The following is a 113,599-nucleotide window of genomic DNA, read 5'->3' on the forward strand; positions in this document are numbered from 1 at the left end:
GCGAGCAGGATCCCCAGCGCGGGGTGGGGCGCGTTCTCCCCCGCCCCTCCGGCGAAGGTGACCAGCAGCAGGCCTGCGACCGCGACCACCACGGACACGGCCCGGCCCCCGCTGGGCGGGCGACGGTCACGGACGCCGTCGACGGCCAGCAGCAGCACCGGCGCGAAGCCGAGGCACACCACCGTGACGACGCTGACGCCGGCGAGCACCACCGAGACGAAGAACAGCGCCTGGAAGGCAGCCGTGAGCACCCCGACCGCGACCACGCGGCGCCACTCCGCCCGCGCCGCCCGCCCCACCGCCGCCAGTCGCCCGGTCAGCCCGACGACCAGGGCGAGCACCGCGACGGCGGCGATCGCCCGGTAGGCGGTGACCGTCAGCGAGCCGAGCCCGGAGCGGTCGTGGAGCACCTGGGCGCCGGGCCCGATGGTGCCCCAGACGATCCCCGCCAGGGAGACGAGCAGGAGACCGCGCCAGAGGGACCCCGACCCCGCGGCGGGTGTCAGTTCATCATCTCCTGGTCGACCTCGGCGTCGAAGTTGACCTGGCCGTCGTCGTCGACCGACGTGGTCGTCACCGTCACACCGAGCTTGTCGGACCCGGCCGTGAGCACGCAGCGCACCTCCGCGCCCTTCTCGGCCGGCAGGTCGTCGGGGCAGGACACGTCGTCAGGGGTCTGGCCGGCCTGCTCGGCCAGGAGGGCGGAGACCTTCTTCGCCAGGGCGTCACCGCTGATCGCCTCGGGCTTGGTCCCGGCCGAGCAACCGGACCCGAGCAACAGGGCCGTGCCGACCAGGGCGGCGAGCGCGTGACGCATGGTTCCTCCACGAGATGTCGGGCCTGGGCGTTTGCCCGCGGCACACGGAGGGGAGACCTTAACCTGACGGAGCGGCTCGGGGCCGCGGAACCGTGCCACACCTGGGGGGTGTCCATGTCAGGGCAGTTCGACGTCGTCACCGCTGAGCTGACAGCGGCCGCCGACAGGATCCGGAGCGCGGTCGCGCCGGTCGCCTGCTACACCCTGCCGAGCACCGGAGCCAGCGCCACCGCCGTCGGTCACGACCAGCTCGGCGAGGTGGTCACGGCGTTCTGCGAGAAGGTCGGCCAGGTGGTGTCCGCGACCGCCCTCGGTGACGAGGCGGCCGCGGGCGAGCTCGACGCCAGCGCGGCGGCGTACGACGCCACCGACGCTGCCAACCAGGCCGTGTACACCGCCATGAACCCCTTCGGCCTCCCGGTCGCGAGCCCGCGGTGAGCCTCCCCGCCGGCGCCGCGCTCGGGAGCACGTCGGACCCCAAGGCCCTCGTCATCGGCACCGCGTCGACGCTGGACCACCAGGCGCGCGCCCTGCGCACGGCCGCCTCCACCATGGAGACGGTGGGCGACGACCTCCGCGCGGTGAGGACACCGTCGTGGGAGGGGCCGGCGAGCAGCGCCTTCTGGGTGGGTTTCGCGACCGAGCCGCGCACCTGGTTCCGACTGCAGACCGTGCTGACCGACGCGGCCGCGGCGTTGTCCGACCAGGCCGCGGCGTTGCGCACGGCGCAGGACAGGGCCCAGGACGCCATCGACAGGTGGGAGAAGGGCGAGCAGGCGACCAAGAGCGCCGTCGCCGCCTACAACACCGAGGCCCGACGCCGCGCCGAGAACGCCCCCGTCCCCGGTCTGTCCCTCCCGATGGCGCCGTTCCGCGACCCGGGGGAAGCGCTGCGCGAGGAGGCCGAGGAGATCCTCAAGGACGCGCGCGACGCCCTCGACAAGGCCGGGCTGGAGGCCGCCGGCACGCTGTGCGAGCTCGGCGGCATCAGCTGGAGCGATGCGAGCGGTGAGGTCAGCGGCCCCGGGGCCGATGCCTCCGCGAAGGGCCCGAAGTTCAAGTACGGCAGGGACAACCTGTTCGGCGGCGGCAATCCGCCCTGGCAGCGACCCAACGACGGGAAGTCCAAGGCCGAGGTGACGCTGGCGAAGGTGGCCGCGGACGCCTACGTCGCCAAGCTCGAGGGCAAGGTCGAGGGCAACTACCACGGCGTCGACTACAAGGCCGGGGGCAACGTCAAGGTCCTCGACGTCGGCGCCCAGGCCAGCGCGGGCCTGACCGACGACGGCGCGAAGGCGTCCGCAGGGGTGCACGCCGACCTCGTCAACGCCCACGGGGAGACCAGCGCCGAGTACGGCATCGCGAGCGTCCAGGCGGAGGTCGATGCGTCGGTCGGAGCGAGCGCCAAGGTCGACGCCGAGGTCACGAAGACCAGCGTCCACGCCGGTGGCGAGGCGTTCGTCGGCGGCAAGATCTCCGGCTCGGCCGGAGGTGACGTCGGCGGTGTCGGCGGCCAGTTCACCGCCGAGGGGTGGGCAGGCGCCGGGATCGGAGGCGACATCGACGTCGGCTACCACGACGGCGAGTTCACCTTCGGCGGCTACGGCGGGGTGGGCCTGGGGTTCGGCGGCAAGCTGGGCGGCGAGTTCACCGTCGACCCCGGTGAGGTGCTGGAGACCGGCCAGGACCTCGTCAGCGGCATCGGCGGGCTCCTCGACTAGCCGTCGCGGTCCCGACCTCCCCTCTGAACCCAGGAGCAACCATGTCCGAGACCCTGCCGGTCCCCATCAGCTTCCGGCTTCCCAACGAGCACTGGCGCCCGGCAGATCCCGAGGCCCTCGGGGTGACCAACGCCTTCTTCCTCGCCGTGCGGCAGGAGCACGAGGGCGACGACTACGCCCCGACGCTCACCGTCAGCGGTGGCCTGCGCGAGGACGCGGCGACCATGGACGAGATCGGCGACGAGGCCGTCGACGTCTTCGCCTCGCAGGCCACCGACGTGGAGCTGGTCAAGCGCCGTGAGTACGGCTCCGTCGCGGCACCCGGCCTGCTCCAGGTGGTCGGGGGGACCCTCACGGACCGGGAGCGCCGCTACGACCTGCGGCAGGCGCACGTGCTGCTCGGCATGGCCGACGTCGCGGACCCGCGACGACGCGTCGTGGTCAAGGTGGTCCTGAGCACGACCTATCGGCAGTTCGAGACCTACCTGCCGGAGCTCCAGGACTTCGTGGCCTCGATCCACCCCGGGCAGCCGACGCCGGACGGCGGTCCGGCCGCGGAGGCGTGAGCGCCGCCAGGCTCCTCAGAAGCCCCCGGCCAAGGCCACGACCGCGACGATGATGCCGGCGAGGACCAGGAGCGCGACCGTGCCGACGGCCACGGCCAGACCGATGCGCTCGGCACCACCGCGCTTCTCGGTCCAGCCGAGCTCGCGGGCCGGTCCTCGGATGAGGTCGCGACCCTCGGAGCTCGAGAACGAGTAGTCCACGACCTTGCCCGGCTGACCCGAGCTGTCGATGCCGAAGGTCTTCTGGAAGCTCTTCTGCTCGATCCGCCCGAGGTCCCGCGAGAGCGACGCCCCGAGGACGGGCACCGGGATCCCGTCGCGCATCTCCGCCCCACGCCGCCACGTGACCTCTCGGAGGTCGTCGGTGATGGCGATCGTGTGGTTCGCCTCGTCCACGACCACGTGGTAGGTGAACGACTTGGACAGGTGCTTCTGGTGCATCAGCGCGAACCAGGTGGCATCCGCGACGTCGATCGTCACGTCGAAGCCCTTCGCCGTCTCGGTGACGGCGTAGGGCGTGTCCTCGGTGTTCGCCCGCACGGCGGCCAGGAGCTTCTCGGCATCGGTCATGGGACTCAACCTAGACGCGGACGGGCACCGGGTCGCGCTGCACCGGGCACGACATGCAGCGCGGACCACCCCGTCCCGATCCCAGCTCGGAGCCGGAGATCGCGATGACCTCGATGCCGGCCTCCTCGAGGCGGGCGTTGGTCTCGACGTTGCGCTCGTAGGCCACGGCCACCCGGGGTGCGACGGCGAGGGTGTTGTTGCCGTCGTCCCACTGCTCGCGCTCGGCGGTGACGGCGTCGAGACCGGTGTCGATCTGGTGCAGCGTGTCGATCTGCATCGCCTTGGCCGCGGCCACCAGGAACGGCTCGGACTCGCTGACCTCGAGGGGTCCCTCCTGACCGGCGGTGACGGTGTGGGCGGTGAGGTGGTCGGCGACGTTGGGGTACATCACGATCTTGTCGACGTCGACCATCGTGCAGACGGTGTCGAGGTGCATCGTGGCCCGCTCCTGGGCGATCGGGACCGCCAGCACGGTGTGGGCGCCCCCGTCGGCGAACAGCTGGCGGGCCAGGCGCTCGACCCCGGCCGGGGTGGTGCGCTCGCCCACGCCGACGGCGACCACGCCCGGCGAGAGCAGCAGCACGTCGCCGCCCTCGACGTGCTCGCGGTGCCAGCCGTGGATGGTCTCGATGCCCTCGAAGCGCGGGTGCAGCGTGTAGATGAGCTCGGTCAGCTGGGTCTCGCGGTCACGCGCCGGCATCGCCAGGGAGGTCACCGCCACCTTGTCGCGGATCCAGACGCTGGAGTCACGGGTGAACAGCAGGTTGGGCAGGGGGTCGATGAGGAAGTCGTCGTGGGCGAGCAGGCTGGTCACCAGCCCGAACCCACCCCGCACCTCGTCGTTGCGCAGCCCGGCGGTCAGCACGTCCTTGAGCTCCTCGGGCGCGAGCCCGGCCAGCCAGCCCCGGAGGTGGTCCCGAAGGGTGTCGCCGAGCCGCAGCGACCGGGTCACGCCCTCGACGGCGCGTGCCCGCGCCTCCTCGCTGGCGAGCGTCTCGACCAGCAGCTCGGTGAGGTAGAGCACCTCGACGTCGCGCGCGCGCAGGGCGTCGGCGAACGCGTCGTGCTCCTCCTGCGCCCGGCTGACCCACGGGATGCCGTCGAAGAGCAGCTGGTCGTTGTTGCGCGGCGTCAGCCGCTGCAGCTCGGGCCCGGGGCGGTGCAGCATCACCGTGCGGAGCCGTCCGACCTCGGTGGAGACGCCCGGGGTCCGGGTCGCGGTCGAGGTCGGCGTGGAGGAGTCGCTCATGGCGGCAGCCTAGGACGTGACGGGGCCACCCGGCTCGGTCGCGAGCGCGACGGCCGCGGCCATCACCTGCGTGGCGGGCCGGCCCAGCGCGCGGGCGGCCGCGGCGACGTCCTCGAACTCGGGCTGGGCGTTGAGCACCTCGCCGTCGAGGCGGGCCGTCTTGACCGCGATCCGCTGGCCGTCGACGACGACCTCGCCCATCGACCGGTCCAGCGCGTGCTTGCCGACCCGCTGCTGGCGCAGCCCGATCGTCGAGGTGTGGCGGTAGACCTCGCGCCGCACGCCCTCCAGCAGCGGCGCCGGCACCAGCACCGCGAGCGTGTGGGCGGGGCGGCCCTTCTTCATCAGGATCGGGGTCAGCCATGCGTCGCTCGCCCCGGCGTCGAGCAGCGCGCTGATCACGCCCGGCCACAGCCGGGGATCGAGGTCGTCGACGTTGGTCTCGAGGAGGTACGGCGCGGCGGCCTCGGCGCCCGTGGTCCCGACGGGCTCGACCGACGGGGACTGCTCGACCCCGTGGCCGGTCAGCACCCGCAGCACGTTGGCGTGGCCGTCAGGGTCGCGACCGCCGGCCCCGACGCCGACCCGGTCGACGGCCATCGCGGGCTGCGGGCCCCAGGCGTCGGCCAGCGTGGTGAGCAGGGCGGCGCCGGTCGGGGTGCACAGCTCGAGGTCGACCGGCCCGCCGTACGACGGGACGCCGCGGAGCAGCTCGATGACCGCCGGCGGCGGGACGCCGAGCGTGCCGTGGGCGCTGCGGACCGTGCCGCCGCCGAGCGCGACCGCCGAGACGACCACTCGCGGCAGGCCGTCGTGGCCGCCGAGGTGGACGACGCCGGCGCACACCCCGACGACGTCGGCGATGGCGTCGAGCGCCCCGACCTCGTGGAAGTGGACGTCGGCGGGGTCGCAGCCGTGGACGGCACCCTCGGCCTCGGCGAGCCGGGAGAACACGTCGTGGGCGAGCGCCCGGACGTCCTCGTGCAGGCCCGCCCCGGCGAGCAGGAGCTCGACGTCGCGCCAGGTCCGGTGCGGCTGGTCGTCGGCGACCCCGACGTGGCATCGGGTGGCGGCGAAGCCGGCGCGGCGCACGTCCTCGGCGTGCAGCTCGACCTGCCCCGGCGCGACCTTGTCGACGGCCTCGGCCATCACCCCGACGGGGACGCCGAGCCCGGCCAGGGCGCCGAGCAGCATGTCGCCGCTCGCGCCCGAGGAGGCGTCGACCCAGAGCACCGGTGCCCGGCTCATCGGTCGCGCCCGCGGGCCACGCGGGCGGCGAAGACGCCGGCGCCGTACCCGTTGTCGATGTTGACCACCGTCACCCCCGGCGCGCAGGAGTTGAGCATGCCGAGCAGCGCGGCCAGGCCGCCGAACGAGGCGCCGTAGCCGACGCTGGTCGGCACCGCCACGAGAGGCACTCCGGTCAGACCGCCGACGACGCTCGGCAGGGCGCCCTCCATGCCGGCCACCACGACCAGGCAGTCGGCCTCCTCGAGCCGGTCACGGACCGCCAGCAGCCGGTGCAATCCGGCGACGCCGACGTCCTCGACCCGCTCGACGCCGGCACCGTGGACCCGCGCGGTGGTGACGACCTCGGCGGCGACGGGGGCGTCGGAGGTGCCCGCGCTGAGCACCAGCACCCGGCCGCGGGGCTCGGGGAGCGGCCCCAGCACGGCGGTGCGGGCGACGGGGTCGAGCACGGCGTCGGGCAGCTCGCGCCCGAGCAGCGCCGTGGCCGCCTCGGTGAGCCGGGTCGCGAGCACGGCCCGGTCGGGGTGCCGCTCGTGCAGCGTCCGCAGGATGCCGAGCACCTGCTCGGGCGTCTTGCCGGCGCCGTAGACGACCTCGGGGTCACCGGTGCGCGCCGCCCGGTCGAGGTCGACCCGGGCGTAGCCGAGGTCGGCCACGCTCGCGGGACGCTCGGGCTCCGGGCGCTCGGGGTCGGTCACGCGGGCCACGCTATCGCCGCCGGCCGCGCCGGAGCCGTCGCGCCTACTCGGGCACGTTGCCGCTGTCCTCGCCCAGCCGGAACGGGGTGCTGACGCCGTCGTACATCAGGTGGGTGACCAGGCCCTCGCGGGCGTGCTGCAGGTTGTGGCAGTGGTCCATCCACAGGCCCGGGTTGTCGGCGACGAAGCCGACCTCGAACCGCTCGCCGTCGGCCACGTCGAGGGAGTCGAACCACCACGGGCTCCCGGTCGCCCGCACGCCGTCGCGCGACAGCACCACGGCGTGGTGGCCGTGCAGGTGCATCGGGTGCACCTGGCCGCTGTGGTTCTCCACGGTGAGCCGGACGACGTCGCCCTCGGTGACCATGAACATCGGCAGGTCGGGCACCAGCTCGCCGTTGACGCTCCACCACAGGCCCGGCCGGCCGTCGAGGAAGCCGGGTCGCCGGCCGATGGAGTACTCGAACCGCCGGTCGGGGCGGCCCGCGGCCGGGCCGGGGTCGGTCGGCGCGCCGTAGGACAGCAGGTCGACGCGCGCCTCGGGCTGCGGCGGGTCCGGCGCCCGCGCCCCCGGCGGGCCGAGCTCGATCCCCACGCCGCCGATGAGGCTGACGCGCAGCGCGGTCCCGTCGGTGGGCACCTGCAGCTCGAGGTCGGCGCGCCCGCCCGCGGGCAGGCCGACGGCACGGTCCTCGACGAGCCCGGGCTCGTGGACGTCGACGCCGTCCACCGCGACGAGCCGGTACGCCGCGCTCGCCCAGACCGCGCTCGGCCCGTTGTCGGTGTTGACGACCCGCACCCGGACCCGCTCCCCCGGCCGTGCCTCGACCCGGTCGGTGCCGGCGACCCCGTTGACGGTCGGCGTCCCGGCGTACAGGTGGGCCAGCGCGAGCACGTCGCGCGCCCCGCCGCGCTCCCGCGGGTGGACCACCAGCGGGCCGAGCAGCCCGCCGGTGACCTGGGCGTGGGAGAGCTGGTGGGAGTGGTACCAGTAGGTGCCGGCGTCCGGCGCCACCCAGCGGTAGGTGTGCGACCGCCCGGGCATCACGGCGTCCTGGGTGACGCCGGCGACGCCGTCCTGGGCGTTGGGCACGTCGACGCCGTGCCAGTGCAGCGCGATGCCGCCCGCGACGTCGGCGTTGCGCACCCGCACCTCGACGAGCTGCCCGACCGTCGCCTCGACCAGCGGCCCCGGCGAGCGGCCGTTCAGCGTGTAGCCGTCGGCCTCCTCCCCCGAGGCGAGCCTGACCCGGCCCTGCCGGGCGACGAGGTCGACCCGGACGTCGGCGCGGCCGCCGGGGGTGGGGTCGAGGTCGAGCAGGCTCGTCGCCGCGGCCCCGTGTCCGGCCCCGTGTCCGGCCACGTGTCCGGTCCCGTGTCCGGCCGCGTGCGCGCGACCGTGCGGCCCGCCGCCCCAGTCGGGCTCGCCCATCTCCGTCGCGGAGTACGACGAGGGCAGCAGGCTCGACCACCACAGCCACCCGACCGGACCCACCAGGGCGAGGGTCAGCGCGACCGCCAGCACCAGCCGCAGCCGCCCCCTCACCAGGCCGTCACCGGGACCTCACCGGGACCTCACCGGGCCGCGACGGCCTCGGCGGCGACCGCGTCCGGGGTGGTCGTGTCGGCCTGGCGGGCGGCCCGAAACGCCACGGCGAAGATCAGCAGCGCCCAGAAGCCGTGCACGAAGCCGAGGAACGGCAGCCCGTGGGCGAAGATCCCCAGGGCCACCTGCACGACCACGCCGCCGAAGACCATGCCGGCGTACGCCACGCCCTTGGGCACGTGGGCGAGGAACGACACGACGAGCAGCACCAGCGCGACGAGCGGGACCACCAGCGTGCCGCTGATGCCGTGGACGATGAAGCCGGCGACCTCCGGGAACGGCGTCTCGTCGCTCTCCATGGTCGAGGTCGACAGGCTGTTGCCGTCCTCGATCCAGGCGGTCAGGCCGAACACCGCCCAGGCGATCGCGGCCGCCTGCAGCAGGATCAGCGCGTCGACGGCGTACGCGAGGAACTTGTAGGCAGAGCGCATCTCGGGTCCTCCCCAGGACTACGGGCCCGCCGCCCCCGGCGTGCCGGACTCCCAGGTCACTCCCGTGGCCGCCCGGTGGGCAAGTGACTTTCCGAGGAGGACCCGCCCAGGACTAGTCCAGCCCGGGGGGCGAACCGGGACGGATCAGCCCGATCGGAACGCGTCGGCGGGGTAGACGCCGAGCACCTTCACCTCGGTGGTGAAGAACGCCAGCTCCTCGAGCGCGCGGGCCACGGGCAGGTCGAGCGGGTGGCCGTCGACCTCGGCGAGGAACTGGGTGGCGGTGAAGTGGCCGCCCACCATGTAGCTCTCGAGCTTGGTCATGTTCACGCCGTTGGTCGCGAAGCCGCCCAGTGCCTTGTAGAGCGCGGCGGGCAGGTTGCGGACGTTGAAGATGAAGCTCGTCACGACCGGCCCCGACCCGCGCTCGGCCTCGACGTAGTCACGGGACAGCACCACGAAGCGGGTCGTGTTGTGGTCCTCGTCCTCGACGTCGGCCGCCAGCACCTCCAGGCCGTAGGTCTCCGCCGCCAGCGGCGGTGAGATCGCGGCCATCGTCAGGTCGCCCGACTCCGCCACCTCGCGGGCCGCCCCCGCCGTGTCGCCGGAGATGACCGGGGTGAGGCCCAGCCGCCGGATCACCTTGCGGCACTGACCGAGCGCGTGGACGTGGCTGTGAACGGTGCGCAGCGACTCGGGGGTGGCACCGGGCAGCGCCATCAGTGAGAACTGGATGCGCAGGAAGTGCTCGGCCACGATGTGCAGCGAGGAGCCGGGCAGGAAGTGGTGGATGTCGGCGACCCGGCCCGCGAGCGAGTTGTCGATGGGGATCATCGCCAGGTCGGCGTCCCCGCCCTCGACCGCCGCGAAGACGTCCTCGAACGACGCGCACGGCACCGACTCCCACGCGGGGTAGTGCTGTCGGCAGACGATGTGGGAGTTGGCCCCGGGCTCGCCCTGGTAGGCGATCCGGCCGCGCGTGGGGAGGCTCACGCGGCGTAGTTTCCCACGGCGGGGCGACGGGCCAGCGCGTCGTCCCCGGGGCCCCGCGGCGGGCTGCCTAGGCTTCGGGCGTGCCCACCGCCCTCGCCGTGCTCGCCCTGCTCGTCGCCCTCGCCGCCCTGGCCGTGGCGGTGTCGGGGCGTCGTACGTCGCCGGGCCGCACCCGCGACACCGACCCCGGCGAGCTCCCCCAGGACGCCCGGGCGCTGCGCCACGAGGTCGCCGCCCTCAAGGCCGAGAGCAGCCAGGCGCTGCGCCACCTGGCGGTCGTGCGCTACGACGCGTTCACCGACACCGGCGGCCAGCTCTCCTGGTCCCTCGCCCTCCTCGACGACAGCGGCAGCGGCGTCGTCGTCACCTCCATCCAGGGCCGCACCGAGTCCCGCACCTACGCCAAGTCCGTCACCGACTGGACCTCCGACGCCCAGCTCTCCCCCGAGGAGGAGGACGCGGTCTCGCACGCGCGGGGGTGACGGGGGCAGTTTCACCGGCTAGCCGGTGAAACTGCCCACGGAACCGGACATACCCGGCGCGCGCGGGCAGTTTTGCCCGCCCAACCGCCCGAGTTGTCCCGGATGGCGCCCACGGAGGCCGTACGCCGCGGCGTGCGGTCGTACGGTCGCCCGGTTCCCGGCTCGCCTGGGCACACCGCGAACACCGAACACCCGGACCCTGTCGTACGGCGTGTCGCGGGCCGCTCGTCCGGGAGCCGCAGTTTCACGGGGGACCCTGTGAAACCGCAGCCGGCCGACCGACCGACCCCCTACCGCGGCACCCGCACCAGCAACCGCCCGTGCACGCACCGGGCGCGGATCTCCTTGCCGGGGGCGATGAGATCCCCGTCGAGCTGGCGGGGCGCGTCGCTGCTGGCCCGTACGACGACCTCGGTGCCCGTCATCCGGGTGATCAGCTCGTCGGTGCGGCCGCTCTTGGTCAGCACCCGGGCCGCGAGCGGGACCCACGAGAGGAACCGGCGGGGGTAGAGGAGCACCACGTCGAGCCGGCCGTCGTCGATGGCGGCGTCGGGGATGAGCGGCATGCCGCCCTGGAGCTGGCCGACGTTGCCGATCACCAGGGTGCGCGCGCGGTGCTTGGTGAACTCACCGCCGTCGACGGAGACCTCGACCCGGATGGCGGGGAACATCAGCGACTTCAGCGCCGACCAGACGTAGGCCAGCCAGCCCACCTTGGCCTTGATGTCCTCGTTGACGCCCTCCATGATCGCGGCGTCGAAGCCCATGCCGGCCATGACCAGGAAGGTCGCGTCCTCCATCTTGTCGCCGCTGACCTCGACCATGTCGACGGCGCGGTCCTGGCCGTTGAGACCGACGTCGACGGCCGAGCGCAGGTAGAGCGGGATGTCGAGGTTGCGGGCCAGCAGGTTGCCGGTGCCGGCGGGCACGATCCCGACGGGGATGCCGGTGCCGGCCAGCTCCTCGCACACCGCACGGATGGTGCCGTCGCCGCCGACGGCGAGCACGACGTCGCTGCCGCTGACGGCCGCCTCGTGCGCCATGCCGTAGCCGGTGTCCTCGACCGTGGTCTGCCACCACCGCACCGCGGAGAACCCGGAACCCTCGGCGAGCGACTCCACCAGCGCCTCGAAGGCCCCCACGTCGTCGACCTTGACCGGGTTGAGGATGACCGCGAGGCGGCGCCTCTCCACCGGCACGGCGTCGGGCAGCACCGTCACCGAGGTGCCCTGGTGGATCATCCGCGGCGCGGGGTCGAAGGCCGCGAGCCAGGCCAGCACGATGCCGGCGGAGAGCAGGCAGCCGGCCAGCACGTCGGAGAGGTTGTGGACGCCGAGGAAGATCCGGTCGGCGCAGACCAGCAGGGTCACGCCGACGGCGAGGACGGTGGCGATCCGGCGTACGCCGCCCCGGCGCACCAGCAGGTGCACGAGCACGATCGCCACCCCGGCCGCTCCGGCCGTGCCCGTGGCGTGGCCCGAGGGGAAGGAGTAGCTCGACAACGACAGGATCGGCTCGTCCCACACCGGGCGCTCCCGGCCGATGAGGTTCTTCAGCAGCCAGGTCGCGAGCGAGACCGTGCCCATCACCCCGAGGGTCCACAACGCGGCACGGTGGTAGGACTTCCAGGCCAGCAGCGCGGCCGTCACCAGCGTGGCCACCGTCAGCGGCAGCGTGGCGAAGGCGGCGCTCACCGCCTTCCAGAACGCCTCGACCGAGGCGTGCTCCCGGGTGAACGACTCGGGCCAGCGACCGAAGTCGGTGTCCAGCCCGGGCAGCGGCGACCAGGGGGTGGAGACCAGCACGGCCAGCACGGCGAAGAGGGCGAAGCAGCCCGCGGCGTACAGGATCCGGCTGCGGCGCAGCTGGGCGTGCTCGGTCACGTGGTGGTCGTCCGTCCGTCGTCTCCGGGACCTGGCGGGCCCCTCGTGGCAGCCGCCAGTATGACGTCCCCGGTGCCCACGACCGGGGCCGCTACGCGCCTACGTCGCGTCCGGGTGCCGCTCGAGCCGGACGAGGGCGGTCGCCCCCGACCCCTCGCCCAGGAGTCCCGCCACCACGTCGGCCAGGGCGACCACGCCGCCGCGCGACAGCGCCGTGTCGACCACCTGGAGGTCGTCCACGCGCGCCGAGCCGTCCACGGCGACCACGTCGAGCACCTCCTCCTCGGCGATGCCGAGCGTCTCCCGGTCGACGCCCTCGACCAGCAGCACCCGTCGGCCCGGACCCCGCGGGGTGAGGCGTCCGCGCACGTCGTGGCGAGCCGCACGACGCAGGGCTCGGTGGCTCCGCAGCCCGCGCAGCACCAGGGTGCCGACCGGCGGCACGTCGAGGTCGACCGGTCGCTCCGGGAAGGCGTACGCCGGCGCCGGGTGGCCGCGCAGCAGCAGCAGCCCGGTCAGCTCCTCCACGGCCGCCGCCGGGTCGGGCTGGCCGGTCAGGCCGCGGCCCCAGTGGGCGTGCACCAGCCGGGCCCCCCGGTAGCGCCGCGCCAGGCGCTCGACCTGCTCGCGCCCCACCCCGGCCCGGCGCAGCAGCGCCGCGGGGTCCAGGGCCTCCAGCCGGCGCCGGAACCCCTCCGCGCCCGTCGTGCGCCGCGCCACGAACAGCTCGTCCACCGCACCGGCCTCCACCACCCGCCGCGACAGCAGCGCGAGCAGCGCCTGGTCGCCCCCGGGCGCGACCTGCACCAGCTCGTCGGCCCAGTGCGGGGGCCGCGGCCGCAGCGACCCGGGCGCCGCCAGCGGGTCGAGGGCCACCACGTGGGCACCCGCCCGCCGTGCCTCGCGCAGCTCCGCACGCAGCCCGCGACGCGCGTCGACCTCCACCCCGGCGACCAGCACCAGGTCGGGCCGGTCCGGCAGGTCCGGCCGGTCGGACGGCTCGCCGGCGGGCGCGGGGGTGGGGGGCACCGCCCCATCCAACCCGATCACCGGCCCGTACGCCGCTCCCGCCACCTGCTCCACAGCCCGGCCGCCGCGCCGGGCCCGGCGTCGTGCCCGGCCGATATCGTGCACCACGTGATCGACCCACGCCTGCTCCGCGACCACCCCGACCGGATCCGAGCCGCCCAGGACAAGCGCGGCCTGTCCGGCGACGTCGTCGACCGGGCGCTGGCCGCCGACGCCGCGCGCCGCGCCGCGATCGCCGACTTCGAGCAGCTCCGCGCCGAGCAGAAGCAGCTCGGCAAGCTGATCCCGAAGGCGCAGGGCGAGGAGAAGGCCGAGCTGCTGGCCCGCACCAAGCGGCTGGCCGTCGACGTCAAGAGCGCCGAGGCCGACCAGGCCAGCGCCGAGGAGGAGTGGCGCGAGTCGCTGCTCGCGATCCCCAACCCGGCGGCCGACGCCGCTCCCGCCGGCGGCGAGGACGACTTCGTGCTGCTCAGCGAGCACGGCACCAAGCGCGACTTCGAGGCCGAGGGCTTCACCCCGCGCGACCACGTCGAGCTCGGCAAGATCCTGGGCGCCATCGACATCGAGCGCGGCGCCAAGGTCTCCGGCTCGCGCTTCTACTACCTCACCGGCGTCGGCGCCGACCTCGAGTTCGCGCTGGTCAACATGGCGATGGACCAGGCCCGCGCGGCCGGCTTCACCCCGATGATCCCGCCCGCGCTGGTGCGCCCGCGCGCCATGGAGGGCACCGGCTTCCTCGGCCAGGCCGCCGACGACGTCTACCGCATCGAGGGCCAGGACACCTACCTCGTCGGCACCTCCGAGGTGCCGCTCGCGGCCTACCACTCCGACGAGATCCTCGACGCCGAGTCGCTGCCCCGCCGCTACGTCGCCTTCAGCCCCTGCTTCCGCAAGGAGGCCGGCTCCCACGGCAAGGACACCCGCGGCATCTTCCGGGTGCACTGGTTCGACAAGGTCGAGATGTTCACCTACACCACGCTGGAGGAGTCCGAGGCCGAGCACGAGCGGCTGCTCGGCTGGGAGAAGGAGTGGCTCGACAAGCTCGAGCTGGCCTACCGCGTCATCGACGTCGCGGCCGGCGACCTCGGCCTGTCGGCGCAGCGCAAGTTCGACTGCGAGGCGTGGATCCCCACCCAGGGCCGCTACCGCGAGCTGACCTCGACCTCCAACTGCACCGACTTCCAGACCCGGCGCCTCGACATCCGCGGCCGGTTCCCGTCGGGCGACGGCGAGGGCGGCACCCAGGTCGCGCCGATCGCCACCCTCAACGGCACCCTGACCGCGATCCCGCGCACCATCGTGGCGCTGCTCGAGACCCACCAGGAGGCCGACGGCTCGGTCCGCGTGCCGGCCGCGCTGCAGCCCTACCTCCAGGGCCGTGAGGTGCTCACGCCCGTGCGCCCGGTCGACGCGTGAGCGCCACCCTCGGGCCGCCCGCCGACGACTGGGTCCCCGGGCTGGTTGCGCTCGACATCGACGGCACGCTGCTGAAGTGGGTCGAGGGCACCGGACAGCACTACGAGCAGGTCTCCTCCGAGGTCTACGACGCCGTCGCCGCCGTCCTCGCCGCCGGCTCCCACGTCGTGCTCGCCTCCGGCCGCTCGCCCCACGGCATGACGCTGATCGCCGACCTGCTCGACCTGCCCCGCGAGGGCGCCGACCGCGCCTGGGTGGTGGCCTCCAACGGCGCCGTCATCTTCCGCTACCCGCCGCTCGAGATCGTGCACGAGGAGACCTTCGACGCCAGCGACGCCGTCGCCGCGGTGCTGCGCGAGCACCCCGAGGCGCTGGTCGCCGTGGAGGAGCGCGGCGTCGGCTACAAGGTCAACCGGCCCTTCCCCGACGGCGAGCTGTCGGGCGAGATGATCCAGGCCCCGATCGACGACATCGTGGGCGAGCCGGTCAGCCGCGTCATCATCCGCGACCCCTCCGCCTCGGTCGAGGACTTCGTCGCGCTCGGCGCCCGGCTGGGCCTGCACGGCACCGACTACGTCGTCGGCTGGACCGCCTGGCTCGACCTGTGCCCGGTCGGTGTCTCCAAGGCCTCGGGCCTCGACCACGTCTGCCGCCACCTCGGGCTCACCGCCGACGACGTGCTGGCCATCGGCGACGGCCGCAACGACCTCGAGATGCTGCGCTGGGCGCGCCGCGGCGTGGCCATGGGCCAGGCCGTCGACGAGGTCCACGAGGCGGCCGACGCCACCACCGACTCGGTCTACGACGAGGGCGCGGCCGCCGAGATCCGCCGCTGGTTCCCTCGATGAGCGAGCCGCTCGGCGCGCTCCCCGAGACCCTCACCACCGCCCGGCTGCGGCTCCCGCTCATCTCCGCGGAGGACGCCGCCGGGATGCTCGCCGGCAAGCGGCGGCTGTCGTGGCACCGCGACTACCCCACCCCCCGCGACCAGGACGCCGTCGCGATGGTGAAGGCCGACGACCCCGACGCCTCGTGGGGCCCGCGGCACCTGGTCCGGGCCGGCGACGGCACCACCATCGGCTCGGTCGGCTTCTACGGCGCTCCCGGCCCGGCCGACGACGACGTGCTCGAGGCCGAGGTCGGCTTCGGGCTGGTGGCCGACGCCCGCGGGTTCGGGGCCGCCTCGGAGGCCCTGGTCGTGGTGCTGGCCGAGACCGACCGGCTCGGCGTCCGGGTGCGGGCCGGCGTACGCCCGGAGAACTCCGCCGCCCTCAAGGTCCTCGCCCGCTGCGGCTTCACCCAGCTGCGCGGCGCCGGCGAGGACGGCACCCTCGTCATGGTCAGGCCGCTGGCGTGACCGACCCCGCTCCCGGTGGCGTCCGGCTGGTCGCCACCGACCTCGACGGCACCCTGCTGCGCAGCGACGGCACCCTCTCGCCACGCACCGTCGCCGCCCTGGCCGACGCCCGCACGGCCGGCCTCGACGTCGTCTTCGTCACCGGACGGCCGCTGCGGTGGGCCACGCAGGTCTTCGACCACGTCGGCGGCCACGGCCTGGCGATCGCCGCCAACGGCGCCCTGCTCTGGGACGTCGACGCCGACCGCGCCCGGCTGGTCCGCGCCCTGGAGCGCGACGCCGCGCTCCGGGTCGGCCGGTCGGTCCGCGCCGCCGTGCCCGGCACGATGCTCGCGGTCGAGACCGTCGACGGGTTCGGCCTCGAGCCCGACTACCTGCCCGGCCACCCGCTGACCGAGGGCGCCCGCCGCGGGCCTTTCGAGGAGCTGGTCGACGCCCCCGTGCTCAAGCTGCTCGTACGCCGCGAGGGCGCCGTCGCCGACGACTACGCCGCCGACGTCGTGGCCGCCGCCGAGGGCCTGGCCACCGTCACCTGGTCGAGCAGCGGCTCGCTGCTCGAGCTCAGCGCCCCCGGCGTCACCAAGGCCTCCACCCTCGAGCTGCTGTGCGCCGACCTGGGCGTCGAGCGCCGCGAGGTCGTGGCCTTCGGCGACATGCCCAACGACCTCGCGATGCTGCGGTGGGCCGGCACGTCGTACGCCATGGCCAACGCCCACGAGGCCGCGCTCGAGGCGGCCGACCGGGTCGCGCTGAGCAACGACGAGGACGGCGTCGCCGCCGTCATCGAGCAGCTGCTGGCCGGCGACGTCGCGGTCGGGTGACCTAGAGGTACATCCCCCCGCGGCCGTGCTCCTCGTCCGGACCACCCTGCGGACCCTGCTGGCCTGGCTGCCCGGGCTGCCCCGGCTGCCCGGGCATGCCCTGCGCGACCGAGCCGGGCGGCAGCTGGCGACGCATCTGCTCCAGCTGGCCGCGCGCGGCCATCTGCTGGGCGTAGATCGCGGTCTGGATGCCGTGGAAGAGCCCCTCGAGCCAGCCCACCAGCTGCGCCTGCGCGATGCGCAGCTCGGACTCGCTGGGGGTGTCGCCCTCGAAGGGCTGGATCAGCCGGTCGAGCTCGGCATCGAGCTCGGGCGCCAGGCCGTCCTTGAGCTCGGCGATCGAGGTGTGCACGACCTGGGCGAGGCGCTTGCGGCCGGGCTCGTCGACCGGCGCGGCCTTCACCTCCTCGAGCAGCTGCTGCACCATGCGACCGATCCGCATCACCTTGGCGGGCTGCTCGACCAGGTCGGTCAGGTTGCGCTCCCCGGCGTCGTCGCGGTCGTCGCCGTCGGCGTGCCCCGGCTCGTCGAGCTCGGTCAGCGCGGAGGCCGGCACCGCGACCGGTTGCCCGTCCGGACCGATGACCATCACGTGCTCGGAGTCCTGTGTCGACATGCGATCGAGCCTACCGAGGGGGTCCGACAGGCCGACCGGGTGCGCCGGAGCCGCTCCTCACGAACCGATCTGCAGCACGATCTTGCCGGTGTGGGAGCCCGAGCCCATCAGCTCGTGGGCGCGGGCGACCTCGTCGAGGGGGACGGTCTCGTGGACGGTGGTGCGCACCCTGCCCTCGCTGACGAGCGGCCAGACGTGCTCGACGACGGCGGCGCAGATGGCGGCCTTCTCCTCGGTCGGGCGGGCCCGCAGCGAGGTGGCGATGACCGCGCCGCGCTTGGACAGCAGCTTGCCGAGGTCGAGCTCGCCCTTGCTGCCGCCCTGCATGCCGATCACCACGAGCCGGCCCTCGGTGGCCAGCGCGGAGACGTTGCGGTCGAGGTAGGAGGCGCCCATGTTGTCGAGGATGACGTCGACGCCGCCCTCCTCCTTGGCGACCGCCACGAAGTCCTCCTCGTGGTAGTCGATCGCCCGGTCGGCGCCGATCGACTCGCAGAACGCCCGCTTCTCGGCCGTGCCCGCGGTGGTGAGCACCCGGGCGCCGAGCGCCTTGGCCAGCTGGATCGCGACGTTGCCGATGCCGCCGGCGCCGCCGTGGACGAGCAGCGTCTCGTCGGGGCCCAGGTGGGCGACCATGAACACGTTGGACCACACCGTGCACGCCACCTCGGGGATGGCGGCGGCGACCACGAGGTCGATCCCGGTCGGCACGGGCATCACCTGGCCGGCGGGGACGGCGACCTTCTCGGCGTACCCCCCGCCCGCGAGCAGCGCGCACACCTCGTCGCCGACGGCGAACCCCTCGACCCCGGCGCCGACCTCGCTGATCCGGCCCGAGCACTCCAGGCCCAGCACGTCGGAGGCGCCCTTCGGCGGCGGGTAGAAGCCCTGCCGCTGCAGCGTGTCCGCACGGTTGACCGCGCTCGCGACGACGTCGATGACGACCTCGCCGGGACCGGCCGTGGGGTCGGGGTGCTCGGAGACGACGAGGGCGTCGGGCCCTCCGGGCTCGGGGGCGGTGACAGCGCGCATGCGGTCAGCCTAGGGGCGCCCCACCGGACCGACGCTCAGACGTCGAGCCCGTCGAGCCCGTCGAGGTCGTCGAGCCCGTCGAGGTCGGGCCACTCGTCGACGTCGTGCGCCTCCCCGCCCTCGGCCGGCAGCTCGACCAGCGCCAGGGGGGCCAGCAGGCGGCGTACGGGGAGGCCGTGCCGCTCGTCCGGCGGCGGCGCGGCGGCGCGCAGCGCGGCGACGCGGTAGACGCCGCACAGGTACTGCGCCCGGCCCCCTGCGTCGACCAGCAGCGCCCCGTCCCCGCCCTCCCGCTGGTGCGCCGCCCGCAGCCGCGCCACCGTCGCGGCCGTCACCAGCGGCATGTCCACGGCGAGCACCACCACCGAGGCCACGTCCGGGTCGAGCGCGTCGAGCCCCGCCAGCAGCCCGGCGGCCGGTCCACCGCTGGCCGGTGATTCGCGGACGGTCCGGACGCCGTCGACCGGGTCGCCCACGACCACGACGTCCAGCCCCGCGACCGCGGCCAGCGCGCGCTCCAGGAAGCTGCTCCCGCCCAGGGCCAGGGCCGCCTTGTCGGCCCCGCCGAGGCGGCCGCCCGTGCCGCCGGTCAGGACCACCGCAGCGGTGGCGGGAGGTCGGGACGCGGGCACCCGCGCAGTCTGCCTCGCCCGCGGCGACCCGGGCTGGCAGGGTGGGAGCCATGAGCACCGGAGAGACGCTGCGGGTCCGGCTGGTGCAGCGCGCCTCGGCCCTGGAGCCGGCCGACAACTTGGCCACCCTCCACGACGTCGTACGCCGCGCCGCCGACGCCGAACCCCGGCCCGACCTGGTCGTGCTGCCCGAGGCCTTCGCCCGCGACTTCGGCGAGGCCGGCTCCCCGCTGGGCCCGTACGCCGAGCCGCTGACCGGCCCCTTCGCGAGCGCGGTCGCCGACCTGGCCGGCTCGGGCACCGCCGTGCTGGCCGGGATGTTCGAGGCCGCGGACGACCCGGAGCGTCCGCTCAACACGCTGGTGCTCAGTGGCGCCGTCGCGGACGCCGAGGTGACGGCGTACCGCAAGATCCACCTTTACGACTCCTTCGGCTACACCGAGTCGAGCACCATCTCGCCGGGCCCCGTCGAGCCGGCGGTGACCGACGTCGCGGGGTTCCCGGTCGGGCTGATGACCTGCTACGACCTGCGGTTCCCCGAGCTGGCCCGCACCCTGGCCCAGCGCGGCGCCGAGGCGCTGCTCGTGCCCGCCGCCTGGGTCGCGGGCGAGCGCAAGGTGGAGCACTGGCGCACCCTGCTGCGCGCCCGCGCGATCGAGAACACCGTCTGGGTCGTCGGCGTCGGCCAGCCCGGGCCCCGCTACTCCGGTCACTCCCTGGTCGTCGCACCGACCGGCGACGTCGTCGTCGAGGCGGGCGAGGAGGAGCACACCGAGCTCGACGCGGAGCTCACCCGCGAGGCGGTCGCCGACGTACGCCGGACCAACCCCTCGCTCGCCAACCGCCGGATGTGACGGGGCCCCGGGCCGCATAGGATCACCGCGCGGTCCCCCGGGACCGCGGAGGGGTGCCGGAGTGGCCTATCGGAACCGCCTTGAAAGCGGTCGTAGGGAGACCTACCGCGGGTTCGAATCCCGCCCCCTCTGCCAGGGACCGGCCCGCTGCCCAACCTGCTCTCGGACCCTCTACTCGGACCCGCCCAGGTCGAGCGAGACCGAGTCGTAGGTCACGTCGTGGTCGCGCTGCAGCAGGTGCTCGAGGTCGCGGAGCAGGCGGCGCAGCTCCCGGTCGATGGTGGGGGCGTCGAGCCGGTCGAGCACGCCGGAGGCGACCACGGCGACCCGGGCGCGCAGCTGCACGGCGCGACGGTCGGTGCCCTCGACGCGCGGCGAGAGCCAGGCGTCGGAGTCGGCGCCCGCGGCCGGCGGCGACGGGGTCGACGGGGACGGGGGTGCGGGCGGCACGAGCGGCGCCAGCGCCTGCTCCACCGCCTGCAGCCGCACCCGCACGTGCCAGCGCCACTCGGGCGAGGAGGGGTCGGCGGCGAGGATCTGCCTCAGCTCTCGCACCGCGTTGTCCAGGGGGGCCATCGCGCACGTCCTTCCGCGAGCCGGGCCCCGTGGGCGGTGGGGCCGGGAGCCGAGTGTCCCTCCGCGGCGCGGGCCACGACAAGGGTGGATTCGACGTGGGCACCGGTGCCGGGTTCAATCATCGGGTGTCGTCCGACCAGCCCGCTCCCGTCACCGCCCCCGACCACCCCGTGACCCGCGCCCTCGCGCCGGCGCTGCGCGCCCGGCTGCTCGGGTCGGGGCTGCTGGCCACGGGCCTGGCCGTCGTGGTGCTGCTGGTCGTGGCCGGGGTGGTCGGTCTCCCGGCCGCGGTGGTCACCGGGGTCGTGGCGCTGGCCACGATCGGCGTCGTGGTGCTGCTGCTCCTGCTCGGCCCTCGTCACTGGGTGGTGCGGCTCGACGCCGACGGCTACCGCGTCCGCGCGCTGCGCAGCGCCCGCACCCGCTCGGCCCGCTGGACCGACGTCCTCGACCTGCGCACCACCACGCTCGACGGGGTGCGCTGCCTCGTCGTACGCCTGCGCGACGGGGGTACGACGACCCTCCCGGTCGACGTCGTCGAGGGCGACCCCGAGGAGCTGACCGCGCTGTTCTCGGCCTGCCTGGACCGCAGCCACGGCTACCGCCGGCTGCGCTGAGCGCCCCCGGCAGCCCGCCGCCGGCCCGTCGTCCGGCCCGATTCGCCGCGCGCCCGCGCGCATGGGTAGCCTGTCCCCTGCTGTCGGGAGGTGTCGCCTAGTGGCCTATGGCGCCCGCCTGCTAAGCGGGTTGAGGGTTGAACCCTCTCGCGGGTTCAAATCCCGCCACCTCCGCCGGCTCACCGCCCCGGACCCTTGCGGGTCCGGGGCGGTCCTGCTTCGGTGGGTGCCTCGATCGGGCCGCAGCCGCGGGACCGCGCCGCTCGCAGGGGCGCGAACTTCTGCATGATCGTGCAATGCACACTCCTGCGCCCGTGATGTCTGGTTCGTGAGGCCTTCGCCGGGGCAGGCTGCACCTGCCCCCGAGACGAAGGAAGATTCTCGTGAACCTCTCCAAGATCGCCAAGCCCCTCGCCGCCGCCGTGCTCGCCCTCGGTGTCGTCACCGTGGGCGTTGCCCCTGCGCAGGCCGCACCGCAGGCCGGTGCCTCGCAGCTCTCCGACACCGCCTGGGAGTGACCCTCCCCTGACACGTCCCGCCGGCCCTCGGGGGCCGGCGGGNCACGCCTCGGGGGCCGACTCCGGATCCTGCTCTCGTCCCATCGCCAAGCCGAGCTGGAAGCGGGTCTGCACCCCGTACTCCTGCTTGAGCGCGGCGACGTACGACGCATAGGTGCGCGTGCTGACCCCCACCCGCTTGGCGCTGGCCGAGTCGGAGTGCCCCTCGGTCAGCATGCGCACCGTCATCTGTCGCACCTCCGAGGCGATCTGCGTCTCGGTGACGCTGCTGGTCACGACGTAGTCGCGGCCCCGCTCCCAGGAGCGCTCGAAGATGTCGGCCAGGTAGGACACCAGGTGCGGGTCGTGGACCACCACGGCCGAGTCCGACGTCGCGCCCGGCACCATCGCCATCCGGCGGTCGATGACGATCAACCGGTTGAAGAACTCGTCGAGGGTGCGGATCTCGGCGCCGTTGGCGCGCATCACGTCGACGTACTCCCGCGTGATGTTGGAGCGCCGCGCCGTGTGCTGGTAGAGCGTGCGCATCGTGACGCCCCGGCGCAGCGCCCGCATGTCGCGGTCGTGGGCCTTCTCCAGCGCCCGGGCCCGCCGGGGGCCGGCCGGCTGCGCCGTCAGCAGCTCGGCCTCGGCGTCGTCGACGACCGACTCCAGGAAGCGGTTGATGCTCGGCAGTCCGCGGATCTCGGTCAGCGCGTCGGACCGGTGCGGCGTACGTCGGAACGACTGGGCCAGCGACGCGAAGCTCTCGGCCCAGGCAGCCGACTCGTGCAGCAGCTCGACCGCCTCGCGCCCCAGCGGCGCCACCACGCCCGGCTGCACGCTGGTCGGGTCGACGGCCACCCAGCCACCGGCGGCGTCGTCGTGGCGCAGCAGGCCGAGGTCCTGCAGCAGGGCGACCGAGGCCGACCGCGGGTGGCCGGCACCCAGGCGTGGGTCGTCGAGGGGCAGCACGCCCTCGCCGAGCACCTGGCGGAAGACCTCACCCGCCTCGCCGTCGAGGAGCTCGCGACGGCGGGCGCCGTCCTCGTCGGTCATGGGCACATCATCGCGGGACGACCAAGGACCCGCACCCGGAACGGGCGCGGGTCCTCGCGGTCGTGAGCGATCCGTGACTCAGACGCCGAGCCGGGCCTTGAGGCCGTCGAGCTCGGTCCACAGCACCGTCGGGAGGTCGTCGCCGAACTTCTCGAACCACTCGGTGATCTGCGGGATCTCGGCCTTCCACTCCTCGACGTCGACGTCGAGCGCCTGCTGCAGCGCGGCCTCGTCGACGTCGAGCCCGTCGACGTCGAGCGCGCCGGGGGCCGGCACGTGGCCGATGGGGGTCTCGACCGCGGCGGCCTGGCCGTCGATGCGCTCGATGACCCACTTCAGCACGCGGCTGTTCTCGCCGAACCCGGGCCACAGGAAGCCGCCCTCGTCGTCGCGACGGAACCAGTTGACGTAGAAGATCTTCGGCATCTTGGCCGCGTCGTTCTCCTTGCCCATGTTGATCCAGTGGCTGAAGTAGTCACCGGCGTTGTAGCCGATGAACGGCAGCATCGCCATGGGGTCGCGGCGCACCACGCCGACCGCGCCGGTGGCGGCCGCGGTGGTCTCGCTCGAGAGGGTGGCGCCCATGAAGGTGCCGTGCGCCCAGTCGCGGGCCTCGGTCACCAGCGGGATCGTGGTCTTGCGACGGCCGCCGAAGAGGATCGCGTCGATCGGGACGCCGCGCGGGTCGTCGTACTCGGGGGCGAGCATGTCGCACTGCTTGATCGGGGTGCAGTAGCGGCTGTTCGGGTGGCTGGAGAGCTCCTCGGACTCGGGGGTCCAGGGCTCGCCCTTCCACGAGGTCGCCTGGGCCGGCGGGTTCTCCAGGCCCTCCCACCACACGTCGCCGTCCGCGGTGAGGGCGACGTTGGTGAACACCGAGTTGCCCTTGTTGATGGTCTTCATCGCGTTGGGGTTGGTGTGCTCGTTGGTGCCGGGCGCGACCCCGAAGAAGCCGTACTCCGGGTTGACGGCCCACAGCCGGCCGTCGTCGCCGACGCGCATCCAGGCGATGTCGTCGCCGATGGCCTCGACCTTCCAGCCGGGGATGGTCGGCTCGAGCATCGCGAGGTTGGTCTTGCCGCAGGCGCTGGGGAAGGCCGCGGCGACGTACTTGGTGACCTTCTGCGGGCTGGTGAGCTTGAGGATGAGCATGTGCTCGGCCATCCAGCCCTCGTCACGGGCGATGGCCGAGGCGATGCGCAGGGCGTAGCACTTCTTGCCGAGCAGGGCGTTGCCGCCGTAGCCGGAGCCGAAGGACCAGATCGTGCGCTCCTCGGGGAACTGCACGATGTACTTGGTGTCGTTGCAGGGCCAGGCGACGTCGTCCTGGCCGTCCTCGAGCGGCATGCCCACGGAGTGCAGCGCGGGCACGAAGTCGGCGTCGAGCTCCTCCATCTTCTCCAGCACGTGGCTGCCCATGCGGGCCATCACGCGCATCGAGGCGGTGACGTAGGCCGAGTCGGTGACCTCGACGCCGAACATCGGGTGCTCCGCCTCGAGGTGGCCCATCACGAACGGGATGACGTACATCGTCCGGCCCTTCATGCAGCCCGCGTAGAGCTTGCGCATCAGGGCCTTCATCTCCGAGGGGTCCATCCAGTTGTTGGTGGGCCCGCAGTCCTTCTCGTCCACCGAGCAGATGTAGGTGCGGTCCTCGACGCGCGCCACGTCGGTCGGGTCGGAGGCGGCGTGGAAGGAGTTGGGCTTCTTCGCCGGGTCGAGGCGGGTGAAGGTGCCGGTCGCGACGAGCGCGTCGGTCAGCTCGGTCCACTCCTCGTCGGACCCGGTGCACCAGTGGATCCGGTCGGGCGTCGTCATCGCGGCGACCTCGGCCACGAAGTCGAGGATGCCCTGGTGCGTCGTGGGCGCGGCGGCAGAAACTTCGGTGGTCACTTCGGCGGTCATGCTGGTCCCTCTCGATGGCCACCCGGCCCCGAGGGACGGGCGGTTGAACGACTGGCTGGGTGCCGCTCCGTTGCATCACCCGACGTGCTGTAGCGCGAAACGGTAGTCCGCCGTCGACCAAGGTGGTATTGGATCGATCCAGCCACGCCGCAGAGCGAGATAGGCCTCTCCCCCAACAAATGCGGGTGGCTCAATCCTGCTCTGGCTCGGGGGGTACGCACCGGTAACCGCGGTGCCCCCAACAAACGACGGACCCACCCGCGCGCGTCCCGGCGGGCCCTCGCGACGGGAGCTCCGCCGGAGCCCCCGCGGACGACGACGTGCCCAGGGCGTCGTCGGCGGTCGGGGGTCCGAGCAGGATCACCGCCCGATCCTCGCCCCGGAGCCGACCCGGCCGTTGCGCGCTGCGCGACGAGGTGTGCGCCGAGCGTGCCGGATCGACGCTGCACAGGGGGCCGGACTCCTGGTGGGACGGGCCGTGCCGCCATACCCTCGTGCGGGTCAGGAGGACGCCATGAGCAGCCAGCCCGAGCGCGAGAGCGTGCAGGACCAGCGCAGCTGGGCCGACCTGCTGCGCGAGCGCTTCGTCTCCCTCGACCTGCACGACCCGGCCTCCGACGTGCCCCGCGGCTTCCGGGGCGACGTGTCCTCCTGGGCGCTGGGCCACCTGATGCTGGCCCAGGTCAGCTCGCTGCCGCAGGTGCTGGAGCGCAGCAGCCCACTGGTGCGCGCCGACAGCCGCGCCTACCTCCAGGTGGGCCGGATGCGGGCCGGGCGGGCCGTGGTGCAGCAGGACGGCCGGGAGACGGTGCTGGGTCCCGGCGACTTCGTGGTCTACGAGACGACCCGGCCGTTCACCTGGGCGCTCCAGGCGGGGCGCGGGGCCGGCGCCTGGCAGCTCGACGTGCTCACCTGGCCGCGCGAGAGCATCGGCATCCCCGAGTCGGAGTCCGCGCTGGTGACGGCGACCGCGATGCGCGGTGGGTCCGGGCTGAGCGGCATCGTCTCGCGGATGCTGGGCGACCTGGTCGTCGAGCACCCCGACCTCGAGGCCTCGCGGTCCGCCGCGCTGGCCGACGAGGTCGGCGACCTGCTCGGCGTGCTGACGAGCACGGTCACGGCCGACGTACGCCCTCCGGACGCGGCGCTGGTCGCCCGCATCGACCACTTCATCGACGACCACCTCGACGACCCCGACCTCTCGCCCGAGTCGATCGCCCGTGCCCACGCGGTCTCGCTGCGCCAGCTGCACCGGCTCTTCGCCGGCCGGCAGCACACCGTGGCCCGCACCATCCGCGCCCGCCGCCTCGAGCGCTGCCGTCGCGACCTGGTCTCGCCGCGCAGCGCCCACTGCTCGGTGACCGAGATCGCGCGCCGCTGGGGCTTCTGGGACCTCGGCGTCTTCGGCCGCGCGTTCCGGGAGACCTACGGCGTCAGCCCCAGCGCCTACCGGTCGGGCGGGGCCTGAGCGCTCCTCCCGCTCAGGCCTCGCGGGCGTCGGCCACCGTCTCGACCTCGACGAGGGTGTCGGAGAAGGTCGGCGCGTTGCCGAGGTCGGCGAACGCGGTCGGGTTGAGCGACGCGGGCGTGGCCAGGTCGATCGAGTGCTTGCGCCAGTGGCCGAGCGAGCTGACCGTGACGCCCGGCATCACCGAGGCGTCGACCTTGGCGCGCACCGTGAAGGCGCCGCGGTCGTTGAAGACCCGCACCGTCGCGCCGTCCTCGATGTCGCGCTCCCCCGCGTCCTCGGGGTTGATGAGCAGCACCGGCTCCTTCTGCACCCGGCGGTGCCGCGCGAGGTTGCCGTAGCTGGAGTTGATGAAGGCGTGCGCCTTGGGGCTGAGCAGGTTGAGCGGGAACCGGGCCGCGAGCTCGCTGTCCCGTCCCTCGTTGGGCCCGATGTAGTGCGGCAGCGGATCGACGGGTGCGCCCGACTGGTGGTCGTTGGAGCCCTGCCGGAACAGCGGCACCACGAAGTTGCCGCCGGCCGCGACCGAGGAGACGAACTCGACCTTGCCCGAGGGCGTGGGGAAGCCGCCCTCGGCGTGGGGTGCGTACTCGTCGGCCGGCGGCACGTTGAGCCGCTGCCAGCCGCGCTCCTGCAGCGACTCGATGGTGATGCCCGCCATGGCCGGTGCGCTCCAGTCGAAGGCCTCGGCCACCATCTCCTCGTCCGTACGCCGGAAGCACGGCTCCTCGAACCCCATCGCCGCCGCCAGCCGGCGGAACAGCTCGGTGTTGGGCACCGCCTCGCCCAGCGCCTCGATCGCCTGGTGGTTGTAGGTGACGTAGAGGTGGCCCCACGAGAAGTTGACGTCGGTCTGCTCGAGCTGGGTCGTCGCCGGCAGCACGATGTCGGCGTAGTCGGCCGTGTCGGTCATGAACTGCTCGCTGACCACGGTGAAGAGGTCCTCGCGCATCAGCCCGGCGATCATCCGGTCCTGGTCGGGGCAGACCACGACCGGGTTGGAGTTGTAGACGAACAGCGACTTCAGCGGCGGGTCGAGCTCCAGCCCCCCGGTCAGCGCCTCGCCGAGCTGGAACAGGTTGACCACGCGGGTGCCCGGCGTCTGCAGCTCGGGGTGCATGAAGGCCGGCCAGTTGACCGGGAACGCCCACAGCGGCAGCTGCAGGATGCCGCCGCCGGGGTTGCGCCAGGCGCCGACCAGCGCCGGCAGGCAGGCCAGCGCCCGGACGGTCTGGCCGCCGCCGGCGTGCCGCTCCACCGCGACCCCGATCCGGATCACCGACGGCTGGCTGGTGGCGTACTCCCGGGCCAGGGTGCGGATCACCTCGACGGGCACGCCGGTCTCCTCCGAGGCCCACTCGGGGGTGTACTGCTGCACCCGCTCGCTGAGCTCCTCGAAGCCGACGGTGTGCTCGGCGACGTACGCCTCGTCGGTCAGGCCCTCGGTGATGATCACGTGCATGAGCGCCATCGCCAGCGCGCCGTCGGTGCCGGGCCGGATCGCGATGTGCTGGTCGGCGGCGTTGGCGGTGCGGGTGCGTACCGGGTCGACCACCACGACCTTGGCGCCGCGCTTGCGGGCCTCGGCGACGTAGGGCCACAGGTGCAGGTTCGTGCTCATGATGTTGGCGGCCCAGATCAGGATGAACCGCGAGTGCACGAACGACTCCGGGTCGACGCCGGCGGTGTCCCCCATCGTCATGACGTACGCCGTGCACGCGCCGGAGTCGCAGTAGGTCCGCTCGGCCACCGTCGCACCGAGCTTGTTGAAGAACGGGTCGCCCACGTTGAGGCCCTGCAGGATGCCCTGGGTGCCGAGGTAGTTGCACGGCATGATCGCCTCGGGCCCGTCCTCGGCGATGATCGTGCGGTAGCGGTCGGCGATCTCGGCGATCGCGTCCTCCCAGCTGATTCGCTCGAACTGCCCGCTGCCCTTGGGGCCCACCCGCCGCATCGGGTGGAGCACCCGCTCGGGGCTGTAGACGCGGTCGAGGTAGTTGTCGACCTTCACGCACAGGCCACCGTCGGTGTAGGGCATCTCCCTGTTGCCCCGCACCTCGGTGGCCACCCCGTCCTCGACCGTCACGACCATCGCGCAGGTGTCGGGACAGTCGTGGGGACAGGCCGCCAGCACCGTGAGGCTGGTCTGCTCGCTCGTGGGCTCGACGGTCGCGGTCATCGGCGTCTCCTCGGCTGGGGGCTGCTTCCCACCCTCACCCCAGCGGGTGGGAGCGGGTAGGCGGTGCGTGCCCAGCAGTGGTCGCTGCGCGACGCCTCGCCGGTCGAGCCCGCCCGCGACCCCTCGATTACCGCCGTCGTCCGGCTTCCGTTAGAGTTGCGGGGTCCTCGCGCGAGCAGGACGGGCGCCTGTAGCTCAACGGATAGAGCATCTGACTACGGATCAGAAGGTTTGGGGTTCGAATCCCTACAGGCGCGCAGGACACGGAGCCGCTGACCCACTCGGGTCGGCGGCTCTCGTCTTTCCGCAACTCGGCCTCACCCGGCCTCGCGAAGCCGGTCGACCTCGGCCAGGTGCTGGAGGCGGCTCCGGGCGGGCTCCGGCACCAGCGTCGCCCAGGCCCGCCAGGTGTCGGGGTGGCACGTGAGCGACCTCTGCGCCTCGTCCCACGCGTGCGGCTGGAGCACCGCCGCGGCCACGACCGGCGGCGTGATGCGCGGGTCGGTGCGGCCCTCGGCCACCCCGCGCAGGATCTTGTACGCCGCCCGCCCGACCTCGTCGCTGCCGCGGGCCAGCTTGTCGAGGGTCGCCGGGAGCGCTTGCCTCGGTGTCGCCAGGTGCACCAGGGACAGGCTCGGCACGTCGGTCACCAGCTCACGGTCCTCGGGCTCGAAGTCCTCCGGCCGCACCCGCCCGGCCCGGACCGCCCGGTGGACCGCGCCGAGCCACTCCACGTTCTCGCCGGCGGCGACCTCCCGGGCCGTCTGCTCGTCGACGGCGACGGGCCGGGTGTCGAACATCCAGGCCGGGTCGGTGCCGCTCGGGACCAGGCGGCCGATCACCCACCGGGGGGTCGGCTCGGTTGGTGACCCGATCGAGTCACCAACGCCGGCGGCCACCCCGGCGCCCAGGTCGAGCAGCCGCCGCTCCTCTCCCGACGCCAGGTCCTCGACCACCAGGCCGTCGGCGGCGTCGAGCCGGTAGCCGCCCATGGTGGCGTCGCTCCAGGCCCGCGCCAGGTCGGAGTGCTCGAGCAGCTCGTCGGTCGCCAGCACCTCCAGGAACCCGGACAGGCCCTCCAGTTCGTAGGCGCACAGCTGGTGGAAGAGCCAGCTGTCGCCGAGCACCCCTGCGACCACCGGCATCCAGTCGCGGCCCGTCGCGTGGGCCTCGGCGAGCCGCTCGGCGTAGAAGACGTCGAGGACGACCTGCACCGCGGAGCGGACCACCAGCCCCAGCTCGTGCGTCGTCTCCTCGGCCCGCGTGCACTGGTAGGCCGCCCACCGCGCCCACAGCCACGGAGTCATCTCGTCGGCCGACAGCCCGGCGAGCTGACGCAGCATCACCGTGTGGGCGCCGCGCGTGAACATCGGGACGCCGACGTGGAACTCCAGGGCCGTCGCGGCGTCGCCGGCCCGCTCGGCGGCGCGCGAGCTCTCCACGAAGCGCTCGTGGTCGGGTTTCATCAGGTCGGCGATACGGGGCTCGCGCACGAGGCCGTGGTTGTCGTCGCGCGCTGGGCGGGGGCGTCGGGAGCGTCGGGTCATGGGGTGACGGTGCTCGCTCCCGCTCCTCGGATCCAGGGGGTGCCGACGATCTGTGGACGACCCGCGAGCGACAATGGACGACGTGACCGCCGAACCCGCTCCTGCCCCCCGTGACGTCTCGGAGGTCGGCCACGCGGCCGCCCGCACCGCCTGGGCGGAGGCGGCGCGACCGGTGCTGGAGGAGGCGGCCGGGCGCTACCGGTCGCTGGTCCGCTTCAAGCAGCTCTCCGACCGGATCCAGGCGACCACCGGCATCACGACCACGCGTCCCGTGGCGACCTGGATCGGCGGCGTCCTGGGCGACGTGGCCGACGGCTGCGTGCAGCGGGGCGAGCCGCTGCTGTCGGCGTTGTGCGTGAGCGCGCAGGGCGGGGTGTCGGACGGGTACGCCGCGTCGGTCGAGCGGGCGAGCGGCGTACGGCCCGAGGACCCGGACGAGCACGCCGCCGAGGAGCGCCTGGCCTGCTACCGCCACTGGGAGGCCGCGGGCCTTCCGGGCGACGGGGGCACCGCGCTGCGCACCGCCCACTTCACGCCGGCCCGCAAGGCCGCGCCGCGCACGCCCGCGGCGGCGCGCACCCCCGGCAGCTCGACGACGCGCGCCTCGACGCCCCGCAAGGCCGCTGCCCCCAAGAAGGTCGCGCCGCCCAAGCCGGAGGAGAAGCCGGTGCGGCTGTGCCCCACCTGCTTCACCGCGGTGCCCGCGTCCGGGATCTGCGACTACTGCGACTGACCGCGCCGGTCCCCGGCTGGTCGAGGAGGTCGCGCAGCGACCGTCACGAGACCCGCCTCACCCCGCCGGCGGCTTGAGCACCGCGAACGGGTCGGTGACCTCGAGCTCGCGGCTGCAGAACCGGTAGAGCGCGGCCGGGCGCCCGCCCACGGCTCCGGCCACGGCTCGTTCGCCGGTCGGCTCGATGACCCGGCGGCGGGTCATCACGCGGTGCAGGTTGGTCGCGCTGACGTCGTACCCGAGCGCCGCGGTGACCACCTCGCGCAGCCGCGCGATCGTGAACACCTCGGGCGCCAGCGCGAACCCGACGTTGGTGTAGCTCAGCTTGGCGCGCAGCCGGTCGACGGCCGCGTCGATGAACCACTGGTGGTCGAACGCCGTGGCGGGCAGGTCCGCGACGGGCCACCACCGCGTGTCCTCCGGCAGCGCTGGCCGGGCGTCGGGCGGGACGAGGGCGAGGTAGCCCGTCGCCAGCACCCGCGCGCGGGGGTCGCGGTCGACGCGGCTGTGGGTGGCGACCTGCTCGAGCCACGCGATCTCGCGCACGTCGACCTTGGCCGCGAGGTGGCCCGACAGCGCCTCGCGCAGCCGCTCGTCCGGCCCCAGGCCCCCGCCCGGCAGCGACCAGCGACCGGCGTCGGGCTCCTCGCCGCGCCGCCAGAGCAGCGCCGAGAGCGCGTGCGCACCGGTCTGCTCGTCGGTCCGCACCGACAGCACCACGGCCAGCACCTCGTGGGGGTAGCTGGGGAACGGGACCGTCGGCACCGCCTCATGCTACCGTCGGCGACACGTTATCGACTGACAGTCGAAAACCTGACGAGAGGCCCTCCCGTGACCGCTGTCGAGACGACCTGGCAGGACGACGTACGCCGCCTGGCCCGCGAGCGCGACGCCGTGGTGCTCGCCCACAACTACATGCCGGCCGAGATCCAGGACGTGGCCGACCACGTCGGCGACTCCCTCGCGCTGTCGCGGATCGCGGCCTCGACCGACGCCTCGACGATCGTGTTCTGCGGGGTCCACTTCATGGCCGAGACGGCCAAGATCCTCAGCCCCGACAAGACGGTGCTCGTCCCGACCGCCGAGGCGGGCTGCTCGCTGGCCGACACCATCGACGCCGACGCGCTGCGCGCCTGGAAGGCCGAGCACCCGGGCGCGGTGGTGGTGGCCTACGTCAACACCAGCGCCGAGGTGAAGGCCGAGTCCGACGTCTGCTGCACCTCCTCCAACGCCGTCCAGGTCGTCGAGTCGATCCCTACGGATGTGCCGGTGCTGTTCCTGCCCGACCAGTTCCTCGGCGCCCACGTGCGTCGCGAGACCGGCCGCGACAACCTCCACGTGTGGCTGGGTGAGTGCCACGTCCACGCGGGCATCACGCCGGCCGACGTACGCCGCCAGGTCGCCGAGCACCCCGACGCCTCCCTGCTCGTGCACCCCGAGTGCGGCTGCGCCACGTCGGCGCTGTGGCTGGTCGGCCAGGGCGACCTGCCCGCCGACCGCACCCACGTGCTGTCGACCGGCGGCATGGTCGACGCGGCGCGTGGGATGAGAGGAGGTACGACGCTCGTCGCCACCGAGGTCGGCATGCTGCACCAGCTGCGCAAGGTCAACTCGACGACGGACTTCCGGCCGATGAACGACCGGGCGTCGTGCCGCTACATGAAGATGACCACCCCCGAGCTGCTGCTCCGCGCGCTGCGCGAGGGCCGCGACGAGGTGACGGTGCCGGCCGAGATCGCGGCCCGCGCCCGGCGGGCGGTCGAGCGGATGGTGGCGATCGGCGACTCCGGGAGCGGGGAGTGAGCACCCGCGACCTCGAGGTCGACGTGGTCGTCGTGGGCGCCGGCGTGGCCGGGCTCTCGACCGCGCTGGGCCTGGCCCGCACCCGCGACGTGCTGGTCGTCAGCGACGGCGAGGGCTCGACCGGCTGGGCGCAGGGCGGCATCGCGGCGGCCTCGACCCCCGACGACTCCCCCGCGCTCCACGCCGCCGACACCCGGGCGGCCGGGGACGACTGGTGCGACCCGCGTGCGGTCGACCGGCTCGTCGAGGAGGGACCGCTGCGGCTCGCCGAGCTGGTCGCCGCCGGCGCCCGGCTCGACCGGGAGCCCGACGGCCGGCTGTCGCGGTCGCTGGAGGGCGGCCACCACCGGCGCCGGGTCGTGCACGCGTCGGGCGACGCGACCGGGGCGGAGGTGGCGCGGGCGCTGTCGGCCGCCACCGCGGAGGTGCCTCGGCTCTCGGCCCGGGTGGTCGGGCTGCTGCAGTCCGCTTCCGGGGCCGTGGCCGGGCTAATCTGCCGGTCGTCCGACGGGCTGGTCCGGGTGCGCGCACGGGCGGTGGTGCTGGCGACCGGCGGGCTGGGTCACGTGTACGGCGCGACGACCAACCCTGCCGGCGTACGCGGGGAGGGGCTGGCGCTCGCCCTGCTCGCCGGCGCGACGCTGAGCGACCTCGAGCTGGTGCAGTTCCACCCGACCGCGCTGCACACCGGGGCTGCGGGCGGCCAGCTGCCGCTGGTGACCGAGGCGCTGCGGGGCGAGGGCGCGCGGTTGCTCGACCTGTCCGGGGCGCCGCTGATGGCGGGTCGGCACCGACTGGGCGACCTCGCCCCGCGCGACGTGGTGGCGCGGGAGGTGCACCGCGCGGCGCGTCGTACGGGATCGGGACACGTGTGGCTCGACGCCCGCGCCGTGCCCGACGTCGTACGCCGCTTTCCCACCGTCGCGGCGTCCTGCGCCACCCACGGCCTCGACCTCGCCGCCGACCTGCTCCCCGTGACGCCCGCCCAGCACTTCCTGTGCGGCGGCGTCACGACCGACGGGTGGGGCGCGACCGACGTGCCGGGCCTGTACGCCGTCGGCGAGGTCGCCGCCACCGGCGTGCACGGCGGCAACCGGCTGGCGTCGAACAGCCTGCTGGAGGGGCTGGTGTACGGCGCCCGCGTGGCGGCGGGTCTCGTGCTCGAGCTGCCGCCTGCCGACTCCTCCGACGGGTCGACCCCCCTGCTGGTCGACTCGCCCTCCGTCGCCGAGACCGTGCGTGGGGTCATGGACGCCCACGTCGGGATCGTGCGCTCCGGCGGCGGGCTCGCGGAGGCCGCGTCGGTGCTGCGACCGCTGGTGGGCCGGGACCCGGTCGCGCTTGTCGGCGCCGCGGTGGTCGCGGCGGCGGCGGCCCGGCCGGAGTCGCTGGGGTGCCACTTCCGCTCCGACTCGCCGGCCGCGGCCGGTCGGACGCCGCGGGTGCGGGTGCGGCTGGACGACTCCGGGGAGCCGTCCGTCCTGGCGCCCCCGGCTTCGGCCTCGGCAGCGGCTCAGGCGTCGACTTCGCCCTCGGTGAGCGCGGCGTGAGCGCGCTCGTGGACGCCGGCCTCGATCCGGCTGAGCTGCTGCCCCTCCTGCGGGCGACGCTGGCCGAGGACCTGGGGTCGCGCGGCGACGTGACCTCGGCGGCGGTGGTGCCCGCGGGCACCCGGCTCGACGTCGCCTTCACCAGCCGCCAGGACGGGGTCGTGGCCGGGCTGCCGGTCCTGGCCGCACTGGTCGAGGAGGTCTGCGGCTCCGACGCTCGGCTCGCACTGCTGCTCAACGACGGCGCCCGGGTCGCGCCCGGCACCCGGCTGGCGACGCTGTCCGCCCCGGCCCACGACGTGCTGGCGCTCGAGCGCACCGCGCTCAACCTGCTCGGCCACCTCTCCGGCGTCGCCACCGCGACCCGGGCGTGGGTCGACGCGGTCGAGGGCACCGGCGCGCGGGTCCGCGACACCCGCAAGACGATGCCGCTGCTGCGGGCGCTGGAGAAGTACGCCGTCCGCTGCGGCGGCGGCACCAACCACCGCACCGGCCTGCACGACGCGATCCTCATCAAGGACAACCACGTCGTCGCGGCCGGCGGGGTCGGAGCGGCCCTCGACGCGGCGTACGCCACCCATCCGCGCGGCTCGATCGTCGTCCAGGTCGAGGTCGACTCGCTCGCACAGCTGGAGGAGGCGCTGGCCCACGGGGCGGAGCAGGTCCTGCTCGACAACTTCACTCCTGCGTTGCTGGCGCGAGCGGTCGCGCTGGTGCGTCGTACGGCGGAGGGGGTGGTGCTCGAGGCCAGCGGCGGCCTCACCCTCGCCAGTGCCCGGGAGGTGGCGGAGACGGGCGTCGACTATGTCGCCGTGGGCGCCCTCACCCACTCCGCCCCGTCCCTCGACATCGGTCTCGACTCGGTCTGACCCCTCGTCGGTCGAGCCCGCCGAGACCCGGCCACCCGCACCGAGCCGGCTGGTCGAGGAGGTCGCTCTGCAAGGCCGGTCCGGGTGGTCGAGAAGGTCGCTCTGCAAAGCCGGTCCGGGTGGTCGAGAAGGTCGCTCTGCAAGGCCGGCCGGCTGGTCGAGGAGGTCGCTCCGCGACCGTCACGAGACCCGCCGCCCCGGGTCCACCAGTCGCCCGGAAAAAGCCCGCCGAGGGCGTCCGCATCCCGGACGAAACCCCAGGTCAGAGCCGGTTTCTGTCGGTGCTCGATGCTTGGATGAAGGCATGGAAGAACAGGTCCAGACCCCCGCCGGCGGGCACCCGCTGGCGGAGTTCACGACCCGCCTCCGCACCCGACTCGACCAGCTCACGACCCCGGCTGCTCGACCCGTGTGGGCGATGGACGCCGCGGAGCAGCGGCAGGTGCTGACCGACCTCGCCACCGCCACCGCGCAGCTCGACGCGCTGCGGCTGCAGGTCCTCGCCGAGNNNNGGCGGCCGAATGGGTGGCCCACCACACCCGTCAGCGCCGGATCCACGCGCGCTCCGACCTCCGCCTGGCCCAGGTCCTGGAGCACCACCCCGCCACCGCGACCGCGATGGCCACCGGGGTCGTGAACGCCGACCAGGCCCGGGTGATCGTCCGGTCCGTCGACCGGCTCCCCACCCGCGGTGAGTTCGCCGTCGAAGACGAGCAGCGGACCGCAGCCGAGCAGCACCTCGTCGCCCTTGCACGGCACCACGACGCCAAGGAGCTCGAGCTCCTGGGAGCCCGGTTGTTCGAGGTCATCGCCCCCGACCTGGCCGAGGCCTACGAAGGACGACTGCTCGAGGCCCAGGAAGCAGCCGCAGCCCGCAAGACGTCGCTGACGATGGCCCAGACCTCCGACGGCCTGTGTCGCGGCCGGTTCACGGTCCCGGCGTTGCACGGCGCGATCCTGTCCAAGGCGATCCTCGGGCTCGCCTCGCCCACGCGGTCGGACGATGTGGTCATCGACCCGGACCTGCCTACCCCGGTCCGTCACGGTGTCGCGTTCACGCAGCTCCTCGAAGCGCTCCCGGCCGAGGCCCTGCCGACGGTCGGGGGCGGTGACATCACGGTGGTGGTCACGATGCGGCTCGACCAGCTGCTCGCCGACCTGGCCACCGGCGGCGTCGCAACCCTCGACACCGGCACCCGCATCTCCGCCGGCGAGGCCCGACGGCTGGCGTGCGCCCATCGACTGATCCCCGCCGTGCTCGGCGGTGCGTCGGTCCCGCTCGACCTCGGCCGGTCACGTCGGCTCCACAGCAAGGCCCAGCGCCTGGCGCTCGCCCAGCGGGACGGTGGGTGCACCGCTGTGGGGTGTGACCGGCCGCCGGCGTTGTGTCACGCCCACCACGACGTCGCCTGGTCCGACGGCGGCGCCACGTCGGTCGAGAACGGTCGGCTGCTGTGCGGCCACCACCACCGCCGCGTCCACGACCCGGCGTACCACCACCGCGTCAGACCCGACGGCGAGATCGACTTCCACCGACGCGAGTGAGGCGGGCTACTCGACCTCACCCACGAGCAACGCATCCCGGCACGAGACGAGCGCGTCCCGCAGCTGCTCGGCCTGCGCGGGTTCGAGGTAGGCCGTCATCGCGGTCGCGACGCCCGCGACCCTTCCGTGCGCCTCACCGACCAGCGCATGCGCCTCCTCGGTCAGCTGCACCGCGAGCTCGCGCCGCGGGCCGGGGTGCTCGGACCGGACCACCAGGCCGCGCTCGACGAGCCCCTTCATCAGCACGCTCAGCGTCTGCCGGGTGACGTAGCCGCGCCGGGCGAGCTCGGAGCTCGTGGCGCCGGGGTGCTCGAGCAGGGTGGCGAGGCAGACGTACTGCGGCATGGTCAACCCGAGCGGCCGCAGCGCCTCGTCCATGCGGCCGCGCAGCACCGACTGCGTCTCCTTGACCAGCTGACCGATCTCGAAGGACACCTGGTAGCGGACTGCCATCAGTCGTGCACCGTGATCAAGTAGCCGTCGGGGTCGAGGAAGCCGAACGTCCGACCGAACGGGCCGTCGAACGGCTCGACCGCGATCGGTACGCCGCCCCCTTCCAGCCGGTCGTGCAGCGCCTGCGCGTCGTCGGCCTTCAGCCACAGGGCTACCCCGGCACCGGGTCGCGGGCTGATCTGGTCGAGGTCGACCCCGGGCAGCGGCTCGCGCACCGCGAACGGGATGGGGTTCGTCGCGAACACGACGGCGCCGGGCGGTGAGGCTCTTACACGCGATAGCCCGCAGCGGGACTCGTAGAAAGCCGCGGACGCCTCGACGTCGCGGACCTGGAGGGCGAGGAAGCTGGGGCCTTCGATGGTGGGGTTGCTGGTCGTCGTCATGTCACAACACTGACACTGGTCCGAGTCAGTGTCAACACATTGACAACCGCGTTCACATCAACGACGCCAGGTCGTCGACCTTCGCGCCACGTCGTAGATGGCGTCGACCTGCTCCTCATCCAACGTGGGACCCAGGCGCAGCAGCCACTTCGCGACCTGCATGCGGAGCACGACGTGGACGCCGGTCGGCTGCGCCTTGACGACGAAGTCGCCCGCGTTGACCGTGACCAGCAAGCCGCCCACCGGCACCGCGAACCCGACGCACTCGCTCAGCAGCTCCGCGGCTCGTGAGGCCTCGAACCGGGCGTTGCGCACGCAGGGCTGCTTGTGACCGTCGACGAGGAAGGTGTTGCCACCCACCCAGATCTTGGCCCCGGGGTGGTGCTTGGTGTTGATGGTGAAGACGCCGCCCGGACCGACGGCCAGGTGGTCGATGTCGGAGCCACGTGTGCCCACCGGGATCGAGTGCAGGAAGCGCCAGCGAGGGTCCCGGGCGGCCACCTTTGCCAGCTTGGCCGCCACCTTCTCCTCGCCGTCGGCCCCGATGCGCCACCCACGCTCCTCGGTGTGCACCCCGAGCACCCGAGCCAGGACGCTCTTCACCGGCGCGGCCTGGTGCGCCGCGACGGCGATCTCCCGGATGCCCTCGGCCGGCTGGTTGGTGGCGAGGTCCACCCACGGACGCTCGGGTACGACAGGTGCGGGTGCCTCGGGGATGATGGCGGGAGGCGGCGGCGCTACAGCTGCAGGCGGCGACACCCTCGGGGTCGGCCCGGTCAGCTTCCAGGTCGCGGCAGCGTCGGCGACGGTGGAGAGCCACTCGGGACTCGCGGGGTGCGGCTCGTCGGTCTTCAGGTCCCAGTAGCCGAGGTCGAGCTCGTCGGCTCCCTTGACGTACAGGCGGTCGTGCCCGAACCGCTTCCAGCGCACGACCTGGGCGGGTCCGTCACGCAGGGCATCGGCCCCCAGCTCGGCTTCGGCAGTCATGACGTTCCCCCAACATGCTCAAATCGGACACCCACAGGATGCCGACGAGCGGGACTGCGCGGGGCCGTTCTGGTCAAACTGGCGGACTCACACCACCAACCGCAGCACCCGCTCCGCCACCCCAACGGTGACCTGCTGGCCCCACCGCAGCGTGAGGTGGTCGGCCTCCATCCCGTCACCGAAGGCCACCAGGCCGTCGGTCTCGACGGTGACCACCAGAGGCTCGGAGAGGACGACGCCCTCGGTCGACGAGACCCCCGTCGCCGGCGAGGGCCAGGCCTCCCGGACGAACCACGCCAGCCGCGCCTCGGTCGGCGCCGGCAGGGCGAGCTGTGAACGGCGCTCGAGCCAGGCCGACCGGCACCAGCCGGTCGCACCCGTGCCCGTCGCCACAAGCAGCCCCGACGACGCCTGCCGCTCGGGCGCTCCCCCGGGCGCGGTCAGCGTGTAGCGCGCGGTCTGGTGGCTGGGGTGGCCGACGTACACCTCGTTGAGCGCGACCAGCACCTGCCCGTCGTCGGTGCGCGCCTCGACCATGGTGCGCGGCTCGATCCGCCCCTTCCCGTGGAGCAGCGCGGCGGTCGCCGAGGACCGGTGTCGCACCAGCACGCCGGGGTTGCGGCCAGGCTCGGGGTCGATGCCGATGACCGGCTGGCCGCTGAGGTACTTCGCGACGTTGGCCACCAGCCCGTCCTGCCCCACCACGACCACCAGGTCGTCCGGCTCGAACAGGAACCGGTCGAGGTCGCCCCGTTCGACGCTCCCCCGGCGCCAGTCGAGCGGGATCGCCGCGCCCACCTCGGCCAGCGCCGATCGCTGCGCCTCGTCGCGGGCGTCCAGCTCGTCGAGGTCGCGGCCGCGGGTGGAGAGGAAGAACGCCGCCTGCCCGCGGGTGCCGTGGCGGGCGAGGAGCTCGGCGAGCTCGGTACGCCGGTGCACCACGACCACCCGCGGGGCGAGGCCGGTCACGACGCCTCCTTCGCGGCACCCAGCTTGGCGAGGACCGGCGCGAGCAGGTCAGGCGTCAGCACCAGGCTCTCGATGCGGGGCAGGTTGCCGGCCAGCTCCTTGACGGCCAGGCCGAGCAGCACGGCCTCGCTGAGATCGGCGTACGCCGCGACCCGCGCCGCCTCCGCCTCGCCCTCGGCCACACCGGCCGAGCGAGTCGCCTCGGCCTTCGCGACCGCCAGTCGTTCGGTACGCCGCGCCTCGGCGTCGGTGGCGATCTCGCCGGCCGCCGCGGCCTCCTCGGCCTGACGGCGGGCGTTGGCGCCGCGCTGGCTGACCAGCTCCTCCTCGCGCCGGGCGAGCTCGATCTGGGTCTGCAGCTCGTTCTGCCCGATCGCACGCTCGCGCTCGACGGCCATCGCGCGCCGCTCGTACGTCGCCCGGTCGGCGTCCTGCTGCACCTGCTCTCGCGTCGGGGTGCGCAGCGCCTTCTCGACCTCCGGCTCGGGCCGGACCGCGACGACGCGGACCCCGATGACGGCGATGCCGGTCTCGCTGAGGCGGCCGTCGGCGGCCAGGCCCTCCGCGATCGCGGCGCGGATCGGCCGCACCCCGCCGGCCAGCACGGTGGTCAGCTCGGCCCCGGCGATGAGGTCGACGGCGTGCTGCTGGGCGCTCTCGGTGAGCAGCCCCGCGACCTGGTCGAGCGGCGTACCCCTCCAGCGGCCGTGCTCGGGGTCGATCGAGAAGTCGATGCGGCCCGCGGCGACCGTCGGATCGACGACACGGAAGGTGACCGTGGCCTGCACGCTCACGTCCTGGAAGTCGGCGGTGCGGGCGTGCAGCAGCAGCGCCAGGTCGCGGTCGTCGACCGGCACCTCGGTGAGGACCGCGCTGAGCGGGCGGTACCAGAAGGCCGCCCCGACCCCGGCGTGGACGGTCCTCCCGTTGCGCACGTGGGCGACGTGGGTGGTGGCGTTGCCGCGCAGGTGGCGGACCAACGGGTAGCGGGCGATGTCAGCCATGGTGACCTCCGGTGGATTGTTTTCGTCGTAATGACGATAAGCCTCCTGATCCGTTCTCGTCAACTCGACGATTAGTCGGTAGGGTCACACCATGGCCTACGACCCGAGCGCCTTCGAGCCCTTCGCCGTCACCGTCGACCTCGTCGTCCTGACCATCCGAGACGACGAGCTGTGCGTGTTGACGGTGGAGCGGGGCGAGGAGCCGTACGCCGGCCGGCGCGCCCTCCCCGGCGGGTTCGTCCTGCCGGACGAGGACCTGGAGACCGCCGCGCTGCGCGAGCTCGCCGAGGAGACCGGGCTGACCGCCACGGACGTCCACCTCGAGCAGCTCCGCACGTACGGCGCCCCCGCCCGCGACCCCCGGATGCGCGTCGTCAGCGTCGCCCACCTGGCGCTCGCCCCCGACCTCCCGACGCCGCAGGCCGGCACCGACGCAGCGGCGGCCTCGTGGGTGCCGGTGTCATCGGTCGGGCCCCTCGCCTTCGACCACGACGAGGTCCTGCGCGACGGTCTCGAGCGCGCCCGCGCCAAGCTGGAGTACTCCCCCCTCGCCACCGCCTTCTGCCCGCCGGAGTTCACGATCGGCGAGCTGCGGCGGGTCTACGAGGTCGTCTGGGGCGTATCGCTCGACCCGCGCAACTTCCATCGGAAGGCGACGGCGACGCCGGGGTTTCTCGTGGCTACCGGCGAGCGGACGAACCGGCAGGGTGGGCGGCCGGCGGAGCTGTTTCGGCGGGGGGAGGCCATCGCGCTTCTTCCCCCGATGAACCGACCGGCACCTCACAGCTAGAACGCGCGTTCGCATCGACACCCCACCGAACTATCGTTAAGGCGCTCAGACCATCCCCTGGAACTTGACGACCATCTCGCACTCGGCAGAAGGCACACGTCGTGGGTTCCACAACCGGCGGTGGTCTCAAACATCGCCGCGCCGCGCCCAACGTCAGAGGTACCTAATATCCAACGAGAAGCACTCCGTCGAAAGGCAACTTCAGACGCCGGCTGGCATACACCGCCTCAAGCAGGCTTACAGTGCTTAGGTAGGCATGCTCGGTGCCTTGTCGAGCGCCGGATTTGAAACGGTAGGCGAGGGGTTGGGCTAGCACAAGGAACGCGGCGTCGAGGATCAGGCTGGTCCGCACGAGATCTCGATACTCAGCATTGCCTCGCGCCCCTCTGCCGGCCTCCACCTCAACAACGACGCCGTACCCCGAGTGGGCGGCGTCGACTTCGTAGGTCAGCGTGGGCACCCCACGTTCTCCGAAAAGGACCGGGCGCCGAACTCGCCCAACATGGCCTTTGCCGTCCTCAACCTGGAATCCTAGCTTTATAAGCCCCGGCGAAAGCACGGCCAGTACAGCGTCGCTGCTAAGACCCGTCCTCGAATTTTCCGTCGAGATCGTCGCTTCGACGGAAGCAAAAACTCCTACCACCGATTCGACCCACGCTGGGGGTGCGGCGTTTGCGGGAAAGTACCTCCAGTTTGGATACATAGGTCGCAGCTTGTCAGATCGCTGTCCCAAAGTGCCTGCTGCACGGACAGGTGCCATCTGATGCGGCCACTCACCTGTCATTCCAAGTTGCCAGTCCGAGCGGGTACGGGCAGTCCACTTCGAGGGGCAGACCGGCCCAACGCCCCACTAGAAGACCGGCATCACAATCAGACGCGCGTCTACAGTTCAGGCGGCCCGGTTGCGTTGCGGAGACTCGACGAGGCTCAGGCTAGGTGCGACCGCCCTAGGCGGACGAGCGTGAACCTCGTCCACAGACGACGCTGGCGCCTCGGCGGGCCGAGCCCGAGGCGTGTACTCCACGGTCGGCACGCCGCAGCTAGCCGGGGGCGTGTCCAGCGGGCTAAGTTGCGCATTACTCTGGGTCCCACCGTTGTCGCTGGGGACTGCCATGAGGGACGTGTGTAGTGGGTCTTGTGTTGTCGTGCTTCAGCGGCGCCGGCGGCATGGACCTCGGCCTCGAAAGCGCCGGATTCGAGTCTGCAGGCTGCATCGAACTCGACCAGGTTGCGCGTGACACCGTGCATAAGAACCGCGCAAATGACGTATGGCCAGTTCTTGACATCACCGATGTTGTCGAGGCCGGAAAGTCGCTAACTCCTTCACACCTGGGAATTGCGCCGGGGGAGCTGACGTTGATCGCTGGAGGGCCTCCGTGCCAGTCCTTCAGCATGGCCGCGCAATGGAACCGGCCAAAGACGGGCATGAATGACGACCGAGGGCAAACAATCCATGGACTGCTCGACCTTACCGAGCGCATGCTCCCGCAAGCCATCCTGATTGAGAACGTTGCAGGTTTTCTTCGCGGACAAAATTCTGCCGAAGCGGCGATCGGACACCGGCTTCGAGACATCAACTTCAAGCATAAAACAAAGTATCGCCTACACCACTGGGTTTTGAACGCCGCTGATTATGGCGTACCCCAAAATCGGCGACGCGTAATTGCTGTAGCTTTCCGGGATTTGCCACACGACGTATTGCTACCCAAACCGCCGGCACCGTATAGCGATGAACATCTGACGGCCTGGGACGCGCTTGGTGGCCTGACACCGACTGTGGTGCCGGAGGCGGAGGGGCGCTACGCGGAGTTGCTGGCGTGCATCCCCGAGGGCGGAAACTATCAGCACCTGACAGCTAGAGGTGGCGGGAGGGATGTGGAGCTGTTTGGTTACCGCACCCGCTACTGGTCCTTCCTCTTGAAGTTGCGTCGAGATGCTCCAGCTTGGACCCTTCCGGCGAGCCCGGGGCCCTCGACGGGCCCCTTCCACTGGGAGAACCGTCCGCTGGCAATCGAGGAGCGGCTTGCCCTGCAGGGCTTTCCGGCGGGATGGCAGCTCGCCGGGAACAAGCGTGACGGAGTACGCCTCGTCGGCAACGCGACGCCACCCCCCCTTGCTGAATCGATGGGGTTGTACATTCGATCCGTCATCGCGGACGGGGGACAAATGCTGTCCGTCGACGATCTTCGGCCGCGGCTGGCCGTTCCGCGTCGAGGCGCGCCTCCCAAGCCAACACCTCCCGCTGAGCTGCCTAATGCCTGGCGACCCAAGGTCGGACCCAAGGAAGCGCATCCCGGCAAAGGCGAAGGGCCCGCAGGCCACGGCAGGAGTGTCGATGTTTGATCAAAGGCCGAAGGCGAGCATGAAGAGGCGGTTCTCGTGGAGACCTTAAGAGATAAGATCGAAGTGGGGTCACTACTTCTCGATCCAAAGAATCCTCGGCTGCCTGAGGATCTCCAAGGAGCGCAACAAGCAGTCATCCTGGCATATCTCTTTGAGCACGACGTCCTAGTGGAACTTGTCGACAGTTACGTCAGCAACGGGTTCTTCCCGAACGAGCAGCTGCTCGTTTTACCGCCTGATGGCAACGGCAAACGGATCGTCGTAGAAGGCAACAGGCGACTTGGTGCACTCAAGTACTTGTTGCGCGACAAAACGGCGGTTGCCGCCGATCTTCCTGCGCACGTCACCGACCCCCCGCTTGCTGAAGAGGTTCTTAACAGCCTCCGATCTGTACCGGCGGTCGAACTTCGTGACCGAGACGAACTGTCGTCGTACCTTGGCTTTCGACACATCAACGGGCCAAAGACCTGGGCTCCCGAGGCAAAAGCGCGATATCAATACGGTGAAGTGGAGAAAGAGCACGACTCGGGCGACCAGAATCCGTTCTACACCGTCGGACGTAAGGTCGGTAGTAACGCACTAGGGGTGCGAAACGCCTACCACGCGTACAACACGTTGCGATTTGCCCGGGACGAGCTGGACCTCCGCTCACTGGCTTCGGCAGTACTGAGTAAGCGATTCGGCGTCTGGACTCGCCTGCTAGGAACGGCGAACGCGGCGGACTTTATTGGCTTGGCACCAATAAAACAGGATTATGACTCAGTGGTCGCCAGCACGAGCACGATCAAACGGGACAAAATGGAGTCCGTTCTTCGAGATCTAACGCCACAAGACGGTCGTCTGCGTCCACTCCTGAACGACAGCCGCGACGTGACCGGCTATTCCGACGTCCTTGGTGACGCGGCGGCGATGGAGGTACTGCGACGATATAACCGCCTAGACTTGGCGATCGAGATCGCAAACGGTTCGGACTTCGACAACCGCTTAACGCGGCTCAGTGAGTCGCTCAAGGTAGCGACCGGCGAAGTGCTGGAAGGGATTTCGATCACTGAGAACTCACTCACGCTGACCCAGGCAATATTGCGTGAAGCTCGAAATCTCGATAGCCTGATTAGGACGAACTTTGCAGACGTCGGTGACCTTGAGAGATGACCGGAACCTCCAGCCCACTCATTGATCCTCGTATTGACGTCTACGGCAAAGACGGACGAACCGGCGCCCTCGCCGACCTCATCGAATTTCGGGCCATCAAAGGGCACGGAATGGCCGTCGCCGACCTGGTTGACCTGATATCGAACATGGGCTGGACGTCCAAACCGACGCGCCAGATCATCACTGGTCACCCCGAGGACGAAAATCCAGATTCTCTAGCAGAACAGACTTTCTCGCTGCTCGACGAGCGCCGCGAGGTACTGGGGGATCGATACCCTTTTAGGATTGCATTCGGCCAACTGCGCGTCAAGGACGGTTTCGAACTTGCGGCCAGCCCCTACATCGCGATGCTTGCCATCACGATCGCCCACGCTTGGGACGTCGACTGCGGGGCGGTGAAGCCTGAAGCAGCACTCGAGGCCCTAGTTGAGGCGGCGTTGCAAACTAGGATGCCGTCCGCTGGCCTGGGCACTGCCGACCGCAACGGGACATCGTTCGTGGACAATCTGCGCGCCGGCGCGGCTCGTGTCGGCCTAACCGCTTCCCCCAACCCGGTACCCCGACGAGTCCGTGCAAAAGACGGCGGGGTTGACACTTTAGCCGGCCACGTCTGGGCGGACCGGAGGGCGGGGCACTGGGTATTCATTGGCCAGGTGACGTGCGGACAGACAAGCACGTGGTCGGGCAAACTCAACGAACCGAAGCCCGCACTGTGGAAAGACTACCTGCAGGAGCTCTTGCCTCCCTTACGTTTTCTTGCCGTACCGCATCACGTCGACAGCGGCTTCTTTCACATGCTACAAAAGCAGGACGAAGGGCTGGTGATCGATCGGCTGCGGTTAGTGCTTGTGCTCGACACGGTTGTCGGATCGGTTGCCCCCATAATTGATGCAGTGCTTGCCTCAGCTTCCTGAAAGGTGTGCGCCGTTGAACGAAGGCTTTCGTAGGCATTGTCTACTCGTCAATCAGTGCGACGCGCGGCCAGATTAGGCGGCGAATAGCTTGCCAAGCCGGGCGGCATGTTGCGGTCAGAAGAGACCGGCTAACCGTTTGTAAAGGCAGGCGATGGACCACGAGAAAATCGAGATCAACTATGTCCAGCCCGTGTTGATCAGGCGGCCCTCTCGTGGCAACGGGAGGTCGGCCAATATTTCGATCGAATCGTACGTGAGGACGCGGGTCCCAACATCTACCCGCCGGGAGTGCATCCTGAAGTCTCTTCCTTCATGCGGAAGAGGGAAGTTCGTAACTCTATCGATCAGCGCATCGAGATCATCTGCCGGCAAAAGCGACTCCACCAGACGCAAGCTAGTTGTTGTGATGTCGTCGCCGCCGGCGTCGGGTCGGCTGTCGAGTTGCTGAGCCGAGGCGACCCACCAGTCCACAGTCGTCTGGCGGGTGGGGGAATGCCAGCCGGGCGGCCAGTCCACTAGAATCTCGCCGCTCTCTAACCTGCTGCGTATGCGTCGGATTTGGCCCTTGCCTTTATCGAAGGTGGCATCAACTTTGTAGCTCTCGGCGAGGGTCGCCGCATCTACCGGCCATTTTGCCTCCACGATGAGCATTCGCTTGCTTCGACGATCAAGCGCGACAACATCGAGGTCACCTGCCTTGCGGCGTTGCCTGTCACGAATGGGAACTTCTGTAATGACTTCGCATCCCGGTATAGAAGAAAGTCGTCGCTCCCAACGCGTCGCGCGGTCGCCAAGCACGTTCCCAAGATTCCCGGATGCTGCCGGGTTGGCGGTCGCTGCGCGCAAGAGTGTCCTCTCAACGGCAATAGGCGAGACCAGTTCTTGCGGGATTAAGAGTTGATCGTCATGCTCGAGTAACGGCGATGCGATCGCGCTGCGGTCCGAACTGTAAGTGAAAAGAGCAACAAACGCCTCGGCTTCCTTCTGAGTGACCCGACGACTCAATGCGCCGACTAGATTGTGGGGCCGGATGGCCCACAAGAAGAGCTCGGGCGTTCCGAGCAGCACGCCAGCGACGAAATTAATTCGAAGTTGACATATCAGGTAGGCGTAACACGTTCGGGCCGCGTCCAGGGACAATCCACCTAGGTCCGTGCCAGGCGGAACGGTGGTGTCCTGAAACTCAAGTTCGTCGACGACTTCTCCCCAAGCCTCATCAAGGAGGGACAAGGGAATCGTGTTCACCACGCGCCCGGCATTGGGGTGCCTGGGGCCCATACCCGTTCCGCCTCTAGCGGTCTGCAGCGGGGCCACAGGAGGCTGAGCAAACCCCTGTAGCCATTCTCGTTAGCTTGTCGACCGGGTCTACCCCGAATCCCGGCGCGGGAGGGACCAACCTGTCAGTTCTTGTCACGCGGGGTCGAAGAGCAGTGACCTGGGCCAGACGTAAGTCAAGAACCTCTATCTCGGGCCGACGTTTGTTGGACAAGCGTGAATGTCGACCCTGAGTTGATTCGACAACCATGTCGCCTGCGCGCAGGCCAACCGAGATGGGGTTCAATTCCCACCAGTTGCTGGCCAGACGAACGGCGTCAGAATAGTCGCGCATTGTCACCTGCTCCGGTCGCGTGGGACGCCGCCGCGCCCGTCGCGCCGCTGACTTGTTTCGGGGAGTCGCAGGCTGGACATAGGGGGGAATCGGCGTCTCCGACAACATCCCGTAATCGGCGCTCCATTTGACTAGTGCACTGGCGGCGTGCCGCCACCGGTCCACGTGGTCGGTCTGGAGGCGCTGATTCAGCCGTTCGCCCTCTGCGGCGCGTATGGATGCTCGTAAGCGGTCTGAATCTTTGAGCCGCTCGAGGACCACCATCGCCATAAGCCTAGGTAAGGCCGCCGGCCCGTCGTGCCAGACCGCTAGGTTGGCGGGTAAGCCTTCGATGATCGACGCAAGAGTCCGCTCATTCATACCGGCCCTCTCCCATGAATGTTGAGCTCATAAGACCAAAGCTAAGCAGATGCCGCTGACCGTTTGAGTCGTCCGTGACGTTGGCCCGTAGGTCCACAACAGCACGACGGACGCTGCGTGCAGGCACGCAACTTCACGTGGGGTATTGCCAAGCGTCTGCCGCGCCACATCGAAAGGGGAAGTGTCTGGCGTGCACAAGGTGGGGTGCGACGTGGATGTTCGGGCCATTACCTAATCCCCGACCGCGAGAACCCATCAACAAAGAACCGCTGCAGCGCCACGAACACCACGAGCAGCGGCACGCACGACAGCAGCGCCATCGCCATGAGCCCGCCGTAGTCGGCGTCGAACTGGCCCTGCAGGAACCGCAGCGCGACGGGGAGTGTGTAGAGGTCGGGGTCGCGAAGCGTGATCAGCGGCCAGAGGAAGTCGTTCCACTGGGTCATGAAGGCCAGCAGCACCATGACGGCGATCAGAGGCTTCGCCATCGGGAGTACGACGTACCGCAGCGTCGCGACCGTGCCACAACCGTCGAGCCGGGCGGCGTCGAGCAGCTCGTCGGGCACCGACACGAAGAACTGCCGCGCCAGGAACACCCCCAGCGCCGTCGACGCCGAGGGCAGGATCACCGCCCAGAACAGGCCGATCAGGCCCATCCGGGCGACCAGCTCGAACTGCGGGATCATCACGGCCTGCGCCGGCACCATCAGCGTGCTCAGCACCACGACCAGCACGAACGTGCGGCCGGCGAACTGCAGCTTCGCCAGCGCGAACCCGGCCGCCAGGTTGACCGCGACCGACAGCGCCGTGGTGAGCGTGGCGACGATCATCGCGTTGGAGAACCACCGCCAGACCGGGAAGCTGGCGAAGAGGTTCGAGAAGTTCGCTGTCGTGAAGCGCGAGGGCCAGAGGCTGGCGCCGCCGTCGAAGACCAGCTCGCGGGGGGTGAAGGCGACCACCACCATCGCGAACAGCGGCAGCACGAACACCGCCGAGACGAGCAGGCAGACGGCGAAGCGGAGCGGGCGGCTCATCACGCCTCCTGACGGCGGTTGACCCGCAGCTGCACGGCGGTGATGGCCAGGGTGATGACGAGCAGCACGAGGCCGACGGTGGCGCCGTACCCGAAGTTGCGCGACGGCCCGAAGCCCTCGTCGTAGGCGTAGGTGACCAGCATCGTCGTGGAGTAGCCGGGCCCGCCGTTGGTCATCACGTAGACGACGTCGAAGACCTGGAACGACCAGATCATGTTGATCACGACCAGGAAGAACGTCGTGGGCCGCAGCCACGGCACGATCACGTGGCGCACCCGGTTGAACCCGCCGGCGCCGTCCATCGTGGCCGCCTCGAGGACCTCCTTGTCGACGTCCTGCAGCGCCGCGAGGTAGACGAGCATCCCGAAGCCGACCCGCGTCCACAGCGTCATCACGACCACCGACAGCATCGCCAGCGCGCCGTTGCTCTGCCACGACACCGGCCCGACGCCGAGGTCCCGCAGCACGCCGTTGACGATGCCGACCGACTCGTCGAACAACAGCAGCCCGACCAGCGACACCACCAGCGAGCTGACCGCTATCGGCAGGTAGACGATCGTGCGGAACACCCCGCGCCCGGGCAGCGCCTTGTCCATCAGCATCGCCAGGCCCAGGCCGAGCCCGACGCTGAGCGGCACCGTGGCGACGGTGAAGATCGCGGTGTTGAGCAGCGCCCGCCAGAACACGTCGTCGCTCAGCAGCCGGGAGAGGTTGGTCAGGCCCGACCACTCGCCCGGACCGAACGACCGCTTCGCCTGGAACGACATCAGCAGCGACCACACCAGCGGGACGAGCAGGAACAGCCCGATCAGCAGCAGGTTGGGCCCCAGCAGGGCGTACGCCGCCCGGTTGTCGCGCAGCCGGGACCTGGGCGCCTTGCCGGTCGGCGTGGCGTCCTGCCTCGGCGCCTCCTGGCCCGGTGCGAGGGCCGTCTTCTCGATCGTCATGAGACGTCCTGACGGTTGAGGTACGCCGACTCGTCGACCTGTTCGGCCAGCGCCTGCAGCGTGTCGGCGGTATTGCGTCCCGAGAGGAAGCAGGTCTCCAGCTCGTTGGCCAGCGACAGGTTGACCTCGGCGAAGGTGGCGGTCGTGACGTCGGCGACGTCGCGGGGCTCGATGGTGGTCACCTGGTCGGCGTACACCGGCATCAGGTCGGCCGCGACGGCGAAGTCGAGCTCTCGGCTGAGCAGCGAGTCGCGGGTCGGCAGCAGCACCGAGGCCTCGCAGAAGTCCTTCATCTGCGCGGGCGCCGCCATGAAGGTCAGGAACTCCGAGGCCAGCTCGGGGTTGGTGGCGCCCTTGGTCGCGACGAGCGCGTTGCCGCCGAGCTCGCTGGCCCGGCGCCGGTCGCGCGGCAGGTAGGTCACGGCGTACTCGAAGCGGTCCTTGATGGTGTCCGCGAAGCTCGGCAGCAGGAAGTTGCCGGCGTACAGCATCGCCAGGCTGCCCGAGGTGAACAGCGCGTCGGGGTACGTCGCCGCCTTGGTCGAGCTGGTCTGCGGCACCAGGCCCTCGTCGAAGAAGGACTTGGTGAAGTCCAGCGCGCGGGCGGCGGCGTCGGAGGTCAGCAGCGAGCGGGTGCGGTCCTCGTCGTACACGTGACCGCCGGCCTGGAACAGGAAGTTGAGCCACCGGAAGGCGCCGAGCGCCTGCCAGTTGACCGCGAACGCCGAGCTGCCGGCCGGCGCCGCGTCACGGAGCGTGGCGGCGACATCCGCGAACTCCTCCCAGCTCCACGCGTCCTCGGGCCGGTCGGGCACGGACGTGATGCCGGCGTCGCGTAGCACGTCGGGCCGGTAGACCAGCGCGCTGGTGTCGACGTGCTGCGGGATGCCGAAGACGCGGCCGCGGTCGGTGACGGCGTCCATGAACGCCTTCGAGGAGTCACCGGCGAGCTCGTCGAGGGAGTCCTCGAGGTCGAGCAGCTGGCCGGTGCTGGCGTAGACCCCCATCGTCGGGTAGTCCACGCGGAAGATGTCGGGCGCGGTGCCCGAGACCAGCCCGGCGTCGATGCCGGTCGAGGCCTCGGCGAACGGCACCACGGTCACGTCGACGGTGACGCCGCGGTGCTGCTCCTCGAACCGGCGGGCCAGGACGTCGTAGATCTTGCCCTCGACGTCGGTGCCGTAGGTCTGGAAGGTGAGCGTGTCGCGACTGCCGCGGCTGGTGGAGGAGACGCGCTCGGTCAGGCCGGCGCAGCCCGAGAGGCCGAACGCACCGAGCCCGAGCGCGCTGCCGAACAGGGCGCGACGGCTGAGGGACGGGGGTGGTGGCACGGGGTGGAAGTACCCCTGGCCCCGGCGTTCGGGCCCGTCGACGGTGGCGGGCCCCCGACACTCACGTCACTGGCCCGCGGACGGTCAGGCGCCGATGTCGTCCCCACCGGTGGGCTCGTTGGCCTCGGCGTGGTCGTCGTCCACTGCCTCGGCGCGGTCCTCGGGACGCTCGACGCCGTCCGGCACGGCCGAGCGCTCCGCCCGGTCGTCGGAGGTGCGGACCGGCGGTCCGGCGGGGTCGGGGCGGGGCTGGTCGTCGCTCATCCCCCGGACGCTACCCCCGCCCCACGACCTCAGCGCTCCGGAGTCGGCGGCTCCGTCGGGAGCCCGCGCACGGCGTCGAGCACGACCTTGACGCGCGGCACCTCGTGGGTGCGGTAGATGCCGGTCTGGCCGAGCGAGGCGAGCACCGCGAAGAACCCCTCGGCGGTGCGGACCTCCTCGCCGAACAGGTCGATCGCGCTCGGCAGCGCGTGGCACACCGGCGCGCCCAGACGGCGCAGCCGGAACGTCTGCAGCAGCACCGCCGCCTGGTAGCGCGCCCGATCGACCGGGTCGGGCAGCCAGGAGAAGCCGAAGCCGATGCCGGGGTCGACGGCCACGCTGTGCACCCCGAGCTCGTGCGCGTGGGCCAAGCGGCGCTCGAACTGCTCGAGCATCGCGGGGAACGGGTCGGCGTCGACGGCCCGCGCGGGGTCGGCGAGGTCGCGGGCGTGGCTGCCGACGATGTGGCACAGCACCACCGAGGCGCCGTACGCCGCGGCGAGGCCGAACATCTCCTCGTCGTCGGCCGACCCGCTGAGGTTGACCACGGCCGCGCCGGCCTTGAGGCACGCCTCGACGGTGGTGGGGTGGTAGCTCTCGACGCTGGTCGCGACGCCCGCGGCGGCGAGCTCCTCGATCACCGGGACCAGCTGGTCGGTCTGCCGCTGGGCGGTGACGCGCTCGGTCGCGGCGTCGCTGGACTCCGCGCCGACGTCGATGAAGTCGGCGCCCTGGGCGGCGAGGGTCCGGCCGCGGCGTACGGCGTGGGCGTGGGAGGTGGCGACGCTCTCGCGGTACCACGAGTCGTGCGACAGGTTGACGATCCCCATCAGGGCGGGGGTGGTGTCCGTGTCGAGGCTGCGGTCGCCCACGAGGAACGGCGCGACGGGGTGGTCGAGCTCGTCGCCGTGCTCCTCGACCAGCGCGGCCAGGGCGCGGAGGCTGATCACGCGTCGTCCCGGCGGGTGTAGCGGGCCATCAGGAACTCCTCGGCCGCGATCACCTGGGTCAGCGCGAAGGAGCGCGGATCGCCGAGCAGCTCGGTGTCGGGCGTCGAGGAGGTGCCGACGAGCATCGGCGAGAACGTCAGGTCGGCCTCGTCGAGACGACCCTGGTCGGCGGCGTCGCGCAGCAGCGTGGGCCCGCCCTCGCAGACGATCCGCCACAGTCCGCGCTCGACCAGTCGGTCGATCACCCACGACACCTCGACGCTGTCGCCGTCGGCCTGCACCACCTCGCAGCGCTCCCGCACCGCGGCCAGCCGCTCGGGGTCGGGGTCGGCGGTGGTGAACACCAGCGGGCGCTGCGTGGAGCCGGTGAAGCCGTCCTCGCCGAGCGGCAGGTCGAGCGAGCCGGACACGACGGCGATCACGGGGGCGGGGGCCTGCCCGGCAGCCTGGCGGGCGGCGGCGTCCTCGTCGGTGGCGTGCAACGGGCCGTACTCCTCGGACTTCAGCGTCCCGCCGCCGACGAGCACGGCGTCGGCGAAGCGGCGTACGGCGACGAACACCTCGCCGTCGGCGTCACCCGAGATCGAGCCGCTCAGCCCGTCGGCGCCGGCGGCGGCACCGTCGAGGGTGCAGACCATCATCGCCCGGACGTACGCCGCCCCGTCGCGCTCGGGCCACGGGTAGTGCCGCGGCAGGTCGTCGACGGCCACCGGGCCGCGCTCGGGGCCCCAGATGATCTCCACGCCGCACAACATAGGTCGGCAGTGGCTACACCCCGGCGGGTGACCGGGGTCGTCGACCGTCCCCGTGCCCCGGTGGCGGTGCGGCCGGCGAGTTGGTAGGCACGTCCCGTGGACGTGAGCGTGGACGACCAGGCGGTCAGCGAGATCTTCCGCGTGCTCGACCTCACCGGCGTCCTGGCCAACGCCGTGCTCGGCGGGGTGATCGCCCGGCGCGAGCGGCTCGACCCGATCGGGTTCGTGGTGCTGGCGACGCTGACCGGGCTGGGTGGCGGGCTGATCCGCGACACCCTGCTCCAGGCCGGCCCCCCGGTGGCGCTGACCGACCCGACGTACCTCCTGACGGCGCTGGCCGGCGCCGCCATCGCCTACGTCGTGCGCGTCGAGGGCCGCGCCTGGGACGGCACCTGGCCGGTCGTCGACGCGGTGGCGCTCGGCTGCTGGGCCTCGGTGGGCGCGCAGAAGACGCTCGACGTCGGCCTCGGCTGGCTGCCCGCGATCCTGCTCGGCACCATCACCGCGACCGGTGGCGGGGTGGTCCGCGACGTGGTGCTCCGGCGCGTGCCGGGGATCCTGGGCGGCGGCACGCTGTACGCCACCTCCGCGATCGCCGCGGCCGGGACGCAGGTCGCCGCCACCGCGCTCGGCTACCCGGTGGCGGGCTCGCTGGTCGCCCTGGCCGTCGGCGCGGGACTGGTGCTGCTCGCCCGCCGGCGCGGCTGGATGCTGCCCGACGCGGACGCCTGGTCGCGGACGGTGGCCGCCCGCACGCGCTACCGGCGGCTGGCCGACCGGGCCCGGCCCGTGCGCCGGCTCCGGGACCGCCGCCACCCGAAGGATCCTCACGAGCAACCCTGATCGCCCGGGTCGTGTGCCTCAGCACGCGCCCTGGCGCGTCGTCAGGCTTACGACTCGGCGTGGAAGGCGACCTCGGTGGTCGGCACCACGGCGGTGGTGCGGCCCGGCGCCCCGGTGTGGGCCCAGTAGAGGTTGGTGAAGGTGATGATGTCGGCCGGCGCGATGTTGCCCCACCCGGTGGTGTCCTGGGTGGTGTGGGCGTCGGCGACCAGCGTCACGTCGTACCCCCGCGCGAGGGCGCCGTGGAGGGTCGAGCGGATGCAGGCGTCGCTCGCGGCGCCGGTGACCACGAGTCGGCCCACCCCGCGCGCGGCCAGGACGTCCTCGAGGTCGGTGTCCTCGAAGGAGTCGCCCCAGCTCTTGTGCACGAGCGGCTCGGCGTCGCGGCGCTGCACCTCGGGGACGTACTGCCACGGCTCGCTGTCGCGCGGCATCCCCTCGTCGGCGTGGGCGACGAACACGACGGGCACGTCCTCGGCGCGGGCGCGGTCGACGAGCCCGGCGATGTTGGCGACGACGGCGTCGCGGTCCTGGGCCCCCTCGACGACGTCCTGCTGGACGTCGACGACGAGCAGGGCGGTGGCGGGGCGGTCGGCCAGCGTGGTCATGGGGCCACCGTAGGACGGGCTGCGGACAGGACGGGTCCGCTCGTGGTGGGGTGTCCGCGTGGACTCCCCTCGCGTCTCGTGGGCGCTCGCGACCTGGGTCGTGCCGGCGGTGCCGGTGGTGTGGTTCCTGGGCTTCGGGCTGCTCGGCAGCACGACCACGCTGACCGACCGCGAGGCCGGCGGCTACGCGACGGCGCTCGGTCTCGCGCTGGGGATCGCCGTGGTCGGCGCGGCGCTCACCCGCCTTCGCGCGCCGAGCCTCGGATTGGGCCTCGTGGCGGGCGGGCTCGCCTGCTCCGTGCCGAGCCTGTGGGTGCTGCTCGCGTGAGCGCGTTCCACGGGCCGATGAGCCCTCTGGGCGCCGGGCTCGGGGTGGTGGCCGCGTCGGCGCCGTACGCCCTCGGGGTGCAGGAGCCGCTCGCCTGGGTGCTCGTCGGCTCGGCGCCGCTCGTGGGCGTCCTGCTGGTGCTCCTGCCCGGTCGGGCCCGCCACCTCGGCACCGGCCTGGTCGCCTCGGCGCTCACGCTGCCGCTGCTGCTCCTCGCCCTGCTGGTGGTCGGCGCGGTCGCCTGACGTACGCCGCCCGGCCGCCGGGACTCAGCGCGCGGCGACCGGCACGGGGTCGGCCGCCGGGACCGCCTCGTCGAGGTCGGCGTCGGCGGTCGTGCGCGTGGCGACGCGCACCACCGGGACGAACACCGCGACGAGCGCGGCGAGGGCCGAGGTGACGACCAGCACCGAGAAGCCGTGGGTGTAGCCGGCCTCGACGGGCAGCCCGTCGGGCCGGGCGCCGGCCGTGACGACGCTGGCCAGGACGGCGCTGCCGAGGGCACCGCCGACGGTGCGGATGTTGGCGTTCATGCCGCTGGCGACACCGGTCTGCGACTGCGGGACGGCGTCGACGATCAGGTTGGACAGCGCCGCGAAGGCCAGTCCGAAGCCGAGGCCCAGGACGGTCGACTCGGCGACGAGCTGCCACACGTGGTCGTGGAACAGCACGATGCCGAGCATGCCCATCGAGGTGATGGTGGCGCCGGCGACCAGGACGGCCTTGGAGCCGAACCGGGCGGCGAGGCGGCCCGACCACAGGCCGACCAGGAAGGTCGCCATGGTCTGCGGCAGCAGCATCAGGCCCGACTGGGTGACGCTCGCGCCGAAGCCGTAGCCGGTGAGCTCGCCCGGGGTCTGCAGGAACTGCGGGACGAAGGCGAACATCGAGTACATCCCCATCCCGAAGAGCAGCGCGACGAGGTTGACCGTCCAGACGGTGGGGATGCGCATCATCGTCATGTCGACGAGGGGCGAGTCGCTGTGCGCCTCGGCGTACACCCAGGTGGGCAGGACGATCACGGTGGCGACGAACAGGCCGACCGTGATCGGCGAGCCCCAGCCCCACGAGCTGCCCTGGCTGACGGCGAGCAGCAGCGTGACCAGCCAGGTCGACATCAGCAGCGCGCTGGTGACGTTGATGCGGCCGGGCTGGCGCTCGGGCGACTCGGGCACGAACAGGTGCGCGGCCGCGGCGGCCAGCAGGGTCATGATCATGGGCAGCCAGAACAGCCAGTGGTAGCTCAGCGCCTCCACGATCGGCCCGGCCAGCACGAGGCCGAACCCGCCGCCGACGGCGAGCAGCGCGGCCGACGTGCCGACGGCCCCGGCGACCTTGTCGCGCGGGAACTCGTCGCGGATGATCCCGAAGGTCAGCGGCAGCACGCCGCCGCCGACGCCCTGGATGGCGCGGGCGGCGATCAGCACGCCCACGCTCGGCGCGACCGCGGCGAGCAGCGAGCCGACGGCCAGCGCGAGCAGCGCGACGACGAGCATCCGCTCCTTGCCGACCTTGTCGCCGATGCGGCCGATGATCGGGGTGAAGACCGAGGCGGAGAGCAGGTACGCCGTCAGCACCCACGTCACCGTCGCCTGGTCGGTGTCGAGCGCGGCCTCGATGGTCGGCAGGACGGGCGTGACCATCGACTGCAGCAGCGAGAAGGAGCTGACACCCGCGCACAGCACCACGAAGGTGACGCGGTAGTCGGTGCGGCGGCCGTTGCGAGGGGCCGGGCGTCGGGCGGTGCGTGCCATGAACAAGGGGGTGCTCTTCCGTCGGGTCGTCTGGTCGTGCTGAGGCGGCCGCGGCGTTGCGACAGTTGCACAAGGTCAACCAACGGCGATTTGTTCCCGGCGGCCCGACGTACGTGGACGCGCGGACACAAGTTTCCGCCCGGTGCCCGACCTGTCCGGGTCGGTCCGGGTTCTCGGAGGCGTCGGCAGGACTTGTGTCCGCGCGTCTGCGAGATCTCGGGGTGGGCGGACCGGTGGGGCGGGGGGTCAGCGGGGGCGGCGGCCGGGGAGGGTGAGGGCGGCGAGGACCGCGGGGAGGGCGAGCAGGGCGAGGACGAGGAGCGCGACGCGGGGGTGGCCGAGCGCGGGCTGGACGGCGAGCACCAGCAGCACGCCGCCGAGGTTGCCGGCGAGCAGCAGGGCGCTGGTGGTGCGGGCGGCGTACGACGGGCCGCACCGCTCCTGCGCCCAGTCGAGCGCGACGGGCAGGCCGGGCAGCAGCACCGCGCCGACGACCACGAGGGCGACCGCCAGGGTGCCGGCGCTCCCGGTCAGCGCGGCCAGGCCGAGTCCGACCACGACGACGGCGGCCGCCAGGGCGAGGTACTCCCGGCGGCGGTCCCACCGCGCCACCAGCACCGGCACCACGGCCGAGGCCACCAGGCCGACCGCCGTCATCAGCGCGATCACGCCCCCGGCCACCCCCGGGTGCCCCATCCGATCGAGGAGCGCGTCGAGCCAGGTCGCCACGGCGTTGAAGGTGCCGACCCCGACCAGCACCACGACCGCCAGCGCCGCCACCGCGCGGTCGCGCCACACCCGGCCGCCGCGAGCCGCGGGGATCTCCGCCGCGGCCGGCCACGGCAGGGACCGGAGCAGCCCGACGAGCACGAGCGCGACGATGACCGCCACCACGGCCTGCGCCCGCAGCGCGCCGCCGAACCCCGCCCCCGCCACGAGCGGACCGACGCCCAGCGCGGCGACCAGGATGCCGACGAACTGCGACGCGCTCGCGGCCGCGACCACCCCGGTGCGCAGCCGCGCCGGGGCGTACGCCGCGGCCATCGCCGTCGTCGCCCCCACCACCAGCGGCTGGCCGACCGACAGCAGCACCTGTCCCGCGAGGACCACGCCGTAGGAGTCCGGGGCCACGGCCCGCACGACCGCCCCCAGCGCGGTGGCCGCCGCCCCGGCGGTGAGCGCTGGGACCAGGGCGCGGTCGAGCCAGCGCCCCGCCGGGGTCGCGAGCACCACGAAGACCAGCGGCGTGACCACGGTGAGGTCGCCGACCGCACCGGCCCCCACCCCGAGCGCCGTCGCCGCCTCGGCCATCACCGGGGAGAAGCTCAGCCACAGCAGCTGGGTCACCACCACGAGCGCGCAGTACGCCGCGAGCAGCGCGCCCCGCACCGCCCCCGCGCCGCGTGCGGCGAGGTCGCGGTGGGCCAGCCCGGAGGTCATGCCTCCAGCATCCGTCGCCGGGGTGCCCGACGGGCGCACGGCTCGCGACGTCCTGGGTACGCGACCTCACGACCCCACCCACCACCAGAGGAGACCCCGTGCGCGCCATCGGTTACCGGTCCGTCGGAGACGCCAGCCAGCTCGAGGACGTCGAGCTGCCCGACCCCAGCCCGTCGGGGCGCGACCTGCTCGTCGAGGTGCAGGCCACCTCGGTCAACCCGGTCGACACCAAGGTGCGTCGGCGGCAGGGCCCCGACGAGGGCGAGGAGGTCAAGGTGCTCGGCTACGACGTCGCCGGCGTCGTGCGCGAGGTCGGCAGCGACGTCACGTCGTTCTCGGTCGGCGACGAGGTCTGGTACGCCGGCTCCATCGTGCGGCCCGGCGCCAACAGCGAGCTCCACCTCGTCGACGAGCGGATCGTCTCGCGTCGCCCGAGCAGCCTCTCGGTCGCCGAGGCGGCCGCGCTGCCGCTGACCGCGATCACGGCGTGGGAGCTGCTCTTCGACCGGCTCGGTGTCGAGCGCGGCGGTGGCGAGGGCCGGACGCTGCTCGTGGTCGGGGCGGGCGGCGGCGTCGGCTCCGTGCTCGTCCAGCTCGCGGCCACCCAGACGCAGCTGCGCGTGGTCGGCACCGCGTCCCGTCCCGAGACCCAGGAGTGGGTGCGCTCGCTCGGCGCCCACGACGTCGTGGACCACAGCCGGCCGCTGGCCGAGGAGCTGCGCGCGCTCGGCGTCGACGGCGTCGAGCTGGTCGCGGCGCTGACGCACACCGACGAGCACCTCGAGCAGCTCGTCGAGGTGCTCGCGCCGCAGGGCCGGATCGGCGTCATCGACGACCCGGTCGGCGGCCTCGACGTGATGCCGCTCAAGGGCAAGTCGGGCTCGCTGGTGTGGGAGTCGATGTTCACCCGCTCGACCTTCCAGACCGACGACATGGGCGAGCAGGGAGCCCTGCTCGCCGAGGTCGCGCGGCTGGTCGACGAGGGCGTGCTGCGCACCACCACCGCGGTCACCGACCCGGGCGTGATCAGCGCGGCCACCCTCCGCGAGGCCCACGAGTTCATCGAGTCCGGCCGGGCGGTCGGCAAGGTCGTGCTCGCGGGGTGGCCGGCCTGACCGAGCGTCGGGCCCGCCCCGGGACGCGTCGGCTCACCGTCGCGTCGCTGGGCGCCTGGCTGCTCAAGGGCGACCCACGGCACGACGAGATCGCGACGCTGCTGGGCACCGGGTTCGCCGGCCTGGGGACCCGGTGCGTGCGGCCGTCGTACCGCACCGAGCTGGTGGCCGCCGGCCAGCCCGTCCTGTACTGGGTCAGCGGCCGCGACCCGCTCCACCCGGCCGGCCTGCACGGCCAGGGCACGGTCACCGGGCCGGTGCACGTCGACCCCGACCTCGGTCCCGTGCTGCCGCTCCACCTGGCGCCCGTCGCCCCGCCCGTGCTGCGCGCCGAGCTGCTCGCCCACCCGGTGCTGGCCGACCTCGAGGTGCTGCGGATGCCGGCCGGCAGCAACCCGTCGTACGTCACGGGTGAGCAGCTCGCCGCGCTGCGGGCCGGGTGGCCGCAGGTGGACTGAACCCACCGCCCGCGGGGCACGGTGGGGGGCATGGCTGACGAGGAGCTGGTGCCGTTCACGGTCGAGGTGCCGGAGGCGGAGGTGGAGGACCTGCGGGAGCGCGTACGCCGCACCCGCTGGCCCGCGCCCGCGCCGGGCGAGACCGTCGCCGGGCAGGAGTGGAGCCGCGGGGTGCCGGTCGGCTACCTGCGCGAGCTGGCGGCGTACTGGTCCGAGGAGTTCGACTGGCGCACCCACGAGGCGCAGCTCAACGCCCTCCCGCAGCTCACCACCACCATCGACGGGGCGCGCGTCCACCTGGTGCACGAGCGGTCGCCCGAGCCGGACGCGCTGCCGCTGGTGATGACGCACGGCTGGCCGGGGTCGGTGCTAGAGTTCCTCGACGTGGTCGGGCCGCTGACCGACCCGGTCGCCCACGGCGGCGACGCGCGGGACGCCTTCCACGTGGTGGCGCCGTCGATCCCGGGCTACACCTGGTCGGGGCCGCTGACCGAGCCCGGCTGGGACCCCGCGCGGGTGGGGCGGGCGTTCGCGACGCTGATGGCGCGCCTGGGCTACGACCGGTACGCCGCGCAGGGCGGCGACTGGGGCTCCACGATCACCCGTGAGATCGGGATCGCCGACCCCGAGCACGTCGTCGGCGTGCACCTCAACATGCTGATCCAGCGCCCGCAGGACCTCGACGCGCTCGAGGGCGAGGAGCGGGAGCGGGCCGCGGAGGTGCACCGCTACCTCTCCGACGGGTCGGGCTACCGCAAGATCCAGGCCACCCGGCCGCAGACGTTGGCCTACGCGCTGACCGACTCCCCGGTCGGGCAGCTGGCGTGGATCGTGGAGAAGTTCCGGGAGTGGACCGACCCGGGGACCGGCTCCGGGCTGCCCGAGGACGCCGTCGACCGCGACCGGGTGCTGGCCGACGTGTCGGCGTACTGGTTCACCCGGACCGCCGGCTCGTCGGCCCAGCTCTACCTCGAGGCGGCGGCGGCCAGGCGGGGCGTGGTGCGCTCGGAGGTCCCGACCGGCGTCGCGGTGTTCCCCCGCGACATCGCCCGGCCGATCCGCCGGCTGGCCGAGGAGCACGACCGGATCGTGCGGTGGACCGAGATGGACCGCGGCGGCCACTTCGCCGCGCTGGAGGAGCCCGACCTGCTGGTCGAGGACGTGCGGGCGATGTTCCGGGGGCTGCGGTAGGTCTCGACGGGCCCGACCGGCGAGGCGGCCATCTCGACCCACAGTTCACGCCTTCTGCGTGATCCTGAGCCCGGATCGGGCCGAACTGTAGGTGCAGATGGCCGGGGCACCGCGACCAGCGATCCACCCGAACGACGATCAGTTGGGCGGACAGCCGGGCACGCCAGGCGGGGACGACGTCGGACCGCTCGCGAACTGATCGTCGTTCGGGCGGCGGGTGGTCGAGGAGGTCGCCCCGCGACCGTCACGAGACCCGGTGCCCGGGTGGCGGCGGGTCTCGTGACAGGACTTCGTCCTTCCTCGACCAGCCGGGGCGGCGCGACCAGCGACCCACCCGAACGACGATCAGTTGGGCGGAGACCCGGGCACCCCAGGCTGGGACGACGTCGGACCGCTCGCGAACTGATCGTCGTTAGGGCGGCGGGTGACCGGGGCCACGCCCACCTCACCCTTTCGGTGGTGGTGGAAGTTCAACAGCATGTTGAAGTATGTTCTGGGTAACCACTGATTACTTCAACAAGCTGGTCGCACGGGCGGTCGGCACCCACCACGAGGAGCACCCCCATGGCCGCCATCCTGTTCGGTTCGATCAGCAGTGTCGCCGACACCTCCGAGCTGCAGCGCGAGTCCTTCAACGAGGCGTTCGCCCAGCACGGTCTCGACTGGCGCTGGGAGCACGACGACTACGTCGCGATGCTCGAGTCCAGCGGCGGGGCCGACCGCGTCGCGGCGTACGCGAAGGAGCGCGGCGAGGAGGTCGACGCCCAGGCCGTGCACGCCACCAAGTCCTCGATCTTCCAGGACAAGCTGATCAGCGAAGGCGTGGAGCCCCGCCCCGGCGTCGTGGAGACCATCGAGGCCGCGCACCGCGAGGGCCTCAAGGTCGGCCTGGTCACCACCACCAGCCCCGACAACATCGACGCCCTGGTCACCGCGCTGCGTCCCCACGTCGACCTGCGCGGCTTCGACGTCGTCGTCGACGTCACCCAGGTCGAGCAGCCCAAGCCCGACCGCGACGCCTATGCCTTCGCCCTCGACCGGCTCGACGAGCAGGCCGGTGCCTGCGTCGCGATCGAGGACAACCTCGGCGGCGTCCAGGCGGCCACCGCCGCCGGCGTGACCGTCATCGCCTTCCCCAACACCAACACCGCGGGCCACGACTTCGCCGGCGCGCACTCCCGCGTGGACAAGCTCGACGCCGCCGCCCTCGTCGGCCTGGCACAGAGCGCCTGACCCACCCGGACCTCGATCCCAGACCCGAGAAGAGGAACCCCATGTCCAGCGTGCACGCGACCCTCGAGGCCACCGACTCGGCCTTCCACGTCTCCGGCCGGGAGTCGATCGACTTCAGCCTGGTCTACAGCCGTGGCGTCTTCGACCTCGACAACCCCGAGCTGGCCGACACCTACCGTGACTACGGCCGCTGCCTGGCCGTCGTCGACGAGCAGGTGAATGCGCTCCACGGCGAGCGGCTGACGGCGTACTTCGCCCATCACGGCATCGACCTCACCGTGTTCGCGATCAAGATCGGAGAGCAGCGCAAGACGCTCGCCACGGTCGAGAAGATCGTCGACGCCTTCGCCGACTTCGGACTGCTGCGCAAGGAGCCGGTGCTGGTGATCGGCGGCGGGCTCACCACCGACGTCGCCGGGTTCGCCTGCGCGTCGTACCGCCGGAGCACCAACTACATCCGCATCCCCACCACCCTGATCGGGCTCATCGACGCCAGCGTCTCGATCAAGGTCGCGGTCAACCACGGCAAGCACAAGAACCGGCTCGGCGCCTACCACGCGTCGCAGAAGGTGCTGCTCGACTTCAGCCTGCTGGAGACCCTGCCCGAGGACCAGGTCCGCAACGGGATGGCCGAGCTCATCAAGATCGCGGTCGTGGCCAACGCCGACATCTTCGACCTGCTGGAGAAGTACGGCGAGGAGCTGCTGCGCACCCGCTTCGGCCACCTCGACGGCAACGACCAGCTGCGCGAGGTCGCCGACACGATCACCTACGAGGCGATCAGGACGATGCTCACCCTCGAGGTGCCCAACCTGCACGAGCTCGACCTTGACCGGGTGATCGCCTACGGCCACACCTGGAGCCCGACGCTCGAGCTCACGCCCGAGGTGCCCTACTTCCACGGCCACGCCATCAACGTCGACATGGCGTTCTCGGCCTCGGTGGCCCACGAGCTGGGCTACGTCTCGGAGATCGAGCGCGACCGCATCCTCGGCGTGATGAGCAGCATCGGGCTCGCGCTCGACAGCCCGCACCTCACGCCCGAGCTGCTGCGCAAGGGCACCGAGTCGATCATGCAGACCCGCGACGGCCTGCTGCGCGCCGCGCTGCCGCAGCCGATCGGCACCTGCGTGTTCGCCAACGACCTCGATGCCGACCAGCTCGACGGCATGCTGACGCGTCACAAGGAGCTGGTGCGGGGCTACCCGCGCCAGGGCGAGGGCCAGGACATGTTCACCTCGCCGGCGGCATGACCACGACCCGCACCACCCCACGACCGGTCACGCCGCTGGCCATCCTCGCGGCGAGCCTCGACGACGTCGTGGCCCGTCTCGACGAGGCCGGGGCCGGTCCCGACGGCGTCGCGCTGGATCCCGCCCTGGGCTCGGAGATCCGGCGCGCCGCCGCCCTGGCCGCGGGCCTCGACCCCTACACCGCCGCCCTGTCCACTCCCGAGTCGCCCGCCCTCCGCGCATTGTCGGAGCGCACCGCGGCCGAGGACTGGGCGGGCGACGGCTCCGGGCTCGAGCAGGAGATGCTGTCGGGCCACCTGGAGGGCCAGCTGCTCAAGATGCTGGTGCACGTCACCCGCGCCCGGCAGGTGCTGGAGATCGGGATGTTCACCGGCTACTCCGCGCTGGCCATGGCCGAGGCCGTCCAGGAGGTCGCGGGCGAGGAGGGCGTGGTCGTCGCGTGCGAGATCGACGAACGCGTCGCGGCGCTGGCGCAGGAGTGCTTCGAGGCCTCCCCGGCCGGCGACCGGATCGACGTCCACGTCGGGCCGGCAATGGACACGCTCCACGCCCTCGCCGACGCGGGCGCGCGCTTCGACCTGGTGTTCCTCGACGCCGACAAGGCGGGGTACGCCGACTACCTCCGCGCGCTGCTCGACACCGGCCTGCTCGCCCGCCGCGGGCTGCTGGTCGTCGACAACACGCTGATGCAGGGCCAGCCCTGGACCGGCGAGGCGACGCCCAACGGCGAGGCCATCGCGGCGTTCAACCAGGTCCTCGCCGACGACCCCCGGGTGGAGCAGGTCGTGCTGCCGGTCCGCGACGGCGTCACCCTCGTGCGCCGCACCGCCGGATGACCCGCCTCGCCCACTCCGCCCGCACGCTCGGCGCGATGGGCCTGCTCGGTCTGGCGCTGCCGGTCAACGCCGCGCTGACCACGACCGCGCTGGTGCGCGGATGGGCTCGACCGGCGGCCTCCGCGGACCCCCGCCGGTCGAGCCCGTCGCGACCCCGCACCGTGATGGTGAGCGGCGGCAAGATGACCAAGGCGCTGGCGCTGTGCCGCGCCTTCCACGCCGCCGGTCACCGGGTCGTGCTGGTGGAGTCCGCGCGCTACCGGCTCACCGGGCACCGGTTCTCGCGCGCGGTCGACGCCTTCCACACCATCCCCGACGCCGGGTCACCCGACTACGCCGACGCCCTCGAGGCGATCGTCCGTGCCGAGGGCGTCGACGTCTACGTGCCCGTCTGCAGCCCCGCCTCGAGCATCGCCGACGCCCGGGCCAAGAAGCAGCTGGAGCAGGTCTGCGAGGTCGTGCACCTCGACCCCGACCGGCTGGAGCTGGTCGACGACAAGTTCCGCTTCGCCCGGGCCGCGGCCGCGGCCGGGCTGGGGGTGCCGGACACGCACCTGGTCACCGACGCCCAGCAGGTCCTCGACCACGACTTCTCCGGCGCCACCCGGCCCTACATCCTCAAGTCCATCGCCTACGACCCCGTGCACCGGCTCGACCTGACCCGGCTGCCTCATCGCGACATGGAGGCCTTCGTGCGCTCGCTGCCCATCAGCGAGGCCAACCCGTGGATCCTCCAGGAGTTCGTCGAGGGCACGGAGTACTGCACCCACTCCACCGTCCGCGACGGCCGCCTCACCGTCTACTGCTGCTGCGAGTCCTCGGCCTTCCAGGTCAACTACGACCACGTCGAGCACCCCGGCATCCGCGCGTGGGTCGACACCTTCGTCGGCGAGGCGGGCCTGACCGGCCAGGTCTCGCTCGACTTCATCGTCGACGAGCACGACGAGGTGTTCGCGATCGAGTGCAACCCGCGCACCCACTCCGCCATCACGCTGCTCCACGACCACCCCGGCGTCGCCGCGGCCTACCTCGAGGACGACCCGGACGCCGAGGTCGTGGTGCCGACGGCGGCCGGCCGGCCGACGTACTGGACCTACCACGAGCTCTGGCGGCTGCTGGCCGAGCGCGGTCGCCGGGAGCGGCTGCGGGTGCTGCGCGAGGGCACCGACGCGATCTTCGACTGGGACGACCCGCTGCCGTTCCTCGTGGAGCACCACGTGCAGGTGCCGTGGCTGCTGCTGCGCAGCCTGGTCGAGGGCCGGCCGTGGCTGCGCGTGGACTTCAACATCGGCAAGCTCGTGGAGGCCGGGGGTGACTGAGCGGACCGGACGCCTGCGCGTGCTCCACCTCGTCGGCTCCCCCACGTCCCCGCAGATGGCCGAGCTCTCGCTGTTGTACGCCGCGGACTGCCTCGCCGCCACCCACGACCCCGAGCACCACGAGGTGCTCGTCGCCCACGTCTCGCCGGACGGCTCCTGGCGCTTCCCGGCCGACCTCGCGCCGGCCACCGTCGCCGCCGCCCCGGCGCTCGGCCTCGACGAGGCGCTGTCCCGGCTGCGCACGGAGGCCCCCGACGTCGCCGTGCCCCAGATGTTCTGCTTCGCCGGCATGACGACCTACCGTGCGCTGCTCGACCTGCTCGGCATCCCCTTCGTCGGCAACGCCCCCGACGTGATGGCCCTGACCGCCCACAAGGCCCGCGCCAAGGCCGTCGTCGCGGCCGCCGGCGTGCGGGTGCCGGCGGGCGAGGTGCTCGCGCCCGCGGAGCGGCCCACGGTCGGCCTCCCGGCGGTCGTGAAGCCGGTCGACGCCGACAACTCCTCGGGCGTCACGCTGGTGCGCGAGGCGTCGGAGTGGGACGTCGCGCTCGCGGCCGCCCGCGAGCACGGGCGCGACGTGCTGCTCGAGGAGTACGTCGAGCTCGGCCGCGAGGTCCGCTGCGGCGTCCTCGAGGTCGACGGCGAGCTGGTCGGCCTGCCCCTGGAGGAGTACGCCGTGGACCGCGACACCAAGCCGGTCCGCGACGCCTCCGACAAGCTGCGCCGCGACCCGACCGAGGACGGCGAGGGCAGCCTCGCCCTGGTGGCCAAGACCGAGGAGCACGCCTGGATCGTGGACCCGGCCGACCCGCTCACCGCGCGCGTCCACCGGGCGGCGTACGCCGCTCACCGTGCCCTGGGCTGTCGCGACTACAGCCTGTTCGACTTCCGGGTCGACGCCCACGGGGAGCCGTGGTTCCTCGAGGCCGGGCTCTACTGCTCCTACGCCACCACCAGCGTCGTCGCCGTGATGGCCGCCGCCGCCGGTACCCCCCTGCCCGACCTGTTCCGCGCCGGCCTCGACCAGGCCCTGGCGCGGGGCGCCCACCGATGAGGAGCACCCCATGAGGACCACCGCCACCGAGCCCGTCGGCGTCGAGGTCACCGACCTCGACCTGCGCGAGGTCAGCGACGCCGAGGTCGAGCAGCTCCGGCTGCTGCTGGCCGAGCGCGGCGTCGCCGTCTTCCCCGGCCAGGACGTCGACGACGAGTCGTTCGTGGCGTTCCTGCGCCGCTTCGGCGACCTCGCCTTCACGGTCGGCGAGACCCCGGTGGAGGGCTGCCCGGACCTCAACCTGATCAGCAACGTCGGGCGCACCACCCCGCCGCGCAGCCAGTTCCACGTCGACTCCAGCTACCTGCGCGTGCCGCCGGCGTACACCGCCCTGCGCACCGTCACCATCCCCGACGAGGGCGGCGAGACCCTGTTCACCAACCAGTACGTCGCCCACGACACGCTGCCCGCGGACCTGCGCGAGCAGCTCGAGGGCCGACGCATCACCCACGTCGTGACCGGGCTCGACCTCGACGACGACGAGGAGACCCAGGCCCAGCACCCGGTGTTCCGGCCGCACCCGGTGACCGGGCGTCCCGCGCTCTACCTCTCCACCGCCGCCCGCTGCGCCTCGATCAGCGGCATGGACGAGGCGGAGACGCAGGCGGTGGTGGCGCGGCTGCTCGAGCACTCCACCCGCCCGGAGAACACGTTGCGCCACGCCTGGTCGCCCGGCGACGTGGTGATGTGGGACAACGCCGTGGTGATGCACAAGGCCGACCACTCCGGCGTCGTGGGCGACCGCGTGATGCACCGCGGCATGGTCGCGGGGCACGGGTCGGAGGCCGGCTCCGGCGAGGACCACCCGGGCTGGTGAGCGCGCCCGACCCGGTGGCGCTCACCCCTACAGGTGGTTCTGCGCCCCAGGATTGCGCACCGCCCCCCTCCCAGGGTTACGTTGTAAGCCGGGCACCAGCCTGGAACCACAGGAATCGCTGTAGACACCGGCGACGTCTGAGACCGACACCCCTAAGCGGTGAGCTCATGACCTCGCTCCTCCCCCAGCCCTCCACCTCGCCGGACGTCGCGGCAATCGCGACCACGACGCCGGACGACGTCCCCGTCGGTGCCGTCGCGCCCCCGCGCAACCGCCGCTCGCTGCGCACCTCCGAGCTCTTCGCCGAGCTCGCGGGCACCGACGACGAGGCCGAGCGCGCCCGGATCCTCGAGGCGGTCCTCGTCCTCAACATCCCGGTCGCCGAGTCCATCGCGTCGCGCTACCGCGGCCGCGGCGTCGGCGACGACGACCTCGAGGGCGTGGCCCGGCTCGCGCTCGTCAAGGCCGTACGCCGCTACGACACCGGCTCGGGCCACGACTTCCTCTCCTTCGCGGTGCCGACCATCCGCGGCGAGATCAAGCGCTACTTCCGCGACTCCGGCTGGATGATCCGGCCGCCGCGCCGGATCCAGGAGGTCCAGGCCGGCATCGCCGCGGTCGAGAGCGAGCTGGGCGCCCGGCTCGGCACCTCGCCCCGGCCCAGCGAGCTGGCTGCGGCCCTCGAGGTCGACCTGAGCGACGTCGAGGAGGCGCTGGCCGCCCGCGGCTGCTTCGTCCCGGCGTCGCTGGACCGACCCGTCGGCGAGGCCGGCGAGATGCCGCTGGCCGACCTGCTGGGCGACGTCGACCCCGCGCAGGGCGCCGCCGAGGCGCGCGCGGTGCTGGGACCGCTGGTGAGCCGGCTCTCCGAGCGCGACCGGCGCGTCATCGAGCTGCGCTTCTTCTCCGGGCTCACCCAGCGCGAGATCGCCGAGGACATCGGGGTGACGCAGATGCAGGTCTCCCGCCTGCTGAGCCGGATCCTGCGCGACCTGCGCCGTGGTCTGGAGAGCGTCCCCGAGACCCTGGTCGAGGCCCGCTAGCGTCGGAGGGCACGACACCGGGCGCACCGCGCCCCCACCACCGAGGAGCGACATGGCAGCCGAGCCCGGACCCGACCTCGCGCGTCTGCTGGCCCGCGTCAGCCGCGAGCTGATGGAGGGCCCCGAGGACGAGTCCGCCGCCTCCCGGGCCGCGCGCCGGGCGCTCGACGTCGTGCCCGCCGCCGAGCACTGCAGCATCACGCTGCGCCGTCGCGGCGACCGTGTCGAGACGGTGGCGGCGACCTCGGTGCTGGCCGAGACCTGCGACGGCTTCCAGTACGACCTGGGCGAGGGGCCGTGCCTGGAGTCGGTCTGGGGGGACGAGGTGCACGTCAGCGACGACCTGCGCCGCGACGAGCGCTGGCCCCGGTGGTGCGCCCGGGTGGCCGAGTCGGGCGTCGGGTCGGTGCTCGCCGTACGCCTGGCCACCGAGCGCCGCACCATCGGCGCGCTCAACCTGTACGCCGAGCCGACCCACGCCTTCCGCGACCAGGACCGCGACGTCGCGCTGCTCTACGCCGTCCACGCCGCCAACGCCATCAGCTCCGCCGACGCCGTCGAGGGGCTCACCACCGCCATGGCCAGCCGCCACCTCATCGGCGTGGCCCAGGGCATCCTGATGCACCGCTACGACCTCGGGCTGGAGCAAGCCTTCGAGGTGCTGCGCCGCTACTCCAGCCACGAGAACCTCAAGCTGCGCGACCTCGCCCGCACCGTGGTCGAGCGCGGCGACCTGCCGGCCCCCGACGCCGCCGGTCCGCACTAGCCCCGTCGCTGCAGGGGCTTGGTCGCCGGCCCCTCCAGCACCTCGCCGTCGGGCGAGAACCGCGACCCGTGCAGCGGGCAGTCCCAGCTGCGCTCGGCGTCGTTCCACTTCAGCACGCCGCCGAGGTGGGTGCACAGGCCGACCACGGCGCAGCGCTCGCCGTCGGGCGCCGTGGAGCGGGCGGTGGGCAGGCCCGTCTCGCGGCCGACGACGCCCATGCCCTCCGGCGGCGCCTCGGGCACCCGTCGGGCGAGGCCGCGCACCGCCCCGGTGGCCACCGACAGGCCCACGCCGAGGTTGAGCCGCACCAGCTCGCCGACGTCGGAGGGGCTCAGGCGCGCGCCCCCCAGCCGCTGGGCCCACGAGGGCTCGGCGCCCAGGATGTCGCCGGTCAGCGTCAGGGCGGCGGCCACCGCGTTGGTCATGCCCCACTTCTCGAAGCCGGTGGCGAAGCGCAGGTGGCCGCCGCCGCGGGGCACCCGGCCGACGAAGGGCAGCGCGTCGTGCGGGGCGTAGTCCTGCGCGGACCAGCGGTGCGTCTCGACCGCACCGGGGAAGTGCTCGTGGGTCCAGTGGCGCAGCCGCTCGACGTGCTCGAGCTCGGAGCGGGTGCGTCCGACGGTGTGGCCGGCGCCGCCGACCAGCAGCAGCCGCTCGTCGCCGCGGGGCACGTCACGGATGGAGCGCGAGTCCGAGCCCGCCGAGAGGAACATCCCGTCGGGCGCGGGCACCGACCCGGCGCGGAAGGTGAGGGAGTAGGACCGCTGCGGCTCCACCCGGGCGAAGTGCAGCCCGCGGTCGAGCAGCGGCGCACCGGTGGCCAGCACGACCTCGCGGGCCCGCAGCTCGGTGGCGTCCTGCAGCCGCAGCACGGGGCCGTCGTCGACCCCACCGGCGGCCGAGGCGCCGACCACGCGCTGGCCCTGGTGCAGCGTGCCGCCGTGCGACCGCAGCTGCTGCACGAGCGCCTCGAGCACGTCCATCGGGTCGAACTGCGCCTGGTCGTCCAGCGCGGTGGCGCGGTGCACCGGGAAGGGCGCGTCGACCTCGCCGAGCAGCCGCACGGGCAGTCCCAGCGCGCTGGCGACGGCGTGCTCCTGCTCCACGGTCGAGACCTCGCTCTCGTCGGCCGCGTAGGTGTACGTCGTACGCCGCTGCACCGGCACGCCGTGCTCCTCGCAGAACCGCAGCAGCCAGGCGAATCCCTCGCGCTGCGACTCGACGTAGGCCATCGCCACCTGCTGCCCCTGGTGGCGGCGCACCCGCGAGAGGTGGGTGCCCTGGAGCAGCGACAGCTTGGCGGTGGTGTGGCCGGTGGTCACCGCTCCGACGTGGCGCGCCTCGACCAGCGTCACCCCGCGGCCGGCGCGGGCCAGCAGCAGCGCCGTGGTGAGGCCGGTCAGTCCGGCGCCGACCACGACGACGTCGTGGTCGCCCGGGGCCAGCGGGTCGGAGGCGATCGGGGCGGAGGTGTCGAGCCAGAGCGAAGCCATGTCGCCCGGTGCCCGTTCGCGGGCGGCCCACGCCCACCCGCGGGGGTGGAGTCCGACCCGCACCCACGGGTACCGGGGGACCCACGGCCACCGGCTCGGCGGTCGCCCCACGAGAGGAGCACCCGATGAAGGCAGTCACCTGGCAGGGCAAGCGCGACGTCCGCGTCGAGGAGGTCCCCGACCCCCGGATCGAGAAGCCCAACGACGCGATCGTGCGGGTCACCTCCAGCGGCTTGTGCGGCTCCGACCTGCACCTCTACGAGACGCTCGGCCCGTTCATGGGGCAGGGCGACGTCCTCGGCCACGAGCCGATGGGGATCGTGGAGGAGGTCGGCCCCGAGGCCGGCGACCTCGCGGTCGGCGACCGGGTGGTGATGCCGTTCCAGATCTGCTGCGGCCACTGCTGGATGTGCCAGCGGGGCCTGTTCACGCAGTGCGAGACCACCCAGGTCCGCGACCAGGGCATGGGCGCGGCGCTGTTCGGCTTCAGCAAGCTCTACGGCGAGGTCCCCGGTGGCCAGGCCGAGCTGCTGCGCGTCCCCGAGGCGCAGTTCATGCCGATCAAGGTGCCCCACGGCCCGCCCGACGAGCGGTTCCTGTTCCTCTCCGACGTGCTGCCCACCGCCTGGCAGTCCGTGGAGTACGCCGACACCCCCGAGGGCGGCACCCTGCTCGTCCTGGGCCTCGGCCCGATCGGCGACATGGCCTGCCGGATCGCGCTGCACCGCGGCCTGCGGGTGATCGGCGTCGACCGCGTCACCGAGCGCCTCGAGCGGGTCCGGCTGCGCGGCGCCGAGGTGCTCGACCTGCGCGAGGTCGACGACCTGGGCGAGGAGATCCGCTCCCGGACCGCCGGTCGCGGCGCCGACTCGGTCATCGACGCCGTCGGCATGGAGGCCCACGGGTCGCCCGTCGCCGAGCTGGGGCAGAAGCTGTTCAACGCCCTGCCCAAGCGACTCAGCGCCAGCATCATGGCCAAGGCCGGACTCGACCGGATGGCCGCGATCTACAGCGCCATCGACAGCGTCCGCCGCGGCGGCACCGTCTCGCTGATCGGCGTGTACGGCGGCCAGAGCGACCCGATGCCGCTGCTGACGATGTTCGACAAGCAGCTGCAGCTCCGGATGGGCCAGGCCAACGTGCGCCGGTGGAGCGACGACATCATGCCGCTGCTGACCGACGACTCCGACCCGCTCGGCACCGAGGACTTCGCGACCCACCGGGTGGCGCTGGCCGACGCCCCGGCGGCGTACGAGAAGTTCCAGAAGAAGCAGGACGGCGTCGTCAAGGTCGTCTTCGCGCCCTGATCGCGCCCGTCCCTCACCAGGCCGTGGCGGGTCGGGGCCACCTCGACCCGCTACGGTCCGCACGTGAACTCGCCCACGACGATCGTCTGGAGCAGCTTCGACGGCCGCTTCAGCGACAGCCCCCGCGCCCTCTACGAGCGCCTCCGCGCCGAGCGCGACGACCTCCACCACGTCTGGCTGGTCCGCGACGAGCTGCGCCACACCTTCCCCACCGACGTCACCCTGGTCACCAGCCGGACCCCCGAGGCGGCGCGGGCGCTGGAGTCGGCCGACCTCGTCTTCGCGAGCAGCCACATCGAGGTCGAGTGGGAGAAGAAGCCCGGGGCGACGTACGTCCAGACCTGGCACGGCACACCGCTGAAGACCGTGCACTGGGACGTGCTGTGGGCGCCCGAGGGCAAGCTCGAGCAGCTCGACCGCGACGTGCAGCGCTGGGACCTGCTGCTCGCCCCCAACCCGCACGCCACCCACTTCCTCTCCCAGGCCTTCCGGTGGGAGGGCGAGCTGCTGGAGTCGGGCTACCCCCGCAACGACGTGCTCGCCGCCCCCCGCCACGACGCGCGCCGCGCCGAGGTCCGCGAGGCGCTCGGCATCGACCCGGGGACCACCGTGGTGCTCTACGCCCCCACCTGGCGCGACGCGGAGGGCTACGACACCTCGCTCGACGTGCCCGTCCGGCTCGAGCTGGAGCAGTTCGGGGAGGCGCTCGGCGAGGACCACGTGCTGCTGCTGCGCGCCCACAACATGGTGGCCGGCCGCTGGCACGTCGACTCCCACGAGTGGCTGCGCGACGTCTCGCTGACCCCGCCCGACGTCGCCGACCTCTACTGCGCCGCCGACGTGATGGTCACCGACTACTCCTCGACGATGTTCGACTGGGCCGTCACCGGCCGGCCGCTGCTCTACCTCGCCTCCGACCTCGAGCAGTACGGCTCGGTCACCCGCGGCTTCTACCTCGACCTGTGGCCCGAGGCCCCCGGCCCGGTGCTGCGCTCCACCGAGGAGCTCCTCGCCGCGCTGGGCGACCTCCCGGCCGTCGAGCAGGAGTACGCCGCCCGCTACGCCGCCTTCCGCGAGCGCTTCACCCCGCACGAGGACGGCCACGCCACCGAGCGGGTCCTGCGCCACCTGGGGCTGATCGGCTGAGCCCACTCGTCCACCAGGTAAGGGTTACCTTGGTCGCCATGCACGCTCTCGTGGTCTCGACGACCCAGCTCACCCCCGGCATGGTCCGCGTCGTGCTCGGCGGGGAGGGTCTCGCCGGGTTCACGATGCCCGACGCGACCGATGCCTACGTCAACCTGGCGCTGCGGCCGGCCGGGGCGCCGTACGACGAGGTGTTCGACCCCAAGGCGGTCCGCGACGAGCACCCGAAGGACGTCTGGCCCGCGCGCCGCCGCTACACCGTGCGCGCCTGGGACGACGCCCGCCGGGAGCTCACGCTCGACTTCGTCGTCCACGGCGACCGCGGCGCGGCGGGACCGTGGGCCGCGCGGGCCGAGCCGGGTGACGTGCTGGTCCTCGAAGGTCCGGGCGGCGGCTACCGGCCCGATCCCGAGGTCGACTGGCACCTCATGATCGGCGACGAGTCGGCGCTGCCGGCGATCGCGGCCTCGCTGGAGGCGCTGCCGCCCGGCTCTCGGGCGGTGGTGCGGCTGGTCTGCGACTCGACGGCGCACCAGCTCCCGCTGTCCACCGACGCCGACCTCGACCTGCTCTGGGTGCACCGCGACCGGCCCGACGCGCTGCTCGAGTCCGTGCGCGCCATCGCGGCGCCGGAGGGACGGGTGCACGCCTTCGTGCACGGCGAGGCCGACGAGATCCGGGCGATCCGGGCCCACCTCCTCGGCGAGCGGGGCCTGACCCGGCAGGACATGTCGTGCTCGCCCTACTGGCGCCACGACATGGACGACGAGGCGTGGCGCCGCGTGAAGAAGGAGTTCGTGGCGGCCATGGAGGCCGACGCCCCCTGACGCCCACCGGTCCGGTGTGGCGTGCATCACTCCTCGGCGAGGTGGGTATAGGGCTGGCAGGGGGAGCTGGAAGGGAGGCCAGCGCGTGCACCTGCGCGCGCCCACGTCATGAGGACCACGAACAGCACGACCACCGGGGGCACCGTCCCGGAGCTGACCACCGACACCACCTCAGGGGCCGGGACCGACGGGTCCCCCACCCTCGAGCAGCTCGAGCGCGACGTCCGCGCGCTCGTGCCCGACCTGGTCGGGCTGAGCCTGTGCCGCAGCGGGCCCGACGGTCCGGTCACGCTCGAGGCGACCACCCGCCGGGTGCGCCTGCTCGACGCGCTGCAGCACCTCGACGGCGGACCCGCACCGACCCGTGACCGCGACGTCACGATCAGCCGCGCCCGCTGGCCGCACCTGGCCCGCGGCGCCGCCGAGGCCGGGGTGGGGAGCACCCGCGCGGCCACGGTCTGCGAGGGCGAGGTGGTCGTCGGCGAGGTCCACCTGTACGCCGCCGGCGACGACCCGTTCGCCGGCGTGGCCGACGACCTCGAGGCGCTGTTCGACGAGGCCCGGCTCTGCACCCGGGTGAGCGCGGCCCCGCCGTCGGAGGACACCCCGACCCAGGCCGCGCCGCGCTCGCTGCGGGGGGACGGCAAGGTGCACCGGGTCATCGGGCAGCTGTCGGTGCGGCTCGGGACCGACCCGATCGCGGCCTACGACCGGCTCGAGGCCTCGGCCCGCCGGGCCGGTGTCGGCTGCGAGGACCTCGCGGCCGTGCTGGTCGACCTGCGGCCCTAGGCCCGGCTCCTAGGACCGGCCCCGGCGCAGTCGCACGCCGGCCCCCTGCGCCACGGCCGTCAGCTCCGAGAGGTCGGCGACCACGAGGTCGGTGCCGGGGGCGCCCTCGGGCAGCGACACCCCGACCACGCGGGCCCCGGCGGCGACGCCGGCCTCGACGCCGGCCGGGCTGTCCTCGAGCACGACGCAGTCGGCCGGGTCGAGACCCAGCCGGGTGGCCGCCTCGACGTAGGGGTCCGGCGCCGGCTTGCCGTGGGCCACGTCGTCGGCGGTGACCAGCACGTCGGGCACCGGCAGCCCGGCCGCGCCCAGCCGGGCGAGCGCGAGCCGGCGCGTCGCCGAGGTGGCGACCGCCCACGGCAGCCCGGCCTCGGTGAGCGAGGTGAGCAGGGCGAGCGCGCCGGGCAACGCCACGGTCGCGCCCGAGGTGGAGAGCTCGAGCTCGTCGATCCGCTCGGTCGCCCGCACCACCTGGTCGGCGGGCAGCAGCGTGGCGACGGTGTCGGCCGCGCGCCGGCCGTGGATCAGTTCGAGCACGTGGGCGGCGTCGAGGTCGTGCTCCCCCGCCCACTGCGTCCACGCCTCGTTGCCGCTGGCGACCGAGTCGACCAGCACCCCGTCGTTGTCGAAGAGGAGTCCGGCGACGTCGAGGTGGGTCACGGGGAGGACGCTACGGGGCTCAGCCGAGCACCAGCACGACGCCCACGATCACCGGCACCGAGGCGAGCGTGGTCAGCAGCACCGAGTCCCGGGCCAGCGTCTCGGCCCGGCGGTAGCGGCTGGCGATGATGAAGATGTTCTGCGCGGTCGGCAGCGCGGCGGTCACGACCACCGCGACGAGGGCGGGCCCGTCGATGCCGAGCAGCACCGCCACGGCGTACGCCGTCAGCGGCTGCAGCAGCAGCTTGCAGGCCACGATCACGCCGAGCTCGGCGCGGGCGCCCGCCTGGGCCAGGCCGGGCCCCAGCCGCAGCGCGATGCCGTAGGCGAGCAGCATCATCGGGATCGCCATCGCGCCGACGAGCTCGACGGGCGCCTGCACCGCGGTGGGCAGCTGCCACCCGGTCGCGGCGAGCACCAGCCCGGCGACCGAGGCCAGCGTCAGCGGCGTGCGCAGCGGCTGGCTGGCCACCTGCAGCAGCCCGGTGCGCCCTCGGGTGCGGCTCTCCAGCACGGCGAGCGACAGCGGCTGCAGGAGCAGCAGCTGCACCAGCAGTGCGGGCACGACGGCGGCGGCGTTGCCGAGCACGTAGCCCGCGATCGCCAGCCCGAGGTTGCCGGCGTTGACGTAGGTCGAGCACAGCACCCCCACGAGCAGGCCGTCGAGGTCGCGGCGCAGCCACCACCCGGCGTACGCCGCGTAGGCGCCGCCGGCGACCACGACCGAGGCCAGCGCCGCGACGGTGCCGCCGACCAGGGCCGCGTCGAGGTCGGTGCCGGCCATCGTGGTGAGGATCAGCGCGGGCGAGGCCACCCAGAACGCCAGCCGGCTGAGCTCGCGCTGCGTGACCTCGGTGACCACGCCCAGGTGGGCGAGCAGCGCCCCCAGCCCGATGACGAGCGCCAGGGTGACGAAGCCGTTGAGCAGCGCCACCTCAGCCGCCGGTCGCGCGGCGCGACCGCGCGGCCGGCACGACGAGCGCCGAGGGCACCAGCACGACCGCCACCACCAGCAGCGCGTCGAGGGTGCCGACGCGGTCGGCGACGAACCCGATGAGCGGCGGACCGGAGAGGAACGCGGCGTACCCGATGGTGGAGACCACGCTCACCCGCGCGGCCGCCCGACGGGGGTCGTCGGCCGCGGCGCTCATCCCGACCGGGAAGCCCAGCGACGCCCCGAGGCCCCACAGCACGACCCCGACGACCACGAGCACGAGGCTCTGGCCGAGCACGATCAGCAGCACGCCGCCGCCCGCGGCCGCCATCGTGGCCCACAGCACCGGCACCCGGCCGAACCGGTCGAGCAGCACCGGGCCGCCCAGCCGACCAGCCGTCATCGCGGTCACGAACACCGCGAAGCCGGCGACGCCGACCCAGTCGGCCACGTCGTACCCGTCGACCAGCGCCAGCGCCAGCCAGTCGTTGGCCGTGCCCTCGGTCAGCGCCAGCGCCAGCACCATCAGGCCGATCAGCAGCGTGCGCGGCTCGGTCCAGGCCGACCACGACGACGGCGCCGGTCCCTCGTCGCCGCCCTGCGCCGCGACCTCGTCGGGCAGGAACCTGCGGGTGCAGACCAGCAGCACGGTCACCGCCAGGACGGCCAGCACGGGCAGGTGGCCCGCGGTGGGCACCCCCAGCCCGACGGCGGCCGCACCGACGGCCGAGCCCAGCACGGTGCCGAAGCTGAACGCGGCGTGGAAGCGCGGCATCACGGTGCGGCCCAGGTGCTGCTCGACGGCGGCGCCCTCGACGTTCATCCCGACGTCCCACACGCCGGTGCCGACGCCGTAGAGGAACAGTCCCACCGCCGCGACCGGCACCGAGGACACCCCGATCGCCACGGCGGTGAGCACGAGGCCGACGAGCGCGCTCAACCCGGCCACGCGCACGACGAGCGTGGTGCCCAGCCGCGAGATCAGCGCCCCCGACGTCGGCATCGACAGCAGCGACCCGGCGGCGATGGCCAGCAGCAGCAGGCCGAGCTGGCCGTTGTCGAGCCCCAGCGACCGCCGCGCCTCCGGGATCCGGGACACCCAGGTCGCGAACAGCAGCCCGTTGAGGAAGAAGGTCAGCGCCACCGCGTTGCGCGCCGCGAGGGTGCTCGCGCCGCCCGGGCCCGTCGGGCTCGTCGGGCTCGTGGAGGAGGGCCTGCTGGCGGTCGGTCCGGACACCGCACGAGCCTAGGTGGCCCACGGCGGGCGGCGGCACCGGGCGGGCCGCCGCCAGAAACCGGATTCCGTGCCGCGCCGACCAGGACAGGTGTTCACTGTCCCCAGCAGTCCCGCGCAGATCCCAGGAGCTCCTCCAAGTGCCAGCACCCGTGGTCGAGGCCCTCGTCCTGGGCCGCCCGTGCGCCGTCGCAGCGGCCCTGGTGACGTCCGTGCAGGTCCACGGCGGCTCGCTGACGGGGGTGGGTGGCTTCGGCAGCGTGGTGACCTGGCGGGTGCTCGACGCCCGGCTCGACCTGGTCGAGCTGCAGGCCGAGGTGGTCGACGCGCCCGGGCAACCGGGCGTGACACGGGTGCGGGTCACCCGGGTCGACGCGGCCATCGCCTCGACCGAGCGGTTCGTCAGCCCGCCCCTCGGCGCCCGCGACGACGACCGCGGCACCGGCTGAGCGACGCCGTGGAGCCGGTGGGCCGGGTCGCGCAGCTGTGGCGCCACCCCGTGAAGTCGATGGGCGGCCACCGGGTGCCCGAGGCGACGGTGGGGCGGCGCGGCGTACGCGCCGACCGGTTGTGGGCCGTCCGCGACCTGGAGACCGACGTGCTCGCGACCGCCCGTCGGCTGCCCGGGCTGCTGACCTGTGAGGCCCGCTTCGACGGCGAGCCACCCGCCGACGTCGGTCCGGGACGGTCGTGGCCCGTGGTGGTGACCTTCCCCGACGGGGAGGAGCTCGGCAGCGGCGACCCGCGCGTGCACGAACGGCTGGGCGAGCTGCTCGGGCGGCGGGTCCGGCTCCAGCCGCTGCCGCCGGTGGGCGACCGGCGGGCGCACCGGGCGGGCCTGCAGACCCCCGCGTCCGTACGCCGCGACCTCGGCCTCGACCGCGACGACCGGCTCCCCTCCCGCCCGGCCGTCCCGCTGCGGACGCTGCTGCGGCTGGCGCGCTACGCCACCCCGCCGGGCAGCCACGTCGACGTCTTCCCGGTCCACCTGCTGTCCACGACCACCCTCGCCACGCTCGCGGCCGAGGCGCCGGGGTCCGTGGTCGACGTACGCCGCTTCCGGCCCGACGTGGTGCTCGAGCTGGACCAGACGGCGGTGGCCGGGGCGGCCGACCCCGGCCTGCCCGAGCACGGCTGGTCGGGCGGCACGCTCCGGCTCGGCGGCGCCCGGCTCGCCGTCGTGACGCCGACGGTGCGGTGCGTCGTACCCACCCGGCCGCAGGCCGGCCTCGACCGCGACCGGGAGGTGATGCGCGCGGTGGCACGGCGCGCCGACCGCTTCGCCGGGGCCTACGCCGAGGTGGCCGCCGAGGGGCTGGTGAGGGAGGGCGACGAGGTCCTGCTCGCGCCGGGGCGTCCCCCGGGCGTCGTGCGCCGCGCCGCCGACCGCGCCCTGGCCGCCGCCCTCCAGCGGGCCGTCCGGCTGGGCGCCCGGACCACCTGAGTCCCACAGCCGATCCACAGCCAGCACCCACCCGGGCGCCAGGAACCGGTCGCAGGATCGTCCCCGTGACCGCCACCCACCCGCACCCCCCGGCCCGTCGTGCCCCCCGTGACGGGTCGCCGCCGGGTCGGGTGGCGGCACCCCCGTCGGACCCCGCGGCCCCGCGGCTGCACCCCGCCCGCCCGGCGGCCCACCCCGGCCGCCGGGCGAGGCAGGACGCCGTGGCCCGCACGGGCGCCGGGGCCGCGCTGTGGCTCTCGCTGCTGCTGGTGACCTCCTGGTGGGTGGCCGGGCGCGGCGTCCAAGACCTCGGCGGCTGGGCGACCGGGCTGACCTCGGTCGGCCGGCTCAGCGGGCTGGTCGCCTCCGTGCTCCTGCTCGCCCAGGTGGTGCTGATGGCCCGGCTGCCGGTGCTCGAGCACGCCTTCGGCCAGGACCGGCTGGCCCGGATCCACCGCGTCGTGGGGTTCTGGTCCTTCGACCTGATGGTGCTGCACGTGGTCACCATCACCTGGGGGTACGCCGGTGGCGCCCTCCCCGACGTGCCGAGCACCCTGTGGGACCTCGTCACGACCTACCCCGGCATGCTGCTGGCCACCGCGGGTGCCCTCTGCCTGGTCATGGTCGTGGTGAGCAGCGTGAAGGCGGCCCGGCGGCGCCTGCGCTACGAGTCGTGGCACCTGCTGCACCTCTACGCCTACCTCGGCGTCGGCCTCGCGCTGCCCCACCAGCTCTGGACCGGCACCGAGCTCACCGGCTCGACCGCGCGCACCGTGTTCTGGTGGACGGCCTGGGGCCTGGCCGCCGCCGCGGTCCTGGGGTGGCGGGTCGGCCGACCGGTCGCGCTCAACCTGCGCCACCGGCTCCGCGTGGCCGCCGTCGTCGACGAGGGCGAGGGCACCTGGTCGGTCCACGTCGAGGGTCACCACCTCGACCGGCTCCCCGTCGAGGCCGGCCAGTTCTTCAGCTGGCGGTTCCTGGGCCGCCAGGGCTGGACCCGCGCCAACCCGTACTCGCTCTCCGCCGCCCCCGACGGCCGCACCCTGCGCATCACCGTCCAGGGCGTCGGCGACGGCAGCACCGCCTCGCGGGCGCTGCGACCCGGCGCCCGGGCGCTGGTCGAGGGGCCGTTCGGCCGGCTCGGCGAGCGGGCCCGCACCCGGTCCAAGGTCGCCTTCATCGGCGCCGGCGTCGGCATCACCCCGCTGCGCGCCCTGGCCGAGGAGCTCGCCTACCCGCCCGGCGGAGCGGCGTACGTCGAGCGCTTCACCGGCGCCCCGCTCTTCGCCGCCGAGGTCGACGCCCTGGCCCGCGACCGTGGCCTGCAGGTGCTGCGGTTGCCCGGCCACCGCCGCGACCCCGGCTCCTGGCTCGGCGACGGCATGGCCCCGCGGGACGACCTCGCCCACCTCCTCCACTGGGTCCCCGACATCGCCGAGCGCGACGTCTACGTCTGTGGGCCCGCCCCCTGGACCGACCTCGTGCGCCGCACCCTCGAGGCCGCCGGCCTCCCCCCTGCCCACCTCCACGTCGAGACCTTTGCCTGGTGACCCCATGAGACGCATCTCCGCCTTCGTGCTCAGCACGATCTCCGTCGTCGTCCTGCTGTTCGGCTACAGCACCTCCACGGCCGGACCGCTCGCGGCCACCACCCCGCCGGCCGCCGAGTCCGGCACCACCGCTGGGTCCACCGGGTCCGCCGGGTCCACCGGGTCCGCCGGGTCCACCTCGACCTCCGGCGGCACCTCGTCCGGCAGCACCGTCACCGGCCAGGTCGTCTCGACCCGCTGGGGACCGGTCCAGGTCGAGATCACCGTCGCCGACGGCCGGCTCACCGGCGTCCAGGTGCTGCAGCAGCCGACGGGCAACCCCAAGGACGAGGAGATCAACGCCTACGCGCTGCCGATCCTCACCCAGGAGTCCGTCGACGCCCAGAGCGCCGACATCGACATGGTCAGCGGGGCGACCGTCACCAGCGAGGGCTACGTCTCCTCGCTGCAGAGCGCGCTCGACCAGGCCGGGCTGTGACCACCGACCTGCGGGCGCTGCCGTCCCTGCCCGTCATGCCCGTCCACCGCCGGGTCGAGCACGTGATGGGGATGCCCGTCAGCCTGGCGCTGCGCGGCCGCCACGCGGTCGACCACGAGGCGGACGCCGCGTGGGCGGAGGTGCTGGCCGCCCTCCGCGACGTCGACCGGGTCTTCAGCACCTACCGTCCCGACTCGGTGGTCTCCCGGCTCGACCGCGGCGAGCTCGCCCTCGCGGACTGCCCGACCGAGGTCCACGAGGTGCTGGCGCTGGGCGAGCAGGCGCGGCAGGAGTCCCGCGGCGCCTTCGACGTACGCCGCCCCGGGCCCTCGGGGCGGAGGGTGCTCGACCCCAGCGGGGTCGTCAAGGGATGGGCCGTCGAGCGGGCTGCGCGGGTGCTGGAGCGGCTGCGGGCCACCGACTCGTGCCTCTCGGCCGGTGGCGACCTCGTCTGCCGCACCGCCCTGCCGGGCTCGCCGGGCTGGCGGATCGGGGTCGAGGACCCGGCCGACCCGTCGCGCGTCCTGGCGGTGGTGCCGGTCCGCGACGGCGCGGTCGCGACCTCGGGGCTGGCCCACCGCGGCGACCACGTCGTCGACGCCCGCAGCGGCGAGGTGCCGCGGGCGCTCGCCTCGGTCACCGTCGTCGCACCCGACCTGACCTGGGCCGACCTCGACGCCACCGCGGCCTTCGCGCTGGGCGCCGACGGGCCCGCCTGGTTGCGCGCCCGCCCGGGCCGCACCGGCGTCGTGGTCCACGCCGACGGCCGGGCCGAGAGGTTCAGTGGTCCGAGCAGGTCCCCACGAGCTCGACGGTGTGGCTGATGTCGCGGAAGCCGTGCGCCTCGGCCGTCCTGGCCGCCCACGTCTCGACCGCGGGGCCCCGGACCTCCAGCGCCTTGCCGCAGACGCGGCAGACCAGGTGGTGGTGGTGGCTCCCCGAGCACAGCCGGTAGGTGACCTCGCCGGTCTCGGAGCGCAGCGAGTCGAGCTCGCCGCCCTCGACCATCGCCTGGAGCGTGCGGTAGACCGTGGCCAGGCCGACGCGCCGGTCGGCACGACGCATCGCCTCGTGCACGTCCTGGGCGCTGCGGAAGTCCTCGAAGCCCGCCAGCGTCTCGGCGATCGCCGCGCGCTTGGTCGACGTGCGTCCGCGCGGCGGGGGCGTCGGGTCGCTCACGCGGGCCACCCTAGCCAGGGCGGAGGGGCCCCGGAGGACGGCACGGCATGGCGCGGAGGCACCGGTGGTCTACTCCCACCGGTGACCTCGTCCACATCGATGCCACGGCCGACCGGCATCGCCCCTACGCTTCTCGGGTGCTCCATGACTCAACTACCCCGGTCGACTGGTCCGACTACGCCGCCGTGCTGTTCGACCTCGACGGCGTGGTGACCCCGACCGCCGAGGTGCACATGCGCGCCTGGGCCGAGATGTTCAACGCCTTCCTCTCCGAGGGCGACGCCGGCGGCGGTGACCGGGCGGCGTACACCGACGCGGACTACTTCGCCCACGTCGACGGCAAGCCCCGCTTCGACGGGGTCCGTGACTTCCTGTCCTCGCGCGGCATCGAGCTGCCCGAGGGCGAGGACGACGACCCGGCCGACCGCGAGACGGTCAAGGGCCTGGGCAACCGCAAGAACGACGCCTTCAACGCGGTGCTCGCGCGCGACGGCGTCGAGGGCTACCCCGGCTCGGTGCGCCTGCTCGACCACCTGCGCTCGCTCGGCCTGCCGCTGGCCGTGGTCTCCTCCTCGGCCAACGCCCCGGCCGTGCTCGAGACCGCCGGCCTGCGCGACCGCTTCGCCGAGGTCGTCGACGGCGCCGTGGCCAAGGCCGAGGGCCTGCCCGGCAAGCCCGCGCCCGACACCTTCGTCCGCGCCGCCGAGCTCCTCGGCACCGACGCCGCGCACTCCGTCGTGCTCGAGGACGCCGTCTCCGGCGTCCGCGCGGGGGCGGCCGGCGACTTCGCGCTCGTCATCGGCGTCGACCGCGGCGCCGGCGTGCAGACCCTCACCGACGCCGGGGCACACCTCGTGGTCGCCGACCTCGACGAGCTGGTGCCGACCACGCAGGACGCGCCGTGAACCGCCGCCAGAAGGTCGCCCACCCGATGGACCGCGGCCGCTTCCCGGCCGACCCGTGGCGGCTCGTGGAGACCACCCACCGCTACGAGGACCTCGGCACCACCGAGACCCTGTTCGCGGTCGGCAACGGCTACCTCGGCATGCGCGGCAACCCCGAGGAGGGCCGCGACGCCGTGGCCCACGGCACCTTCGTCAACGGCTTCCACGAGACCTGGCCGATCCGTCACGCCGAGGCCGCCTTCGGCTTCGCGCGCACCGGGCAGACGATCGTCAACGTCCCCGACGCCAAGCTGATGAAGCTCTACGTCGACGACGAGCCCCTCATCCTCGGCACCGCCGACCTCGAGCACTACGAGCGCAGCCTCGACTTCCGCGACGGCATCCTGCGGCGCAGCCTGGTCTGGCGCACCCCCTCGGGCAAGCGGGTCCTGGTCGAGTCGACCCGGATGGTCTCCATGACCCAGCGCCACCTCGCCGTGATGACGCTCGAGGTCACCATGCTCACCGGCGACGCCCCGATCGTGATCTCCTCGCAGCTGCTCAACCGTCAGGACGGGCAGGACGAGTACCACACGCCGTACGAGGCGATGGGCGAGGGCACGGACCCCCGCAAGGCCGCCGCCTTCGACCAGCGGGTGCTGCTGCCGCGGATGCACTACGCGACCGAGGACCGGATGATGCTGGGCTACCAGTGCGCCCGGTCGCAGATGACCATCGCCGTCGCCGCCGACCACCAGCTGCAGACCGAGAACGAGCACGAGGTGCTGGTCCGCGGCAGCGAGGACCTCGGCAAGACGGTCTTCCGCGTCGAGGCCCGCGAGGGCCGGTCGATCCGGCTGGAGAAGGTCGTGAGCTACCACACCTCGCGCGGCGTGCCCGTGCGCGAGCTCTCCGACCGGTGCGACCGCACCCTCGACCGCGCGCTGCGCCACTCGGTGGCGCACTACGAGGAGGAGCAGCGCGGCTGGTACGACCGCTTCTGGGCCACCAGCGACGTCGAGCTCGACGGCGACGCCGAGCTGCAGCAGGGCGTGCGCTTCAACCTGTTCACCCTCGCGCAGGCCAGCGCCCGCGCCGACCGCCAGGGCGTGCCGGCCAAGGGCGTCACCGGCTCGGGCTACGAGGGCCACTACTTCTGGGACACCGAGATCTACGTGGTCCCGTTCCTGTCGTTCACCCAGCCCCACGTCGCGCGCAACCTGCTCCACTTCCGCAACCGGATGCTCCCGGCCGCACGGCAGCGCGCCCGCGAGATGGCGCAGAGCGGGGCGCTGTTCCCGTGGCGCACCATCAACGGCGAGGAGGCCTCGGCCTACTACGCGGCCGGCAGCGCCCAGATGCACATCGACGCCGACATCGCCTACGCGCTGATGCAGTACGTCGGCGCCACCAACGACGTCGGCTTCCTCGTCCGCGACGGCGTCGACCTGCTCGTCGAGACCGCCCGGATGTGGTCCGAGCTGGGGTTCTGGCGCACCAACGGCAAGCCCAGCTTCCACATCCACGGCGTCACCGGGCCCGACGAGTACACCACCGTGGTGAACAACAACCTGTTCACCAACGTGATGGCCCGCTACAACCTCGAGAAGGCCGCGCTGGTCGTCGAGCGGATCGCCGAGCACTACCCGATCGACCACCAGAAGCTGGTGCACCGGCTCGGCCTCGGCGCCGACGAGGTCGAGACCTGGAAGCGCTGCGCCGAGGGGATGGCCATCCCCTTCGACGAGGGCCTGGGCATCCACCCGCAGGACGACTTCTTCCTCGACCGCGAGGTGTGGGACCTCTCCCGCACGCCGATGGAGAACCGGCCGCTGATGCTGCACTACCACCCGCTGGTGATCTACCGGTTCCAGGTGCTCAAGCAGGCCGACGTGGTGCTGGCGATGTTCTTGCACGGCGACCGGTTCACCGACGAGCAGAAGCGCGCCAACTTCGAGTACTACGACCCGATCACCACCGGCGACTCCACCCTGTCGGCGGTCGTGCAGTCGATCATGGCGGCCGAGGTCGGCTACCACGAGGTCGCGATGGACTACTTCCGCCAGGCGGTCTACGTCGACCTCGGCGACCTGCACGAGAACACCGTCGACGGCATCCACGTCGCCTCGGCCGGTGGCGTGTGGAGCGCGATCGTCTTCGGCTTCGCCGGCATGGGCGACCGGGAGGGCCGGCTGAGCTTCGACCCGCGCCTGCCCGCGGGCTGGGACGCGCTGCGCTTCCCGCTCGCGTGGCGCGGCTCCCAGCTGCGCGTGGAGATCACCCAGGACTCGCTCGCGGTCACCTGCGTGTCCATGGGCGAGGAGAAGGTGCACGTGCGCGTCGGCGGCGAGCTGCACAAGGTCTGTGTCGAGGAGCCGCTCGTGGTGGCCCTCGCCGGCCAGGGCCCGCGCATCGACGGCCTGCTCGGCGACAAGCCCCAGGTCGGCGGCACCCGCGCCGACGGCACCAAGATCACCGCGGGCGTGCCCGAGCCGATGATGTTCGTCGAGGACGTCGCCCCCGAGATGGACAGCCCGATCGAGCTGCTCGTCGGCGACGGCGACAACGCCTTCGGCCGCGGCTGACGTCCGAGGCCCGGGGCCTCCTGCTGGTCGGGGGGTCGGATGGCGCCCCGCCGGCGTCGTGGACGACGCGGCGGGGCGCCACCCTCGGCACCACCGTGGCTCGCTGCTTGACCAACGTGAGATGCCGCGGACGATCACCTCGGGCCTGGGCTGCGCACCCGAGGTGGCATCCGCTCCTCACGTACCCAGCGCGCGTGGTCTGACCCTCGCCCCCCCGCCCGACCGGTGGGACGGCCCCGCCACAGGTGCCCCGCCGGCCTGCCGCGGGAGCGGCTCCTGTGACGCTACGGAGACCGTGGCACGTGCCACCCTCTCCGTAGTCCTCGCCTAGGTGTGCGAGCGGCGCTGCGAGGCGCCGGCCAGGGTGCCCATGACGGCGAAGGTGGCCGTGGTGCCCAGCACGATCAGCACCGGGGCGGTCCAGGCGTCGGTCGCGTCGTGGGCCAGGCCGAGCACCGCCGGGCCGGTCGCCGCCACGACGTAGCCCACGCCCTGGACGAACGCCGAGAGCTGGGCGCTCTCCCGGTCGGTGCGCGAGACCTGCACGACGATGGTGAAGATGGCCGCGAAGCCGCCGCCCTGCGCGACGCCGCCCAGGACGCTGCCGAGCAGGTAGAGCTCGGGGGCGAGCAGCAGCTGCAGCGGGAAGCAGACCCACAGCAGGCCCACGACCGCGATGGTGGGGGCGGGCGAGAGCCGCGTGGCGAGCAGGGGCACGCCGAACGCCCCGACGACCGCGCACACCTGGAACACCGACGACGCGGTGCCCGCGCCCGTCGCCCCCAGCCCGATCTCGTCGGCCAGGAGCGAGGGCAGCCAGGCGGTCAGGGCGTAGTAGGAGCTCGCCTGCCCGGCGAAGGCCAGGCCCAGCAGCCACGCGATCGGGGTGCGCCACACGATCCTGACGTCCGACGGGGACGTCGCCGGCTCCGCCCCGGCCGACGTCGGTCGACCCCCGCCCGTCGGTCGACCCCCGCCCGTCGGTCGACCTTTGCCCGCTGGTCGAGCCCGTCGAGACCCCGACCGGCCGCGCCACCACCGCCACGCCCCGAGGGCCAGCACGGCGGGCAGGGCCCACACGGCCAGGGCGAGGCGCCAGCCGAACGCCTGGGCGACCGGGGCGGTGGCCAGGGTGACCACCATCGAGCCGAGGTTCATCGCGGTGACGTAGACCCCGGTCACCACGCCCGCCTGCGGGAGCGGGGTCTCGCGCCGGATCACCACGGGCACGACGACGTTGCCGACGGTGATGGCGGCGCCGATCACCACCGTGCCGAGCACCGCGAGCGGGTAGCCGCCCAGGCTCCGGACCACCGAGCCGACCACCACCAGGCCGAGGCAGATCGAGACCGCCTGCTCGATCCCGGAGCGCCGGATCACGGCCAGGGCGACCGGCGCGAGCAGGCCGAAGCAGAGCACGGGCAGGCTGGTCAGCAGCCCGACCGCCGCGCTGCCGACCCCGAGGTCGGTGCGCAGCTCGCCGGTGATCGGCGCCACCGCGACGAACGGCGAGCGCAGGTTGAGCGAGACCAGCACCAGGACGGCCACGAAGACCCACGGCAGCGCCCCGGGACGCACGCCAGGGCGCGGACGGGGAGGTGTCATCCGGTGTTGCGCATCCCCGCCGCGATGCCGTTGATGGTCAGCAGCAGCGCCCGCTCGAGGTCGGGGCTCTCCTCACCGGCCCGCAGCCGCGAGAGCAGCTGCACCTGGAGCAGGTGGAGCGGCTCGAGGTAGTTCTCGCGCACCTCCAGCGTCTGCCGCAGCACCGGCTCCCGCTCGAGCAGCCGCTCGTCGCCGGTGACGGCCAGGACCCGGGCGCAGGTGAGGTCGTACTCCTCGCGGATCACGGCCAGGATGCCGTGGGTGTGCTCGGGGGCCAGCGTCGTGACGTAGCGCTCCGCGACCTCGAGGTCGGCCTTGAACAGCGTCATCGCGACGTTGTCGAGGAAGGTGCGGAAGAACGGCCACGCGGCGTACATCTCGCGCAGGTCCTCCTCGCTCCCGTCGACCGCGGCGAGGCCGGTGCCGACGCCGAACCAGCCCGGCACGATCTGGCGCGACTGCGTCCAGCCGAAGACCCACGGGATGGCGCGCAGGCCGTCGAGGCCGGCGTCCTGCTGCGGGCGCTTGGAGGGCCGCGAGCCGATGTGCATCGAGCCGAGCAGGTCGACGGGGGTGCAGGCCAGGAAGTACTCCGCGAGGTCGTCGCGCTCGACGAGGTCGCAGTAGCGGCGGTGCGCGTGGGCGGAGACCTGGTCCATCAGGTCGTCCCAGCGCTTCGCCTGCTCCGGCGTACGACGGTCCTGGCGGTGCAGCAGCGAGGCCTCCAGCGTGGCCGCGACCAGCAGCTCGAGGTTCTCCCGGGCCAGCACGGGCAGGGCGTACTTGTCGCTGATCACCTCGCCCTGCTCGGTCAGCTTGACCTCGCCGTCGACGGTGCCGAAGGGCAGCGCCATGATCGCGTCGTACGTCGGGCCGCCGCCGCGTCCGACGGAGCCGCCGCGGCCGTGGAAGAACCGCAGCCGTACGCCGTGGCGCCGCGCGACGTCGCGGGCCAGCCGCTGCGCCCGCTGGATCTGCCACTGCGAGGTGGCGATGCCGCCGGACTTGTTGGAGTCGGAGTAGCCGAGCATGACCTCCTGCACGTCGCCGCGCAGCCGCAGCAGCTCGCGGTAGGACGGCTCGGAGAGCAGTCCCTCGAGGATCGGTTCGGCGCGCTCGAGCTCCTCGACGGTCTCCAGCAGCGGCACGAAGCCGATCCGGGCGACGCCGCCGGCGAGGTCGACCAGGCCGGCCTCGCGCGCCATCACCACGGCGGCGAGGACGTCGTCGACGTCGCGGGTCATGGAGATGATGTAGCTCTCGATCGCCCGGCTCCCGAGGCTGTCGAGCGCCTCGCGGACCACGCCGAACACCTCGACGGTGCGGCGGCCGTCGTCGTCGATCGGCGGCGGCTGCTGCGAGAGCGGCCGGTGCACGGCCAGCTCGCGGGCGAGGACCTCGGTGCGCTCGGGCTGGGTGAGGTCGGCGTACGGCTTCTCGAGGGTGCCGAGGCGGTCGAGCAGCTGGCCGAGGGCGTGGTGGTGCTTCTCGGCGTGCTCGCGGACGTCGAGCGTGGCCAGCGTCAGGCCGGACGCGGCGACGGTGCGGACCAGGCGCTGCAGGTCGCCGCCGGCCAGCAGCGGCCCCTGGTGCTCCAGCACCGAGGCGTGCAGCAGCGCGAGGTCGGCGAGCAGCTCGGCGTCGTCGCGGTAGTCGCGTCCGGGCTCGTGGGGCGCACCGGCGCGGATCCGGCGCTCGGTGACCTGCAGCCGCAGGTCGACGCAGGTCAGGAACAGCCGGTAGGGCTCCTCGACGTTGAGCCGGCGGTAGCGCGGCTCGACCTCGGGCAGCCCGTCGAGCATCTCCTCGGTGCGGGCCACGAGGTCCTCCGAGACCGTGGAGAGGCGCACGCTGACCGAGAGGGTGCGGCGCAGCTCGTTGACCTTGCGGCGGATCACCGCGATGCCGTGGGTGGCCTGGAGCCGCAGCACCTCGCGGGTGGTGTCGGGCGTGACGTTGGGGTTGCCGTCGCGGTCGCCGCCCATCCAGGTGCCGAACCGCAGCGGGGTGGTCTCCAGCGGCAGCGCGACACCCCACTCGGCCAGCTGCTCCTCGAGCTCCTCGAGCACGTCGAGCACCGCGGCCGAGGTGAGGCCCTCGAGGTAGTAGATGCCGTTGCGCGCCTCGTCGACGACCTCGGGCCGGTCGATGCGCAGCTCGTCGGTCTGCCAGAGCAGGTCGACGGCGCCCTCGAGCTGGCGGGTCCGGCGCGGGGTGTCGGGCTCCTCGAGCAGCGCCGCGACCGAGCGCAGCTTGTCGAGGGTCGTGCGCCGCGCGACCTCGGTCGGGTGGGCGGTGAAGACCGAGCGCACCGCGACCTGGGCGACGGTGGCGGCGACGTCCTCGGCGTCGGTGCCGGCCTCGCGGACCCGGCGCATCGCGCCCGCCAGCGGCCCGCCGTGCTCGCCGCGCTGCTCCAGCAGCGACCGACCGCGGTGCTCCTGCTCGGTGACGTTGGCGAGGTGGAAGTAGGCCGTGAACGCCCGCGCCAGCGTCATCGCGGTCGGCAGGTCGAGCTCGGGCAGGTCGAGCGAGTCGTCCTTGGCGGCGTGGCGGACGCTCTCGACGAGGTCGAGCAGCTCCTGGCCGTGGGTACGCGTCAGCGTCTCCCCGAGCATCGAGGTGACGAGCCGGATGTCGCGGCGCAACGGCGCCTCGGCGGCGGGGGGCAGGTGCTCGGACATGGGTGCTCCCGGTGGTGTGGAGATCGGTCCGGTCAGAGGGCCGGCGACGTCGGCGGCACCCGCAGGGCAGCACGAACCTAGTGGATCGGAGGGTTCCCTCGCATCCGGAGGTCGTGGGGTGGGACGCCGCTCAGGCGCGCACCGGCAGGGTGCGCCAGCCGCGGATGACGGTGGTGCCGCGGGGCTCCGGCCGGGCGGCGCGGCGTACGCCGGGCCAGCGCTCGAGCAGCAGCCGCAGCGCCACCTCGCCCTCGAGCCGGGCGAGCGGGGCGCCGACGCAGTAGTGCGCGCCCCCGGAGAAGGCCAGGGTGTCGCGACCCTCGGGCCGGGTCAGGTCGAAGACGTCGGCGTCCTCGTGGACCGCCTCGTCGCGCCCGGTCGAGCCGAGCAGCACCAGCACGACCCGGTCGCGGCGCACCTCGACCGGCCCGACCCGCACCGGCTCGTGGGCCACCCGCGCGGTGAGCTGCACCGGCGGGTCCCAGCGCAGCGTCTCGGTCACGACGCGCCCGGCGAGCGTGGGGTCCTCGGTCGCCATCGCCAGCTGGTCGGGGTGCTGCAGCAGCGCCTGCACCGCGTTGCCGATCAGGTTGGTGGTGGTCTCGAACCCGGCGAGCAGCAGCAGCTGCGCCAGCGCGACCACCTCGTCGGCCGTGACCGCGTCGGGCCCGTCGGCGGCGGTCGCGAGCCGGCTCAGCAGGTCGTCGCCGGGGTCCGCGCGGCGCTCGGCGACCAGCCGCTCGAAGAGCGCCCGCAGGTCGGCCTGCGCCCGGAGCAGCCGCTTGTGGTGCAGCACCGAGGTGACGCCGTCGAGCGAGGCGCCCAGCGTGCTCCCCCAGGCGGCGAACTGCCGGGCGTGCTGCGGTGGGATCGCGAGCAGGTCGCTGATCACCGCGACCGGCAGCGGGCTGGCGTACGACGCGACCAGGTCGACCGGCCCCCGGGCGGGGTCGAGGGCGTCGAGCAGCCGCGTGGCGGTCGCCTCGACCTGCGGCCGCACCGCCTCGATCCGCCGCGCCGAGAACGCCGGCGTCGCCAGTCGTCGCAGCCGGCCGTGGTCGGGCGGGTCGAGCCCGAGCAGCGACATCTCCAGCACGTCGGGCTCGGTGCCCTCGTGGACCGGGCCCCCGGTCACGTCGAAGGGCTGCTGCCCGTTGGCGAGGCGTACGCCGAACCGCCGGTCGCGCAGCACGGCGTGGGCGTCGTCGTAGGTGCTGGCCACCCAGATCCCCGACCGGCTCCACATCAGCCGGCGGTCGCAGCGCAGCCGCTCGTGAACGGCGTACGGGTCGTGCTTCCACGGCGCCTGGAACAGCCGCGCCACCGGGTCGCCCACTGCGGCCAGCCCGAGCGTCCCGGCGCGCAGCGTCGCCAGCCGCCGGCCCAGCCGCAGGTCGGCCCGCGCGGTGTCCAGCAGGCTCATGCCTCCATGGTGCGCCCCCGGTGGGCGGTGCGCCACGGGGCGGGGTGGGGTGGTGGTGGGTCGCGGTGAGCGGGTCGCGGTGGGTGGGTCCGGTTTCCCAGGTGATGAACCCGAACTGCCTCTCTGCACACCACGCGTGGTGTGCGAGGACCCGGTCTGGGTTCATCACCCGGGAAACTGCCGGGTCGGCGGCCGGCGTACGACCTCGATCGGACATCTCGGGCGGCTCGGCAGCCTTTCCAGGTGCTTGGCGGGCATCGCGACGCCTGCCGAGCACCACATTCCCCGGACGTCCGGGGAACCAGCAGCGGCGGCCCCTAGGTCAGCCAGCGGGTGAGCGGCGAGTCGGGCGGGAGGTGCTCGATGCGGGAGGGCGAGGCGGACATCCGCTCGAGCAGCCCGGCCAGGTCGCCCGCGTCGCCGAGCTCGACGCCGACCAGCGCCGGGCCGGTCTCGCGGTTGTTGCGCTTGACGTACTCGAAGAGCGTGATGTCGTCGTCGGGGCCGAGCGTCTCGTCGAGGAAGGCCCGCAGCGCGCCGGGCTCCTGCGGGAAGTCGACGAGGAAGTAGTGCTTCAGGCCGGTGTGGACGAGCGAGCGCTCGAGGATCTCGGCGTAGCGGCTGACGTCGTTGTTGCCGCCCGAGAGCACGCACAGCACCACGGCGTCCGGGCCGAGGCCGAGGGTGGGGAGCAGCGCCGGCAGCGCGGCCGTGGCGAGCGCGCCGGCGGGCTCGGCGATGATCCCGTCGGACTGGTAGAGCGAGAGCATCTCGGTGCAGACCTGGCCCTCGGGCACGGCCACGACGGTGGCCCCGGAGGCGCTGACCTGCCGGTAGGTCACGTCGCCGACCCGGCGTACGGCGGCACCGTCGACGAACGGGTCGACCTCGGGCAGCTCGACCGGCTCACCGGCGGCGAGCGCCGCGGTGAGGGACGCGGCCCCGGAGGGCTCCACCCCGACCACGCGTACGCCGGGATGCCGCTCGCCCAGCCACGCGACCGTCCCGGCCAGCAGCCCGCCACCGCCGACGGGCACGACCACGAGGTCGGGCACGACGCCGAGCTGCGTGACCGCCTCGCGCACCACGGTGCCCTGGCCGGCGACGGTGGCCGGGTGGTCGAAGGGCGGCACCAGCACCCGCTGGGTCGCCTCGGCGTGCCGGCGGGCGGCCCGGGCGGCGTCGTCGAAGGAGTCGCCCTCGACGACCACGGTGACGTGCTCGCCGCCGAGCCCGGCGACGCGGTCGCGCTTCTGCCGGGGGGTGGTGCGCGGCAGGTAGACCCGCGCCGAGACCCCCAGCGCGGCGCACGCGAAGGCGACGCCCTGGGCGTGGTTGCCGGCGCTCGCGCAGACCACGCCGCGCGCCCGCTCCTCCGGCGTCAGCCGGGCCAGGAAGTGGTAGCCGCCGCGCGACTTGTAGGACCGCACCGGCTGCAGGTCCTCGCGCTTGAGCACCACCCGCACCCCGTGGCGGGCCGAGAGCCGGAGGCTGTCCTCCAGCGGCGTCACCGGGACGGTGCCGGCCAGGACGTCGGCGGCGGCGTCCACGTCGGCGGCGCTCACGAGGGTGACGGGTGCGGGACTCACCCCCCGATCATCGCGCGGCCGGGGTCACGGGCCCCCCGGGGGGTCAGGGGGGGCCGAGCGGGTACACGGCCCCCGTCCTGTCCCCCGTCCTGCCCCACGACCCCGGAGGTGAGCTGCCCGTGCCGACCCCCGATGACGTTCCCGTCCACGTCGTCCCCGGTCCCCGCGGCCACGGGGTCGACCTGTGCGCGCGCCAGCTCGCCGCCGCCGTCGGCGCCACGGTGGTGGCCGAGGTCCCGGAGGGCGGCTCCGGGCCGCTGCACCTCCACGTCACCGACCGGGTCTGGGGCGCGACGCCCGAGGCGGCCGCCGCCGCGGTGGTCGCCGTGTGCCGCAGCCGCCCGACCACGCTCACGCTCCACGACGTGCCGCAGCCCCACGACGGGCGGGCGCTGTTCCCCCGTCGCCGCGCGGCGTACGCCGCCATGGCCCGCGCCGCCACCGGCGTCGTCGTCTCCTCGTCCCACGAGCGCGGCCTGCTCGCCCGGGTGCTCGGGGACGAGCCGGGACCCCGCACCCCGGTCGAGGTCGTCCCGCTGCCCACGGTCACCCGCCAGGACCCCACCAGCACCACCGCCGCGGGAGCCGCCCACCGCCTCGCCGACGACGGCGGGCGCTGGCGCCGCCCGGGCCGCGGCACGCTGGGCGTGGCCGGCTGGGTCTACCCCGGCAAGGGCCACCTGCAGGCGCTCGGCGCCGCCGCCGCGCTCGCCCGCCGCGGCCTGGTCGTCGACGTGCTCGCGCTGGGCGCCGTCGCCCGCGGCCACGACGCCGACGCCGAGGAGCTCGTGCGCCGCGGCGCCCGGATCGGCGTCGAGGTGCAGATCAGCGGCTGGCTGGCCGACCACGAGCTCGACGAGGCGCTGAGGTGCGTCGACGTGCCGTACGCCGGGCACCGCAACGTCTCGGCCTCCGGCTCGGTCAACTCCTGGCTCTCGGCCGGCAGGCGGCCCCTGGTGCGGCGCGGGCCCTACTTCGAGGAGATGGCCCGGCTCCGCCCCGGCACCCTGCGCCTCGTCGACGTCGCCGGGCTGCCCGACGCCGTCGCGGCCGCCCTCGCCGACCCCGCGAGCACCCGGCTGCGACCGGGCGCGGGCCTCGCCCACGACCTCGACGACGCCGCCCGCGGCTACGAGCGGTTCTGGGGGCGGGTGCTGCTCCAGGGCAGCGGCCGGGTCGCGTGACCCCTCCCTGGGGCCGACCGCCCGCCGACGACGAGGAGTGGACCGACGAGGAGCCGCCGCACCGCACCGTCGGCGTCGTGGTCACCCACTTCGAGCAGCCGGCCGAGCTGGCCCGCACGTTGCACGCCCTTGCGCGCCAGACGCTGCCGCCCGACGAGGTCGTGGTCTCCGACGACGGGTCGGCCGTGCCACCCACCGTCCCGCGCGGCACCCGGCTCGTGACGCAGGAGGACCGCGGCTTCCGGGCCGCCGCCGCCCGCAACCACGGCGCGGCCCAGCTGGGCACCGACGTCGTGGTCTTCCTCGACGCCGACACCGCGCCGGAGCCCGGGCTGCTCGCGGCGCTCACCCGGCTGCCACGGCGGCAGCCCGACGTCCTCGTGGTCGGTCGTCGGCGCCACGCCGACCTCGCCGGGCTGCCGGTCGACGCACCGGTCGAGGTGGCCGGGCCGGCGCACGAGCTCGCCGAGCCGGCGTGGCTGCGCTCGGCGTACGCCGCCTCGCGCGACCTGCGCGACGCCGACGACCTGTCGTGCCGGTTCGTGATCAGCGCCGTGATGGCCTGCTCGAGGTGGTGGTTCGAGGAGCTGGGCGGGTTCGACGAGGGGTTCACGGCGTACGGCGGGGAGGACTGGGAGCTCGCGCACCGCAGCCGCCTCGCCGGCGGCCTGCTCGCCCACGAGCCGACGGCGGTCGCCTGGCACGACGGACCCGACGCCGGGGAGCGTCCGCGCGGCGTGAAGACCGCCGAGACCGCCGCGATCGCCTCCCGGGTCGGTGTGCCCGGGCTCTCACCGCGCGGCCTGCTCGGTCTCGCCGGTCGGGCCACCCCGGTCGACCGGCTGCTGGCGCCGGACGCCTCCCTCGACGACCGCACGCTGCTGCTGGTCTGCGACGCCGCGCTGGCCGCCGACCCCACCGCCCACCTGCTGCTCGACGACCGGCAGGCCGAGGTGCTGGCCGGCGAGCCACGCGTGCTGCGCCACCACGGCGACCCGCTCACGGTGGCCACGGCCTCGCCCGCGCGGCTGCTGGTCGAGCTGCACCGGGCGCGGCAGCTCGACGCCGAGGCCTGGCGCGGGCTGCTCGCCGGTCGTCACCCCGGCGTGGCGACCGACCACGACGCGCCGGTCGCGACCACCACCGAGCTCCGGCTCGTGCGCCGCGCCCGTCGCTGGGGCACCACCCCGCCCGCGCCCCCGCTCGCGCCCGCACCGGGGCGACCGCTGCCCGACGACCTCTCCCTGGAGGCGTGGCTCGGCGGCTGGTGACATGCTCTGCTGATGTGAGCGCACCCACCCCCGACGAGCTGGTCAACTGGGCCGGCAACCACCCCTACTCCGCGGGCCGCTACCTGCGGGCCGGGTCGGTCGAGGAGGCGCAGCAGGCGGTCGCCGACGCCGACCACGTCCGGCTCGTCGGCACCCGCCACTCCTTCAACGACCTGTGCGACACCCCGGGGACGCTGCTCGACCTCACCGCCCTCACGGCCGAGCCCGAGCTCGACGAGGCCGAGGGCACCGTCCGGGTGGCCAGCGGGACGCCGTACCGCGTGGTCGCGTCATTCCTGCAGGAGCGGGGCCTGGCGCTCGCCAACCTCGGCTCGCTGCCCCACATCTCCGTCGGCGGCGCCTGCGCGACCGGCACCCACGGGTCGGGGGCCGGCAACCGGGTGCTGGCGGCCGGCGTACGACGCCTGGAGCTGATCGACCCCTCCGGCGAGCTGCGCACCATCGCCGACAACCACGTCGACTTCGACGGCTCGGTCGTCGCGCTCGGGGCGCTCGGGGCGGTCACCCGGCTGGACCTCGAGGTCGAGCCGACCTACCTCGTGCGCCAGGACCTCTACGACCACCTGCGCTGGTCGGAGTCGATCGAGCAGGTCACCGAGCTGCTGGGGTCGGCGTACAGCGTGAGCGTGTTCGGCCGCTGGAACGACACCGACCCGACCGAGGTGCTGGTCAAGCACCGCGTCGAGACCGACGAGGCGCCCCTGGACTGGACGGGCGGGGTGCCGCCGATGGCCGCCGACGCGGCGTTCCGGCTGCTGCCCGGCGAGGACCACCTGACGCTGCGTGGCGAGCCCGGGCCGTGGGCCGAGCGGCTGCCGCACTTCCGCGGCGACCGGCAGCCCAGCTTCGGCGACGAGATCCAGACCGAGTGGTTCGTCGACGCCGACGACGCCGTGCCCGCGCTGCGGGCGGTCACCGACCTGGCCGCCTCGCTCGGCGGCGAGCTCGAGGCGCTGCTCGCCGTCACCGAGATCCGCGCGGTCCGCGGCGACGACCTGTGGCTCTCCCCGGCACAGGGTCGGGAGACCGTGGCCCTGCACTTCACCTGGAAGCGCGACCCGATGGCCGTGCTGTCGATGGCGCTGCGCATCGAGGACGCCCTGGCGTCGTACGCCGCCCGACCGCACTGGGGCAAGGTCCACGGCGCCGTCGACCCCGAGCTCTACCCGCGCCTGCCCGACTTCCGCGACCTGCTCGCCCGCACCGACCCGGCGGGGAAGTTCACCAACGACCACGTCCGGCAGGCGCTCGGCCTGGGGTGAGGGGCGGGGCGGGGCGCCCCGGGTCCGCCATGTAACGCGGAGTTGTTGATTCTGAACAAGGGGCGTACGCCGCACTCGGGCACCACAACCCCGCACCAGAGGTACGCCGCGCGACCGGCTGGTCAGCTGCCGGTCGACAGGTGGTGGAGCACCTCGGCCGGGGTCGCCAGCACGGTGACCGCCCGCTCGGCGTCGAACAGGTGTCCCCAGCCGGCGGCCAGCGGCACGGCGCCTGCGTCGCGGGCGGCGCCGACGTCGAGGGGCGAGTCGCCGACATACACGCACCCCGCCGGGTCCACCCCGAGCTCCTGCGCCACCCGCAGCACGCCGTCGGGCGCGGGCTTGGGCCGCTCGACCTGGTCGCCACCGACGACCACTTCGAACCAGCCACGCAGCCCGGCCGCCTCCAGCAGGATCGCCGCGGCCCGCGCGCTGTTGCCGGTGAACACGCCCATCGGCACGCCGCGCCCGTGCAGCTCGGCCAGCACCTCGGCCACCCCGTCGTGCACGCGTACGCCGCTCCCGACCTCGGCCAGCGTCGCGTGGTAGCGCTCGCCCAGCGCCGGGTCGGGCTCCCGGTCGAGCATCATCCCCAGCATCACGTGGGGCGCGCCGGCGTCGTAGTAGGCCACCACCTCGTCGCGCGTCATCCGCGGCCCGCCGAGCGCCAGCACCGTCGCGACGAACGCGTCCGGCACGATCGCCGACGAGTCGACCAGGGTGCCGTCCATGTCCCACAGCACGGCTCGTACGTCGCGTCCGCTCACGCCGGTCAGCGTCCCAGACGGGTGGTCGGCGCCGCCGTACGGCCCGCGCATCGCGGCGGCGCCCATCTGGTGCGGTGCTGTGGTGCCCGAGTGCGCCGTACGACCCTTGTTCAGAATCATTAACTCCGCGTTACATGGAACTCGGGCCACGCCAGGCGACGCCGGGCGACGCCGGGCGACGCCGCCGACCTACCCCCGCTCGGCCGCCTGCTTGCCGAGCCGGAGCCAGGTGTCGACGACGGTGTCGGGGTTGAGGCTCATCGACTCGATGCCCTGCTCGACCAGCCAGTCGGCGAGGTCGGGGTGGTCCGAGGGGCCCTGGCCGCAGATGCCGACGTACTTGTCGAGGTCGCGGCAGGCCTTGATCGCCTTCTCGAGCAGGACCTTGACGGCCGGGTCGCGCTCGTCGAAGGAGCTCGCCACCAGCGAGGAGTCGCGGTCGACGCCCAGGGTGAGCTGGGTGAGGTCGTTGGAGCCGATCGAGAAGCCGTCGAAGTGCTCGAGGAACGCCTCGGGGATGACCGCGTTGGAGGGCACCTCGCACATCATCACGACCTGCAGGTCGTTCTCGCCGCGCACCAGCCCGTGGGTGCCGAGCAGGTCGATGACGCCCTTGGCCTCGGCCACGGTGCGCACGAACGGGATCATGATCTTGACGTTGGTCAGGCCCATCTCGTCGCGCACGTGCTTGAGCGCCGCGCACTCCATCTCGAAGCAGTCGGCGAACTCCTCGGAGAGGTACCGCGAGGCGCCGCGGTAGCCGATCATCGGGTTCTCCTCGTCGGGTTCGTAGCGGGTGCCGCCGACGAGGTTGGCGTACTCGTTGGACTTGAAGTCGCTCATCCGCACGATCACCGGCTCGGGCGCGAAGGCCGCGGCCAGCATCGAGACGCCCTCGGCGACCCGCTGCACGAAGAAGTCGCGGGGCGAGGGGTACGCCGCGATGATCTCCTCGACCTCCGAGCGCAGCTCGGCCGGCAGGTCCTCGCCCCCGGCCTCGAGCTCGAGCAGCGCCTTGGGGTGGATGCCGATCTGGCGGTTGATGATGAACTCCAACCGGGCCAGGCCCACGCCGCGGTTCGGCAGCTGCGCGAACGAGAACGCCTGGTCGGGGGTGCCGACGTTCATCATGATCTTGACCGGCACGTCCGGCATCGAGTCGAGCTCGGTGCGCTCGACGTCGAAGTCGAGCAGGCCGTCGTAGACCATGCCGGTGTCGCCCTCGGCGCAGGAGACGGTGACCTCGCGGCCGTCGGCCATGTCCTTGGTGCCGCTGCGGGTGCCGACGACGGCGGGGATGCCGAGCTCGCGGGCGATGATGGCGGCGTGGCAGGTGCGGCCGCCGCGGTTGGTGACGATGGCCGAGGCGCGCTTCATGATCGGCTCCCAGTCGGGGTCGGTCATGTCGGCGACGAGCACCTCGCCCTCGACGAACTCGTGCATCTGGTCGATCGAGGACATCACCCGCACCGCACCGGCGCCGATCTTCTGGCCGATGGCGCGGCCCTCGACGACGACCTCGGCGCCCTGGGTGACCTGGCGGGAGATCTTGAAGCGCTCCAGCGTGCCGGTCGAGCGCGACTGCACCGTCTCGGGTCGCGCCTGGAGGATGTAGAGCCCGCCCTCGACGCCGTCCTTGGCCCACTCGATGTCCATCGGCCGGCCGTAGTGGTCCTCGATGGTGAGCGCGTGCCGGGCCAGCTCCTCGACCTCGGCGTCGGTGAGGCTGAGCAGGCGGGAGTCGGCCGGGTCGACGTCGACGAACTCCGTCGTACGGCCCACGGCGGGGTCCTCGGTGTAGACCATCTTGGTCGCCTTGCCGCCCACCCCGCGCTTGAGCACGGCCGGCCGGCCCTCGCGCAGCGCGGGCTTGTAGACGTACCACTCGTCGGGGTTGACCGCGCCCTGCACGACGCCCTCGCCCAGGCCGAAGGCCGAGGTCACGAAGACCGCGTCGCGGAAGCCCGACTCGGTGTCCATGGTGAACATGACGCCCGAGGAGCCGACGTCGGAGCGCACCATCTTCTGCACGCCGGCGGAGATGCCGACGTCGGCGTGGGCGAAGCCGTGGTGGACGCGGTAGCTGATGGCGCGGTCGTTGTAGAGCGAGGCGTAGACCTCGCGCACCGACTGCAGGATCGCCTCGATGCCCTTGACGTTGAGGAAGGTCTCCTGCTGGCCGGCGAAGGAGGCGTCGGGCAGGTCCTCCGCGGTGGCCGAGGAGCGTACGGCGAACGACGGCTCGGCCGATCCGGCGGACTCCTCCACCAGCACGTCGTAGGCCTCGCGCACCTGGCTCTCGAGGTCCTCGGGGAAGGGGTGCTCGTTGATCCAGCCGCGGACCTCGCGACCGGCCTCGGCCAGCGCCCGGGTGTCGTCGGTGTCGAGGTCCTTGATCCGCTCCTCGATGCGCTTGGCGAGCCCGTCGACCTCGAGGAAGCGCACGAACGCGTCGGCGGTGGTGGCGAAGCCGTTGGGCACCGCGACGCCGAGGTCGGTCAGGTGGGAGACCATCTCGCCGAGCGAGGCGTTCTTGCCGCCCACCTGGTCGAGGTCGTCCATGCCGAGGTCGGAGAACCAGCGGACGTTGGGGGCCGGGGTCTGGTCGGACATGGGGGTGCTCCTCGGGTGGGGCGTCAGCGGTTCGACGCGGGACGGGTGCGGCCGCGCGTGCGGACCAGCTGCTGGATGATGACGGTGGAGATCTCCTCGACCGAGCGGGCCGAGGAGTCGACGGTGGGCACGCGGTGCGCGTCGAAGAGCTGCTGCGCGCGGCGCAGCTCCCAGCGGCACTGCTCGGGCGAGGAGTAGCGCGAGCCCGGGCGACGCTCGCCGCGCACCCGGCTGAGGCGGTCGACGTTGGTGACCAGCCCGAAGCAGCGCTCGACGTGCTCGCGGACCGGGTCGGGCAGGTCGCTGCTCTCGAGGTCCTCGTCGACCAGGGGGTAGTTGGCCACGAACAGGCCGTGCTGGAGGGCGAGGTACATGCTCGTGGGCGTCTTGCCGCACCGCGAGGGCGCCAGCAGGATCACGTCGGCCTTCTCCAGCATCCGCACGCTCTGGCCGTCGTCGTGCTCGATGGTGAACTCGATGGCCGCCATCCGGTTGTTGTAGCGCTTGATGTCGCCGACGCCGTGCAGCCGGGCGGGCTGGCGTACGCCGCGCTGGCCGAGCACCTCCTCGACGCGACCCATGTGCAGCTCGAAGAAGTCGATGAGGGGCGCGCGGGTGCGCTGCAGCTCCTGGCGCACGGCGTCCTCGGCGGCGGTGCTGAACACCAGGGGGGTCACCGGCCCGTCCATGGCCTCGTCGAGCTGGGCCACCACGCGGCGGGCGTCCTCGACCGAGGAGATGAAGGGGATCAGCGTCCGGTCGAAGAGCAGGTCGGGGAACTGGATGAGCAGGGCGTTGCCCATCGTCTCCGCGCTGATGCCGGTGCTGTCGGAGAGGAAGAAGACGGGGACGACCGTCTCGTCCTGCTCGGGTGTGGCCACGTCACCGTCCCTGGTCATGGTCGCCGCGCTCGCGCACGGCTCACGTGTCCCGGGAACCTACCCCGTCGGGGTCGGGGCGGACCACCGCCCCGGCTCCCGGGGCGCCTCGACCACCTCGGTGAGCGGTGCCGCGGGCAGCCGGACCTCGAAGACGCTGCCGCCGCCGGGGTTCTCGCGCACCGACACCGTGCCCCCGCAGCGCTCCACCGCGCGCCGCACGATGGCCAGGCCCAGACCGGTGCCGCGGTAGGCGTCGCCGTGGGCGCGGTGGAAGGTCTCGAAGACCTGCTCGCGCTGCTCGGCGGGGATGCCGATGCCGTTGTCGGTGACGGTCAGGACGGTCCAGTCGACGTCCTCGCGGCCGCGCACCTGCACGCGGGGGCGCACCCCCGGGGCGACGTACTTGGTGGCGTTGCCGATCAGGTTGTCGAGGATCTGCCGCACCATCACCGGGTCCGCGAGGGCGTGCAGCCCGGTCTGGACGTAGACCTGGGGCCGGTTCTCGCGCTCGCGGAAGGCGGTGGCGGCCTCGTCGGCCGCGCGCGAGAGGTCGACGTCGACCTGCTGCACGGGGGCGTCGCGCACCACGGTGTAGCTGAGCAGGTCGTCGATGAAGCGACCCATCTGCAGCGCCGCGCCGCTGACCCGGTCGAGCATCCGCAGCCCGTCCTCGGGCGCCACCGCACCGTCGCGGAACTCCTCGGCCAGGGCCTCGGACCAGCCGTTGATCACGGTGAGGGGCCGCTTGAGGTCGTGGGCCACCACGCCGCTGAAGGCCGCGAGGGCGTCGCGGTCGTGGCGCAGCGCGGTGACGTCGCGGTAGGTGATGATCGCCCGGCGCTGCGGGTCGGCCGGGTCGGCCGGCGGCAGCGGTGAGGCCGCCACCTCCAGCACGAGCGGCTCGCGCCCGTCGCGGGGACGCAGCAGGTAGTCGGCCAGGACCTGGTGGCCCTGCACGGCGAGCCGGAACGGGCGCTCGTCGTCGAGCACCGGTCGGCCGTCGGCGTGGCGCAGGTCGTAGAACGCCGGGTCCTGGACCCGCGTCGAGTCGCCGTCGGCCTCGCCCAGCAGCACCCGGCCCGCCGGGTTGCGCAGCAGGAACTCCCCGTCGGCGTCGGTCACCACGACGCCCTCGCGCATGTGCTCGAGCACCGCGCCGAAGAGCTGGGCCCGGTCGGCCGTCTCGGCCTGCAGCGCCCGCAGGTCGGCCAGCGCCCGGTTGCGCTCGGCCCGGCTGAAGGCGAGCACCAGCCCGGTCAGGACGGTCATGGAGACGAACACCTGGGCGTAGAGCGCCCGCTCGGCCAGGTCGAGGACCCCGGCGAAGGGGCCGCGGCCGGCCAGGGTGAAGGCGATCGCCGCGCCGCCGGTGCCCAGCCCGTGGAGCACCACGCCGACCGGGCCCAGCCGGACGCCGGCCAGCACGGTCGCGAACAGCAGCAGGAAGCCGACCGGCGGGGCCTCGACCCGGCCGAAGACGAGCAGCACGAGGGCCACCGACATCGCCGTCAGCGCGACCGCGTCCACCGTCGTACGCCGGGACGGGGGCCGCCTCCCCGCGACGTCGTCGGCCCGCGCGAGGACCAGCAGTCCCAGCACGCCGACGGTGAGGATGCCGGCCAGGTTGCGGCCCCACCACACCGAGAAGCTCATCCAGCCGAGGTCCTGGTCGAGCAGCCCCAGCCCGACGTGGCCCAGCCCCGCGGCGACCAGGCACGCCAGCGCGGCGCTGCCCGTGATCGCGCCGAGGTCGGCGAGGTTGCCCGGCGTCCGGGTGCCACCGAAGGAGTGGAGGTCGGGGCGCAGCCGCCGGACCACCAGGACGAAGAGCGCCGCCTGGAGCAGGTTGGTCGCCACGAACACCGTCGCCAGCGCCGGCGGGGCACCCGTGGCGGCGTTGACGCCGAAGACCGCGGCGCCGAGCACGGCGAGGTCGACGGGCAGCCGTCGCCGGGTGCTGGTGGCCAGCCACAGCGCCCCGACACCGGCCGCCGGCCAGACGAGGCTGAGGGCGTGGCCGTCGATGATGGTCAGGCGCCCGAGCACGCCGGCGGCGACGTAGAGCGCCAGCCAGACCAGCAGGCGCGACACCTCGCGCGACGGGGACCTCACCCGAGGATTATGTGGTCCGCGCGGCGGTTTCCGGACCGGTTTGTCCGGAAATTCGGGCGAGACCACCCGATGAGGTGGCGCGGTCTAGTGCCGACGCACCAGCAGGGCGGGGACCCGGCCGACCTCGCGGCCGACGTCACGCAGGCCGTCGCCGATCAGGCGGGCCACGGCCACGAGGCCGGCGGCGTCGACGTGGAGCACGAGGCCGTTCACGGGTGGGTCACGGGACGACACGGTCCAGTGCTCACGGAGCACCTCCTGGTAGGAAGAACGTCCAACACGGCCGGTGGTTGAAACCACGACCATGACGTGACGTACCCAACAACCGGACTTTCACCCCGAAGAGGACAGCCGTGGATCAGCCCAGCGCCTTCTACACCCAGGTCGACGAGCACGAGTTCGAGTCCACGACGGCGACCTCGAGCCCCTGGGACGAGTCGCTGCAGCACGGCGGGCCGCCCGCCGCGCTGCTGGCCCACGTGATCGAGCAGACCCCCGGTGGCGGGTCCGGCACGGGCATCGCCCGGATCACCGTCGACATGCTGGGCGGCATCCCCCAGGGTCGGATGCGGGCGGCCTCGCGCGTCGTACGGCCGGGGCGACGGGTGGAGCTGGTCGAGGCCAGCCTGACCGTCGGCGACCGGGTGGCGGTCTCGGCCACGGCCTGGCGCATCGTCACCTCCCCCGACGCCACCCGCGAGCAGGCCGCCCCGGCGCCGGAGCTGCCGCCCCTGCCCGACGAGCAGCCGCAGGAGTTCTTCCCCGGCACCTCGCCGGAGTGGGGCTACGGCCGGGCCGTCGACTGGCGCTTCGTCGAGGGCGGGTACGCCGCTCCCGGCCCGGCCGCGCTCTGGGCCCGCGTCCGGATCCCGCTCGTCGAGGGCCTCGAGACCTCCCCGGTGAGCCGGCTGCTCGTCGTCGCCGACTCCGCCAACGGCCTGTCGGGCGAGCTCCCGCTGGCCGAGTGGCTCTTCATCCCGCCGACGCTGTCGGTCACGGTGCTCCGCGAGCCGGCCGAGGAGTGGCTGTGGTTCGACGCCCGCAGCACCATCGGCCCGCACGGCCGCGGCCTCGCCCAGGCCACCCTCGCCGACCGCCAGGGCCTCGTCGCCGCCGTCGCCCAGCCCCTCCTGGTCGCCCCCCGCTAGCCCCCCGGCCCCGTCAGGGGCGCAGGACGGTGATGCCGACGGCCGCCGACGGGTCGTCCAGGGCGGCGAGCGCGGCCGGTCCCTCGGCGAGGTCGACGACGCGAGTGACGAGGCGGCGGGGGTCCAGGGTGCCCGCGGCGACGAGGTCGAGCAGCTCGGCGTACCCGCCCGAGGGCATGCCGTGCGAGCCGTGGACGCTCAGCTCGCGGGCGACGACGAGGCCCATCGGGATCGCGTCGCGCGCGGCGTCGCCGAGCAGCAGCCCGACCTGGACGTGCCGCCCGCGTGGCCGCAGCCCCGCCACGGAGGCGCGGGCGGTCGCGGCCGCGCCGACGCAGTCGAGCGAGACGTCGGCGCCCCCCGCCACGTCCTGGACGTAGGCCGCGGCGTCGGTCTCCGCCGGGTCGACGACCACGTGCGCGCCGAGCTCGACGGCGAGACGCCGCGCGTCGGCCGACGGGTCGATCGCGACCACGTGGGCGCCCAGCGCCCGCGCGATCTGCACCGCCGAGAGCCCCACCCCGCCGCAGCCGTGGACGGCGACCCACTGACCGGCCGTCACCTGGCCATGCACGCGCAGCGCGCGGAACGCCGTGGCGTAGCGGCAGCCGAGCGTCGCGGCGGTGACGGTGTCGACGCCGTCGGGCAGCCGGACCAGGTTGGCCGCCGCGGCGGGCACGGCGACCAGCTCGGCCCAGGAGCCGGCGTAGGTGAAGCCGGGCTGCTGCTGGTCGGGGCAGACCTGCTGCTCGCCCGCGCGGCACCACCGGCACCGGCCGCAGCCGACCACGAACGGCACCGTCACCCGGTCGCCGACCTCGAAGCAGGCCCCCGCGGCCCCGACGGACCCGACCGAGGAGAAGGCGTCCGGACCCACCTCGGCGACGACGCCGGCCAGCTCGTGGCCGGGCACCATCGGCAGCGGCACAGGGTCGTGGCCGCGCCAGGCGTGCCAGTCCGAACGGCACACCCCGGTCGCCTCGACCCGCACCAGCACGCCGTCGGCGGGGCAGTCGGGGGCGGGCAGGTCGACCAGCTCGGGCGTCGCGCCGTAGGCGCCGTAGCGGACCGCGCGCATCAGCGGCCCCGCCCGCGTCGCCGGGGCCGGGCCTCGCCCCGCACGACCTCGCGGTCGAAGACCTCGGCGACCCGGTCGGACATCACCAGCTCGAAGGTGCTGACCAGGGCCTCGGTCGCCAGGGCGCGCACGTCGAGCAGCGCCGCCTCGACCTCGCTCCACTGCTCCGCGGGCCGGCCGGCCTCCACGAACGGCGACCAGACCCGCTCGATGAACAGGTCGAGGTAGGTGTCGGCGACGGCGTCGGCCTGCCTACGCAGCGTCTCCAGGACGCGCAGTGCGCCGGCGGCGTCGAGCCGCAGCACCCGCACCGCCCGCTCGCCGGCGCTCAGCAGCTCCGGGGAGAGCTCCTCGAAGGTGCCGTCGCCGACGTCCTGCACCAGCCCGAGCTCCATCGCCTTGACGATGATCGTAGGCGCGTCGTCCTCGGTGACCTGGAAGCGCTCCATCAGCTCCTCGGCGGAGGTGAAGGCGCCGCGCCGCTCGCCGAACAGGTTGGTGACGGTGCGGGTGAACCGCAGCAGGTCGGCCTCGGAGCCGGACTGGCCGTCGACCATGCGAGCGATGCTGCTGAGCTTGAGGCCCTGGCTCTGCAGGTCCTTGATCAGCTCGATCCGGGCGACGTGCTGCTCGCCGTAGAAGCCGGTGCGGCCGCGCACCGAGGGCGGCGGCAGCAGCTTCTGGGTCTGGTAGCTGCGCAGCGAGCGGACGGTCAGCCCGGTGCGGCGGGAGAGCTCCTCGATCACGAAGCCGTCCTCGGACCCCTCGGACCCGCTCGCCTCCTCGGTGTCGCCCACGGCACGCAGCCTAGCCCTTGCGCATGTGCCATCCGTTGGTGTTACATCGAAATATGTCATGGTTGAGCACGGCCCTCCCCCTCGCTGCCGGCGAGACTCGCCCCGCCGGCGCCGCCCCGCTCGACCAGGTGGTGCTCGCCACGGGCGTGGTCGTGGTGCTGAGCGCCCTCCTGGGCTGGGCCCTGGTCGGCCACCGCACCGGCCGCAACCGGTTCTTCGCCCGCCTCGTGGCGTGGTTCGAGCGGCTGCCCGCGTTCCGCGGCGTGGCCGGTTGGTCGACCCTGCCGCTGATGCTGGCGATGGTCTCGCTCATCACCGCGCTGCTGGGGATGTACTGGGACATCGCCCTGCACATCGGGGTGGGGCGCGACGAGGGGCCGCTGGCCAACCCGGCGCACTACCCGATCCTGCTGGGCCTGTTCGGCCTCAGCGCCTCCGGCGCGATCGCCTGCGCCCTGCCCACCGCCGAGCAGGCCGGCCCCGCCGCGCTGCGCGTCTCGCGCCGCTGGCGGATGCCGGTCGGCGGCGTGCTGCTCACCGGTGCCGGCGCCTACGCCCTGCTCGGCTTCCCGCTCGACGACGTCTGGCACCGGCTCTTCGGCCAGGACGTCACGCTCTGGGGCCCGACCCACCTGATGCTCATCGGCGGCGCCGGGCTGTCCCTGGTGGCCATGGCGGTGCTGCTCGAGGAGGGCACCGACCGCGCCGCGGTGCCGGACGGCTCGCTGCGTCGCCGCCGCTACCTGATGCGGGTCGGCGTCACCGGCGGCATGCTCATCGGGCTCTCGGTCTTCCAGGCCGAGTGGGACTTCGGCGTCCCGCAGTTCCGGCTCGTGCTGCACCCGCTGCTGATCGCGGTCGCCGCCGGTCTCACGCTGGTGACCGCCCGGCTGTGGCTGGGCCGCGGTGGCGCGCTGGCCGCGGTCGGCTTCTACGTGCTCGTGCGCGGCGGCGTCAGCGTCGTCGTCGGCCCGTGGGTGATCGGCGAGCTGTGGTCGGCGATCCCGCTCTACGTCGTCGAGGCGCTGTGCGTCGAGGCCGCCGCCCTGGTGGTGGCCCGTCGCCCGCTGCGGCTCGGCGTCGTCTCGGGACTGCTCATCGGCACGGTCGGGTTCGCCGGCGAGCTCGCCTGGACCCAGCTGGTGTTCCCGCTGCCGTGGACCAGCGACATCATCCTCGAGGGCGTGCTGCTCGCGGTCGTCGGCGGCGTGGCCGGCGGCGTGCTCGGCGCCCTGCTGGTGATGGGCCTGGAGGGCACGCTGCCGCGTCGTACGCTCGTGCGGGTGCTGTTCGCGGCCGCCGTGCTGGCGATCGCCGCCGGCGTGGTCGACGGCCTGCGCACCACCCGGCCCGACGACCTCACCGCCTCGCTGGACCTCTCCGCTGCGTCACGTGGCGAGGCCGCCACCACCGACGCGACCGTCCGCTTCGACCGCCCTCCCGTCACCGGCGAGGAGCCCGCCTGGCTGACCATCACCGCCTGGCAGGGCGGCGGCTCGGAGGGCCTGCACGTCGCGCCGCTGCGCGAGGTCTCGCCCACGGTCTGGGAGACCACCGAGCCGATGCCCGTGGGCGGCACCTGGAAGACGATGGTGCGGCTGCAGGACGGGCGCGACATCTCGGCGCTGCCGGTCTTCCTGCCCTCCGACGAGGCGCTGGGCGAGGACGTCGTCGCCGCTCGCGACGCCACCCGCTCCTTCACCGACGAGAAGTCGATCCTGCAGCGCGAGCTCGACGACGACATCCCGGCCTGGCTGTGGACCGTCGCCGGTCTCGTGGTGCTGCTCTGCTCCGCGGTGCTCGTGCTGGCGCTGGGCTGGGGCGTCTCGCGCTACCACCGGCTCGCGTCCTCCCGTCACCGCGACGCGACCCGCGCCCGGACCGCCGCGTGACCCCGCTCCACCTCGGGGCGCTGCACGCCGTCGAGTGGGTGATGTTCCTGGCGCTGCTGCTGGGACCGGTCGCCGCGCTCGCCGCCACCGTCGTGGTCGTACGCCGCCGCGACGAGCGTGAGGCCGCGCTCGAGGAGCAGCACGTCCCCGTCCCCCGCACCCCCACCGAAGGAAGCTGACATGCTCAACGCCCTCTCCGGCATCGGAGCCCTCCAGGACCAGCTGGTCCGCACCAACGAGCTGCTCGAGCAGGTGCTGGGCGAGCTCACCCGCGTCAACGACGAGGGCCTGCGCCAGGTCGTCGAGGAGCTGCGCAAGCAGAACCCCTGAGTCCTGCCGAGTCGTGTGCCTGACGACGCGCTCCGGCGCGTGCTCAGGCACACGNGGGCGCCCCACGGGCCGAGCGGGTCGCTCGCCCCGGCGTCCGGCTCGTTGCTGAGCACGACCTCGGCACCGTCGGGCACGGGCACGCCCTCGGTCACCGGGTCGAGCGGCCCGTCGCTCGAGAGGTTGGCCACGACGGTCAGCGTCACGCCGTCGTGCTCGCGGGTGAAGGCGTAGAGCCGCTCGTGGTCGGGCACCAGCATGGTGAAGTCACCCCGGGCCACCACCGGCTCGTCGTGGCGCAGCGCGATCAGGCGGCGGTAGTGCGCCAGCACCGAGGTCGGGTCGTCCTCCTGCGCGGCGACGTTGACCTCGACGTGGTCGGGGTTGACCGGCAGCCACGGCTCGCCGGTGGTGAACCCGGCGTGCGCCGAGGCGTCCCACTGGACCGGCGTACGAGCGTTGTCGCGGCTCTTGCGCCGCAGTGCCGCCATCACCTGCTCGGCGTCCTCGCCCGCGGCGACCGCCTGGTGGAAGTGGTTGACCGACTCCAGGTCGCGGAAGTGCTCGACGCCCGCCCACGCGGAGTCGGCCATGCCGATCTCCTCGCCCTGGTAGACGAAGGCCGTGCCGCGGTGCAGCTGCAGGACGGTCGCCAGCGCGGTGGCGGAGGCGGTGCGGTGCTCCGGGGAGTCGTCGCCGAAGCGGCTCACCGGGCGGGGCTGGTCGTGGTTGCTCCAGTAGAGGCTGTTCCAGCCCGCGTCGGCCAGGCCGCGCTGCCAGTCGTCGAGCACGGCCTTCAGGCGCGGGAGCGGCAGGGGCACGACGTCCCACTTGCCGCCCGGCCCGGAGTCGAGGTCGACGTGCTCGAAGGTGAAGACCATGTCGAGCTCGCCGCGCGCGGGATCGGTGTAGAGCCGGCCGTGCTCCACGGTCGTCACCGGCGTCTCCCCGATCGTCACGGGGGTCTCGCCGAAGGCGGTCAGCCGGCCCTCGAACACCTCGCGCCGCATCTCGGCGAGGAACTCGTGGATGCGGGGCCCGTTCATCACGTGCGGGGCCGGGTCGCCGTACGCCGACACGTCGATGCCGCCGGGCGTGCCGGGGTGCTCCTTCCCCAGCGGGGAGTCGTGCAGCTCGCCGTCGACGAGCCGCTTGGAGATCATGTTGATGACGTCCATCCGGAAGCCGTCGACCCCGCGGTCGAGCCACCAGCGCATCATCGCGTGGACCGCCTCGCGGACCTCGGGGTTCTCCCAGTTGAGGTCGGGCTGCTCGGGCGCGAACAGGTGCAGGTAGTGCTGGCCGGTGGTCTCGTCGAGGGTCCACGCCGGGCCGGAGAAGGCCGAGCCCCAGTTGGTGGGCCGGTCGCGCCACCAGTACCAGTCGCGCTTGGGGTTGTCCGTGCTCGAGCGGCTCTCGACGAACCACGGGTGCTGGTCGCTGGTGTGGTTGACCACGAGGTCCATCACGATCCGGATGCCGCGGGCGTGCGCCTGCGCGACCAGGTCGTCCATCTGCTCCAGGGTCCCGAGCTCGGGGGCGATGTCCTGGTAGTCGCTGATGTCGTAGCCCATGTCCACCATCGGCGAGGCGTAGACCGGGCTCAGCCAGATCGCGTCGACCCCCAGCCGCTCGAGGTGGTCCAGGTGCTGGATCACCCCGCCCAGGTCACCGACGCCGTCGCCGTCGCTGTCGGCGAAGCTGCGGGGATAGACCTGGTAGACCACCCCCGCGTGCCACCACGGGATCTCGGTCGGGGCGGGGCTCGTCTCGCTCACGCGGCCAGAGCCTAGGGGCGGCGGCCCGTGGTCGCGCCGACCGACCCGGCGCCGACCGACCTTGGGCCGACCGTGTGGACTCCTGGTCACCTGGTGGCGAGGAGTCCACACGGTCACGGACAGTCGGGGCAACGTACCGGTTCGCCGTCCCACCCACGCGCCTGCAGCACCCGGGCAACCCGGACGGCGGTGCGGCAGGGACGGCCGACCGTCTGGCCCCAGCCGAGCCGGAGGGTGACCGCGGTCTCGCCGTACGCCACGGCGTCCAGGTCGCGGTCGAGGTCGGTGTCGCGGTCCTCGACGTCGGTGTGGTCGGCCCGGCCGTCGAGCTCGACGGTGACGCCGAAGCGGCGGTGGTGCACGTCGCGGAAGACCGGCCCTCGCGAGGAGCCCCGCACCTGGCGGTCGCCCCGCGGCAGACCGTGGGCCCGCTCGACGTCGCGGAGGTAGGCCCGCTCGATCACCGAGCACGCCCCCTCGACGAGGTCGTCGAGGGCCGCGACGAGGAACGCCCGCCGCGGGATCCGCCCGCGAGCCACGATCGCTCGCTGCAGTCGCAGCGGTGTCGTCAGCCGGGCCCCGACAGCGCGGGCGAGCACGGCGTACGCCGCGAAGTCGTCGCGTGCGACCGACGCGACGTCGAGCACGGCATCCTCGACCCGGCACCTGGGCGGGGAGACGTGCCACCGCGCCACCTCCTCGAGCCGCCGGGTCCGGTGGACGCGGACGCCCGGCTGATCGCGCACGGTGCGGCCGGCGCCGACCAGGACCTGCACCGGGCCCGCGTCGTCGTGGTCGCGCCGTCCCGGCCCGGACTCGGCCCGCAGCGCCGACGGGCCCTGCAGCACCGCCGGGGCGGCGTACAGCACCGCGCCCCACGCACGCTGCCGCCACGACGGTGGGCCGGTGTGGTCGACGTACACCCCGGGCAGCAGCGAGCAGAGCTCCTTGCGGCGCAGCCACGTGCGCATGCATGGATCGCCCACGCCGAGACCCAGCAGCTGGCGCCGCGACACCACGCCGTCCTGCTGGCGGAGCAGCGCGACGACCTCGGGCGGGAGCGGGTGGGGCACCGGTCGAGGATCGGGGCCGCCGAGGGCGCGGGCCAGGGGGACGACGGATCTGTGGACGACCGCGGCGGACAGGGTCCGTGTGGACTCCTCGTCACCGGGGGACCAGGAGTCCACACGGTCGTGCCGCGGACCAGCCTCAGAAGTTGCCGCGCTTCTCCTGCTCGCGCTCGATGGCCTCGAAGAGCGCCTTGAAGTTGCCCTTGCCGAACCCGAGCGAGCCGTGGCGCTCGATCAGCTCGAAGAACACCGTGGGGCGGTCGCCGATCGGCCTGGTGAAGATCTGGAGCAGGTAGCCGTCCTCGTCGCGGTCGACCAGGATGCCGCGGCGCTGCAGCTCCTCGATCGGCACCCGGACCTCGCCGATCCGCCTCCGCAGCTCGGGGTCCTCGTAGTAGCTGTCGGGCGTGGCCAGGAACTCGATCCCCTCCTCGCGCAGCGCGTCGACGGTGCGCAGGATGTCGTTGGTGGCGAGCGCCAGGTGCTGGGCGCCGGGGCCGTCGTAGAACTCGAGGTACTCGTCGATCTGGCTCTTCCGCGCCGCCACCGCGGGCTCGTTGAGCGGGAACTTCACCCGGTGGTTGCCGTTGGCGACGACCTTGCTCATCAGCGCGGAGTAGTCGGTGGCGATGTCGTCGCCGATGAACTCCGCCATGTTGGTGAAGCCCATGACGCGGCGGTAGAAGTCGACCCACTCGTCCATGTGGCCGAGCTCGACGTTGCCGACCACGTGGTCGAGCGCCTGGAACAGCCGCTTCGGGGCCCCCTCGCGCTGGACGTAGGTGGAGGTGCGCTCGACGTACCCCGGGAGGTAGGGGCCGGTGTAGCGGCTGCGGTCGACGAGCGTGTGCCGCGTCTCGCCGTACGTCGCGACGGCGGCCCGGCGGACCGTGCCGTGCTCGTCGGTCAGGTCGTGCGGCTCCTCGAGGATCACGGCGCCCTGCGCCCGGGCGTGCGCCACGCAGCGGTCGACGTCGACCACCTCGAGGGCAATGTCGGTGACGCCGTCGCCGTGGCGGGCGTGGTGGGCGACCACCGGGGAGCCGGGTGCGACGCCGCCGTTGACGACGAACCGCACCGCGCCACTCTCCAGCACGAACGAGTGGTGGTCGCGGTTGCCGGTCTCGGGGCCGGAGTAGGCGACCAGCCGCATCCCGAAGGCGGAGGTGAAGAAGTGGGCGGTCTGGGTGGCGTTGCCGACCGCCCACACCACGGCGTCCCAGCCCACGACGGGGAAGGGGTCGGCGGCGGCGTCGTGCTCCACGAGACCGACGAGCTGCTGCAGCGTGCCCAGGTCGAGGTCGGCGAGGCGCTCTGCGTCGGTGAGGGTCTGCTCCAGGGTCATGGGGCCGATGCTGGACCCCGGTCGCCTGCTCCTCAACCTGCGCGTGCCGGGCTGAGCAGGTTGCCGGTTCTGGCCGGACGGCTGACGGTGCGACTGGTCAGGTTGACCAGTCGGACGCGTCTAGGCTGCACGCATGACCCACCCGCTCGACGCCCTCGACCTCGCCCTGCTGGAGGCGCTGCGGGACCACCCCCGCGCCGGTGACCTCGAGCTGTCGCGGCTGCTCTCGGTCGCCCGCGCCACGGTGCAGAGCCGGTTGGCCCGGCTGGCCGAGGTGGGCGTGGTCCGCGGGTGGAGCCCGCAGGTGTCGCTGGAGGCGGCGGGGTTCGGCGTCGCGGCGTACGTCTCCCTCGAGATCGCCCAGGGCGCGCTCGACTCCGTGCGCGAGGAGCTGCTGGCCATCCCCGGGGTGGTCGAGGCGTTCGTGACGACCGGCACCTCCGACGTGCTGTGCCGCGTCGCGGCCGCCAGCCACGCGGGCCTGCAGGACGTGCTGCTCGACCTCAACCGCAGCGGCTCGGTGGTCCGCTCGACGAGCGTGATGGTGCTCTCGACGCTGATCGAGCCCCGGGTGCTGCCGCTCCTCGCCACCACCGCGGCCGACCGACCACCCCGCGCCCCGGCGTACCGCCGGTGAGGGGCCGGGGCCCGCAGCCCGCCCACCCGCGGGATTGAGAACCGCCGGGCGTGGAAACATCAACGTCATGGCCGACGACCTCCCCCAGACCAGTCCTGCGACCAGTCCCGAGACCGACGGCACCGACCCCACGGAGTCGACCGAGCACGAGCCCTCGGAGATCACCTACTCCGAGCAGTTCTTCCCCGCGCGACCCCGCTCGCTCAAGCCGCGGGCGCGGCTGCGCCCGCAGGGCAGCCCGACCCACGGTGAGGACCGGACCGGCGAGGCGACGGGCACCAACCCGTTCTACGTCGCGTGGCTGCAGCGCGGCTCGATGCTGCGCGACGCCAACACCATCGCCGGGCAGTTCAGCGGCCGCGGCAGCATGTGGCAGCGACCGTTCGCGACGCCCGACCCCCGCGCCGCGATCCGCACCGCCGGCGTGTGGTTCACCGCCTACCCGCTGTCGATGCTGACCAAGCCCGGCCACTCCTTCCTCGGCACGCTCGCCGACGACGACCTGTGGCAGGTGTTCGAGGAGATCGGCATCAACGCGCTGCACACCGGGCCGGTCAAGCGCGCCGGCGGGCTGACCGGCTGGCAGCCCACCCCGAGCGTCGACGGTCACTTCGACCGGATCAGCACCGAGATCGACTCGGCCTTCGGCACCGAGGACGACTTCCGCACGATGTGCGAGGTCGCGGGCGAGCACGGCGGCACGATCATCGACGACATCGTGCCGGGCCACACCGGCAAGGGCGCCGACTTCCGGCTGGCCGAGATGGCGGTCGAGGACTACCCCGGGATCTACCACATGGTGCAGATCGAGCCCGAGGACTGGCACCTGCTGCCCGACGTCGAGCCCGGCCGCGACTCGCAGAACCTCGACGCCGAGGCCGAGGAGCGCCTGGCCAAGGCGGGCTACATCATCGGCCAGCTGCAGCGCGT

109 protein-coding genes, 3 tRNA genes and 1 pseudogene (2 of these 113 cut by a window edge) are annotated in these 113,599 nt (G+C 73.2%); 59 read left to right on the forward strand and 54 right to left on the reverse strand.

Translation table 11 applies throughout. The annotated features are described in order from the left end of the window. On the reverse strand, positions 1-617 hold the 5' portion of the coding sequence (locus ASG49_RS13510; RefSeq protein ID WP_369814230.1) for a DMT family transporter. The gene continues 430 nt to the left of window position 1, outside the view; only the first 617 of its 1,047 coding nucleotides appear in the window; it begins with the start codon at positions 615-617; its stop codon lies off the left edge, out of view. Further along, positions 503-817, reverse strand: a complete 315-nt coding sequence (locus ASG49_RS13515; RefSeq protein WP_056542723.1) for a DUF4333 domain-containing protein — start codon at positions 815-817, stop codon at positions 503-505. Before ASG49_RS13515 ends, ASG49_RS13510 begins: the two co-directional genes overlap by 115 nt. Positions 818-931: 114 nt before the next feature. Here ASG49_RS13515 and ASG49_RS13520 point away from each other — a divergent pair, with 114 nt between their 5' ends. Genes ASG49_RS13520 through ASG49_RS13530 form a run of 3 tightly spaced genes read left to right on the forward strand, consistent with a single transcriptional unit; the run spans position 932 to position 3,104 of the window. Continuing rightward, on the forward strand, positions 932-1,255 hold the full coding sequence (locus tag ASG49_RS13520; RefSeq protein WP_156384339.1) for a hypothetical protein: 324 nt from the start codon (positions 932-934) through the stop codon (positions 1,253-1,255). Then, a complete protein-coding gene (locus ASG49_RS13525) occupies positions 1,252-2,538 on the forward strand; it encodes a putative T7SS-secreted protein (RefSeq protein WP_056542727.1) in 1,287 nt (428 codons plus the stop codon). The genes ASG49_RS13520 and ASG49_RS13525 overlap by 4 nt, the downstream gene beginning before the upstream one ends. A gap of 41 nt (positions 2,539-2,579) precedes the next feature. Continuing rightward, on the forward strand, positions 2,580-3,104 hold the full coding sequence (locus ASG49_RS13530; protein ID WP_056542729.1) for a hypothetical protein: 525 nt from the start codon (positions 2,580-2,582) through the stop codon (positions 3,102-3,104). Positions 3,105-3,119: 15 nt separating this feature from the next. Here ASG49_RS13530 and ASG49_RS13535 read toward each other — a convergent pair whose 3' ends face one another. The 7 genes from ASG49_RS13535 to ASG49_RS13565 all read right to left on the reverse strand — a co-directional run bounded on the left by ASG49_RS13535 (position 3,120) and on the right by ASG49_RS13565 (position 9,902). Continuing rightward, positions 3,120-3,674, reverse strand: a complete 555-nt coding sequence (locus ASG49_RS13535) for a hypothetical protein (RefSeq protein WP_056542731.1) — start codon at positions 3,672-3,674, stop codon at positions 3,120-3,122. A gap of 10 nt (positions 3,675-3,684) precedes the next feature. Then, positions 3,685-4,923 (reverse strand): arginine deiminase, encoded by a 1,239-nt coding sequence (locus ASG49_RS13540; protein ID WP_056542732.1) that lies wholly within the window; start codon positions 4,921-4,923, stop codon positions 3,685-3,687. 9 nt (positions 4,924-4,932) lie between these two features. After that, complete coding sequence (gene larC, locus ASG49_RS13545; protein WP_056542734.1) at positions 4,933-6,171, reverse strand: nickel pincer cofactor biosynthesis protein LarC; 1,239 nt, start codon at positions 6,169-6,171, stop codon at positions 4,933-4,935. After that, entirely contained in the window at positions 6,168-6,872 is a 705-nt protein-coding gene (gene larB / locus ASG49_RS13550) for a nickel pincer cofactor biosynthesis protein LarB (protein WP_235562076.1), read from the reverse strand. The genes larC and larB overlap by 4 nt, the downstream gene beginning before the upstream one ends. Positions 6,873-6,915: 43 nt before the next feature. Next, complete coding sequence (locus ASG49_RS13555; RefSeq protein ID WP_056542736.1) at positions 6,916-8,418, reverse strand: multicopper oxidase family protein; 1,503 nt, start codon at positions 8,416-8,418, stop codon at positions 6,916-6,918. A 29-nt stretch (positions 8,419-8,447) separates the two neighbouring features. Then, positions 8,448-8,909, reverse strand: coding sequence for a hypothetical protein (locus tag ASG49_RS13560; protein WP_056542737.1), 462 nt, complete (start codon positions 8,907-8,909; stop codon positions 8,448-8,450). A 144-nt stretch (positions 8,910-9,053) separates the two neighbouring features. Next, entirely contained in the window at positions 9,054-9,902 is an 849-nt protein-coding gene (locus ASG49_RS13565) for a prephenate dehydratase (RefSeq protein WP_056542738.1), read from the reverse strand. Between the two features lie 80 nt (positions 9,903-9,982). Here ASG49_RS13565 and ASG49_RS13570 point away from each other — a divergent pair, with 80 nt between their 5' ends. Continuing rightward, positions 9,983-10,384 carry a DUF4446 family protein gene (locus ASG49_RS13570; RefSeq protein WP_056542741.1) on the forward strand — a complete coding sequence of 134 codons (402 nt, stop codon included), beginning with the start codon at positions 9,983-9,985 and terminating at the stop codon, positions 10,382-10,384. Between the two features lie 290 nt (positions 10,385-10,674). Here the strand turns inward: ASG49_RS13570 and ASG49_RS13575 are convergent, their stop codons facing one another. Then, a complete protein-coding gene (locus ASG49_RS13575) occupies positions 10,675-12,267 on the reverse strand; it encodes a diacylglycerol kinase family protein (RefSeq protein ID WP_235562077.1) in 1,593 nt (530 codons plus the stop codon). Positions 12,268-12,366: 99 nt separating this feature from the next. Further along, positions 12,367-13,296, reverse strand: a complete 930-nt coding sequence (locus tag ASG49_RS13580) for a molybdopterin-dependent oxidoreductase (protein WP_056542743.1) — start codon at positions 13,294-13,296, stop codon at positions 12,367-12,369. Positions 13,297-13,404: 108 nt separating this feature from the next. Here ASG49_RS13580 and serS point away from each other — a divergent pair, with 108 nt between their 5' ends. The 4 genes from serS to ASG49_RS13600 are packed head-to-tail and all read left to right on the forward strand — an operon-like array spanning position 13,405 to position 16,890. Further along, the gene (serS, locus tag ASG49_RS13585; RefSeq protein ID WP_056542745.1) at positions 13,405-14,712 is read left to right on the forward strand and encodes a serine--tRNA ligase; all 1,308 of its coding nucleotides are present in this window, start codon (positions 13,405-13,407) and stop codon (positions 14,710-14,712) included. Continuing rightward, positions 14,709-15,560 (forward strand): HAD family hydrolase, encoded by an 852-nt coding sequence (locus ASG49_RS13590; protein ID WP_056542747.1) that lies wholly within the window; start codon positions 14,709-14,711, stop codon positions 15,558-15,560. Before serS ends, ASG49_RS13590 begins: the two co-directional genes overlap by 4 nt. After that, on the forward strand, positions 15,557-16,069 hold the full coding sequence (locus ASG49_RS13595; protein WP_056542749.1) for a GNAT family N-acetyltransferase: 513 nt from the start codon (positions 15,557-15,559) through the stop codon (positions 16,067-16,069). The genes ASG49_RS13590 and ASG49_RS13595 overlap by 4 nt, the downstream gene beginning before the upstream one ends. Further along, positions 16,066-16,890 (forward strand): HAD family hydrolase, encoded by an 825-nt coding sequence (locus ASG49_RS13600; RefSeq protein ID WP_056542751.1) that lies wholly within the window; start codon positions 16,066-16,068, stop codon positions 16,888-16,890. The genes ASG49_RS13595 and ASG49_RS13600 overlap by 4 nt, the downstream gene beginning before the upstream one ends. Before the next feature lies 1 nt (position 16,891). On the opposite strand, the gene ASG49_RS13605 is transcribed toward ASG49_RS13600, so the two are convergent. The 3 genes from ASG49_RS13605 to ASG49_RS13615 are packed head-to-tail and all read right to left on the reverse strand — an operon-like array spanning position 16,892 to position 19,170. Next, positions 16,892-17,506, reverse strand: coding sequence for a bacterial proteasome activator family protein (locus ASG49_RS13605; RefSeq protein WP_056542753.1), 615 nt, complete (start codon positions 17,504-17,506; stop codon positions 16,892-16,894). A 57-nt stretch (positions 17,507-17,563) separates the two neighbouring features. After that, positions 17,564-18,538, reverse strand: a complete 975-nt coding sequence (locus ASG49_RS13610; protein ID WP_056542754.1) for an NAD(P)H-quinone oxidoreductase — start codon at positions 18,536-18,538, stop codon at positions 17,564-17,566. Positions 18,539-18,573: 35 nt separating this feature from the next. Further along, a complete protein-coding gene (locus ASG49_RS13615; protein ID WP_056542755.1) occupies positions 18,574-19,170 on the reverse strand; it encodes a molybdenum cofactor guanylyltransferase in 597 nt (198 codons plus the stop codon). A gap of 50 nt (positions 19,171-19,220) precedes the next feature. Here ASG49_RS13615 and ASG49_RS13620 point away from each other — a divergent pair, with 50 nt between their 5' ends. Together ASG49_RS13620 and ASG49_RS13625 are read left to right on the forward strand one after the other, a co-directional pair. Further along, positions 19,221-20,024 (forward strand): carbon-nitrogen hydrolase family protein, encoded by an 804-nt coding sequence (locus tag ASG49_RS13620; RefSeq protein ID WP_056542757.1) that lies wholly within the window; start codon positions 19,221-19,223, stop codon positions 20,022-20,024. 47 nt (positions 20,025-20,071) lie between these two features. Next, positions 20,072-20,159 (forward strand) — tRNA-Ser (locus ASG49_RS13625). 36 nt (positions 20,160-20,195) lie between these two features. On the opposite strand, the gene ASG49_RS13630 is transcribed toward ASG49_RS13625, so the two are convergent. After that, positions 20,196-20,600, reverse strand: coding sequence for a hypothetical protein (locus ASG49_RS13630; RefSeq protein WP_056542759.1), 405 nt, complete (start codon positions 20,598-20,600; stop codon positions 20,196-20,198). 125 nt (positions 20,601-20,725) lie between these two features. Between ASG49_RS13630 and ASG49_RS13635 the strand changes: the two genes are divergently transcribed. The 3 genes from ASG49_RS13635 (at position 20,726) to ASG49_RS19480 (ending at position 21,735) form a co-directional block, all read left to right on the forward strand. Beyond that, positions 20,726-21,217 carry a hypothetical protein gene (locus ASG49_RS13635; protein ID WP_056542761.1) on the forward strand — a complete coding sequence of 164 codons (492 nt, stop codon included), beginning with the start codon at positions 20,726-20,728 and terminating at the stop codon, positions 21,215-21,217. Positions 21,218-21,303: 86 nt separating this feature from the next. After that, a tRNA-Ser gene (locus ASG49_RS13640) sits at positions 21,304-21,391 on the forward strand. Positions 21,392-21,600: 209 nt separating this feature from the next. Next, the gene (locus ASG49_RS19480) at positions 21,601-21,735 is read left to right on the forward strand and encodes a hypothetical protein (RefSeq protein WP_255355135.1); all 135 of its coding nucleotides are present in this window, start codon (positions 21,601-21,603) and stop codon (positions 21,733-21,735) included. Between the two features lie 1,116 nt (positions 21,736-22,851). Here the strand turns inward: ASG49_RS19480 and ASG49_RS13650 are convergent. Continuing rightward, the gene (locus ASG49_RS13650) at positions 22,852-24,678 is read right to left on the reverse strand and encodes a phosphoenolpyruvate carboxykinase (GTP) (RefSeq protein ID WP_056542765.1); all 1,827 of its coding nucleotides are present in this window, start codon (positions 24,676-24,678) and stop codon (positions 22,852-22,854) included. A gap of 514 nt (positions 24,679-25,192) precedes the next feature. On the opposite strand from ASG49_RS13650, the gene ASG49_RS13655 reads away from it, so the two are divergent. Beyond that, on the forward strand, positions 25,193-26,146 hold the full coding sequence (locus ASG49_RS13655; RefSeq protein WP_056542767.1) for a helix-turn-helix domain-containing protein: 954 nt from the start codon (positions 25,193-25,195) through the stop codon (positions 26,144-26,146). A gap of 13 nt (positions 26,147-26,159) precedes the next feature. Here ASG49_RS13655 and ASG49_RS13660 read toward each other — a convergent pair whose 3' ends face one another. After that, on the reverse strand, positions 26,160-28,325 hold the full coding sequence (locus ASG49_RS13660; RefSeq protein WP_056542769.1) for a molybdopterin-dependent oxidoreductase: 2,166 nt from the start codon (positions 28,323-28,325) through the stop codon (positions 26,160-26,162). Positions 28,326-28,509: 184 nt separating this feature from the next. Between ASG49_RS13660 and ASG49_RS13665 the strand changes: the two genes are divergently transcribed. Then, positions 28,510-28,582 (forward strand) — tRNA-Arg (locus ASG49_RS13665). Between the two features lie 60 nt (positions 28,583-28,642). On the opposite strand, the gene ASG49_RS13670 is transcribed toward ASG49_RS13665, so the two are convergent. Continuing rightward, positions 28,643-29,872: a hypothetical protein gene (locus ASG49_RS13670; RefSeq protein WP_056542771.1), complete on the reverse strand. Its 1,230-nt coding sequence runs from the start codon at positions 29,870-29,872 to the stop codon at positions 28,643-28,645. An 82-nt stretch (positions 29,873-29,954) separates the two neighbouring features. Between ASG49_RS13670 and ASG49_RS13675 the strand changes: the two genes are divergently transcribed. After that, positions 29,955-30,605, forward strand: coding sequence for a hypothetical protein (locus tag ASG49_RS13675; RefSeq protein WP_156384340.1), 651 nt, complete (start codon positions 29,955-29,957; stop codon positions 30,603-30,605). A 57-nt stretch (positions 30,606-30,662) separates the two neighbouring features. Here the strand turns inward: ASG49_RS13675 and ASG49_RS13680 are convergent, their stop codons facing one another. Beyond that, a complete protein-coding gene (locus ASG49_RS13680) occupies positions 30,663-31,370 on the reverse strand; it encodes an NUDIX domain-containing protein (RefSeq protein ID WP_056542775.1) in 708 nt (235 codons plus the stop codon). 48 nt (positions 31,371-31,418) lie between these two features. Here ASG49_RS13680 and nadA point away from each other — a divergent pair, with 48 nt between their 5' ends. The 5 genes from nadA (at position 31,419) to ASG49_RS19615 (ending at position 36,372) form a co-directional block, all read left to right on the forward strand. Continuing rightward, positions 31,419-32,408 (forward strand): quinolinate synthase NadA, encoded by a 990-nt coding sequence (gene nadA, locus ASG49_RS13685; protein ID WP_369814231.1) that lies wholly within the window; start codon positions 31,419-31,421, stop codon positions 32,406-32,408. Beyond that, positions 32,405-33,958: an L-aspartate oxidase gene (locus tag ASG49_RS13690; protein ID WP_056542779.1), complete on the forward strand. Its 1,554-nt coding sequence runs from the start codon at positions 32,405-32,407 to the stop codon at positions 33,956-33,958. The genes nadA and ASG49_RS13690 overlap by 4 nt, the downstream gene beginning before the upstream one ends. Continuing rightward, positions 33,955-34,827, forward strand: a complete 873-nt coding sequence (gene nadC / locus ASG49_RS13695) for a carboxylating nicotinate-nucleotide diphosphorylase (RefSeq protein ID WP_056542781.1) — start codon at positions 33,955-33,957, stop codon at positions 34,825-34,827. The genes ASG49_RS13690 and nadC overlap by 4 nt, the downstream gene beginning before the upstream one ends. 304 nt (positions 34,828-35,131) lie before the next feature. Continuing rightward, on the forward strand, positions 35,132-35,335 hold a 204-nt coding region (locus ASG49_RS19365), incomplete at its 3' end, for a hypothetical protein (RefSeq protein WP_235562079.1). A gap of 17 nt (positions 35,336-35,352) precedes the next feature. Further along, positions 35,353-36,372: an HNH endonuclease signature motif containing protein gene (locus ASG49_RS19615; RefSeq protein ID WP_056542782.1), complete on the forward strand. Its 1,020-nt coding sequence runs from the start codon at positions 35,353-35,355 to the stop codon at positions 36,370-36,372. A gap of 6 nt (positions 36,373-36,378) precedes the next feature. Here ASG49_RS19615 and ASG49_RS13705 read toward each other — a convergent pair whose 3' ends face one another. The 5 genes from ASG49_RS13705 to ASG49_RS13725 all read right to left on the reverse strand — a co-directional run bounded on the left by ASG49_RS13705 (position 36,379) and on the right by ASG49_RS13725 (position 40,168). Further along, entirely contained in the window at positions 36,379-36,825 is a 447-nt protein-coding gene (locus ASG49_RS13705) for a MarR family winged helix-turn-helix transcriptional regulator (protein ID WP_056542786.1), read from the reverse strand. Next, positions 36,825-37,208 carry a VOC family protein gene (locus ASG49_RS13710; protein WP_056542788.1) on the reverse strand — a complete coding sequence of 128 codons (384 nt, stop codon included), beginning with the start codon at positions 37,206-37,208 and terminating at the stop codon, positions 36,825-36,827. The genes ASG49_RS13705 and ASG49_RS13710 overlap by 1 nt, the downstream gene beginning before the upstream one ends. A 57-nt stretch (positions 37,209-37,265) precedes the next feature. Beyond that, positions 37,266-38,195, reverse strand: a complete 930-nt coding sequence (locus ASG49_RS18670) for a nuclease-related domain-containing protein (protein ID WP_156384341.1) — start codon at positions 38,193-38,195, stop codon at positions 37,266-37,268. Positions 38,196-38,282: 87 nt separating this feature from the next. Next, the gene (locus ASG49_RS13720; protein WP_056542790.1) at positions 38,283-39,164 is read right to left on the reverse strand and encodes an NAD(+)/NADH kinase; all 882 of its coding nucleotides are present in this window, start codon (positions 39,162-39,164) and stop codon (positions 38,283-38,285) included. Next, positions 39,161-40,168 carry an SPFH domain-containing protein gene (locus tag ASG49_RS13725; RefSeq protein ID WP_056542792.1) on the reverse strand — a complete coding sequence of 336 codons (1,008 nt, stop codon included), beginning with the start codon at positions 40,166-40,168 and terminating at the stop codon, positions 39,161-39,163. The genes ASG49_RS13720 and ASG49_RS13725 overlap by 4 nt, the downstream gene beginning before the upstream one ends. A 91-nt stretch (positions 40,169-40,259) precedes the next feature. Here ASG49_RS13725 and ASG49_RS13730 point away from each other — a divergent pair, with 91 nt between their 5' ends. Beyond that, positions 40,260-40,958, forward strand: coding sequence for an NUDIX domain-containing protein (locus ASG49_RS13730; protein ID WP_056542794.1), 699 nt, complete (start codon positions 40,260-40,262; stop codon positions 40,956-40,958). 163 nt (positions 40,959-41,121) lie between these two features. On the opposite strand, the gene ASG49_RS13735 is transcribed toward ASG49_RS13730, so the two are convergent. Beyond that, on the reverse strand, positions 41,122-41,418 hold the full coding sequence (locus tag ASG49_RS13735; RefSeq protein WP_056542796.1) for a hypothetical protein: 297 nt from the start codon (positions 41,416-41,418) through the stop codon (positions 41,122-41,124). Positions 41,419-42,095: 677 nt separating this feature from the next. Here ASG49_RS13735 and ASG49_RS18355 point away from each other — a divergent pair. Genes ASG49_RS18355 through ASG49_RS13745 form a run of 3 tightly spaced genes read left to right on the forward strand, consistent with a single transcriptional unit; the run spans position 42,096 to position 45,367 of the window. Beyond that, complete coding sequence (locus ASG49_RS18355) at positions 42,096-43,301, forward strand: DNA cytosine methyltransferase (RefSeq protein ID WP_082534131.1); 1,206 nt, start codon at positions 42,096-42,098, stop codon at positions 43,299-43,301. Between the two features lie 36 nt (positions 43,302-43,337). Continuing rightward, a complete protein-coding gene (locus ASG49_RS18675) occupies positions 43,338-44,453 on the forward strand; it encodes a hypothetical protein (protein WP_156384343.1) in 1,116 nt (371 codons plus the stop codon). Beyond that, on the forward strand, positions 44,450-45,367 hold the full coding sequence (locus ASG49_RS13745; RefSeq protein ID WP_056542802.1) for a hypothetical protein: 918 nt from the start codon (positions 44,450-44,452) through the stop codon (positions 45,365-45,367). Before ASG49_RS18675 ends, ASG49_RS13745 begins: the two co-directional genes overlap by 4 nt. A gap of 177 nt (positions 45,368-45,544) precedes the next feature. Here ASG49_RS13745 and ASG49_RS18680 read toward each other — a convergent pair whose 3' ends face one another. The 7 genes from ASG49_RS18680 to ASG49_RS13780 form a co-directional block, all read right to left on the reverse strand. Then, positions 45,545-46,615, reverse strand: coding sequence for a hypothetical protein (locus tag ASG49_RS18680; protein ID WP_156384344.1), 1,071 nt, complete (start codon positions 46,613-46,615; stop codon positions 45,545-45,547). Positions 46,616-47,563: 948 nt separating this feature from the next. After that, positions 47,564-48,370 carry a carbohydrate ABC transporter permease gene (locus ASG49_RS13755; RefSeq protein WP_056542807.1) on the reverse strand — a complete coding sequence of 269 codons (807 nt, stop codon included), beginning with the start codon at positions 48,368-48,370 and terminating at the stop codon, positions 47,564-47,566. Beyond that, entirely contained in the window at positions 48,370-49,317 is a 948-nt protein-coding gene (locus ASG49_RS13760; RefSeq protein ID WP_082534132.1) for a carbohydrate ABC transporter permease, read from the reverse strand. Before ASG49_RS13760 ends, ASG49_RS13755 begins: the two co-directional genes overlap by 1 nt. Beyond that, on the reverse strand, positions 49,314-50,648 hold the full coding sequence (locus ASG49_RS13765; RefSeq protein ID WP_056542809.1) for a sugar ABC transporter substrate-binding protein: 1,335 nt from the start codon (positions 50,646-50,648) through the stop codon (positions 49,314-49,316). Before ASG49_RS13765 ends, ASG49_RS13760 begins: the two co-directional genes overlap by 4 nt. 84 nt (positions 50,649-50,732) lie before the next feature. Then, on the reverse strand, positions 50,733-50,912 hold the full coding sequence (locus tag ASG49_RS13770; protein ID WP_056542811.1) for a hypothetical protein: 180 nt from the start codon (positions 50,910-50,912) through the stop codon (positions 50,733-50,735). Positions 50,913-50,941: 29 nt separating this feature from the next. Further along, positions 50,942-51,862 carry a dihydropteroate synthase gene (locus tag ASG49_RS13775; protein ID WP_056542813.1) on the reverse strand — a complete coding sequence of 307 codons (921 nt, stop codon included), beginning with the start codon at positions 51,860-51,862 and terminating at the stop codon, positions 50,942-50,944. After that, the gene (locus ASG49_RS13780; protein ID WP_056542815.1) at positions 51,859-52,605 is read right to left on the reverse strand and encodes a dihydrofolate reductase family protein; all 747 of its coding nucleotides are present in this window, start codon (positions 52,603-52,605) and stop codon (positions 51,859-51,861) included. The genes ASG49_RS13775 and ASG49_RS13780 overlap by 4 nt, the downstream gene beginning before the upstream one ends. Positions 52,606-52,713: 108 nt before the next feature. On the opposite strand from ASG49_RS13780, the gene ASG49_RS13785 reads away from it, so the two are divergent. Continuing rightward, entirely contained in the window at positions 52,714-53,460 is a 747-nt protein-coding gene (locus tag ASG49_RS13785) for a trimeric intracellular cation channel family protein (protein WP_200936325.1), read from the forward strand. 47 nt (positions 53,461-53,507) lie between these two features. Here the strand turns inward: ASG49_RS13785 and ASG49_RS13790 are convergent, their stop codons facing one another. After that, positions 53,508-54,068, reverse strand: a complete 561-nt coding sequence (locus ASG49_RS13790; protein ID WP_056542817.1) for an isochorismatase family protein — start codon at positions 54,066-54,068, stop codon at positions 53,508-53,510. A 58-nt stretch (positions 54,069-54,126) separates the two neighbouring features. On the opposite strand from ASG49_RS13790, the gene ASG49_RS13795 reads away from it, so the two are divergent. Together ASG49_RS13795 and ASG49_RS13800 are read left to right on the forward strand one after the other, a co-directional pair. Then, a complete protein-coding gene (locus ASG49_RS13795; protein WP_056542818.1) occupies positions 54,127-54,396 on the forward strand; it encodes a hypothetical protein in 270 nt (89 codons plus the stop codon). Positions 54,397-54,413: 17 nt separating this feature from the next. Next, positions 54,414-54,641, forward strand: coding sequence for a hypothetical protein (locus ASG49_RS13800; RefSeq protein ID WP_156384345.1), 228 nt, complete (start codon positions 54,414-54,416; stop codon positions 54,639-54,641). 24 nt (positions 54,642-54,665) lie between these two features. Here ASG49_RS13800 and ASG49_RS13805 read toward each other — a convergent pair whose 3' ends face one another. Further along, entirely contained in the window at positions 54,666-56,150 is a 1,485-nt protein-coding gene (locus tag ASG49_RS13805) for an MFS transporter (protein WP_056542822.1), read from the reverse strand. Between the two features lie 246 nt (positions 56,151-56,396). Continuing rightward, positions 56,397-57,590, reverse strand: a complete 1,194-nt coding sequence (locus ASG49_RS13810) for an MFS transporter (protein ID WP_056542824.1) — start codon at positions 57,588-57,590, stop codon at positions 56,397-56,399. Positions 57,591-57,688: 98 nt separating this feature from the next. On the opposite strand from ASG49_RS13810, the gene ASG49_RS13815 reads away from it, so the two are divergent. From ASG49_RS13815 to ASG49_RS13865, 11 genes are all read left to right on the forward strand, one after another. Then, positions 57,689-58,705, forward strand: a complete 1,017-nt coding sequence (locus tag ASG49_RS13815; protein WP_056542826.1) for a zinc-binding alcohol dehydrogenase family protein — start codon at positions 57,689-57,691, stop codon at positions 58,703-58,705. After that, on the forward strand, positions 58,693-59,163 hold the full coding sequence (locus tag ASG49_RS13820) for a hypothetical protein (RefSeq protein ID WP_056542828.1): 471 nt from the start codon (positions 58,693-58,695) through the stop codon (positions 59,161-59,163). Before ASG49_RS13815 ends, ASG49_RS13820 begins: the two co-directional genes overlap by 13 nt. Positions 59,164-59,193: 30 nt before the next feature. Then, positions 59,194-60,354: an epoxide hydrolase family protein gene (locus tag ASG49_RS13825; protein WP_200936326.1), complete on the forward strand. Its 1,161-nt coding sequence runs from the start codon at positions 59,194-59,196 to the stop codon at positions 60,352-60,354. 564 nt (positions 60,355-60,918) lie between these two features. After that, on the forward strand, positions 60,919-61,587 hold the full coding sequence (locus tag ASG49_RS13830) for an HAD family phosphatase (RefSeq protein ID WP_056542829.1): 669 nt from the start codon (positions 60,919-60,921) through the stop codon (positions 61,585-61,587). A gap of 41 nt (positions 61,588-61,628) precedes the next feature. Then, positions 61,629-62,840 carry a sedoheptulose 7-phosphate cyclase gene (locus tag ASG49_RS13835; RefSeq protein ID WP_056542831.1) on the forward strand — a complete coding sequence of 404 codons (1,212 nt, stop codon included), beginning with the start codon at positions 61,629-61,631 and terminating at the stop codon, positions 62,838-62,840. Beyond that, positions 62,837-63,676 (forward strand): O-methyltransferase, encoded by an 840-nt coding sequence (locus tag ASG49_RS13840; RefSeq protein WP_056542833.1) that lies wholly within the window; start codon positions 62,837-62,839, stop codon positions 63,674-63,676. The genes ASG49_RS13835 and ASG49_RS13840 overlap by 4 nt, the downstream gene beginning before the upstream one ends. After that, on the forward strand, positions 63,673-64,995 hold the full coding sequence (locus ASG49_RS13845; protein WP_056542836.1) for an ATP-grasp enzyme: 1,323 nt from the start codon (positions 63,673-63,675) through the stop codon (positions 64,993-64,995). Before ASG49_RS13840 ends, ASG49_RS13845 begins: the two co-directional genes overlap by 4 nt. After that, positions 64,988-66,049 carry a hypothetical protein gene (locus ASG49_RS13850; protein ID WP_200936327.1) on the forward strand — a complete coding sequence of 354 codons (1,062 nt, stop codon included), beginning with the start codon at positions 64,988-64,990 and terminating at the stop codon, positions 66,047-66,049. Before ASG49_RS13845 ends, ASG49_RS13850 begins: the two co-directional genes overlap by 8 nt. A gap of 10 nt (positions 66,050-66,059) precedes the next feature. Next, the gene (locus ASG49_RS13855; RefSeq protein WP_056542837.1) at positions 66,060-66,866 is read left to right on the forward strand and encodes a TauD/TfdA family dioxygenase; all 807 of its coding nucleotides are present in this window, start codon (positions 66,060-66,062) and stop codon (positions 66,864-66,866) included. 167 nt (positions 66,867-67,033) lie between these two features. Further along, positions 67,034-67,909, forward strand: coding sequence for a sigma-70 family RNA polymerase sigma factor (locus ASG49_RS13860; protein ID WP_082534134.1), 876 nt, complete (start codon positions 67,034-67,036; stop codon positions 67,907-67,909). A 52-nt stretch (positions 67,910-67,961) separates the two neighbouring features. Then, entirely contained in the window at positions 67,962-68,675 is a 714-nt protein-coding gene (locus ASG49_RS13865; RefSeq protein WP_056542839.1) for a GAF and ANTAR domain-containing protein, read from the forward strand. On the opposite strand, the gene ASG49_RS13870 is transcribed toward ASG49_RS13865, so the two are convergent. Then, positions 68,672-70,168 (reverse strand): FAD-dependent oxidoreductase, encoded by a 1,497-nt coding sequence (locus ASG49_RS13870; protein ID WP_056542841.1) that lies wholly within the window; start codon positions 70,166-70,168, stop codon positions 68,672-68,674. The genes ASG49_RS13865 and ASG49_RS13870 overlap by 4 nt on opposite strands. Before the next feature lie 125 nt (positions 70,169-70,293). Here ASG49_RS13870 and ASG49_RS13875 point away from each other — a divergent pair, with 125 nt between their 5' ends. From ASG49_RS13875 to ASG49_RS13890, 4 genes are all read left to right on the forward strand, one after another. Beyond that, positions 70,294-71,475 carry an alcohol dehydrogenase catalytic domain-containing protein gene (locus tag ASG49_RS13875; protein WP_056542843.1) on the forward strand — a complete coding sequence of 394 codons (1,182 nt, stop codon included), beginning with the start codon at positions 70,294-70,296 and terminating at the stop codon, positions 71,473-71,475. Between the two features lie 63 nt (positions 71,476-71,538). Next, complete coding sequence (locus ASG49_RS13880; protein ID WP_200936328.1) at positions 71,539-72,621, forward strand: CDP-glycerol glycerophosphotransferase family protein; 1,083 nt, start codon at positions 71,539-71,541, stop codon at positions 72,619-72,621. Positions 72,622-72,659: 38 nt separating this feature from the next. Beyond that, on the forward strand, positions 72,660-73,448 hold the full coding sequence (locus tag ASG49_RS13885) for a siderophore-interacting protein (protein ID WP_056542845.1): 789 nt from the start codon (positions 72,660-72,662) through the stop codon (positions 73,446-73,448). 108 nt (positions 73,449-73,556) lie between these two features. Beyond that, positions 73,557-74,237, forward strand: coding sequence for a hypothetical protein (locus tag ASG49_RS13890; protein WP_056542847.1), 681 nt, complete (start codon positions 73,557-73,559; stop codon positions 74,235-74,237). 9 nt (positions 74,238-74,246) lie between these two features. Here ASG49_RS13890 and ASG49_RS13895 read toward each other — a convergent pair whose 3' ends face one another. Genes ASG49_RS13895 through ASG49_RS13905 form a run of 3 tightly spaced genes read right to left on the reverse strand, consistent with a single transcriptional unit; the run spans position 74,247 to position 77,068 of the window. Next, a complete protein-coding gene (locus tag ASG49_RS13895; RefSeq protein ID WP_056542849.1) occupies positions 74,247-74,897 on the reverse strand; it encodes an HAD-IA family hydrolase in 651 nt (216 codons plus the stop codon). Positions 74,898-74,916: 19 nt separating this feature from the next. After that, complete coding sequence (locus tag ASG49_RS13900; protein WP_056542851.1) at positions 74,917-75,831, reverse strand: AEC family transporter; 915 nt, start codon at positions 75,829-75,831, stop codon at positions 74,917-74,919. A 1-nt stretch (position 75,832) separates the two neighbouring features. After that, complete coding sequence (locus ASG49_RS13905; protein WP_156384346.1) at positions 75,833-77,068, reverse strand: MFS transporter; 1,236 nt, start codon at positions 77,066-77,068, stop codon at positions 75,833-75,835. A gap of 137 nt (positions 77,069-77,205) precedes the next feature. On the opposite strand from ASG49_RS13905, the gene ASG49_RS13910 reads away from it, so the two are divergent. The 5 genes from ASG49_RS13910 to ASG49_RS13930 all read left to right on the forward strand — a co-directional run bounded on the left by ASG49_RS13910 (position 77,206) and on the right by ASG49_RS13930 (position 81,361). Continuing rightward, positions 77,206-77,514, forward strand: coding sequence for a hypothetical protein (locus ASG49_RS13910; RefSeq protein ID WP_156384347.1), 309 nt, complete (start codon positions 77,206-77,208; stop codon positions 77,512-77,514). 8 nt (positions 77,515-77,522) lie between these two features. Next, entirely contained in the window at positions 77,523-78,509 is a 987-nt protein-coding gene (locus ASG49_RS13915) for an MOSC N-terminal beta barrel domain-containing protein (protein ID WP_056542857.1), read from the forward strand. A gap of 65 nt (positions 78,510-78,574) precedes the next feature. After that, positions 78,575-80,059 (forward strand): ferric reductase-like transmembrane domain-containing protein, encoded by a 1,485-nt coding sequence (locus tag ASG49_RS13920; RefSeq protein WP_235562080.1) that lies wholly within the window; start codon positions 78,575-78,577, stop codon positions 80,057-80,059. Positions 80,060-80,063: 4 nt separating this feature from the next. Beyond that, positions 80,064-80,537: an FMN-binding protein gene (locus tag ASG49_RS13925; RefSeq protein ID WP_056542859.1), complete on the forward strand. Its 474-nt coding sequence runs from the start codon at positions 80,064-80,066 to the stop codon at positions 80,535-80,537. Beyond that, positions 80,534-81,361, forward strand: a complete 828-nt coding sequence (locus ASG49_RS13930) for an FAD:protein FMN transferase (protein ID WP_200936329.1) — start codon at positions 80,534-80,536, stop codon at positions 81,359-81,361. Before ASG49_RS13925 ends, ASG49_RS13930 begins: the two co-directional genes overlap by 4 nt. Here ASG49_RS13930 and ASG49_RS13935 read toward each other — a convergent pair. Continuing rightward, positions 81,318-81,716 carry a transcriptional repressor gene (locus ASG49_RS13935; protein ID WP_056542861.1) on the reverse strand — a complete coding sequence of 133 codons (399 nt, stop codon included), beginning with the start codon at positions 81,714-81,716 and terminating at the stop codon, positions 81,318-81,320. The two genes, ASG49_RS13930 and ASG49_RS13935, sit on opposite strands and share 44 nt — an antisense overlap. Before the next feature lie 137 nt (positions 81,717-81,853). Here ASG49_RS13935 and ASG49_RS13940 point away from each other — a divergent pair, with 137 nt between their 5' ends. Together ASG49_RS13940 and ASG49_RS13945 are read left to right on the forward strand one after the other, a co-directional pair. Then, the gene (locus ASG49_RS13940) at positions 81,854-82,621 is read left to right on the forward strand and encodes an HAD family phosphatase (protein WP_235562081.1); all 768 of its coding nucleotides are present in this window, start codon (positions 81,854-81,856) and stop codon (positions 82,619-82,621) included. A gap of 26 nt (positions 82,622-82,647) precedes the next feature. Continuing rightward, positions 82,648-85,185 carry a glycoside hydrolase family 65 protein gene (locus ASG49_RS13945; RefSeq protein WP_082534170.1) on the forward strand — a complete coding sequence of 846 codons (2,538 nt, stop codon included), beginning with the start codon at positions 82,648-82,650 and terminating at the stop codon, positions 85,183-85,185. Between the two features lie 327 nt (positions 85,186-85,512). On the opposite strand, the gene ASG49_RS13950 is transcribed toward ASG49_RS13945, so the two are convergent. The 4 genes from ASG49_RS13950 to ilvA all read right to left on the reverse strand — a co-directional run bounded on the left by ASG49_RS13950 (position 85,513) and on the right by ilvA (position 92,486). Continuing rightward, entirely contained in the window at positions 85,513-86,790 is a 1,278-nt protein-coding gene (locus ASG49_RS13950; RefSeq protein WP_082534137.1) for a CynX/NimT family MFS transporter, read from the reverse strand. Beyond that, positions 86,787-89,474 carry a phosphoenolpyruvate carboxylase gene (gene ppc, locus ASG49_RS13955; protein ID WP_056542867.1) on the reverse strand — a complete coding sequence of 896 codons (2,688 nt, stop codon included), beginning with the start codon at positions 89,472-89,474 and terminating at the stop codon, positions 86,787-86,789. Before ppc ends, ASG49_RS13950 begins: the two co-directional genes overlap by 4 nt. Positions 89,475-89,604: 130 nt before the next feature. Then, a complete protein-coding gene (locus tag ASG49_RS13960; protein WP_056542869.1) occupies positions 89,605-90,897 on the reverse strand; it encodes a cytochrome P450 in 1,293 nt (430 codons plus the stop codon). A 317-nt stretch (positions 90,898-91,214) separates the two neighbouring features. Continuing rightward, complete coding sequence (gene ilvA, locus ASG49_RS13965) at positions 91,215-92,486, reverse strand: threonine ammonia-lyase IlvA (protein WP_200936330.1); 1,272 nt, start codon at positions 92,484-92,486, stop codon at positions 91,215-91,217. Between the two features lie 119 nt (positions 92,487-92,605). Here ilvA and ASG49_RS18935 point away from each other — a divergent pair, with 119 nt between their 5' ends. The 3 genes from ASG49_RS18935 to ASG49_RS18940 are packed head-to-tail and all read left to right on the forward strand — an operon-like array spanning position 92,606 to position 96,224. After that, on the forward strand, positions 92,606-93,670 hold the full coding sequence (locus ASG49_RS18935; protein WP_056542873.1) for a hypothetical protein: 1,065 nt from the start codon (positions 92,606-92,608) through the stop codon (positions 93,668-93,670). After that, positions 93,667-94,941, forward strand: a complete 1,275-nt coding sequence (locus ASG49_RS13975; protein ID WP_056542874.1) for a glycosyltransferase — start codon at positions 93,667-93,669, stop codon at positions 94,939-94,941. The genes ASG49_RS18935 and ASG49_RS13975 overlap by 4 nt, the downstream gene beginning before the upstream one ends. A gap of 14 nt (positions 94,942-94,955) precedes the next feature. Beyond that, positions 94,956-96,224, forward strand: a complete 1,269-nt coding sequence (locus ASG49_RS18940; protein ID WP_056542876.1) for an FAD-binding protein — start codon at positions 94,956-94,958, stop codon at positions 96,222-96,224. A gap of 122 nt (positions 96,225-96,346) precedes the next feature. On the opposite strand, the gene ASG49_RS13985 is transcribed toward ASG49_RS18940, so the two are convergent. From ASG49_RS13985 to ASG49_RS19485, 5 genes are all read right to left on the reverse strand, one after another. After that, positions 96,347-97,111 (reverse strand): HAD family hydrolase, encoded by a 765-nt coding sequence (locus ASG49_RS13985; protein ID WP_200936331.1) that lies wholly within the window; start codon positions 97,109-97,111, stop codon positions 96,347-96,349. A 69-nt stretch (positions 97,112-97,180) separates the two neighbouring features. After that, positions 97,181-99,604 (reverse strand): phosphoenolpyruvate synthase, encoded by a 2,424-nt coding sequence (gene ppsA, locus ASG49_RS13990; RefSeq protein ID WP_056542877.1) that lies wholly within the window; start codon positions 99,602-99,604, stop codon positions 97,181-97,183. Between the two features lie 23 nt (positions 99,605-99,627). Further along, positions 99,628-100,485, reverse strand: coding sequence for a pyruvate, water dikinase regulatory protein (locus ASG49_RS13995; protein ID WP_235562082.1), 858 nt, complete (start codon positions 100,483-100,485; stop codon positions 99,628-99,630). A 57-nt stretch (positions 100,486-100,542) separates the two neighbouring features. Further along, complete coding sequence (locus ASG49_RS14000; protein WP_162244531.1) at positions 100,543-102,597, reverse strand: ATP-binding protein; 2,055 nt, start codon at positions 102,595-102,597, stop codon at positions 100,543-100,545. Positions 102,598-102,681: 84 nt separating this feature from the next. After that, entirely contained in the window at positions 102,682-102,810 is a 129-nt protein-coding gene (locus tag ASG49_RS19485) for a hypothetical protein (RefSeq protein WP_255355136.1), read from the reverse strand. A 140-nt stretch (positions 102,811-102,950) separates the two neighbouring features. On the opposite strand from ASG49_RS19485, the gene ASG49_RS14005 reads away from it, so the two are divergent. Continuing rightward, positions 102,951-103,745 carry a thioesterase family protein gene (locus tag ASG49_RS14005; RefSeq protein WP_056542881.1) on the forward strand — a complete coding sequence of 265 codons (795 nt, stop codon included), beginning with the start codon at positions 102,951-102,953 and terminating at the stop codon, positions 103,743-103,745. A 13-nt stretch (positions 103,746-103,758) separates the two neighbouring features. Here the strand turns inward: ASG49_RS14005 and ASG49_RS14010 are convergent, their stop codons facing one another. Together ASG49_RS14010 and ASG49_RS14015 are read right to left on the reverse strand one after the other, a co-directional pair. Continuing rightward, positions 103,759-104,823 carry an alcohol dehydrogenase catalytic domain-containing protein gene (locus ASG49_RS14010; RefSeq protein WP_056542883.1) on the reverse strand — a complete coding sequence of 355 codons (1,065 nt, stop codon included), beginning with the start codon at positions 104,821-104,823 and terminating at the stop codon, positions 103,759-103,761. Then, positions 104,823-105,620, reverse strand: a complete 798-nt coding sequence (locus ASG49_RS14015) for a MerR family transcriptional regulator (protein WP_056542885.1) — start codon at positions 105,618-105,620, stop codon at positions 104,823-104,825. Before ASG49_RS14015 ends, ASG49_RS14010 begins: the two co-directional genes overlap by 1 nt. A gap of 62 nt (positions 105,621-105,682) precedes the next feature. Here ASG49_RS14015 and ASG49_RS14020 point away from each other — a divergent pair, with 62 nt between their 5' ends. The 3 genes from ASG49_RS14020 to ASG49_RS19375 are packed head-to-tail and all read left to right on the forward strand — an operon-like array spanning position 105,683 to position 107,842. Beyond that, a complete protein-coding gene (locus ASG49_RS14020; protein WP_200936332.1) occupies positions 105,683-107,512 on the forward strand; it encodes a hypothetical protein in 1,830 nt (609 codons plus the stop codon). Further along, positions 107,509-107,691 carry a hypothetical protein gene (locus ASG49_RS19370; RefSeq protein WP_235562083.1) on the forward strand — a complete coding sequence of 61 codons (183 nt, stop codon included), beginning with the start codon at positions 107,509-107,511 and terminating at the stop codon, positions 107,689-107,691. The genes ASG49_RS14020 and ASG49_RS19370 overlap by 4 nt, the downstream gene beginning before the upstream one ends. 1 nt (position 107,692) lies before the next feature. After that, on the forward strand, positions 107,693-107,842 hold the full coding sequence (locus ASG49_RS19375; RefSeq protein ID WP_235562084.1) for a hypothetical protein: 150 nt from the start codon (positions 107,693-107,695) through the stop codon (positions 107,840-107,842). A 55-nt stretch (positions 107,843-107,897) separates the two neighbouring features. Here ASG49_RS19375 and ASG49_RS19380 read toward each other — a convergent pair. The 3 genes and pseudogenes from ASG49_RS19380 to hppD form a co-directional block, all read right to left on the reverse strand. After that, positions 107,898-109,770, reverse strand: a pseudogene (locus ASG49_RS19380) (alpha-glucosidase); the annotation flags it as partial. Next, entirely contained in the window at positions 109,731-110,690 is a 960-nt protein-coding gene (locus ASG49_RS19385; protein ID WP_235562085.1) for a hypothetical protein, read from the reverse strand. The gene ASG49_RS19385 and the pseudogene ASG49_RS19380, both read right to left, overlap by 40 nt. 136 nt (positions 110,691-110,826) lie before the next feature. Next, complete coding sequence (gene hppD / locus ASG49_RS14035; protein WP_056542887.1) at positions 110,827-112,032, reverse strand: 4-hydroxyphenylpyruvate dioxygenase; 1,206 nt, start codon at positions 112,030-112,032, stop codon at positions 110,827-110,829. A gap of 133 nt (positions 112,033-112,165) precedes the next feature. Between hppD and ASG49_RS14040 the strand changes: the two genes are divergently transcribed. Further along, on the forward strand, positions 112,166-112,669 hold the full coding sequence (locus ASG49_RS14040; protein WP_056542890.1) for an Lrp/AsnC family transcriptional regulator: 504 nt from the start codon (positions 112,166-112,168) through the stop codon (positions 112,667-112,669). 67 nt (positions 112,670-112,736) lie between these two features. Continuing rightward, positions 112,737-113,599: the 5' portion of a maltose alpha-D-glucosyltransferase gene (gene treS / locus ASG49_RS18690; protein ID WP_156384349.1), read on the forward strand. Its footprint extends 1,417 nt past the window's final position; the window shows 863 of its 2,280 coding nt (coding positions 1-863); it begins with the start codon at positions 112,737-112,739; its stop codon lies beyond the right edge, outside the window.

Source organism: Marmoricola sp. Leaf446, from assembly GCF_001424755.1.
GTDB lineage: Bacteria > Actinomycetota > Actinomycetes > Propionibacteriales > Nocardioidaceae > Marmoricola.

Excerpts from the sequence above, each read along its gene's own strand:
- ASG49_RS13860 (WP_082534134.1), top strand. The coding sequence starts at position 67,034 with ATGACCTCGCTCCTCCCCCAGCCCTCCACCTCGCCGGACGTCGCGGCA.
- ASG49_RS14040 (WP_056542890.1), top strand. The coding sequence starts at position 112,166 with ATGACCCACCCGCTCGACGCCCTCGACCTCGCCCTGCTGGAGGCGCTG.
- ASG49_RS13670 (WP_056542771.1), bottom strand. The coding sequence starts at position 29,872 with ATGACCCGACGCTCCCGACGCCCCCGCCCAGCGCGCGACGACAACCAC.
- ASG49_RS13725 (WP_056542792.1), bottom strand. The coding sequence starts at position 40,168 with ATGGCTGACATCGCCCGCTACCCGTTGGTCCGCCACCTGCGCGGCAAC.
- ASG49_RS13985 (WP_200936331.1), bottom strand. The coding sequence starts at position 97,111 with ATGATTCTGAACAAGGGTCGTACGGCGCACTCGGGCACCACAGCACCG.
- ASG49_RS13875 (WP_056542843.1), top strand. The coding sequence starts at position 70,294 with ATGAAGGCAGTCACCTGGCAGGGCAAGCGCGACGTCCGCGTCGAGGAG.
- ASG49_RS13730 (WP_056542794.1), top strand. The coding sequence starts at position 40,260 with ATGGCCTACGACCCGAGCGCCTTCGAGCCCTTCGCCGTCACCGTCGAC.
- ASG49_RS13825 (WP_200936326.1), top strand. The coding sequence starts at position 59,194 with ATGGCTGACGAGGAGCTGGTGCCGTTCACGGTCGAGGTGCCGGAGGCG.
- ASG49_RS13855 (WP_056542837.1), top strand. The coding sequence starts at position 66,060 with ATGAGGACCACCGCCACCGAGCCCGTCGGCGTCGAGGTCACCGACCTC.
- ASG49_RS13535 (WP_056542731.1), bottom strand. The coding sequence starts at position 3,674 with ATGACCGATGCCGAGAAGCTCCTGGCCGCCGTGCGGGCGAACACCGAG.
- ASG49_RS13655 (WP_056542767.1), top strand. The coding sequence starts at position 25,193 with ATGAGCAGCCAGCCCGAGCGCGAGAGCGTGCAGGACCAGCGCAGCTGG.
- ASG49_RS13840 (WP_056542833.1), top strand. The coding sequence starts at position 62,837 with ATGACCACGACCCGCACCACCCCACGACCGGTCACGCCGCTGGCCATC.
- ASG49_RS18670 (WP_156384341.1), bottom strand. The coding sequence starts at position 38,195 with ATGACTGCCGAAGCCGAGCTGGGGGCCGATGCCCTGCGTGACGGACCC.
- ASG49_RS13745 (WP_056542802.1), top strand. The coding sequence starts at position 44,450 with ATGACCGGAACCTCCAGCCCACTCATTGATCCTCGTATTGACGTCTAC.
- ASG49_RS13950 (WP_082534137.1), bottom strand. The coding sequence starts at position 86,790 with ATGACACCTCCCCGTCCGCGCCCTGGCGTGCGTCCCGGGGCGCTGCCG.
- ASG49_RS13945 (WP_082534170.1), top strand. The coding sequence starts at position 82,648 with ATGGACCGCGGCCGCTTCCCGGCCGACCCGTGGCGGCTCGTGGAGACC.
- ASG49_RS13630 (WP_056542759.1), bottom strand. The coding sequence starts at position 20,600 with ATGGCCCCCCTGGACAACGCGGTGCGAGAGCTGAGGCAGATCCTCGCC.
- ppsA (WP_056542877.1), bottom strand. The coding sequence starts at position 99,604 with ATGTCCGACCAGACCCCGGCCCCCAACGTCCGCTGGTTCTCCGACCTC.
- ASG49_RS13870 (WP_056542841.1), bottom strand. The coding sequence starts at position 70,168 with ATGGCTTCGCTCTGGCTCGACACCTCCGCCCCGATCGCCTCCGACCCG.
- ASG49_RS14010 (WP_056542883.1), bottom strand. The coding sequence starts at position 104,823 with ATGCGCGCGGTCCGCTACGGCGCCTACGGCGCGACGCCCGAGCTGGTC.
- larC (WP_056542734.1), bottom strand. The coding sequence starts at position 6,171 with ATGAGCCGGGCACCGGTGCTCTGGGTCGACGCCTCCTCGGGCGCGAGC.
- ASG49_RS13830 (WP_056542829.1), top strand. The coding sequence starts at position 60,919 with ATGGCCGCCATCCTGTTCGGTTCGATCAGCAGTGTCGCCGACACCTCC.
- ASG49_RS13660 (WP_056542769.1), bottom strand. The coding sequence starts at position 28,325 with ATGACCGCGACCGTCGAGCCCACGAGCGAGCAGACCAGCCTCACGGTG.
- ASG49_RS13885 (WP_056542845.1), top strand. The coding sequence starts at position 72,660 with ATGCACGCTCTCGTGGTCTCGACGACCCAGCTCACCCCCGGCATGGTC.
- ASG49_RS13925 (WP_056542859.1), top strand. The coding sequence starts at position 80,064 with ATGAGACGCATCTCCGCCTTCGTGCTCAGCACGATCTCCGTCGTCGTC.
- ASG49_RS13770 (WP_056542811.1), bottom strand. The coding sequence starts at position 50,912 with ATGAGCGACGACCAGCCCCGCCCCGACCCCGCCGGACCGCCGGTCCGC.
- hppD (WP_056542887.1), bottom strand. The coding sequence starts at position 112,032 with ATGACCCTGGAGCAGACCCTCACCGACGCAGAGCGCCTCGCCGACCTC.
- ASG49_RS13890 (WP_056542847.1), top strand. The coding sequence starts at position 73,557 with ATGAGGACCACGAACAGCACGACCACCGGGGGCACCGTCCCGGAGCTG.
- ASG49_RS13530 (WP_056542729.1), top strand. The coding sequence starts at position 2,580 with ATGTCCGAGACCCTGCCGGTCCCCATCAGCTTCCGGCTTCCCAACGAG.
- ASG49_RS13760 (WP_082534132.1), bottom strand. The coding sequence starts at position 49,317 with ATGACGATCGAGAAGACGGCCCTCGCACCGGGCCAGGAGGCGCCGAGG.
- ASG49_RS13610 (WP_056542754.1), bottom strand. The coding sequence starts at position 18,538 with ATGCGCGCTGTCACCGCCCCCGAGCCCGGAGGGCCCGACGCCCTCGTC.
- ASG49_RS13710 (WP_056542788.1), bottom strand. The coding sequence starts at position 37,208 with ATGACGACGACCAGCAACCCCACCATCGAAGGCCCCAGCTTCCTCGCC.
- ASG49_RS13560 (WP_056542737.1), bottom strand. The coding sequence starts at position 8,909 with ATGCGCTCTGCCTACAAGTTCCTCGCGTACGCCGTCGACGCGCTGATC.
- ASG49_RS13520 (WP_156384339.1), top strand. The coding sequence starts at position 932 with ATGTCAGGGCAGTTCGACGTCGTCACCGCTGAGCTGACAGCGGCCGCC.
- ASG49_RS13515 (WP_056542723.1), bottom strand. The coding sequence starts at position 817 with ATGCGTCACGCGCTCGCCGCCCTGGTCGGCACGGCCCTGTTGCTCGGG.
- ASG49_RS19375 (WP_235562084.1), top strand. The coding sequence starts at position 107,693 with ATGCTCAACGCCCTCTCCGGCATCGGAGCCCTCCAGGACCAGCTGGTC.
- ASG49_RS13960 (WP_056542869.1), bottom strand. The coding sequence starts at position 90,897 with ATGAGCCTGCTGGACACCGCGCGGGCCGACCTGCGGCTGGGCCGGCGG.
- ASG49_RS13595 (WP_056542749.1), top strand. The coding sequence starts at position 15,557 with ATGAGCGAGCCGCTCGGCGCGCTCCCCGAGACCCTCACCACCGCCCGG.
- ASG49_RS13540 (WP_056542732.1), bottom strand. The coding sequence starts at position 4,923 with ATGAGCGACTCCTCCACGCCGACCTCGACCGCGACCCGGACCCCGGGC.
- ASG49_RS13845 (WP_056542836.1), top strand. The coding sequence starts at position 63,673 with ATGACCCGCCTCGCCCACTCCGCCCGCACGCTCGGCGCGATGGGCCTG.
- ASG49_RS13620 (WP_056542757.1), top strand. The coding sequence starts at position 19,221 with ATGAGCACCGGAGAGACGCTGCGGGTCCGGCTGGTGCAGCGCGCCTCG.
- ASG49_RS13865 (WP_056542839.1), top strand. The coding sequence starts at position 67,962 with ATGGCAGCCGAGCCCGGACCCGACCTCGCGCGTCTGCTGGCCCGCGTC.
- ASG49_RS13650 (WP_056542765.1), bottom strand. The coding sequence starts at position 24,678 with ATGACCGCCGAAGTGACCACCGAAGTTTCTGCCGCCGCGCCCACGACG.
- ASG49_RS13800 (WP_156384345.1), top strand. The coding sequence starts at position 54,414 with ATGAGCCCTCTGGGCGCCGGGCTCGGGGTGGTGGCCGCGTCGGCGCCG.
- ppc (WP_056542867.1), bottom strand. The coding sequence starts at position 89,474 with ATGTCCGAGCACCTGCCCCCCGCCGCCGAGGCGCCGTTGCGCCGCGAC.
- ASG49_RS13810 (WP_056542824.1), bottom strand. The coding sequence starts at position 57,590 with ATGACCTCCGGGCTGGCCCACCGCGACCTCGCCGCACGCGGCGCGGGG.
- ASG49_RS13605 (WP_056542753.1), bottom strand. The coding sequence starts at position 17,506 with ATGTCGACACAGGACTCCGAGCACGTGATGGTCATCGGTCCGGACGGG.
- ASG49_RS13835 (WP_056542831.1), top strand. The coding sequence starts at position 61,629 with ATGTCCAGCGTGCACGCGACCCTCGAGGCCACCGACTCGGCCTTCCAC.
- ASG49_RS13755 (WP_056542807.1), bottom strand. The coding sequence starts at position 48,370 with ATGAGCCGCCCGCTCCGCTTCGCCGTCTGCCTGCTCGTCTCGGCGGTG.
- ASG49_RS13805 (WP_056542822.1), bottom strand. The coding sequence starts at position 56,150 with ATGGCACGCACCGCCCGACGCCCGGCCCCTCGCAACGGCCGCCGCACC.
- ASG49_RS13705 (WP_056542786.1), bottom strand. The coding sequence starts at position 36,825 with ATGGCAGTCCGCTACCAGGTGTCCTTCGAGATCGGTCAGCTGGTCAAG.
- ASG49_RS13790 (WP_056542817.1), bottom strand. The coding sequence starts at position 54,068 with ATGACCACGCTGGCCGACCGCCCCGCCACCGCCCTGCTCGTCGTCGAC.